The organism is Caballeronia sp. LZ043 (assembly GCF_031451075.1).
In the GTDB taxonomy this organism is placed as follows: Bacteria; Pseudomonadota; Gammaproteobacteria; order Burkholderiales; family Burkholderiaceae; genus Caballeronia.
In genome coordinates, this window is record NZ_JARUXT010000004.1 from 1,224,335 (window position 1) to 1,339,301 (window position 114,967).

Sequence of the window (114,967 nt, forward strand, 5' to 3'; positions counted from 1 at the left end):
CCGTTCGGCGGCGTCAAGCAATCCGGCCTCGGCCGCGAAGGCTCGCACTATGGCATCGATGACTACGTCGTCATCAAGTACCTGTGCATGGCGGTCTGATCACACGCTGAACGTTTCGATGCAGGCAAGCCTCGGCATTCCGGTGCCGGGGCTTTTTTTCGCATCGCGCAGATGGTCCGTCCTGCCATGCCGGACGGCGTCCCGCGCACCGAACCGGTAGAATTGGTTCCCTATCCGGCGCGGGCACTCGTGCCCGGCAGCGCGGGCGCTCATAGCCCACGCCCGCCGCTTCATCGATCTTCCAGGAGCGCTATGCGACGCTCGGCTTTCTTCATCCGCTTTATCGGTATCGGCATTCTGTTTCACATTTATGTCGGCGTGCGGCTCATCCCGGACGCGCCGGTGGGCCTGCCGCTCAAGGTGCTGGCCGCGGCGCTGCTGGTGGCGTCCGTGATCCTGATTCCCATCGGCATGGCCGCGCGCTCGCTCGAAACCCAGCCGCTCGCGGATCGTCTCGCCTGGTTCGGCCTGACCGCGCTCGGCTTCTTTTCCTCGCTGTTGCTGCTGACGTTCGCACGCGACGTCATGTTGTTCTGTGTCCACCTCATCGACTGGGTGCGCGGCGTGCCGGTGGGCTCGCCCACGCTGGTGGCCCGCAGCGCGCTGATCGTTCCGCTGCTGGCCGTGCTGTCTTCGGCAATCGGCTTTTACAATGCGCGCCGCCGCGCGCCGGTGGTGGACGTGGACGTGCCCATCGAGAATCTGCCCGCCGCGCTCGATGGCTTCACCATCGTGCAGATCAGCGACATCCACGTCGGGCCGACGATCAAGCGGCACTACGTGGAACGCATTGTCGCCGCCGTGAACGGACTCGAGCCGGACCTGATTGCGGTGACCGGAGACGTGGTGGATGGCTCGGTGCCCCATCTCGCCGACCACACTCGCCCGCTGGCCAAGCTGAGCGCGCGCCATGGCGCGTTTCTCGTCACCGGCAATCACGAGTACTACTCCGGCGCCGACAAGTGGATTGCGGAGTTCCGCCGCCTCGGCCTCAACGTGCTGCTCAATCAGCACGTGGTGCTGGACCACGACGGCGCCCAGGCCGTGGTAGCCGGCGTGACGGACTACGGCGCGGGCAGCTTCGATCCCGCGCACCGCAGCGATCCGGCCCAGGCGATCAGCGGCGCCCCGCCCGACGCCGCCGTACGCGTGCTGCTGGCGCATCAGCCGCGCAGCGCGCCAGCCGCAGCCGACGCAGGTTTTACGCTGCAACTTTCCGGCCACACGCACGGCGGACAGTTCCTCCCGTGGAACTTCTTCGTGCGCTTGCAGCAGCCCTTCGTTGCCGGGCTAGTCAAGTTCAATGGACTGTGGGTCTATACGAGCCGAGGAACCGGCTACTGGGGACCGCCGAAGCGTCTGGGCGCACCTTCGGAAATTACACGGATAAGACTGATTCCCTCGGCAGCAACGTAGGCTGCTTGACGCTCGAAAGACGTGACACGTTAATCAATGGAAAGGTGGACACGCGCCGCGGTGTGCGACGCGCGTCCTGCGCTCGGGGAAAGCGCTGCATTCGAACAGGGGTAGAACGAATGCGCCGGGACTGACAGGCGGGGTCCCGTCAACCGGTTATAACAAGTTACGGGAACGTCGCGGCCGAGGCCATACGAATAATCCTAAAAACAGCCAGCCCTGTTCTCTCGCGCCGCCGACTTCAGGCCAGCGCCGCCAGCACTTGCTGCGTCGAGCGGATCCGCCCCATGCGCGGAAAGATGAAACGACAGGTCGATTCATGCGTGGCCGCGTTCAGATCGCTCATCGCGTCTTCGACGAAAATCTGCTGATAGCCACGTTCGTGCGCGCCGCGCGCGGTCGAATCGACACCGATGGCCGTCGCGATCCCGCCCAGCACGATCGTCTCGATGCCGCGTCGCCGCAGATGCGAATCCAGATCCGTGTTGTAGAAGGCGCCCCACTGCCGCTTGGTGACGATGATGTCGGACGGCTGCACGGCGAGTTCCGGACACAGGTCGCTCCAGCCGGCCGGCTCGGGCGTCTCCTGCGCCTGGCCCGCGTCGGTGATCGGGCGCAGGCCGCCGGGCCCGTTCGGAAACGCTACCCTGACGAGCACGACCGGCGCGCCGAGCGCGCGAAAACGGTCCGCGAGCGCGCGCGCATTGGCCAGCACGCTGGCGGAATCGTGCGGCTGCACGGGCAAGGCGGCGATGCCCGCCTGGAGATCAATCAGCACGAGTGCGCTTTGCGCGGCGGCAAGCTTGAGTTCAGGTGCGTTCATGAAAAGTAGCAAGAAGGAAACATGGATTTGAACCCGCGCTTTCAGGCGTCTTCCTGCCTGAAATCGAGCGCCGCGCCGTTCATGCAATAGCGCAGACCGGTGGGCTTCGGGCCGTCGTCGAACACGTGGCCGAGGTGGCCGCCGCAGCGCCGGCAATGCACTTCGTTGCGCATGTGGCCGGCGGCGTCGGCGTGCGTCGCGACCGAGCCGTCGAGTGGCTTCCAGAAGCTCGGCCAGCCGGTGCCGCTGTCGAACTTGGTCGCCGATGAAAACAGTTCGAGCGCACAGCCCGCGCACCGGTAGATGCCCTCGCGCCGCTCCTTGAGCAGCGGACTGGCGAACGGCGCCTCGGTGCCGCCGCGCCGCAGCACGCGGAATTGCTCGGCCGAAAGACGGCGGCGCCAGCCGGCCGCGCCGTGATCGATCTCGTAGGCCAGCGCGGGCGCGGAACGCGCGGCGCCGCTCGCGAAGAAGCCGGTCATTGCGCCGAAAACATGCCGCTTCGTGCGTCTCATGATTTTCATCCGGTGAACGCCCTCTTTGCTGGCCAGAACCACCGTCGGGTCAGGTCTTGATCCGGTAACCCGTCTTGAAGATCCACGCGACGATCGCGATGAACACTGCAAGGAATACTAGCGTCATGCCGAAACTCACGCCCACCTGGACATCGGCGAGCCCGTAAAAACTCCAGCGAAAGCCGCTGATCAGATACACGACCGGATTGAACAACGCGACGGTCTTCCAGAACGGCGGCAGTATGTTGATCGAGTAGAAGCTGCCGCCGAGGAACGTGAGCGGCGTGACGATGAGCAGCGGAATGATCTGCAGCTTTTCGAAGCCGTCCGCCCAGATGCCGATGATGAACCCGAGCAGGCTGAACGTCACCGACGTCAGCAGCAGGAACACGATCATCCAGAACGGATGGTCGATCCTGAGCGGCACGAACAGGCGCGCGGTCAGCAGGATGATGAGGCCCAGGATGATGGACTTGGTCGCGGCCGCGCCCACGTAGCTCACCACCAGCTCGAAGTACGAGACCGGCGCGGACAGCAGTTCGTAGATGGTGCCGGTGAACTTTGGAAAGTAGATGCCGAAGGACGCATTCGCGATGCTCTGCGTCAACAGCGACAGCATGACGAGGCCCGGCACGATGAACGCGCCGTAGCTGATGCCGTCCACTTCCGGGATGCGCGAGCCGATGGCCGCGCCGAACACGACGAAGTAAAGCGACGTGGAGATCACCGGCGACACGATGCTCTGCATCAGCGTGCGTCCGGCGCGCGCCATCTCGAAACGGTAGATTGCGCGAACGGCATGAAGATTCATTTGGCTTCCCTGACGAGGCTCACGAAGATGTCTTCGAGCGAGCTTTGCGTCGTTTGCAGGTCCTTGAAACGCACGCCGGCTTCGTCCACATGACGCAACAGCGCGATGATGCGGCCCGGTTCGTCGTGGGCGTCGTAGGTGTAGGTGAGTTCGCTGCCGTCCGCCGAACGCGCGAGGCCGTACGGCGCGAGCGGCGCGGGAATGGCGTCGAGCGGGGTTTCGAGTTGCAGCGTGAGCTTCTTCTGGCCGAGCTTGCGCATGAGTTCGCGCTTCTCTTCCACCAGCACGATCTCGCCGCGGTTGATGACGCCGATGCGGTCCGCCATCTCCTCCGCTTCCTCGATGTAGTGCGTCGTCAGGATGATCGTGACGCCGTTCTGCTGCAGCTCGCGCACGAGGTTCCACATGTCGCGGCGCAGTTCGACGTCGACGCCGGCGGTGGGTTCGTCGAGAAACAGGATCTCGGGTTCGTGCGCCAGCGCCTTCGCGATCAGCACGCGCCGTTTCATGCCGCCCGAGAGCGTCATGATCTTGTTGTCCTTCTTCGCCCACAGCGACAGCGACTTCAGCACCTTCTCGACATAGGCCGGATTCTTCGGCCGGCCGAACAGCCCGCGGCTGAAGGACACGGTGGCCCAGACGGTTTCGAAGGCGTCCGTGGTGAGTTCCTGCGGCACGAGGCCGATCATGGCGCGCGCGGCGCGGTAGTCCGTGACGATGTCGTGACCGGCCACGGTGACCTGGCCTTCGCTCGGATTCACGATGCCGCAGACCGTGCTGATGAGCGTGGTCTTGCCGGCGCCGTTCGGCCCAAGCAGCGCGAAGATTTCGCCGCGCCGGATCTCGAGATTGACGTGCTTGAGCGCGTGAAAGCCCGACCCGTAGGTCTTGGACAGATTGGAAACGGTGATGATGGTTGGCATGGCACGGACGATAGCAGATCGGGCGCGATCCGGCTTGGTCGGCTGGGGTCGGCCCGGGTCGTCCGTTCGGCCGATGTTCAGCGGGAGTCGCACTGCCTACAATGCACTGCTGATTGCACGGAGCCGACATCATGCTGTTCGAACAGATTCACACCACCTGCCTCAATGACGCGGACCTGCCCTGGGTGCCGTTCACGCCCTACAGCGAGCGCGTCCTGGTCAAGTACTTCAAGCTCGACCCGGTCCGCGGCGAGGTCATCGCGCTGATGAAGGCGCCGCCGCGGGGCGAGATGCCGCGGCATCGCCATACGGGTACGGTGATCGTCCATACGGTGCAGGGGCGCTGGAAGTATCGCGAGCACGACTGGATCGCAGCGCCGGGCAGCATCGTGTACGAGACCGCCGGATCGAGCCATACGCCCGAGGCGCTTGCCGATGACGCCGCGCAGGACGACATCGTCACGCTCAACATCATCCAGGGCGAACTGCTCTTCGTGAACGAACGCGGCCAGGTGCTCGCCAGCGAGAACTGGAAGACCGGCTGGGATCGGTATGCGGCTTACTGTCAGGCGAATGGCATCGAAGCCAGGGACCTGACGGCGTTCGGCTAGAACCGCCCGCTTTCTCGCTGGTTAGAATCGAACCCTCGTCGAACCTTCCGGCGCGCGCCGCGCCATCGACCATTCAGGCTTGCCGGCTGCCCGAGCCGGCGCACACACAGGGAGCAGCAGCATGAAGATTCAGACCGTCGGCATCGTCGGTGCGGGAACCATGGGCAACGGCATTGCGCAGGTCGCGGCCGTCGCGGGCTTCGAAGTCGTGCTGATCGACGTCACCGAGGCCGCGCTCGCCAAAGGCGTCGCCACGCTCACCGGCAGCCTGGAGCGGCTCGTGTCGAAGGACAAGCTGGAGGCCGGCGCGCGCGATGCCGCGCTCAAGCGCATTGCCACGTCCACCGACTACGGGCGTCTGACTGACGCCGACATCGTGATCGAAGCCGCGACCGAGAACACGGAACTGAAGAACCGCATCCTGAAGCAGATCGAGGAAGCGGCACGCCCGGACGCGATCATCGCGTCGAACACCTCGTCCATCTCCATCACCGCGCTCGGCGCCACGCTTGCCACGCCGGAGCGTTTCATCGGCATGCACTTCTTCAATCCGGTGCCCTTGCTGCAACTGGTCGAGGTGATCCGCGGCGTGCAGACCAGCGACGCCACCGCCGCCGCCGTGCGCGAACTCACGGAGAAGCTCGGCAAGTCGCCTATCGGCGTGCGTAATTCGCCGGGCTTCGTCGTCAACCGCATCCTCGTGCCGATGATCAATGAAGCCTTTTTCGTGCTGTATGAAGGCGTGGCGAGCGCCGAGGAAATCGACGCCGGCATGAAGCTCGGCGCCAATCATCCTATCGGCCCGCTTGCGCTGGCCGACCTGATCGGCCTCGACGTGTGCCTCTCCGTGATGGACGTGTTCCTCAAGGACTTCGGCGATTCGAAATATCGCGCGTGTCCGCTGTTGCGCGAACTGGTTGCGGCGGGCCGGCTCGGCCGCAAGACGAAGCACGGCGTATACCGGTACGACTGAGTCCAACTGAGTCAGGTCGCAGCGGGCAGCCGCGCGCGGTCGTGCGCCGCGGTGAAATCGAGCAGCGGTCCGGCGGGCACGATGCCCGTTGGATTGATCGTCCGATGGCTCTCGTAGTAATGCCGCTTGATGTGCACGAAATTCACCGTGTCTGCCACGCCCGGCATCTGGTAGATCTCACGCGCATAGTTCGACAGGTTCGGATAGTCGGCAATACGCCGCAGATTGCACTTGAAGTGCCCGACATACACCGCGTCGAAGCGCACCAGCGTCGTGAACAGGCGGATGTCGGCTTCGGTGAAGCGCGGGCCCGTCAGATAGCGGCGCGACTGCAAGCGTGCTTCGAGGAAATCGAGCGTGTCGAAGAGCGGCAGCACGGCTTCTTCGTACGCGGCCTGCGTGGTCGCGAAACCGGCCTTGTAGACGCCGTTGTTGACCGTGTCGTAGATGCGCGCGTTGAGTGCGTCGATGTCCTCGCGGAGTTCGTGCGGGGTGTAATCGCCGGGCAGTGCGCCGATGCCGTCGAACGCGGAATTCAGCATGCGGATGACTTCCGACGACTCGTTGTTGACGATCGTCCCGCGCGCTTTGTCCCACAGAACTGGCACCGTCACGCGGCCGCTGTAGTTCGGATCTGCGGCGGTGTAGACCTGATGCATGAAGCGCGCGCCGTTGATCGCGTCGGGCACGACGCCCGGCCCGTCCGCGAAGGTCCAGCCGTTCTCGAGCATCAGCCAGTGGACGACCGAAACGTCGATCATCCCCTGCAAGCCCTTGAGCGCCCGCATGATCAACGCGCGGTGCGCCCACGGACACGCGAGGCTCACGTACAGGTGGTACCGGCCCGCTTCGGCGCGAAACCCGCCCTCGCCGCTCGGACCGGGCGCACCGTCGGCCGTGACCCAGTTGCGAAAGGCCGCTTCCTTGCGCACGAAGCGCCCGCCCGTGGATGCCGTGTCGTACCACCCGTCCTGCCATTTGCCATCGACCAGAAGTCCCATTTCACACGCTCCCTGTAGTGTTCCCGCAGCGCGGTGCAAGACGCGCGCCGCGGCAATCGGGTGGATCAGTTGGACGCAGGCGTGTCGATGAAACGCACGAGTTGCGCCATGGTCACGTCCGGTGCTTCTTCCATCAGCCAGTGTCCGCTGCCGGGCACGACCACGCCCTGCACGTCCGTCGCAACGAGCTTCGCCTGGTCGAGCAGGAACGTGCCCGAAGCCCGCTCGCCGGCGAGAACGATCATCGGCATCGGCAGCGGCGTCCGGGCGAACGCGGCGAAGTCCTCCGCGTCTTGCGGGAACGTGTGGAAATACTCGAATCCCGCGCGCATGCGGCCGTGGCGTGCGTATTGTGCCGAGTAATAACGGCGGTCGGCTTCGCTCAGGGAATGCGCGGAATCAGCGGCGAAGTCGTTCCAGAAGTGTTCGAAATACACGCGCTCACGCCCGCGCACGAGTTTTTCCGGCGTGTCGCCGTAGAAATTGAAGTGCCATTTGCCGCGCAGCAGCCAGACCTTCTGCCAGTCGCCGACGCCGGGCAGGAAAGCGTCCATCAGCACGATGCTGTCCACTTCGTCCGGATACTGCGCCGCGTAGGCATAGGCGACCATCAGTCCGATGTCATGCCCCACCAGCTTCACCTTGCGATAGCCGAGCGCACGCACCATCGCATGGATATCCTGCGCGAGCGTCTTCTTGTCGTAGCCCGTGGCGGGCATCGCGGACTCGCCCGCACCCGGTAAATCGGGCGCCAGGACCAGGCGGTCGGCGGCCAGCCGCGTCATCAGCGGCCGCCACATGTGGCTGGTTTCGGTGTAGCCGTGCAGCAGCACGACCGGCGTCGTCGCGTCGCCGCTCCCCGCTTGCAAGTAGTGAAGTTCCATACCGTTCGCATCGATCATGCGCGACTGGATCGCCGTCGAGGCGGATGCAGCCTGCGCGACCGGCAGCAACGCGGCCGCCGCGAGCAGTGCGCCGACCATAGGGCGCAGGAAAGGCAGCAATGAGTTCATCGTTTAGTTCCGCCGAAAGAGTGTTATCCGATGGCTCCAATCTTCGGCGCACCGCCTGCTTTTGCCGTACGATGCCGCGGATGAACTCGTTCGATGGAGTCGAACATGTTGTCGGAGGACGAACTCGCACTGCTCGACGCCATCCGCGAAACCGGCAGCCTGTCGCGCGCGGCGGCACGGCTGGGACGGGCGCCGTCGACGGTCTCCCACGCGGCGCGGCAACTGGAAACGCGCTTCGACGCCCTGCTCTTCGACCGGCGCCGCTACCGCCTGCAACTGACGCCCGCCGGCCATCTGCTCGCCGATGAAGCCGCGCGCCTGATGCTCGACGTCGGCCGGCTCGCGCAGCGCGTCAAGCAGATCGCGAGCGGCTGGGAAGACCGGCTGTGGATCGTGTGCGACGAGATCCTCGAATTCGAGACGATGCTCCCCGTCGTGCAGGCGTTCGACGCGCTCGGGTCCGGCGTCACGCTGCGCCTGACGCACGAGGTGCTGAGCGGCACCTGGGAAGCCCTGCGCGACGGCCGCGCCGATCTGATCGTCGGCGCCACGAACGAGCCGCCCGCCATTCCGGGCCTGCGCTGGTTCGAACTGGGCGTGATGGAGTGGGTGTTCGCCGTCGCGTCGCGCCATCCGCTCGCCCAGACCTCCGGTCCGCTCCGGCGCGAAGAGATCGCGGCGCATCGGGCGGTGGTGGTGGCGGATTCGTCGCGCGCCACAGGACGCGCCTATGGCGTGCTCGGCGGCCAGGCGGCGCTCGCGGTACCCAGCATGCGGGCGAAGATTCTCGCGCAGCGTCAGGGGCTCGGCACGGGCTGGCTGCCGCGCCATCGCATCGCGTCGCTGCTGGCGCGCGGCGAACTGATCGAGAAACCTACCGCCGATCCGCGCGAGCCCAACGTGCTGTACGTGGCATGGCGCGGCGATCACGAAGGACGTGCGCTGCAATGGTGGATCGAACAATTGCGTCAGCCGCGTCTCGCGAAGCATCTCGTCGACGGGCTCGACGCCTTCGCCTGATCTTTCGCCGTAAAACATCGTTACATTTGCCGGGCGCAAACCGCGACGGATTTTCGGCGCCCGCTGCGTTCAAGTTCTCGTCACCACTCTGAAAAGACGAGACCTTCATGACCCACCGATCCCTGCCCCTGCGCACCGCCCTGCTAGCACCGGTCCTGGCCGTTTCGTTCGGCGCGTTGCACAGCGTCGCCGCGCATGCACAAGCCGTTGTCGTTGCACCGGCGGTCGTTGCAGCGCCGGTCGCCCCGCCGCCGCCGCCCCGGGTCGAACCCCCGCCGCCGCCCCGCGCGGGCTATGCGTGGGATCCGGGCCACTGGCGCTGGGGACCCGGCCGCTATGTCTGGGTACCTGGCCACTGGAAGGCGGTACGCGTGGGCCACCACTGGGCCCCGGGACACTGGGCACGGCGCGGGCCGAATTATTTCTGGGTCGAAGGACATTGGGCCTGAGTCCGGCGCCCTGCTTCCCACGCCGCGACACATCTCGCGGCAGCACGTCAACCGTCGCCGCCGTGAGCACCTATCATCTGATTGAAGGACTGCATCATGCTGAAAGCACTGCTGGCCGCGGCGCTCGCGGCCGTGACGCTCGCCGGGTGCGTCGTGTATCCGGCGCACGCCGCCTACTATCGCGGACCGGTCGTCGTCTATTGACGATGTCAACAACCATGACAATCCGGCCGCTCACCGCGTGCAACAGGAACCGACACGACCTTGAACGAACCAGATCCGGATACCCGCCTCATCGCCCGCGTCGGCAAGCGGGAATCGGGCGCCGTTCGCGAGATCGTCGAGAAGAAGCTGCCGCGCATCGTTGCGCTTGCAACGCGCATGCTCGGCGATCGCGACGAGGCGGACGACGTGGCCCAGGAAGCCTTCATGCGCATCTGGAAAGCCGCGCCGGACTGGGTGCCCGGCGCGGCGCGCTTCGATACCTGGCTGCATCGCGTCACGCTGAACCTGTGCTACGACCGGCTGCGGCGCCATCGGGAGGCATCCATGTCGGACGAACTTCCGGAACAGGAAGATGCCGCGCCGCTGCCCGACGAGCGCATCGAAGCAAGCGACACCAACCAGCGTCTCACGTCTGCGCTCGCACGCTTGCCGGCGCGCCAGCGCGAGGCTCTGGTGCTGCAGTACTACCAGGAACTGTCGAACGCGGAGACCGCCGATCTGATGGGCGTGAGCGTCGAAGCGCTCGAAAGTCTGCTGGTCCGTGCGCGCCGCAATCTCAGGACCGCTCTCGAGGACCTGGCCCGCGGTCAGGGCGGATCTGATGACAGAGCCCCCAAGGAGCAACGATGACCCCCGACCGATTTCGTTACCTCACTGAAGCTTATGGGGCGTCCCCGGAACGCTGGCCCGCCGGCGAACGCAACGCCGCCCTCGCCCTCCTCGCCGACGGCAACGCCGACGCACACGCGGCACTGGCCCTGGCACGCACGCTCGACGGCATGCTCGACGCCCACGCCGTTGCCCGACCTGCGCCGGCACTCGCGCGGCGCATCATCGCTTCCGCACCGCCGCGGCCTGCGCGCGCGCCGTGGCTCAATCCGCGCCTGTGGTTTTCGGGCGTGGGTTTTGTCGGCGTGGGCGCAGCCGGCATCGCGGCGGGCGCGTTGTTGGTGACGCTGCTTGCACCCGCATCCGTAACGTATGAACACCTACACGGCGGATTTGAACAAACCCTTTCGGGCACCGCGTTCGGCGGCGCTTCGGATTGGAGCGATGAATGAGTTCACGCGCGCTGAAGGCGCTGACTGGCGTGTCGATCGTGCTCAACGTGTTCCTGCTCGGCTTGCTGGCGGGCGGCGTGTACTACCTGTCCGGTCCGCTCAAGGAACAGTTCTGCAAGCCGGCGGCGGCGCCGCGCGGCATCGGCTTCGCGGCGGCGGACCTTTCCCCGGACCGGCGCAAACAGCTGCGCCAAGCCTTGCGCGAGATGCGCCTCGCGAACCAGCCGCTGATACGGGAATCGCGCGAAGGGCGGATCGAGATCGCGCACATTCTCGCCGCGCCGACCTTCGACCGCCAGGCGCTCGACAACGCCCTCGCCCGCACCCGTCAGGCCGATGTCACCATGCGCGCGCTGACCGAAGGCACGGTGGCCGCGTTTGCCTCGACGCTCACCTTCGACGAACGCCTGAAGCTGGTCGGCGCGATGGAGCGCAACGGCCCGCTGCGCGCCGTGCCGCCCGAGGACCGGCCGCGGCTTCAGCCGCAGCCGCAGCCCCCACGGCAGCCCTGACGGCTGCACGCTGCCGATAGCATCCTGCCTCCGGAGACGACCATGAGCCTTGCGCCGCCGCTCACGCCTGCCGCCATCGCGGTGAACCGCTTCGGCCTGGGCGCGCGTCCGGGCGAACCGCTGCCCGCCGACCCGCACGGCTGGCTCACGCAGCAGCTCGATCCCGCCCGCGGCGGGTACGTTCCGATGCCTGCCGCGCTGGCCACTCAGCCGGCCAGCGCGGCGCTCGCCGAACGTTTCGCGGAACGCCAGCGGGCCTTGCGCGATGCCAGCGACGCCGACCGGCCCGTGCTGCGCAAGCAATACGGCGACATGATCCGCGAGGTGTATGTCAGCGCCGTCGATGCCCGCGTGACGAGCGCGCTCGGCACCGGGACGCCGTTCGTGGAACGCCTGGTGCATTTCTGGGCGAACCACTTCGCGGTGTCGATCGAAAAGCCGCCGGTCGCGCTGCTGGCCGGCTCGTTCGAGAACGAAGCGATCCGCCCGCACGTGCTCGGCCGCTTCGAGGACATGCTGGTGGCCGTGGAGCGCCATCCGGCGATGCAGATCTTCCTGGACCAGCCGCGTTCGATCGGCCCTGACAGCCCCGCCGCCGAACGCGCCGAAATGCGCGATCCCGCCCGCAAGCGCGGCCTGAACGAAAACCTCGCGCGCGAGATCATGGAATTGCATACGCTCGGCGCGCGCACCGGCTATACGCAGGGCGACGTGACCGAATTCGCCCGCGCGCTCACCGGCTGGAGTCTCGGCGCGATGTCCGCGCGGGCTGCGCAGGTTGCAAGCAATCCCGCCGATCCGACGCCGCCCGGCCAGTACACATTCCGCCCGCGCCTGCACGAACCGGGCGTGCGCACGGTGATGGGCCGTCAGTACGCACAGGACGGCGAAGCGCAGCCGCTCGCGGTGCTGCACGATCTGGCCGCGTCGCCCGCGACGGCGCGGCACATCGCCGACAAGCTCGCGCGTCACTTCGTTGCCGATACGCCGCCGCCCGCGCTCGTCGAACGGCTCGCGAAGGTTTTCGGCGATAGCGGCGGCGATCTGCCCGCGGTCTATCGCGCGCTGGTCGAAGCGCCGGAGGCGTGGCCCGCGACGCCGACCAAGTTCAAGTCGCCATGGGACTGGACGCTTTCCTCGTTACGCGGACTCGGCCGCACCGGCCTGGAAAACATGCACGCCGCGCCATTGCTGCGGCAGCTCGGGCAGCCGGTATGGCGACCCGGCTCGCCTGCCGGCTACGACGATGCCGCCGCAAGCTGGGCCGCGCCGGATGCGCTGGTGCGCCGCGTCGAGATCGCGCAGCGCTTCGCCGCGCACAGCAGCGCAACGCTCGACGCCCGCGCGCTCGGTCCGCAACTGCTGGCGGGCTCGCTGTCGGAACCGACAGGCAGCGCGGTGGCGCGCGCCGAAAGCGCGCAGACCGCGCTGGCGCTGCTGCTGGTATCGCCCGATTTTCTGAGGAGATGAACGCATGCTGACCCGTCGCCGATTTCTCCGCTGCGCAGGCGCAAGCGCCGGCGCGATGCTGATTGCGCCGCAACTCGTGCTGGCGTCCGCCGAAACCGAACGCCGCTTCGTCTTCGTGATCCAGCGCGGCGCGGCGGATGGCCTGAACATCGTCGTGCCCTATGGCGATCCGGCCTACGCGGCGCTGCGCGGACCGCTCGCCATCGACGCCGCGACGGCCACCAAGCTCGACGGCACGTTCGCGCTTCATCCGTCCTTGCAGACGGCCGCGCAGATGTATCGCGACAAGCAGGCGCTGTTCGTCCACGCGGTGGCGTCGCCGTATCGCGAGCGTTCGCACTTCGACGGCCAGAACGTGCTCGAAACCGGCGGCAGCGCGCCGTATCAGTTGAAGGACGGCTGGCTTAACCGTCTTCTGTCGATGCTGCCCGCACCGCGCGCCGACGCCGTCGCCCTCGCGCCGACCGTGCCGCTCGCGCTGCGCGGCCGCGCCGATGTCACTTCCTATGCGCCGTCCGGACTGCCGCAGGCTCCGGACGATCTGATCACGCGCGTCTCGCAGCTCTATGCCGGCGACGCGCAACTGCACCCGTTATGGGACGCCGCGATGCAGGCGCGCGGCCTCGCCGCCGACGCCGGCGCGCGGCAGGATCCGGCCAGCCTCGGCAAGCTTGCGGCGACCTTCCTGAGCAAGCCCGACGGCCCGCGCATCGCGATGATCGAAACCGGCGGCTGGGACACGCACAGCGCGCAGAACCCGCGTCTTGCCACGCAGCTGAAAGCGCTCGACGCGATGCTCGGCGCCCTGCGCGATGGACTCGGCACACACTGGGCCGACACGACCGTGCTGGTGGCGACCGAATTCGGCCGCACCGCCGCGGCCAACGGCACGGGCGGCACGGACCACGGGACGGCGTCGGCGGCGCTGCTGCTGGGCGGCGCGGTGGCAGGCGGACGCGTGCTCGCGGATTGGCCGGGACTGGCGAACGCATCGCTGTATCAGGCGCGCGACCTGAAGCCGACCCTCGGACTCGATGCCGTGATCGCGCACGCGGCGGGCGAAAGCTTCGGCATCGATCCGCAACGCGTGGCGGCCTCGCTGTTTCCTGAAGGCAGCACGGCAATGTTGCGCGAACGCTTGCTGAGAAGCTGAACTACTCTGGTTCCATCGCACGCGCCACGAACCTGACGTCCGGCAAGGCTGCGACACATTTTTAGTAGTATGGATTGAGCTGCCGTTATGATGGCGGCGGTTTTTCTGCGCTCAGGCTTGCCGGATCGCCGGCTTTCGCTTATCGCTGATTCAATTCAGGCGCGCACGTTCGAGGCTTCGTCCGCACGCCTCGCGCCCCCGTCCACTTCCCTCCATACCATCATGTCCACCACGCCCAATCCCGCCAACACTCCCCCGCCGCGTCAGCCCGTGGACATCGCCCGAATCCTGCTCGTCATCACGATACTCGCGGCGCTGACCGTCGGCAGTCTCTATGTGCTGCGCCCCTTCCTGCCGGGGCTCATCTGGGCCACCACGATTGTCGTGGCGACCTGGCCGCTGATGGTCGCGGTGCAGCGCCGCGCCGGCAACCGCCGTTGGGTAGCGACGAGCGTGATGCTGCTCGGGCTCCTGATCGTCATCGTGCTGCCGCTCTATGAAGCCATCTCGACGCTCGCGCTGCACGGCGGCGAAATCATGGCGGCCATCAAGACCCTGCCTTCCTACGCGCTGCCTCCGCCGCCCGGCTGGATCCACGACGTGCCGCTCGCCGGCGAACGCATCGCCAAGGAGTGGCAGATGCTGTCCGACGCCGGCCCCGGCGGCCTGCTCGCCAAGCTCGAACCCTATGTGACCGTCGCCGCGCGCTGGATGCTTTCACACGCGGCCGTGGTCGGCGTGTTCGTCGTGCATATGGTCATCACCGTGATCATCTCGGGCATCCTGTACATGAACGGCGAAGCGGCGGGACGCTTCATCACGCGCTTCGCGACGCGCATCGCCGCGCAGCGCGGCGCCGAAGCCGTCAAGCTCGCCGGCCTTGCGATTCGCGCGGTGGCGCTCGGCATCGTGGTCACGGCCGTCACGCAATCGGCGCTGGGCGGCATCGGCCTCGCGCTCGCGGGCGTGCCCGCCGCGGGCATCATCACGGCCGTCATGCTGATGCTGTGTCTCGCGCAGATCGGGCCGCTGCTGCCGCTGCTCGGCGGCGTCGCCTGGCTGTTCTGGCATGGCGCGCATGTCGCGTCGATCCTGTTGCTCGTGTGGTCGATCATGATCGCGATGCTCGACAACTTCCTGCGCCCCATCCTGATCCGGCGCGGCGTGAACCTTTCCATGCTGCTGATTCTGTCCGGCGTGCTCGGCGGCATGTTCGCGTTCGGCATCGTCGGTTTGTTCATTGGCCCGGTGATTCTCGCCGTGACGTCGACCATCCTCAACGCGTGGATCAACGAGCAACCGCCGCTGCCGCAAGTCGAAGCGATGCGCGGCGCGGCGCCCGCTGGTGATCTCGCGGACGTAGCGAGACGGCAGCCCTGACGCCGAGACAAAAAAAGCGGCGAAGCCTGAAAGCTCCGCCGCTCTGCTTCACCATGCTGCACGCCGCGCGCGCTTATTTCACGCCGCTCAACGCCGAAGTCGCGATCGAAGGCACCGAGATGTTATTGGCCTTCGCGTACTGCACGGCCTGCGTGAGCGTCTGCACCAGCGACTGCAACTGCCCCGGCGCGGACTGCGCGATATAGCTCGCGGCCTGTGCCGTACCCGGGTTCGAGCCGGCCTGCAGCAGCGACGACATGTTCATCGAGTTCTTGACCGCGCCGAGACCGGATTGCAGGCCCGCGTACTGTTGCACGCCTTGACCGAGTGAGGCGAGGCCGTCGCTGAAGGTCTGCTTGCTGGCGGCCGTCGGCGGCGTGGCCGCGCCGTTCGAGAATGCCTGCAGCAGCGATTGCGACACGCTCTGTTGCGTGCCGCCGAGTTGCGACAACACGCTCGTGCTCGGCGCGCTGCCGGCCGTTGCACCCGACAGCAATCCCGCCGCCGACTGCGCCTGACTCGCGGCGCTCGACATGCCCATCGCCGATGCAAGGCTCGACTGCCCCGTCAGCACTTGCTGATTCGCGCCGAGATAGTTCTGCACGAGCGAGCCCAGCGCCGAAGGCTGCGCGGCCTGATTCGACGCCGCGCCGGCGACATCCGACTTGGCGCTGCCGAAGCCGAACTGCTGCAGATTGAGTTGCGCGTACGATGCGGCCGGAGCCAGCAACGAGAATGCAATGCCCGATGCAATGATTGCGCGGCACGCTGCGGGTTTCGACATGATCCGTCCTCCTGTTCGATGGGTCCGATGCTGAATCAGGGCGATTCGACCATCGGCCCGGAGGACGGTTCGGCGCGGAAACATTTGCTTGCGAAAATCGTCGGGGGAATGCGTTTTGCGCGGGTTATCCCGCGAGCGCGCCGCGTCATGCCGATACGGCGCTTCCGAACGTTTCAACCTGCCTTGCTGGTCTGACGCAACTCCGGGAAATCCTCTTCCCAGAACTCGAATTCGCCGCGCGCGCCGTCTTCCGTACGCGCCGCTTCCTGGCGACGCAGATCGACACGGCGGATCTTGCCGGAGATGGTCTTCGGCAACTCGGCGAATTCGAGCCTGCGGATGCGCTTGTAGGGCGCCAGGCGCTCGCGCGAAAACGCGAACACGCTGCGCGCCAGATCCGGGCCGATGGCATAGCCATGACGCAGCGTGACAAAGGCCTTCGGCACCGCGAGGCGCAGCGGGTCGGGACTGGGCACGACCGCAGCTTCGGCGATCGCCTCATGCTCGATCAGCACGCTCTCGAGTTCGAACGGGCTCAGCCGGTAGTCCGACGACTTGAACACATCGTCCGCCCGGCCGACATAGACGAAATAGCCGTCGCTGCCGCGTAACGCCACATCCGAAGTGCGATAGAAACCGCCGCGCATTGCGGTCTCCGTGGCCTTCGGATTGTCCGCATAGCCGGTCATCAGGCCGAGCGGCGGCGGGTCGAGCGCCAGCGCGATTTCGCCCTCTTCCGTCTCCATGCCGTCCGGATCGAGCAGCGCGACGCGATAGCCCGGCAGCGGCCGGCCCATCGAGCCGGGTACGAGCGGTTGTCCCGGCGTGTTGGCAATCTGCGCGGTGGTTTCGGTCTGACCGTAGCCGTCGCGGATCGACAGGCCCCACGCCGTCTGCACGCGCTCGATGATCTCCGGATTCAGCGGCTCGCCCGCGCCGACGATCTCGCGCAGCTTCACCGCATACGACGCCAGCGGCTCCTGCACGAGCATGCGCCAGACGGTCGGCGGCGCGCACAGCGTGGTGACTTCGTGCTCGACGAGCACTTCCAGCGCGCGAGCGGCGTCGAAACGGCTGAAGTTGTAGATGAACACGCAGGCCCGCGCGTTCCACGGCGCGAAAAAGCAGCTCCATGCGTGCTTCGCCCAGCCGGGCGAGCTGATGTTCCAGTGCACGTCGCCGGGTTGCAGGCCGATCCAGTACATCGTCGACAGATGTCCCACCGGATAACTCTGGTGCGTATGCGCGACGAGTTTCGGCTTCGAGGTCGTGCCCGACGTGAAATACAGCAGGTAAGGATCAGCGGCATTCGTTTCGGCATCCGGAGCAAACTCCGGCGACGTTTCGTAAGCGGCGCCGTGATCCAGCCATCCCTCGCGCGCGCCGCCCACCGCGATGCGCAGCCCCGGCACGTCGATGCCGTCGAATTTCGGCGTATCGGCGGCATCGACGATCACATGCTGCACGCGACCGAGCGCGATGCGATCGCGCAAGTCGGCGGGCGCGAGCTGCGTCGTCGCGGGCAGGACGATGGCGCCGAGCTTCATCGCGGCAAGCATTACATCCCACAGTTCGACGCGGTTCGGCAACATCAGCAGGATGCGTTCGCCACGCGCGACACCCAGGCCGCGCAGATGATTCGCCACGCGCGCCGAACGCTCGCTCATCTGCGCGAACGAAAGGCGTGTCGCGCCGCCGCTTTCATCGACGATATGCAAGGCCGGCGCGTGATTGTCGCGGGCCATCGGATCGAAGTAATCGAGCGCCCAGTTGAAGCGGTCGAGCACGGGCCATTTGAAGTCGCGATAGGCCGTGTCGTAATCCGTGCGATGCGCAAACAGAAAATCTCGTGCTTCGATGAAAGCCGTGGCGTCGTTCATTGCGTCTCCGTGATTTTTATAGGGGCACCGCTCAGACGTTGCGCGCGATCACCATCCGCTGCACTTCGCTCGTGCCTTCGTAGATCTGCGTGATGCGTGCATCGCGATAATGCCGCTCCACCGGGTAATCCTCCAGATAGCCATAGCCGCCGTGGATCTGGATGGCATCGGAACACACGCGCTCCGCCATTTCCGAGGCGAACAGCTTTGCCTGCGACGCCTCCGACAGGCACGGCACGCCTTCCGTGCGCATGCGCGCCGCGTGATGGATCAGGAGGCGCGCGGCGTTGATCTGCGTCTGCATGTCGGCCAGCTTGTTGGCGACCGATTGATGTTCATGGATCGGCCGGCCGAACTGCACGCGTTCGCGGGCATAGGCGCGGGCCGCGTCGAAGGCCGCGCGGGCGATGCCCAGCGCCTGCGCCGCAATGCCGATGCGCCCGCCCTCCAGATTCGACAGCGCGATCTTCAAACCCTCGCCGCGCTGGCCGAGCAGATTGGCGGCGGGAATCGCGCAGTCGTCGAAGGTGATCGGGCAGGTGTCGGACGCGCGGATGCCGAGCTTGTGCTCCGGCGCGCCGACGTTGAAGCCCGGCGTGTCCTTCGGCACGATGAACGCCGAGATGCCGCGCTTGCCCTGTTCCGGGTCCGTGACCGCGAAGACGATCGCCACGCCCGAGCGCGCGCCGTTCGTCACGAACTGCTTGCTGCCCGACAGGACCCACTGGCCGTCGCGTTCCACGGCGCGCACGCGCAGGTTGTTGGCCTCGGAGCCGGCCTGCGGTTCGGTCAGGCAGAACGCGCCGATGACCTCGCCGCTCGCGAGCTTCGGCAGCCACTCGGCCTTTTGCGCGTCGGTGCCGTAGGCGAGGATCGGTCCGCAGCCGACCGAGTTGTGCACGCTCATCAGCGTCCCGCACGAGGCGCAGCCGGCGGCGATCTCTTCCATCGCGAGGGCGTAGGCGGTGTAGTCGCTGAAGGTGCCGCCCAGCTCGGCGGGCACGATCATGCCGAGCAGGCCGAGTTCGCCCAGTTGCCGGATGACGCTGTCAGGCAGCGCGCCTTCGCGGTCCCATTGGCCCGCATCGGGCGCGAGGACTTCGGTCGCGAACTGGCGCGCCGCGTCGCGGATCATGCGCTGCTCTTCGGTGAGGAATGGGTCGATCATGGTCCTGGTCTGAAAGGTCTTGAGGTCGGCGCCGTGTCGCGCGGCATCGATCGTGTAAGCTTGCTGGCCGCCCATGCTGGTGGACGTCGGCGGTCATCCGTTCGAGTCTAGGCAATCGCCGGACCCTGGCCGATGCCCGAAACGATCACGCTAACTGAGCGCTTTGGCCACCTAGTGACAACCCCAAGTCCTGACAAGCACCTCGAGCACGTCGAGCACGTCGAACGCGATTCGATCGCCGTGAGTCTCGTCGAAGCCGCGCTGCGCTGCGCCGAAGCGCGCGGGGTCGCGCGCGACGGCTTGCTGGCCGCGGCGGGCATCGCCCCGACGATGCTGGCCTCGCCGCGTGCACGCGTGTCGCCGCTGCAGTACGGCAAGTTGTGGCACGCAGTAGCCGACGCCCTCGACGACGAGTTTTTCGGCCAGGACGCCCATCCGATGCGACGCGGCAGCTTCGTGCTGATGTGTCATGCGGCGCTCTCCGCACGCGACGGCACGCAGGCGCTGACGCGCATCGCGGACTTCATGCGCCTGGTGCTCGACGAACTGCGCTTCACGCCCGACATCGACGGCACACGCGTGCGCATCTGGCTCGACGACCGTGGCGATGCCCGCACGATGTTCGCCTACGCGACCGGCTTCATTCTCGTGTACGGGCTGCTGTGCTGGCTGGTCGGCCGGCGCATTCCGGTGCTGGCCGCGCATTTGCGCTGCCCTGAACCCGAGGCCGGCGACGAGTACCGCCTGATGTTCTGCGACGACATGCGTTTCGGCGCGGCGCGTTCGTTCGTCGATCTCGATGCCGGATGCGCGACGCTGACGGTCGTGCAGACGCGCGCGACGCTCAAACGCTTCCTGCGCGCGGCGCCGGCCAACTTCATCGTGAAGTATCGCAATCCGGATTCATTGACGGCGCGCATCCGACGGCACCTCAGGGAGACGCCGCCCGCCGACTGGCCGGAAGCGGAGCCGCTGGCCGCCGCGCTCAACATGGCGGAGGCGACGCTGCGCCGGCGGTTGAAGCAGGAAGGCTCGACCTACCGGGCGATCCGGGACGCGCTGAAGCGCGATCTCGCCATCGCGCGTCTTGCGCATACGCGGGAAACGATTCCGCAGATCGCCGACGCACTCGGCTTTGCCGAGCCGAGCGCATTCCGGCGCGCCTTCAGGAAGTGGACGGGCGTGCGCCCCGCCGATTACCGTCGGGGGCGCTGACTGCGGGGGCGCAGCGGGGCTGCTATATTGAACTTTCGCCTCGCCTCACCGGCATGAACCGACGACCCGCACGGAGCGCACCATGACGAAGCCCAGCCGCGACGACCCTGTCAAGCAGGACCTCCCCGACGAAGATGCCTTGCTCGACGAGGCGCTGGAAGAAAGTTTTCCGGCCAGTGATCCGATCGCCGTGCATCCCGAGCGGGAACGGCGCGACGAGGACAAGAAGCAGTAGAAAATCAATCGCCCGTTTCGGGTTCGTCGGGCGCCGTGAGCAGCGTCACGAGCTTCTCGACATGCTGATGCAGCAGCTTGACGTGCTTGTCGATCTGCTCCAGGCGTCCGGTGAGATCCGCCTTGGCCGCTTCGCTCATGCGGTCAGAGGCGATCAGTTCGTCCGCTTTCGGCTGCATCGCATCGACCTGCAACAGCCCGAGCTGCCGTTCGAGGCGGCGCAGGTCCTGAGACAGCAATTCCCGATTCTTGCGGAACAGCAAGTCACGCCGGTTGTTCTCCGCCTGCTGCTGCGCGAGGTCGGCGACCCGTCGCGTTGCCTCGGTCTGGGACAGCAGGGGCTCCGGGCCGCGCAGCACCGAGCGCTTCGGTGCCGGATGCGCGGTGCCGCGGAATACGGCCATCGGGGTTTCTTCATCGAGCGCGCGCTGCACTTCCGGCGGCACTTCGGCCGGGCTGTGGCGCTCATCCATCCAGTGCGGCGGCAGACCCGCCACCAGCTCGATGCCGCGCACGAATTCCTCATTGAAGTCGCGCTGACCCGCGACGATGAGCTTCATGAACGACGGCGAGAAGTTCATCATGCGCGCGAGGCGTCCGGCGCCTCCCGGCGAGCCGACCAGCACGCTCAGATTGGCGCGCCAGACGACAAACAGCGTTTCGTCGAAATCTTCCATGAACAGGCTCCAGGCAGACCGAGGCTCGACCCCGCCATCGGTGTAGCGCGCGGAGTGCGCGCGCATGCAACTCCGGTTCCCGATTACGCTGGCGCGCTGCACATGGCGCGCCGTCACAACCCGCATCAAACACCATACTGGCGCCATCGGCAAGCCCGGCGGTGTGCGCGGCCCGTCCGGACGCGGCGCGGCTGCCACACCGTGATTCGTGGCAGCCGGCCTGCGACGCTTACGGTTCGTTGCGCAGATAGCCTTCCTTGCTCGGCTCGAGCATGCGGAAGGACACGACGAACGAGATGAAGCACATCACCGTGACATACCAGAAGAAAGCGGATTCGTTGCCCGCCGACTTGAGCCACAACGCAACGTATTCCGCCGAGCCGCCGAAGATCGCATTCGCGACCGCATACGAAAGGCCCACGCCCAGCGCACGCACTTCCGGCGGGAACATCTCCGCCTTGATGAGACCGCTGATCGACGTATAGAAGCTCACGATCGCCAGCGCCACCACCACCAGCACGAAGGCCATCACCGGACTCGTGACGCCCGACAGCGCATGCAGCAGCGGCACGGTGCCGAGCGTGGCGAGGCCGCCGAACCAGAGCATCGAGGTGCGCCGGCCGATCCGGTCCGACAGCGCGCCGAACACCGGCTGCAACAACATGTAGACCAGCAGCGCGGCGGTCATCACGTTGCTGGCCGTCTTCGCATGCATGCCGGCCGTGTTGACCAGGTACTTCTGCATGTAGGTCGTGAACGTGTAGAAAATCAGCGAGCCGCCCGCCGTGAAGCCCACCACGGTCATGAACGCGGCCTTGTGCTGCATCAGGCCGGCCAGCGTGCCGGCTTCCTTGCGATCCCGCGTTTCGGCGGTCGAGGTTTCATCGAGCGAACGGCGCAGGTACAGGGAAATCAGCGCCGCGCACGCACCGATGAAGAACGGAATGCGCCAGCCCCAGGCCTTGAGTTCGTCGGTCGAGAGGAAGAACTGCAGCACCACGAGCACCAGCAGCGCCCCGAGCTGGCCGCCGATCAGCGTCACATACTGGAACGACGCGAAGAAGCCGCGCCGGCCGCGCAGGGCCACTTCACTCATGTAGGTGGCGCTGGTGCCGTACTCGCCGCCCACCGACAGGCCCTGGAACAGCCGGGCGATCAGCAGCAGGAACGGCGCCCACGCGCCGATGCTCGCGTAGGTCGGCAGGAAGGTGATGACGAGCGAACCGCCGCACATCATCAGGACCGAGATCATCATGGCGTTGCGGCGGCCATGCTTGTCGGCGATACGGCCGAACATCCAGCCGCCGATGGGACGCATCAGGAAGCCCGCCGCGAACACGCCTGCGGTGTTGAGCAGCTGCACGGTCGGATTGCCGCCGGGGAAGAACGCCGCCGAGAAGTACAGCGCGAGGAACGAGTAGATATAGAAGTCGAACCACTCGACGAGGTTGCCCGACGAAGCGCCGACGATCGCAAAAACGCGGCGCCGCGTGTCCTCCGCGGTGTAGGCAGGAAAGTCATTCATGTCGTGTCTTGATCTCTTGGTCGTTGTGCAAATGACGCGTCCCGGGGCTCGTGACCCCGGTGCGGAATGCTCCTGGCGGCATTCGGGCGCCAGTTTATACGACGATCCGCGCGGCGGCGCGTGCCGGACAGGCGGGCAAACGCCCATTGCGGGCGGGTCGGGCGGCGGGTTTGGGCGCTTCGCATGACCCGCACGACAGCTCCGGAAAGTCCCCCCAGGCTTGTGGCAAAGGCATTCGCGCGGCTTGCAGAAGTTTGATTCGCGGCTTTCAGGCAATGACCCGACCGCGTCCCACATGTCGACTTAGGTAATTACCCTTATCCGAGACTTTATCCATCATTTATCGATAAAGTCTCGGAATCCAGAGACAGCCCACGTGAGGTCCGCATGAATCCACACGCTCCGATCCTCGACGCCGCGCTGGCGTCGAAATTCGCCCAGGTCGCGCTTGGCCACCTGACCCGCGAGTATCCCAACAAGCTCGATCACGTCATGGCCGACGCCGCCGACGTGCAAAGTCCGCGCGCGCTGCATCCGATCTTCTACGGCAGCTTCGACTGGCATTCCTGCGTGCACGGCTACTGGCTGATCGCGCGGCTGCTCGAGCGCTTTCCCGATCTGCCCGAGGCGCCGCGCATTCGCGCCGTGATCGACGAACATTTCACTGAGGCGAACGTCGCGGCTGAGGTCGCCTATCTGCGGCGCCCCGCTGCGCGCGGCTTCGAGCGGCCCTACGGCTGGGCGTGGCTGCTCGCGCTCGCGGGCCAGCTGCGTTCGATGACTTCCGACGATGGCCGGCGCTGGGCCCGGACGCTGCAACCGCTCGCCGATGCGTTCGTCGCGCGCTTTACGGAGTTCCTGCCGAAATCGACCTATCCGCTCAGGGTCGGCACGCACTTCAACATGGCGTTCGCGCTGACGCTCTCGCTGGGCTATGCACGCGTGGCACAGGACGCGGACTTCGAACGTTTGCTCAACGCGACCGCGCTGCGCTGGTTCGAGAAGGACGTAGCCTGCCAGGCATGGGAACCCGCCGGCGACGAATTCCTCTCACCCTCGCTGATGGAAGCCGTGCTGATGCGGCATGTGCTGACGGACGGGCACTTCGTCGGTTGGTTCGACGGCTTTCTGCCGCACATCGCGGCGCGCGAGCCCGCGACGCTGTTTACGCCGGCTACCGTCACGGACCGGAGCGACGGCAAGCTCGCGCATCTCGACGGCCTGAATCTGAGCCGTGCGTGGTGCCAGCGGACCATCGCACGCGCCTTGCCTGCCGGCGATGCGCGCATCGCCGTGCTTGATGCGAGCGCGGACGAGCATCTTGCGTCGGGGATTGCGCATGTCGCGGGGGACTATATGGGCGAGCACTGGCTCGCTACGTTTGCGCTGCTGGCGCTCGAGGCCTGAGCGGGTTGACTTGTTCCGGGCGCGTCACGGTTCAAACGCGCGGCTGGAATGCGATCACGCTCATGCCCGCGAGCGCGATCGCCGCGCCCGCGAGATCCCACGCGGTGGGCCGGATGCGATCGACGGCCCATAGCCACATGATCGCCACGCCGATGTAGACACCGCCGTACGCCGCATACACGCGTCCCGCCGCTGCGGCGTGCAGCGTCAGCAGCCACGCGAACAACGCCAGCGACAGCGCGCCAGGCATGAGCAGCCAGGGCGAGCCGCCCTGCTTGAGCCATCGATACGGGAAGTAGCAGCCGGCGATCTCGGCGACCGCCGTGATGACATAGAGCGCGAAGGTTTTCATGACGCGCATTATCGGTGCTGAAGCAAGGTTGCGTCGCGGGCTTGCGCTCCGGACAATGACGCCTTCCCCACGAATCCACGAAACGCGCGCATGAACGCGCGTTCGACCGCTGTGCAGACAACTTCGCAAGATCCACCCGGCAAGCCGGCCGCGTTGCCCGTGCATTGGCACAGACGCGTGCTGACGCTGGCGTTTCCCATCGTCCTCGCGAATCTGACGCAACCGATCCTTGGCGCTGTCGATACGGCCGTCGCCGGTCATCTCGACGGGCCGCAGTATCTTGGCGGCGTCGCGCTCGGCGGGCTGGTGTTCAGTTTCGTCTTCTGGGGTTTCGGCTTCCTGCGCATGGGCACGACAGGTTTGGTCGCGCAGGCCTTCGGCGCGCACGATGACGCGGCCCTGCGCGCCAGCGTCCTGCGCGCGATGTTGCTGGCGTTCGCGGTCGGCATGGCGGTGCTCGCGTTGCAGCTGCCGGTCATCCGCTATGCGCTCGCGGCGCTGGGTGGCAGTGCGGCGGTCCAGGACACAGCGAGCGCCTACAGTCACGCGCGCATCTGGGCCGCGCCGTTCGCGCTCGGCAACTACGTCGTGCTCGGCGCGCTGCTCGGCTGTCAGCGAGTGCGGCTCGCGCTCGTGACGCAGATCTTCATCAATCTGGTGAACATCGTTGCCGTGCTGCTGTTCGTGTATCGCTTCGGCTGGGGCATCGCGGGCATCGGCGCGGCCACGGCATTCGCCGACTTCTGCGGCTTCGTGCTCGGTGTCGCGATCCTGTGGCGCCTGCGTCCGCGCGGGCTCGAAGCGCCCGCCTGGGGCATGCTGCTCGACGGGCATGCGTTGCAGCGGCTGGTGGCGATCAATCGGGACATCTTCGTTCGCACGATCTGCCTGCTGGGTTCTTACGCGTGGTTCGCGCATCTCGGCGCGCGGCAGGGCGATGCGGTGCTCGCGGCCAACGCCGTGCTGCTGAATTTTCAGACCTTCATGGCGTTCGGCCTCGATGGCTTCGCGCATGCCGCGGAGGCGCTCGTCGGCGCGGCGGCGGGGGCGCGTGACCGGCATGCGTTTCGTCAGGCCGTGAAGGTCACGATGTTGTGGTCGGTCATCGGCGCGGCGGGATTTTCGGTCGTGTATGCGCTAGGCGGGGAGTGGATCATAGGCAGGCTGACGGATCAGGCCGTCGTGCATGCGGCCGCCGTGCGTTATCTGCCGTGGGCGGCGGTGCTGCCGGTGGTATCGGTGGCGGGGTTTCTGCTCGATGGCGTGTTCATCGGTGCTACTCGGACGCGGGAACTCATGCAGGCGATGGCGGTGTCGCTCGGGGTGTTCCTGCTCGCCGCGTGGGGGCTGGCAGGGACGCTGGGAAATCACGGGTTGTGGCTCGCGCTTGCTATCTTCATGGTCGCGCGAGGGGTCACGTTGGCAGTGCAGGTGCCGGGGGTGGAGCGGAGAGTGGGCGGGGCCGCGCCGGATTGAACGCGCTGTTCGGAATGACGGCAACGAGGCTTCCAACCTCTCCCGAAACGGCTAGGTTACCGTCCAGTTCAAACCCCGCAAATTGCTCTTGGATACGACCTTCGGATGGGCATCGACTGCGCGCAGCAAGCGACGCAGTTTCTGCTGGATATCGGCGGGATCCACGACAGGACGGTGGTTCTGCGGTTGTTCGAGATGGGCAATCACGCTGAGCGAGTCACACGCCAGGATAGCTGACGCCAGTTGCCGTTCCGAATCGACATTGGCACGAAGCTTTGCCGGAAGCATGGCAGCCAAAGTGTGCAGTACCTTGCTTGCGATTGCTTCAGGCAGGTGAGAGGGCTTCTCCGTATCCGGATGCCGATGAAGAACGCCACATTCGTTTCGGTTATCGCCAACACATCGATGGCCTTGATGCCCTCTCCTTGCCTGGCGAAACTCGAACGGTAGAACGACCACTCGTCATACTTGCTGACCTGCCACGTTTGCGGAAAAGTAAATGTCAAACCATCGACGTTCAAAGTCGGCATGCATGATCCCTACAACGCCAGATATCGATCTGATTGCTGCAAACTCTCTTCCAGCGCCGTGATGTCGCCGATGTCATCGAGCGATGTCCCTTGCACGACCTCGACGCCTTCCGCCCGCGATTGCAAACCGAAGTAGCGAGCGTCCAAAGCAGGCTGTTGCTTGTCTGCCAGAAGGATTTCGAGTTCGCGCAGCAGGAACAGGCTGTGAGTCGCAATGAAGACCTGGATGCCGTTTGCGCTCAGTGCCACGATCGTGCGCGCCACCTGTTTGATCAAGCGCGGATTCAGGTTGGCTTCCGGCTCATCCCAGTACAGATAACCCTGATCGAGCAAAGCGCCTGTAGCAATCAGACGTGCCAGCATGCCCAACTTGCGCAGGCCCTCGGCGACCAGCGGCATTTCCATGCGCCCATTGGGCGTGCGCAGATAGAAGCGCCCGTTCTTGTCGAGTTCGATGGAGCCGTCCATTGCTTTTTCGAGCGGATCAAGCAGGCGTTGTATTTGCGTTTCCTTCGGACCTCGCTGCAACAACGCGCCCAGCAAGACGCAGGTATCAAACCATGTTTCCTCGAATTCCAGATAGTGGTTTTGATAGACCGAAACGAAATTCGGATAAATCGTCAGCAATTCCCGCGTCGGCAGATAGATGGGAGCAGTGCCCAGCCAGTGCTTCGGCAGTTGGGTGACGCTGACTTCCGATTTGCTGTTCGTCGCGAAACCAAAGTCGATGTCCAGCCCGGTATCGGCAAAACTCATTTGGACATCGCAACGTTCCCTACCTTGCTTCCGGCGCGTCAGCCGGCCGAGCGACTCTGGACGAAACACGTTGACCAGTTTGTCGGCCAGACGCGTCTGCAGGATGGTCTTGGTGGGCGCCGATGCCGCTTGCCCCTTGATGCCCTCCTGCCAGCTGGCCGCGAGCACTGAATACGCCAGCTTCAGGAGATGCGTTTTGCCCGCACCGTTCTCGCCGACAAACACATTGAGATGCTTCCCGAACTCCAGATCGGCCTGAGGCAGTACTGTGAAATTTTGAATTTTCAGTCGTTTCAGCATGAACGGTCTCGCATGGATCCGGGCACGGTTGATCCATCACCGGCACGGGACGGCCCGCAGTCGGTCCGCAAAGGCTTCGTCAGCCAACGTTGAAGCGGACGGGTACGTCAGGACTCAGGCCGCATTGTATCTGCGGCAGTCAGAGCCAATATGACTGAGGGAGCCTACTCCACGCAACACGCGAACCCTGTTCACGCTTAGCGATGAGACAGTTTCCCAGCCAACCCCTCCAGCAACGCCCGATGAAACCCCTCCGGATCCTGCATCTGCGGCGCGTGCCCGGCATCCGGGAACTCGACAAGTGTGGCATTCGGAATCCGCTCCTTCGCGAGCTTCGCCAGTTCCGGATACCGCCCCAGCGTCGGCCGCACCTCCGCAGGCGCGAACTCCTTGCCAATCGCCGTCGTGTCCTTGTCGCCGATCATCAGCAGCGTCGGCGTCTTCAGCTTGTCGAACTCATACACCACCGGCTGCGTATAAATCATGTCGTACAGCAGCGCCGAATTCCACGCGACAATCTCCTTCCCCGGCCCGCGATACATCCCCGCGAGCATCTGCACCCACGGCTCGTAGGCATCGCGCCATTGCCCCGCGTAATACGTGTTCTGCTCATAGCGGCGAATGCCATCGGCGCTCGTCTTGAGCTCACGCGCATACCACTCGTCGATGGACACCGACGGCACGCCCTTCGCCTTCCAGTCCTCGAGCCCGATCGGATTGACCAGCACGAGCTGCTCCGTCTCCTGCGGATACATGAGCGCATAGCGCACCGCGAGCATGCCGCCGGTCGAATGCGCGATGAGCGTCGCACGCGGCACGCCGAGCGCGGTCAGCAACGCATGCGTATTGCGTGCGAGCTGCTGGAAGCTGTACTGGTAACGCTCGGGCTTGGTGGACTTGCAGAAGCCGATCTGATCCGGCGCGATCACGCGATAACCCGCACCCGTCAGCACGTCGATGGTCTGCTTCCAGGTCGCCGAGCAGAAGTTCTTCCCATGCAGGAGCACCGCGGTGCGGCCGTTCGGATGCGGCGGATGCACGTCCATATAAGCCATGCGCACCACCTGCCGCTGCGACGTGAACGCGAAGCGCGCCACCGGATACGGATAATCGAAGCCTTGCAGTTCCGGACCGTAGGCCGGGCCGTCGCTACTGCCGGACGGCGGGACCGGCGTTTCATCGGCATGGGCGTGAACAGGAACGACGCACGACAGCGCGGCACACGCCATGAACGACACCAACACAGAGCGGAAGACGGACGAATTCATGTTCGCGGGATGACCTGATGACCTGACGGGTTGATTTCGAATTTCGAGGCCGACGCATTCTAGCGCGCCACTCCGGCGCACGCCGGATGCACCCCGCGCAGCGCGTCCTGCGCTTATACTTTGCGGCCCGCTTTCCGCACCCGTCCGCGGTGCATCAACCCGGCACACTACCCGCATGCAATTCCGCTTCAAGGCACTCGCCGCCGCGCTCGGCCTCGTGTGCATCAGCGCCGCCGCGAGCGACTGTCCGCAGTTCAGTCCCGGCGGGCGCGAGCCCGTCGTCGTCAACGCGAAGATGCGCGCGGCGACCCAGGAAGTCTGCTACACCGATTTTGCGCTGCTCCACTCCGGGGTCACGCACGGACCGCTGTGGTCGGCAGAACATCTGACGGCGCAAGGCATCGACCAGGCGAAGAACAACACGCGCACCAACCGCTTCTTCGTCGAGAAACGTCTGCCGCCCGGCGCCAGCGCGCAACTCTCCGACTACAAGAAAAGCGGCTTCGATCGCGGCCACATGAGCCCGGCCGGCGACCGCGCCAGCAAGAAAGGCATGGCCGAGTCCTTCTCGCTCGCCAACATCGTGCCGCAGGACCCGTCGAACAACCGGCGCATCTGGGCGCGCATCGAGGAAGCCGTGCGCCGCCTGACCGAGCAATCCGGCGAAGCCTTCGTGGTCACCGGGCCGCTGTTCTCGGGACGCCAGTTGCAGACGATCGGCGAATCACGCGTCATCGTGCCGACGCAACTCTACAAGGTGGTCTATCTGCCGCAGCGGCAGATCGCCTACGCGGTCCTGGTGGACAATGCCTCCACCGAGACCTACACGATGAAAACCGTCCGCGAGCTCGAAGCCATGAGCGGCCTCGCGTTTCCCGGCATCCCGGACGGCCTGAAAGACAAGCGAATCGGAGGACTGAAAGGTGTTTAAGCCATTTGCGAACGATACCGACGCCCTGAACATCGCCGGCGATGCCATCAACATCGTCAACGACACCACCCGCGTCACCGTCAGCGGTGACCTGACCATCACGCGCGACAAGGCCGGTCTCGCCAACGCGCTCGCGCTCTACAAGGCGCTGGGCGCCATCGTCGCGACGCTGCAAGGCGACGCATCCTTGCCCGCGAAACTTCAAGACGAGCCGGACAAGCCCGCCGGCAAGACCGACAATCCGTTCATCTGAGCCCCAGGCGCCGGAAGCATGCGGCGCGGAGAACCGAAGTGATCGAATGTCATGTCGGCCCGAGTCCGCTCGGGCACATCCTCTACCGCGCGGAGCACGACGCACTGACGGGCCTGTTCTTCATCGGGCAAAAGCACTTTCCCGCCCATGTGCAAGAGCAAACGCTGTCCGACTCCCCGCCGGTCTCGCGCGCCATCGCGGCAGCCCAGGAACAGATCGCCGACTATTTCGCAGGCCAGCGGGCCAGCTTCGACGTGCCGATACGGCTCGGCGGCACCGAATTCCAGCGGCGCGTCTGGGAACTGCTCCAGCAAATTCCCTTCGGCGACGCCTGGACCTACGGCGATCTCGCCCGCCGGCTCGGCCTGCCGCCCGGCGCCGCGCGCGCGGTCGGCGGGGCGAACGGCCGCAATCCCGTCGCGATCATCGTGCCGTGCCATCGCGTGATCGGCGGCGACGGGGAATTGACCGGCTATGCCGGCGGCGTCGAACGCAAGCGCCATCTGCTCACGCTCGAAGGCGGACCGGGACGCGAGCAGCTCGCGCTGTTCTGAACCAATCGCAGCCAGGTCCGAAACCCATGCCTTGCATCGAGCCATGCACTTCGGACATCGGGCGCGGAAAATGCGGCACACGACCATCCCTGTCCGGGACATTCTCGCGCGCTGGCTGCGTCAGCACGGTGGGCGAATTGCCCGCGACGCCCGCAAGTCCGCGCCACAGCAGGATCGTCGCGCAGATGCGAGCGACGCGCGTGTCCTGGCCAGCGGACATTTCCGCGACAAGAGTCAGCCATAATCGCGTTCGCCCAACGCCGATGCCCAAGTAAAAACGACACTCCATGACTCAAGACGACCACCAGCCCGCCGACTCCTCCGCACCCGCACCCGAATCCGACCGCAACGGCAACGTCACGACCGGCGTTACGGGGCTGGACGATATCCTTGGTGGCGGGCTCGTCGAAGGCGGCCTGTACCTGATCGAAGGGATGGCCGGCGCAGGCAAGACGATCCTGTCGTCGCAGATCGGCTTTCACCGGGTCGCGCAGGGCGACATGGTGCTGTACATCACGCTGATCGCCGAGTCGCACACCAAGCTGCTGTCGCATCTGAAGCCGCTGTCGTTCTACGACGCCAACGCGATCTCCGACCGCATGCTGTTCGTTTCCGGCTATCACGAGCTGATGCGCGACGGCCTGTCCGGCTTCCTGTCGCTGATCGCCGCAACGATCAAGACCAGCCGGCCGCGCTTCATGGTGATCGACGGTTTCCGCAGCGCCCGCGAGTTCAGCTCGACGGAGCTCGAACTGTCGCAGTTCATACACGAGTTGTCCGCCTTCGTCAGCGCCGCGCGCTGCACCACGCTGATTCTCGCGCCGCTCTCCGGCAACGAGCCGCATCCCGAACACACGCTGGTGGACGGTCTCATCGAACTGAACCGCTACAACACCGGCATGCGGCGCGCGCGCGAGATCGAGGTGCACAAGCTGCGCGCCCGCGATCATCTGCTCGGCAAGCACTTCTTCAAGATCACGGACCAGGGCCTCGTGACGTTCCCGCGCATCGAGGCGACCGCCGCCGAAGACGGCGACATCCCGGACTTCACGAGCCGGCTCAGCTTTGCCTTCCCCGACTTCGACCAGATGCTCGGCGGCGGCGTGGTGCGCGGGTCGACCACGACGCTCGTCGGTCCTTCGGGGGTCGGCAAGACGCTGATGTCGCTCAAGTTCCTGCAATCGGGCATCGAGCGTGGCGAGCGCTGCGTCTACTTCGGCTTCTATGAATCGCCGTCGCGGCTGATCGCCAAGGCGCGCGCGGTCGGTGTCGATCTCGAGCCCGCCTTGCAGGACGGCCGGCTCACGATCCACTGGCATCCGGCCGTGGAACTGGCCATCGACGAACTCGCCAACGAGTTGCTGAGCGCCGTGAAGAACGCCAAGGCATCGCGCCTCGTGGTGGACGGCATCGACGGTTTTCATCAGTCGGCCAACCGCGTGGAGCGCTTCGGGCTGTTCCTGAACGCGTTGTCGCACCGCCTGCGCGAAGCCGGTGTCACCACGGTCCTGACCGAGGAAATGCCGCTCTACGGCGAGGCAAGGCAGCCGTCCACGCTGCGCGCCTCCGCGATGACCGAGAACATCGTGCTGCTGCGTTACATCGAGGCGAATTCGTCGCTGTACCGCATGGTGTCGATCATCAAGCAGCGCGAAGGCGCGCACGATTCCGCCATTCGCAGGCTCACCATCGACGCACGCGGCCTGCACATCAGCGACGGCTTCATCGGCCCGACAGGTCTCCTGTCCGGTCATCCTTCGGCCGGGCCCGCGCTCTCCGTGTCCGATCCCGGCGCGCGGTCATGAAAAAGATCCTCGTCGTCGACGACGAATTCGACATCCTCACCACGTGGCGGCTCGTGCTCGAAATGGAGGGCTACGAGGTGTCGACCGCGTCGAACGGACGCACGGCGCTCGATGCCGCGCGCTCCAGCGCGCCCGCACTCATCATCACCGACTGGATGATGCCGCACATGGACGGCGTCGAGTTCATCAACGCGCTCGCCGCCAGCGACGGCCTGGCCCACGTGCCCGTCATCCTCATGAGCGCGGCGGCCCACGCGCCCCAGATCGAACATCCGCACGCGCAGTTCCGCCGCAAGCCGTTTTCCATCGACGACCTGCTCGACACGGTCCGGGGGCTCATCGGTCCGGCGTGACGACGCTGGGCACGAACCGTGCTGCTGACATGCGTTCCCTCGTTGCGGAATGCACGAGGGTTTTCTTGGAACCGCTCAACCGAAATGGAGGCACCATGGTGCAGGATCAGGTAGAAGGCGCGGCGCAAAAGGTCGCCGGCAAGGTGCAGGACGCGGTCGGCGCGCTGACGGGCGATGAACAGTTGCAGGCCGAAGGCAAGGTGCGTCAGGCCTTCGGCAATCTTCAGGAAAGCTACGGGCAGACGGTGGACCACGTGCGCGTGGCCGTCGCCAGCCAGCCCATTCAGGGCGTGCTGATTGCCGCCGCCGTGGGCTTCGTGCTCGGCGCGTTGTGGAATCGCGATCGCTGATGCGTTCGGCGCGCTCGCCCCGCGCCGAAGAGATGGACCCGCAAGCCGGTGCCTCGTTGCACCGGCTTCGTTTTTTACGGCGCCTCGCGCGCGAAGCCTGCAAACGACACAGCCCGCGCGCAACCGATGCCGAGCACGGCGCAGGCGCTCGCGAGCACGCCGTGCGTACCGTCGATGGTCAATGCCGTGGCGAGTCCCGCCGCCGCCAGCGCGCTCAACAGGCTCGCCACGGGTACGCCGAACGCGAGCGCCAGATGCGCGCCGATCAGCATGAGCATCGCGACGGCCATCAGCACCGCGAGCCCGCCCGGCTGCGCGCCGAGCGCATAAGCGAGCGCCGCGCAGACGCCGGCCATCGCGAGATGCAGCGACCCGCGCCAGCGCGTCCAGTCCTGCACACGAAAGCACGCCGCGAGTGCCGAGCCGACGGCGCCAATTACAAGCGCATCACCGGGCCATTGCGCGGCGACGAAAGCGAGCGTGACCAGCACGCTTTGCAGCGAGACCTGCGGCCGCCGCCAGCCGATGACCGCCAGCACGAGCAACCCTGCGCCCGGAAGATCCGACATGCCGCGCTCCCTCAGGCCGCCAGCACGTTCGACAACGTGCCGATGCCCGCAATCGACACCTCCACGCGCGCACCGTCCTTGATCGAGCCGACGCCGATCGACGTGCCGCACGCGATGACATCGCCCGGCACGAGGGTCATGTCCTGCGACAACAGGCTCACCTGCTCGGCGGGCGAAAAGATCATGTCGTCGAGCGGATAGTTCTGCCGTTCGACGCCTTCGAGCGTCGTCACCACGTTCGCGGTGCGCCAGTCGAAGCCGTTGCCCGGCGTGACGATCGCGGGACCGAGACAGGTGAACGTGTCGAAGCCTTTCGAGCGGCACCATTGCGCGAAGTTGGGATCTTCCTGAAGCAATTCGATGGCCGTCACGTCGTTCACGCAGGTATAGCCGAAGATCGCCGCCTCGGCCTCCTCCACCGATGCCCCGCTCACCGTCCTGCCGATCACGATGCCCAGCTCGCCTTCATACGCGATCTTGCCGTGATAGCTGCGCGGCCGACGGATCGACTCGTGCGGCCCGATGACCGACATCGGCGGCTTGATGAGAAACAGCGGATGCTGCGGCGGCGCCTTGTCGAGCTTGCGCGACAGCGCGTAATAGTTGTTCCACAGCGCGATCACCTTGCTCGGCTGGCACGGCGCGAGCAGCGCGAGATCATCGACGGCCCAGGTGATGTCGGTGGGGCGCGGCGCGTCGAACATCGCACCGTCATGCTGCACCACGCGGCCCGAATGCGGGTCGAGCATGCCGAAGCCGATGCGATCGTCGGCGTCGCGGAAACGAATCCAGTGTGTCATCTCTGTCTCCCTTTGGAAAAAAAGGAGCGCGGGCATGCGTGGCCCGCGCTCTCTCGTCCCCTCCTCCATGCTCTTCAGATCAGACCCGCGCCGCGCGCCCACTTGTACTTCGCGCCGAGCACCGCGACGGGCAGCTCGGTGGAATACGCATAGGCCGGCACGCCGTGCTGGTACAGGTACTCGGCGGCTTCCTCGACCTGCACGTCGCCCGCAAGCGACGCGACGATCGGCTTCTCGATGCCGCGCGCCTTCATCTCCTCCTTCACCTCGATGACCAGCTTCGCGAAGACCATCGGCGGCGTGATGATGGTGTGCCAGTAGCCGAGGATGATCGAATGGATGCGCTCGTCTTCCAGGCCGAGGCGGATCGTGTTCTGGTAGGTCGCCGGAGGCTCGCCGCCGGTGATGTCGACCGGATTGCCCGCCGCGCCGAACGGCGGAATGAACTTGCGGAAGGCGGCGTCGAGATCGTCGGGCATGGTCATCAGCGAGAGACCGTTGTCGACGCACGCATCCGACAACAGCACACCCGAGCCGCCCGCGCCGGTGATGATGACCGTGTTCTCGCCCTTGGGCGTCGGCAGCTTCGGAATGCCGCGCGCGAATTCGAGCAGGTCGCGCAGCGAACGCGCGCGGATCACGCCGCATTGCGCGAACACGTCTTCGTAGATCTTGTCGTTGCCCGCGAGCGCGCCAGTGTGCGAACTCGCCGCGCGCGCGCCGAGGCTCGTGCGGCCAGCCTTCAGCACCACCACCGGCTTCTTCTTCGACACGCGCCGCGCGGCTTCGGCGAAGGACCGTCCGTCTTTCAGATCCTCGCAATGCTGCGCGATGATCTCGGTGTTGTCGTCCTGCTCGAAGAAGGTGAGCAGATCGTCTTCGTCGATGTCGCTCTTGTTGCCGAGCCCGACGATCGCACTCACGCCCATCTTCGCCGAGCGCGAGAAGCCGATGATCGCCATGCCGATGCCGCCCGACTGCGACGACAGCGCCGCCTTGCCCTTCACGTCATAGGGCGTGCAGAAGGTCGCGCAGAGGTTCTTGGGCGTGTAGTAGAAGCCGTAGATGTTCGGGCCCATCATGCGGATGTCGTACTGGCGCGCGATTTTGACGATCTCTTCCTGCCCTTCGTGATTGCCGGTCTCCGCGAAGCCCGACGGAATCAGCACGGCGCCCGGAATCTGCTTCTCGCCCACTTCCACCAGCGCCTGCGCGACGAACTTCGCGGGAATCGCGAACACGGCGACATCGATCACGCCGGGCACGTCCTTCACGCTGCGGTACGCCTTGCGGCCCATGATCTCGTCGGCTTTCGGATGGATCGGGTAGATGGCGCCCTGATAGCCGCCGTTGATCAGGTTCTTCATCACCGAGTTGCCGATCTTGCCGTCCTCGTTCGACGCGCCGATCACCGCGACCGCATCCGGCTTCATGATGCGGTTCATCTGCGTGACGATCTGTTCCTGCGTGGGACGGTAACGCGGCGCGGCGGGCTCGAAGTCCATCACGATGCGCACGTCCGCCGCGACCGCACCGCTCGGGCTCGCGAACACCGGATTCAGGTCCATTTCCGAGATCTGCGGGAAGTCGTCGACGAGTTGCGAGACGCGCTGGATCAAGGTGACGAGCGCCTCGCGCTGCACCGGCTCCGCGCCGCGCACGCCGCGCAGGACATCGGCGGCCTGGATGCCGTCGAGCATCGATGCGGCTTCTTCATGCGTGACCGGCGCGAGGCGGAACGTGACGTCCTTCAGCACTTCGACCAGCACGCCGCCGAGGCCAAACGCGATCAGCTTGCCGAAGGACGGATCCGTCACCGCACCGATGATCACTTCCTGCCCCGCGCCGACCATCTGCTGGACCTGCACGCCGATGAGCGTCGCGTCGTTCGCGTACTTGCGTGCGTTCGAAATGATCGTGTCGAAGCCGGCTTTTGCTTCGGCCTCGTTCTTCACGCCGACCAGCACGCCGCCCGCCTCGGTCTTGTGGAGAATCTCCGGCGATACGATCTTGAACACCACCGGAAAGCCGATGAACGATGCGAGCTTCGCCGCATCGTCCGCGGACTTTGCCACGCCTTCCTGCGGCACGGCGATACCGTATGCATCGCAGACGAGCTTCCCTTCGGGCGCCGTGAGCGAGGTGCGGCCTTCGGCCTTCACGCGCTCGAACACTTCGGCGACGCGGCGTTTCGCATCGGGCGCATGGAGCGGCGCGACGTAGGGCTTCTGCGAAGAAGAATGAGCTGCTGCGCTGGGTTCGTGGACCACCGTGCTGTTCATGTCGAGTGTCTCCGTTTTTTCTGGGCGTGCAGGGGCCTGCGCCACCTTCTTTCGAAGGCGGGCGTCATTGCAGTTGAAAGGAGTTCAGATCGCGCCGAGGCTCTTCAGCGTGGCGATCTGGTCAGGCGTGTAGCCGAGTTCGGCCATGACTTCGTCGGTATGTTCGCCGAGCAGCGGCGAGCGCACGACTTCGGTCGGGCTGTCCGAGAGCTTGATCGGGTTGCCGACCGTGAGGTACTTGCCGCGCACCGGATGATCCACTTCCACCACGGTGCCGGTCTTGCGCAACGACGGCTCTTCGGCGATTTCCTTCATCGAGAGGATCGGGCCGCAGGGAATGTCGTGCTTGTTGAGAATTTCCATGGCCTGGAACTTGGTCTTCGACATGGTCCAGCGCTCGATCTCGTCGAAGATATCCTTCAGGTGCGGCAAGCGTGCATTGGGTGTCTTGTAGTCCGGATGATCGATCCATTCCTCGCGGCCGATCACCTTGCAGATCTCCCCCCACACCGGCGCCTGCGTGATGAAGTAGATGTACGCGTTCGGATCCGTCTCCCAGCCCTTGCACTTCAAAATCCAGCCCGGCTGGCCGCCGCCCGATGCATTGCCCGCGCGCGGCACCGCCTCGCCGAAGCTGCCGTTCGGATACTGCGGATATTCCTTCATGACGCCCGTGCGTTCGAGCCGTTGCTGATCGCGCAGCTTCACGCGGCAGAGGTTCAGCACGCCGTCCTGCATCGCGGCGAGCACGCGCTGGCCGCGCCCGCTCGTGTTGCGCTGATACAGCGCCGTGACGATGCCGAGCGCCAGATGCAGCCCCGTGCCCGAATCGCCGATCTGCGCGCCGGTGACGGTGGGCGGGCCGTCGTCGAAACCGGTGGTCGAGGCCGCGCCGCCCGCGCATTGCGCGACGTTCTCGTAGACCTTGCAGTCTTCATACGGTCCCGGTCCGAAGCCTTTCACCGACGCCACGATCATGCGCGGATTCAGTTCCTGGATACGCTCCCACGTGAAGCCCATGCGGTCGAGCGCGCCCGGCGCGAAGTTCTCGACCAGCACGTCGCATTGCTTGACGAGCGTCTCCAGCACCTTCTTGCCTTCGGGATTCTTCGTGTCGATGGTGATCGAACGCTTGTTGTGGTTCAGCATCGTGAAGTAGAGGCTGTCGGCGTCGGGGATGTCGCGCAATTGCTCGCGCGTGATGTCGCCGGCGCCCGCGCGCTCCACCTTGATGACGTCCGCGCCGAACCACGCGAGCAGCTGCGTGCAGGTCGGTCCCGACTGGACGTGCGTGAAGTCGAGAATCTTCACGCCGTCCAGCGCCTTGCCCGATGTGTTCACTTTCACCGTCATGGCTTGTCTCCGAAACTCAATCGATGTTTGTAGGTTCGACGTTTATTTGTACATCGTCTGCGCCATCGTGCCGGGCGCGTACACGGTCGGATCGACCCAGATGTTGATGACCGCGCTCTTGCCCGTCTTCGCGACCGCTTCGCGCGCCCGTTGCAGCGCGCCGGCAATCTTCGACGCTTCCCGGACTTCCTCGCCGTAGCCGCCGAGCATCTCCGCGAAGCGGCCATACGGCACGTCCGAGAGCAAATTGCCCACGTTGCCGCGCTCGTCGCCGTACTTCGCGAGCTGGCCGTAGCGGATCTGGTTCATCGCGGAGTTGTTGCCGATCACCGCGATGTACGGCACGCCGAAACGGTTCGCGGTTTCCATGTCGAAGGACGTCATGGAGAACGCGCCGTCGCCGTAATAACAGAGTACTTCTTTCTCCGGATTGGCCAAGCCCGCCGCGATCGCGAAGCCCGTGCCGACGCCCAGCGATCCCAGCGCGCCCGGATCCATCCACTGGCCCGGACGGCGCGGCCGCACGGCCTGCGCGGAAATCGTCACGACATCGCCGCCGTCGCCGATGTAGATGGTGTCGTCGGAGAGGAACTGGTTGATTTCATGCGCGACGCGGTACGGATGGATCGGGCTTGCGTCCGAGGTGAACAGCGGCATCAGCTTGGCCGTCGCGGCTTCTTCCAGCGTCGAGAGTTCGCGCATCCAGGCCTGGCGCGCCTGGCGCTTGTCGTTCTTCAGGCGTCCGCTCGCTGCTTGCAGCGCGGCGCCGAGAATTGCGCCCGGATCGCCGACCAGACCGAGATCGATGTCGCGATTCTTGCCGACCGTGCGGTAGTCCATGTCGATCTGCACCAGCTTGAGATCCTTGCTGATGCGCTTGCCGTAACCCATGCGGAAATCGAACGGCGTGCCGACGATCACGATCAGATCCGCCTTCGCGAAAGCCTGCGAGCGCGTGCGGTCGAAGTGATGCGGGTCGCCCGGCGGCAGCAGGCCGCGGCTCGCACCGTTGAAGTAGCCGGGAACGTCGAGCCCGCGCAGCAACGCGATGGCTTCCTCATGACCGCGCGCGGTCCACACTTGCTGGCCGTAGAGGATGGCAGGCCGCTCCGAGTTCACCAGCAAGTCGGCGAGTTGCTCGATCGATGCCGGATCGCCCACGGATTTCGTCGACGCCCGATAGCCGCCGGGTTGCGGAATCACGGCTTTGGTCTGGTCGATTTCGCGGTCGAGCACGTCGCGCGGAATCTCGAGATACGCCGGGCCGGGCGCGCCGTTGAAGGCTTCGCGCGCGGCCATCGAGATCATGTCGGCGACGCGTTCGGTGCTCGGCACGGTCGCGGCGAACTTGGTGATGGGCGCCATCATGTCGACGTGCGGCAAGTCCTGCAGCGAACCCATCTTGTGCTGCGTCAGCGCGCCCTGCCCGCCGATGTGGATGATCGGGCTTTCGGAGCGGAACGCCGTGGCCACGCCGGTGACGGCGTTCGTGCAGCCGGGACCGGCCGTCGTCACGACGCAGCCGAGCTTGCCGGTCTGGCGCGCATACCCGTCGGCCGCGTGCGCCGCCACCTGCTCGTGACGCACGTCGATGATGCGGATGCCTTCGTCGACGCAACCATCGTAAATGTCGATGATGTGGCCGCCGCACAGCGTGAAAATCGTATCGACACCTTCGTTCTTCAGCGCGCGGGCGACCAGATGGCCGCCCGAAATCACGCCGGCGCCGCGCGTCTTCGCCTTCAGGGTGTCATCGGCGGTGGTGGTGGCGGGAGCGATTTCGGGGCGGCTGCTGACGACTTCGGACATTGTTGTCTCCTCCTCGATGGGGGTGGTGTGCGGTTCCGTCGACCTCGATCGGGTCGCCGTTGCTGTGATATACAATATTCCACACACAGTATTAGTCAACTGTATCCCGCTCGGCGAAAACCCTGTGATGCGATGCGTCAATGGTCGATGAGGCCGTCCCGCATGACTCTGCGTCTCACACGTGCCGCAGCGCGGCAAATCTGTGCCCCTTTCCATGAATTCAAAACGAGCCAGCAATTTCAATTGTCACGTCTTGATATGTGATATATCGTATTTCAGCGCGCATCGAGAGGCTCAGTGCTTTATGTCCGCGCCATTCCCATCAGAGGATTCCGGAGACGAAATGAACATTCACGAATATCAGGCGAAGGCACTGCTGCGCCAGTACGGCGTCGCGGTGCCGGAGGGTCGCGTCGCCTTCACCGCGCAGGAAGCCGCCGATGCCGCCAGCGCCCTGGGCGGGCCGGTCTGGGTCGTCAAATCGCAGATTCACGCGGGCGGGCGCGGTGCGGGCCGCTTCTCGAACGATCCCGAGGGCAAGGGCGGCGTGCGCGTTGTGAAGTCGGTGGAAGACGCGCGCGAGAACGCGCGGAAGATGCTGTCGTCGGTGCTCGTGACCAAGCAGACCGGCCCCGCCGGCCGCCAGGTGAAGCGCCTGTATGTCGAGGAAGGCTGCGACATTGCGCGCGAACTCTATCTCGGCATGCTCGTGGATCGCGCGACGTCGCGCATCACCATCATGGCGTCCACCGAAGGCGGCATGGAGATCGAGGAAGTCGCGCAGCGTACGCCCGAAAAGATCCTCAAGGTCGCGATCGATCCGGCCACCGGCCTGCAACCGTTCCACACGCGACAGATCGCTTTCGGGCTGGGGCTCGCCGGAAAGCAGGTGAGCGCGGCATCGAAATTCATCGCGGCGCTGTACCGCGCGTTCGTCGATCTGGATGCGTCGATCGTCGAGGTGAATCCGCTGGTCGTCACCGGTTCGGGCGACGTGATCGCGCTCGATGCCAAGCTCAACTTCGACGACAACGCGCTCTATCGTCATCCGGACATCGAAAAGCTGCGCGACGAAGACGAGGAAGATCCCGCCGAAATCGAGGCGGCGAAGCACGGGCTGAACTACGTGAAGCTCGACGGCAATATCGGCTGCATGGTGAACGGCGCCGGACTGGCAATGGCCACGATGGACATCATCAAGCTCTATGGCGGCGAGCCGGCCAATTTCCTCGATGTCGGCGGCGGCGCGACGCAGGAGCGCGTCGCGACGGCGTTCAAGCTGATCCTGCGCGATCCCAAGGTGCGCGGCATCCTCGTCAACATCTTTGGCGGCATCATGCGCTGCGACGTGATCGCCCAAGGCGTGGTCGCGGCCGCGCGCGACATCGACCTGCGCGTGCCGCTCGTCGTGCGCCTGGCCGGCACGAACGTCGATGCCGGCCGCGAGATTCTGCGCACGTCCGGACTCACCATCATTCCCGCCGACAACCTAGCCGATGCCGCCGACAAGATCGTCAGCGCCGTCGCTGGCGCACGTCACTGAGGAGCACACCGACATGAGCGTTCTGATCGACAGGAACACCAAAGTGATTTGCCAGGGCTTTACCGGCGCGCAGGGCACCTTCCATTCCGAGCAGGCGCTGGCCTACGGCACGCGCATGGTCGGCGGCGTGACCCCGGGCAAGGGCGGCACGACGCATCTGGATCTGCCCGTATTCGACACGGTTGCCGAAGCCGTCGCCCGCACCGGCGCCGATGCCTCCGTGATCTACGTGCCGCCGCCCTTCGCCGCCGATGCCATCCTCGAAGCCATCGATGCGCACGTGCCGTTCATCGTCTGCATCACGGAAGGCATTCCCGTGCTCGACATGCTGCGCGTCAAGCGCGCGCTGAGCGGCTCGGACAGCCGGCTCGTCGGTCCGAACTGTCCGGGCGTCATCACGCCGGGGCAATGCAAGATCGGCATCATGCCGGGCCATATCCATCAGCCGGGGAAGATCGGCGTGGTGTCGCGGTCGGGCACGCTCACTTATGAAGCCGTCGCGCAGACCACCGCGGCCGGGCTCGGACAGACGACGTGCATCGGCATCGGCGGCGATCCGGTGAACGGGACGAATTTCATCGACTGCCTGACGCTCTTTCTCGAAGACGACGCCACCGAGGGCATCATCATGATCGGTGAAATCGGCGGATCGGCGGAAGAAGAAGCCGCGCAGTTCCTCAAGGACGCGCGCACGAAGAAGCCGGTGGTCGGCTTCATCGCCGGGACGAGCGCGCCGCCGGGACGCCGCATGGGCCATGCGGGCGCGATCATTTCGGGCGGCTCGGGCACAGCAGGCGCGAAGATGGACGCGATGAAATCGGCGGGAATACGCGTGGCGGATTCGCCCGCGGCGCTCGGCGAAACGATGCTGCGCGCGATGCGTTAGGCATTCCGGAAGCGCGGCGGGGTCGGCCCAACCCCGCCGTTACAGATTGTGTCAGTCGATGCGAGCCGAAGTCGTAACGTACGGATTTCGTCCGACGATCCCCGCTTCGACATGACCCGCTTCTTCCCTGTCGCAATCGCCGCCGCGTTGGCCCTTTCGGCATTCAGCCAGGAGGCGCCGGCGGTTTCGCTCAGTCCTTCCTTTGCTGACAGCGCTTCGTCCTCGCGCTTCCAGAGCAACAGCAACGCCAACGTCACTCGTCCGCCCGAAGCCACCCCGGCGTCGCGCACGGGCATGAGCACCCGTTGCAAGGAACTGGCGTCGTCGATTGCCGCCGCGACGGCATCGCCCGATAGACAAGTCGCGGTGAACGTCAGCAAGCTCGACGATCAACGCATCGTGACCCAGTCCATTCGCGACAAGCGCGGCGATCTCGAAGCGCAATCGAAGAGTTCCGGCTGTCCGAAGCCTTGACGGCGACGCAGATCAAAAACAAAGGCCGCCTGACGTTTGTCAGGCGGCCTTCCGTCACAACTGAACCACGTAGTCCGACGATCAATCCAGAAAGTCGCAATTCGCCTCGACGAACGCGGCCAGATCGAGCGAATGCTGCTTCACGAGCCGCTCGACGAGTTCGGTATCGCGCTTCTCCAGCGCCTCGATGATCCGCATGTGATCGACGATCGAACGCGATGCGCGGTCGCTCTGCGCAATCGTCATTTTTCGAATGGCGCGCACGTGCACGAAGATGTTCTTGATGGTGTCGAAGATGATCTCCGACTTCGACAGCCGCACGATGGCCGAGTGAAACGCGATATTCGCTTCCGAATATTCGTCGATATGTTCGGCCGGCGTGGAATCGCGGAAGTTGTCGAACATATGGCGCAACTGGGCGATTTCCTCGTCCGACGCCCGCTGCGTGGCGAGCCGCGCCGCCATGCTTTCCAGCGCCGCCCACATGTGGATCATCTCGACGATCTCGCGCTTCGTCTTGCGCAGGATATACACCCCGCGACGCGGCACGGTGCGCAGAAAACCTTCCTGCTCCAGCAGCGTCATGGCCTCGCGAATGGGCGTGCGGGACACGCCCAGTGCTTCGGTCAGTTCTTTCTCGTCGAGACGGATCTCTTCCCGCGAGCGGTAGATGTCCGCCTCGGCGATGGCCTGCCGCAGCTTGGCATACGCCTGGTCGCGCAGCGACACGGTGGCGTTGATCGGCTCCAGCGAGAGCGTGAGCCCCGAGGTGCGGACTTCCGGCCGTTCTACGGATTGAGTATCAGATGGCATTGATGGCTTGATTTCCCAAGTGCGGACGGCCAGCGTCGATACGCTTGCCCGAACCGCCGTTCTGGTCGTCCGCCGCGAGACCGGCAAAGCGACCGTGATCCTGCGCGCGCTGCAGCATGCTCTGCGGCACCGCCGATGCAATCATAAACGTAACACCCATACCCACGGCAATCAGCGCGAAACCAACGACAACCAACAGGGCGATGCTCATTTCAGGCTCCAGTCGAATCACTCAAGAGCCCTGAGTATATGCTGCGTCGCAACAGGACGCAACATATTTTGCATCTTGTATATCAGAAACAAAGCTGACGCCATGGATTCAGTTTAGGCCGCTTTCTGCGACTGCGGAGGCGACACGGGCTGCGCGGTGCCCTGGTTCACGCCTTCGCGCAGCTTGATCAATGCGAGAACGGCATCGAGCATCGGCGTTTCGACGTGCACCAGACGGCCGATCTCCTGCACGACGGTCATCAGCGGATCGATTTCCATCGGCCGTCTGGCCTCGCAGTCCGTCAGCATCGAGGTCTTGTGCGCGCCCACCGCGCCCGCGCCGTTGATGCGCCGTTCCACGTCCACCCTGAAATTCACGCCGATCCTGTCGCCGATGGCCTTCGCCTCAAGCATCATCGCCTTCGACAGCGCGCGCGTGCCGGGATCGCTGGTGAGGACGTCGAGCGTCGCGCCGGTGAGCGCGCTGATCGGATTGAAGCAGAGATTGCCCCACAGCTTGAGCCAGATTTCGTCACGGATGTTGTCGCGCATCGGCGCTTCCATGTCCGCCTTCGCCATCAGATCGTGCAGCGCCTGCAGACGCGGCGTGATCTCCCCGCTCGGCTCGCCGATCGGAAACTTCTTGCCGTAGTGATGCTCGATGACGCCCGGCTCCGCGATTTCCGCCGCCGGCAGCAGCACGCAGCCGATCGCACGTTCCGGCCCGAATACGTCCCATTGCCGTCCGCCGGGATCGACGCTCTGCAGCGTCGTGCCTTCGAGTTCGTTGCCGTGCTTGTAGAAATACCAGTAGGGCAGGCCGTTGACCGCGGTGACGATCGCGGTGTCCGGACCGAGCAGCGGCGGAATCAGGTCGACGACGCCGGGAATCGAGTGCGCCTTGAGCGCGATGATGACGAAGTCCTGCGGGCCGAGCTCAGCGGGATTGTTCGTGCAGCGCACTTTGACGGTGTGCTCCTCGCCGTCGATCCGCAGTTTCACGCCGTGCGCCTGCATGGCCGCGAGGTGCGGCCCGCGCGCGACAAAACTGACATCGGCTCCTGCGCGCGCCAGTTGCGCGCCCATATAGCCGCCAATTGCACCGGCGCCGTACACGCAGATCTTCATGGTTCGTCTCCTGTTTTATAGCCTGAGATCCATCTGATATACAAGATACTACATTCCGTATAGACCAAGGACAAGGCGAAAGGCGTCTGGGCGTACAGGCAAAAACCCGCATGCGCCGATGACGCTGCGAGTAAAAGTGAGTCGGTGAGTGCGACGCTCAGACCTCGGCGATCTGGCTGCTGCCGACAGTATGCGACGACGATGCCACGACGTGTGACCACACGCTCGCCGCGCTGGCGCGCAGCGCGTGGCCGCGACGGCGCACCAGCATCAGCGCGCGCGCGGTGGCGGGGTTGAGGGGAAGGAGATGGAGCGCGGCGGGATTGCAGGCCGTGCGCGTGTGCATCGGCAGGACGCCGACGCCCAAGCCGGCCTGGGTCATGTGCGCGATCGCCGCCGCCTGGGTGAAGCGCTGCCGTACCGCGCCGCTCACGCCATGCAGCGCCAGCGCGGCCTCGATGGCAGCGAGACTGCCGGTGTCGTCGTCGAGCAGCAGCAAGGACGTGCCGCGCAACTGGCGCCAGTCGAGCGCGGCGGCCCCGGCCCATCGATGCGATACCGGGACCACCGCCGCCAATGCGTCGGGATAAAGCGGTTCGGCGGAGAGTTCGTCCAATGTGTCGGGCGCGATGACGAGGCCCATATCGGCTTCACCCGAACGCACGAGTTGCAGCACGGCATTCTGCGGCCGATCCAGCACGACCACGGTGACATCCGGCAGACGCGCACGGCACGAAGCGAGCAGCGCGGGCAGCACGCCTGCCGCCAGGCCGCCGCCGCACGCGAGATTCACCACGCCCGGCTCGGCGCCGGATTTGCCGTGCGGCCGCAGCGTCGCTTCCAGTTCCTCGACGAGCGGCGCGACCCGCGCGAGCAGCTTGCGACCCGTATCGGTGAGCGTGACGTGACGCGTGGTGCGATCGAAGAGCCGCAGCGCGATTTCTTCTTCGAGCTCACGAATGCCCCGGCTGACCGCCGATTGCGTGACGCCGGATGCATCGCCCGCGCGCGTGAAACTGCGATGCCGCGCCAGTGTCACGAACAACCTCAGTTGATGCAGCGAGACACTGAGCGCAGGCGCGGCGTGATCGCTCGAATGGTCCGGATCGCTCATGCCCGCGCCGCCCCGCTTACTGCACCGTCTTGTGCGATCCGTCCCAGCCGGCCTGGAAAGATGCATTCACCGACGATTCACTCGACGCCTGCGCGACCGTGTTGTCGATCCAGCGCTTTCTCATCGGCGCGAGCACGAACTTGGCGCACAGCCCCGCCGCGATCGACGTCACCGCTGCCGCAGTGAACACCGCGTTCCACGACCCGATCGACGCGAGCACCGACGCCAGCGGCACCAGCATCGACGCCGTGCCTTTCGCGGTGTATAGCGTGCCGGCATTGGCGGCGGCGTACTTGCTGCCGAAGGTATCGGCACAGGTTGCCGGGAAGATCGAGAAGATCTCGCCCCAGCACAGGAACGTCAGCGCCGCGAACAGCATGAAGAGATACGGGTTGTGGCCGAACTCCATCAGCCCGAGCAGCGCAATGCCCTCGCCCAGGAAGATGATGAACATCGTGTTTTCACGGCCGATCTTGTCGGAGATGAAGCCGCACAGCGGACGCGTGAAGCCGTTGCACAGATTGTCGATCGACAAGGTCATCGCGAGCAGCGGCAACGTGATGCCGAACAGGTTGACCGGCATTTTCGCGAAGCCGTATTCCTTCGCGATCGGCCCGAACTGCGCGGTCGCGATCACGCCGCCCGCCGCAACGAACACGAACATCAGGTACAGCACCCAGAAGATCGGCGCGCGCACCATCTGGCCTGTCGTGTAGTCGATCTTCGTCGCGACGATGCGCTTCGCCGGAACGATGCCCGCCGGCGGCTTCGGCCGCACCAGCATCAGCGCGAGCACGAAGATGCAGACGCCCTGCAGGATGCCGAAGAACATGAACGCATGCTCGTAGCCCGAGCGCTGGATCATGTTCGAGATCGGTATCACCGTGACCGCGGCGCCCGCGCCGAAGCCGGCCGCGGTCAATCCCGCCGCGAGGCCGCGCTTGTCCGGGAACCACTTGAGCGCCGTGCCCACGCAGGTGCCGTACACGCACCCCGCGCCCACGCCCGCCACGACCGCCGCGATGTAGAGATGCACGAGGCTGGTCGCGTGGGCGTCGATGATCCAGCCGAGCGCCGCGCAAATCGAGCCGCCGATGACCACCGGCCGCGGTCCGAACTTGTCGACGAGCCAGCCCTCGACGGGCACGAGCCAGGTTTCGGTGACGATGAAGATGGTGAAGGCGGTCTGGATCGCCGCCTGGCCCCAATGGTGCTTGGCGTCCATTGGCACGACGAACAGCGTCCATGCGTACTGCAGGTTGGCGACCAGCCCCATGCAGATGATGCCGATCACCAGCTGGAACCATCTGTTGTGATGACGCCCGTGCGATTGCCCGGACACAACCGTGTCTGCGCTTGCCATGTCTGTCTCCGTTGTGTTTCTCAGCGCTCGTACGGCGCTTGATGTGCTGCGAGAAGCCGGCGCGCTGCGTCGGCGGCGGGCGGTCGGTCAGGAGAAGGGCTCGGTCCAGGCGGCATGGGCGGGAGGCCGCCGGTTGGCGTGCGTGCGGCGCACGGCGCGCGCGATGCAGCGGGCGATCGATTCGCACATGGGGCAAACATCCGCGTCAGGCGATCGAAGAATCATGTCAAGCGATTCCCAGTTGAGTCCGGATGATTCGAACCAGCCTTTGCAGGCTTCGCATGCTGCTGATCGTGCTGATTGATGCGTGGTGCGGTGAGGCGGGGTGCTTCTGATATGCCGCGCGAAATCCGGTCGATGCCTGGGGCCAGCATGGCCGTTCGCGCCTGGTGGGACTGTCCGGCTTACAACTGATGGGACGTGAAAGCATCGTGGGGGAGAAAAACGATTAAGGAAAGTTAGAAAAAATTATTGTATAAATTCAGTATCGTTAATGGATGAGGGATTGCCGTGCTCCGCAACGCCACCCTGCGTCAATTGAAGATCTTCGAAACCGTCGCACGGCGACTGAGTTTTTCCCGCGCCGCCGAAGAGCTGTACCTCACGCAGCCAGCGGTTTCCACGCAGGTGAAGCAACTCGAAGAACACGCAGGACTGCCGCTGTTCGAGCAGTTGGGCAAGAAGATTTTCCTGACGCCGGCGGGCAACGAAATGCTCCATCACAGCCGCGCCATCCTGGAGCAATTCCGCGAAGCCGACGACGCCATGGCCCGCCTCAAGGGTATTTCCGGAGGCACGCTGAATGTCGCGGTCATCAGCGCCGGCGATTACTTCTTTCCGCGGCTGCTCGCCGCCTTTACGCTGCGCAATACCGACGTGCGGCTCAACCTCGCCGTGCACAATCGCGAGGAACTGCTGCATCAGCTATCCGACAATCTCACCGACCTGGCCGTCATGGTGCGTCCGCCGCGCGACATGGATACCGTGAACGTGTCGTTCGCGCCGCATCCGTATGTGATCGTCGCGCCGCCGGATCATCCGCTCGTCGGGCGCCGCGATCTTCCGCTGGAAGCGCTGGCCGACGAGCCGTTCATCGTCCGCGAGCGCGGCTCCGATACCTGGAATTCGATGGAGGAAGGCTTCGCCGGACGCCTGACGAACCTCAACGTGGCGATGGAAATCACCAGCACGGAGACCATCAAGCAGGCGGTGATCGCCGGCATGGGGCTCAGCTTTCTTTCTGCTCATACCATCAGCATGGAACTGCAGATGGGCAAGCTGGCCGTGCTCGATATCGAGGACTTTCCGGTGATGCTCAACTGGTTCGTCGTGCATCGCAACAACAAACGTCTGCCGCCGGTCGCGCTTGCATTCAAGGACTTCCTGATCCAGGAAGGCGCTGCGCAAATCGAGTCGATCACGCAGATCGTCGCGACAACGGGCAAGCCGAACACATAAGGCTTTATCAATACATACTCGAAGAAAGTTTAACTGTCGTGTATGGATTGATTTTCCTATCCTGCGATGGAGCCCCCCGGCCAACAGGAGACGATCATGATCCAGGCAATTCACGGCGATGACCGCGAAGTTCAGGCGCAGGTCTGCGCATTCAATACGGCTTTCGAAGAACTCGACCTGATGTTCCGCTGGGACGCGCAGACGTACCGCTCGCTTGCATCAGCGGACAGCGACTACGGCAGGATCGCGTTGTACATCGAGACGCATTGTCCGCATCTGCTGAAGGCGTACAGCGCCGAGTTCCTTTGCCAGGCTATCGTGGAGCGGAAGAATTCGATGGTCGAAGCGTGCCGGCAGAACACCGTCCAGTATGAGGACAGCACGCAGCGCGCACGGCTCTGGCGAGCGCGCGATCGGGAAGCGATGCAGTTCTGAGCTTCTCTGCCAATGAAAGCGGGCGGCCCGGACACTCCGGGCCGCCCGCTTTGCGTTCATCCCTTCAGGGCGCCAGCGCCACCCACACGGCCTTCGGCTCCGTGAAGTTTTCGATCGCGACATCGCCATGCTCGCGGCCAAAACCGGAATCGCCGCTGCCGCCCCACGGCAGCCGGACGTCGGTGTAGCCGTAGGTATTGACCCAGACGGTGCCCGCCTTCAATCCGGCCGCCATCCGGTGCACCCGGCCGATATCCGCGCTCCACACGCCCGCTGCAAGGCTGTACGCGGTGCCGTTGGCGATGCGCAGCGCGTCGGCTTCGTCGTCGAACGGAATCACGCTGGCCACCGGCCCGAAGATCTCTTCCTGCGAGATGCGCATCTCGTGCTCGACGTTGGCGAACACCGTCGGCTCGATGAAATAGCCGCGCTCGCCGACACGTCGTCCGCCGGTCACGAGCGATGCGCCCTCGCCCTTGCCAATGTCGACGTATTCCAGAATCGTCTTCATCTGTTTGGCGGAGATAACGGGGCCCATGTTGGTCTCGCGCTGCGTGGGATCGCCGAGCTTGATGGTGCGGGCACGTTGCGCGAGCCGCTCGACCACCTCGTCGTACACGGCGCGCTGGGCCAGGATGCGCGAGCCCGCCGAACAGACCTGCCCCGCGTTGAAGAAGATGCCCGATGCCGCCGCGCGCACGGCGCCGTCGAGGTTGGCGTCGGCGAAGATGACATTGGCCGACTTGCCGCCCAGTTCGAGCGTGACGCGCTTGAAGTTGCCCGCGGCGCCCTGCAGGATGCCGCGTCCGACCGACGGCGATCCGGTGAACGTCACCTTGTCGACGCCCGGATGCGCGACCAGCGAATCACCGACCACCGAGCCCTTTCCGGTCACGATGTTGAGCACCCCGGGCGGCACGCCGGCTTCGAGGGCCAGGCGACCGAGCATCAGTGCGGACAGCGGCGTGATCTCGGCGGGCTTCACGATCAGCGTGCAACCGCAGGCAAGCGCCGGCGCGATCTTCCACATGCCGATCATCAGCGGGAAGTTCCATGGCACGATCGCCGCAACCACGCCGACCGGTTCGCGCACCGTGTACGTCAAAGCGTCGGGCCGCGCGGGCACGACCTGACCGTTGATCTTGTCGCACCAGCCGGCGTAGTACGCGAGCGTGTGATGGCGGCGGGAACGTCCTGACGCTGCACCGCCGCAATGGGCTTGCCGCCGTCGAGACTTTCGAGCGCGGCAAGCTCATCCTGATTCTGGCGCAGCAGATCGGCGAACTTCATCAGGATGCGGCCGCGCTCGGCTGCGCGGATCGCGTTCCAGGGTTTCAACGCGGCGCGAGCGGCCTGTACCGCGCGGTCGACATCGGCGGAGGTGCCTTGCGCGACATGGGCAATGGGGTTTTCCGTGGCGGGATCGAGGTTGGTGGAATAGTCGCCGCCGCTTGGCGGCATCCACTCGCCGTTGATCAGCAATTCATAGCGCTTCAAGTCCGTCGTGCTTTCCATGTCTCGCTCCATGTGCTTTTCCAGACTCCGTCATGGTGAGCCAGAAAGATCATTCTTGAAACCAAGACATTCTTATCGTTCATATAGGGCGGGATGAATGGATGATCGGCAAGGCGGGGCCGAAGACATCAGTAGAGGGAACGGTAATCCCATGCGAGCGAATCCAGCTCTCCGTTCATGAAATTCTCGTACCTGGCGAAGAAACTTTGCAGGCTGTCCGGATCTTTCCTGAGATAGGCCAGGCCCAGTACGACGAAGCTCACGCTATCCGGATTGAAAGGCAGCTTGGGCGTGAAATTGTCGATGACATCCTGTAGCTGGCGCTTGACCGCGCTCTTGTCGGCGTAGAGCGCTTCCAGCGCCTGGGGTCCGAGTGGCTGATCGGTCCCGGGCATACGATTACGCAGCCTCCATTTCCGCCGGGTCGGATCCTTTTCTATCGCGAACCTGAGCGTCTGCAAGACGACGCTCTTGAACTTCGGATCGGTTGCCAGATCTTCCACTGGAATTCCCCTGAGCTTTTCGCCGCTGTTCACCACGAGTCTTTCCACGGTATTCCGCGTTCCGGTCCGTGACGCATAAACGTCCAGCAAGTCTTCCGCCGACATGTGATAACTCTCGTGAATCAACATCCGTGACATCACCTGATCGAACTGCGAGCCCATGATCGCCACTTCGTCGAAACCTTTCTCGAATGCGGTCAACAGGAACGTCACCTCCTTTGATGTCACTTTCAGGGGATAGTAATCCTGATGGGGCTGGTAAAGAGGCGGCGCGTTGGATGGATACGTGGTGACCAGGACATCGCTCTGATATCCCTGCTTCGCATAGCGTGTTGTGGTGGAAACGTTCAGCTTGTCCAGTGAAGCGCCGCACAGCGGGAGGCGTGTCTCCAAGAAATGTTCGAGCACTTCCTCCACGGAATCGCCGAAGAATATCTCGAACAATCTCGCAATTCGCAGTTCCTCACGGTTCTCCCGCAACGCGAAGCTGGCATCCTCAAGCAGGCTCATCGCTTCATTCTTCGCTCTGGCCAACACGTCGCGCATTTCCCTGGCGGTTTGCAGGCTCATGCCTTCATCGATGTGCGTGATGGCAAATCTGCGTATCGGTGTGCACGGCGGTGTCGGCTCCGGCACGACCTTCCATTCTCCTCCGGAAAACCTCACCGACGGGCCATCCAGACGGCTCATCGGATGAACGGCGTTATAGGTGTTGGTTCTCCAGTTGAATCTGACCTCGCAGAATTTCTCGCCAGCCTTGATATATTCCGCGTACCTCGGGACGGGCGAGGCTCCGCGCAGCGTATAGGTATTGCTTGGGGCATTGAATTGCAGGCCGGGCTCGGATGCCACGGAGGTCAGATATTGATCGTCGACCCTCATGGCGCGCACACTCCAGTCGTCCGGGAAATACAGTTCCGCCTTCAGTCGCGCGGGCCGGATGATTCCAGCCTTCGATGCCCGCCCGATATCCGCTATATCGATTGGAAGCGGAACGAGAATGTCCAGCAAAGCGGCCGCAATGGTTTTGGCGATCCTGGATACATCCGCCCCCACTGCGCTCGCCTGGATGACGCGCAGGACGTGATTGGCCAATGCCGTTCCGGACAATCCAAGCGCCCTGCCCGAACGTACGCTTTCCCGCAAGGAGCCTCGGGAAATCGCCGCACCGATTCCTCTGCCCGCCGGATACAGGGACAACATGACCGTGAGCGTATCGACAAGGGCATCAAGCGGACTGACCTTATAGTCCTTGTCGAACGAGATCATGTATCCCATCTTGTAGAACGGCACGAGATTGAACAGCAATCGTTGAGCGAAGCTCGGCCTATAGAGCTTGTCTTTGTACTGTGGGACCCGGGCTTTGATCAGCTTTGCCATTTCAAGCGACAGGTAGTCCGCGATGCTTGCGTGCTTCGTCTTGTCCAGATACTCGGCACTGTTCCGTTTCAATGAAGTCTGCTTGATCCCATTCGGGCAATTTCTGGGAATCCCGGGGTCGAGGCAGATGAATACTTCCTCGAACGTGTATTCGAATATCTGCTTGCCGGAATCACTCAGCACACGAACATCCTTCCAGAATCGATATTGCGGAGCAGCCCGCGCGTTTCTGGCATCTTTCGCCGCGATCCTGAGACTGCTCCTGTCAGCGCTGTCCGCGCCAAGTTTCGCCAGAATCCAGTCGCCACCTGCGAGCTTGATGAAGTACTCGTCGGACTTGTCGATTTCGTTGCTGACGTGAATCGCCTTTGTGATCGAGTAGTACTCACGCATTGAAATCCGAAGCGGCAGTAACAGCGTCGCTGCAGTCCACATCGCATCGTAGGGCAGGCTGTACGCCTCATAACTTTCGAATTGGGCGAAGAACTCCGTGTCGTTCGCACAGAGTGAACTCGGCTTCAGATTCATCAAGGTCCGGTAGCCTTCAGGCGCGCGGCCGATGCCGCTCAATGGATGCAATGCTTGCGAGCGTTCAGAGAAGTGATCTGCAATGAGGGCGTGATCCAGCGGCGTGATGGACGCAATCGACACGCCCTTCTCACCGGTCCAGAGCACGATCGCGGCAATGATCGTCCGGTGCGATGCATTCAGTCCGGATGACTGCGGTGATGATGCGATGATCCAGTCCGCCTTCTCCAGCGAGGCAAGGATATCCAGATAGTTTCCGGCGAGGCTGATCGCAAGCTGCTTGGCGTCGAAGCGATTCAGTTCGAACAGAATTTCGGAAAAGTTATCGGCTTGCTGCCACTGCCGGGAAATGTAGAGGCGTGCATTGAGGAGATCGCCAATCCTGACCATCGCCGGATCGCTCAGATTTTCGCCGCCCTTGTTCTGGTTCCAGAACCTGAAGATCTCCCATTCGATGTCCGCAAGAATGCGCGAATAGGCGATTCCCTGACGTAGCTTCTTGCCGAAGTCGTCACTGATCCATTGCCTGGACAGTTCCTCCTTCTCCTTGCCTCGAGCAAGCCTGAAGCCTGCAACGTAATCGTTCGCTCTGATTCCGTCCTGCAGGGCGAAGAGGTCCGCTCTCCGGCACTTCAACTTCTCGCTCACGCGTAGCAGACGTTTGTACTCGCCGATCCACCACTCGGCCTTGGCATCCATGTCAGCGCCCAGTTCATGGATCTCATTGAGCAGGATAAAAACGAGCGGCTCGGCCATCGGTCCATCCGAGCATGCATTCGGATCGGGCCTGGCCCGATTCTCCGCGAGAACATGATATTCAGCCTGCTTGAGCGCCGCTTCCGTTGCCGTTATCTTCGCGGTCAGATCATTCAATTCGCTCTGGATCTGCTGGTCGGTCGAATCACATACGGAAACAGCAAAAGCGATATTCGGTTCGTTAACTGGCTCGTGGCGTCCCAATTCCAGACCAATCTGCTGCATCAGATCATTGCTCGGCGACCTGCCTGCCGCGATGGCCAGCGACCACTGTTTATCAGGAGGCGTCAGCCTTTGAAGAAACCATACAAGGGACTTCCTGAGCAAGGCGATCCTGAATGCCTCCGTGTCCGGCGTATCGACATTCTCGAGAAGCGACTTCGTGGCGAGATCATCCAGTCCGATCAACATCTGCGACCAGGTCATGGGCCCCGCACGCGTCAGCAGTGAATCCGACCATTCAAGAAGCTCCGACATCCGCGAGCCCTGCAAAAGCTGGTAGATGTTTCGCATCGCCACGCCGGCATCGAGGGGAAACCATGCGCCCTTGATGCAGACGAGCGTCCGGGACTGCGTCATCTTCTTTCCGGTGAACAGAATGCCCAGCACCGGCGTGAGCATGACGAACGGCCAGAACTTTTCGAGAAGGTGCATGTATAGCTTTCGATCAGACTCGTAAATCCCACCTTGCACAGGAGGTTGAGCTACGTCCGGGTTATCCAGTGCGGCCGTATCGTCCAGATCGGAAAGCTGCGTCAGCAGTTCGGCTCCGGCCGTCGTGTTGGCGCGCGTGAATTGACCATGCGACGCAAGTTCATTTGCGTCGAATCCGGGCGTGCAGGCTGTCTTGCCGTCGAAGCTGATTTTTTGCCATTGTCCGAGGCTTGCGTCCCACGCCGCGTGGATCGTCGGTCTGGCCCGTTCTTTTGGCGCAAGCGACACTGCCTCGACGGAATCCCCGCCCTGGGTATTGACACAGATGACCAGAAGCTTCTCGGCGCATCGGTAGAATTCGGCTTCCAGTTTGAGATACCAGCCTTCGCTTTTCCGCGAAGTCGGGCTGACCGACGTCGAATAAAGGCCTGGATGACCTTTCACGCTGTGCAACGGGTAGGCAGGATCCTCCGGCGCGACCTGTTCCACAATCGCCCTCTTCAGTTCATCCGTATAGATGCGGTCTGGCAAGGGCGACGGACTCGCGACTTGCGCAAGATTCCACCGGGACTCTTCGGTCGACCATGCGAGATAAGCGGTGTCCGGACGCGCCTCCGTTCCCCCCATTACTTCGATCAGGTTTGGATGGAACAATACGCATCGCCAGAACCGTCGATTCAGGCAGATGAGTCGGTTTCCCTGGGGGTCCGCATACAGCCGTCCTTCGACGCCGGCGCCCCTGGTGTAGGGATAAACCGATTGCTCGCTCCACTGCCCGATTTCGGATATCACCTCTTTGGCAAAAGGCTCCGGCACGGACTTGCTCGTTGTATTGACACCGGTGTTGGCGCCGGCCTTCAGCTTCCAGTTGTGACCGTCGAATGCGATGTAGAGTTGCTTGCCGCCTGCGGAGAGGATGGCGTCACGATTCGTCGATCCCTTTTCCCCCGCAGCCGTGGACTTCGCCGCGTCCTGATTCTCCGCTCCGGTAATCGGCGAAAAATCAACGAACTTGTGGCAGGCCCAGAAGCGCCCGCTTGCGAAAAGAAGCTTGCGCGTGCCGGCCTTGTTGGAATACAGCTTGTCTTCGATCTGCGGGAAGTATTCGACTTCCGGCGGATAAGCGTTCGCAGCGGAAAACATGTTGGTCACGGCGGCTTCGAGTTGGGCATCGACTGCCGAGTCACCCGGCATCGGCCAGAACTCAGGACTTGCTGCCGTGGCGTCTGCGAATCGCCGCGAGCGGTGAGCTCTCGCCTCGACTGCGTCACCTTTTCCGTCGTCTTCCAGATGTGCCGCGCGAAGCAGACGCAGGTCGATCGAAGCGTCGATGACAATCTGATGCGACGGCACTGAAGGCGACTCGATGCCGCACAGGTATTCACTCGCAAGAAGATCGGACCTACCGGCCGTGTCGCCGTCGGGCGTTGCGTCGTCTTCGACAGGGGGTTCGTCGAGTGGCGTCACGAGGGCCCAGACCGATCCTGCCGCCATCACCGCCGCCAGCGCGCCAATCAAAACGAAGTACTTATTGCGTCTCGAAGCGCTATTGCTGCTGCCGTTGATGCTGACTTCGATCTCGCTGACTTCACGAGGCAGCGACTGAAACTCCATGGACAATGGCGCGCTTTCAGAGGGCTCGACGCTCGACGACTCGCTTCCACGTCGTTCCGACGCATGCACCTCAGCGCCACGCGCCGCGCGCCAGACAAAGAACAGCGTCAGCATCACGGAGAGACTGGCGGCAAGCCCAGCGGCGCCGACTATTCGCGTCCAGTTGAGGCCGGTGGCTTCCTTCGAGCCGGCGTCCGTGACGAGGAAGTCATGGATCGTCAGGCCGTCGCTCTCGATCTGCTGTACCGAAGTCGAAGAATGCTCATCGGCTGATGCAGCATCGCTTGCCGCGCCCCCGGGAAGCTTGACGGTGCGTGGCTTGACCCACCAATGCCCGCCTTTGAATTCGAGCGGATGCCAGGCCATCCGATCATGCTCCCGACCATTCGACAATACGCACAAAACGCCTTCTTCGCGGCTGTAACGCACGCGATAGACATGGGTCTGCTCTTCAATGTACCTCTTGCCCTGTATCGTATGGACGCCCTGCTCGGCGATGAGATCGCGCACCGACACATCAACGGCCCATGCCCTGTTGAGCGGCATCAGTTCGGCAAGTGTCGAAGGCGCAGCTTCACGCTGTGCAGGAGACCGGTTCAACAGCGCATTCGTCGCCTGATGCAATTTCCCGAGTATCCACGCCTCGGTCTGCTGCTCCAGGTTATGCCTGAGCCGCCTGATGACGGGCGCCTCGCTCGCGGCCAGCGCACCCGTCAGCCTGGACGCCCACTCGAGCCAGGAACCGGCTTGCGGCAATTCAATATGCTCGCGCGCCGCCAGCAGATCGGGCAACAGCGGCAGCATGTGCCGCAAGCCGGCGATGGCGTCGCTTCCCTCGAAGGACGCATCGGCGATGTGACTCAATTCGCGTGTGAGTTCATCGAGCCCACATGCGCGCTCGGCGGGATCCGCCGTGGCCAGCCGGGCCGTCAGCCACGTGAGCCTGACCACGATGAACGCGCGATAGAGCGGTCTGGTCTGCTCAAACCCCTGGAATCCGCTCAACATGGCTTGCCAGTCGCCCGCTTCCGGCTTTGCCGGGAAGCGCCGGATCGCCGTCAATGCGTGACTGAAGTGGGTCTCGCTGAACGACTCCAGCATCAGCGGGCAGAGGTCCTTGGTCGCCTCGATGAGCAGCTTGATGTCGTCCGCGACTTCCACATCGCGTGCGATCTGCCTGATCTCGCCGAACGTCTCCCGAATGACGACGAGGTTGCTTCTCAGGTCGGTGAGATTCGGGTTGTCGCCGAGCGCTTCCACGCGTTCGCGGATGCGTCGACGAAGCTCGCCGACGCGTTCTGCGAGACGCTTGTCTTCGGTACGCGCGACGTCGGTTCTGTCGGCGTGTGACAGCATGCGCGGCAGGCGCGCGGATATCTCCTTGCCGATGCCGTGTATCTCGTCGATGATCCCTTTGACCGATGCGACATCCTGAGCCATGCCCGATAGCAGCTTGTTGACCGTGGCCTGCCATGAGTCTTCTATCGTCACCTGGCCGAGCAAGCCTTGCAGGACCCGCTCCACCCCGAACAATGGCGCGTATCCCAGCGCGTGCCAGACAGCGGTTGCGCCCGCGCTTGCCATTACCTTGAAGTTGGCCAGAGGCATCAGCGCGACTTGAGCGCTGGCAAGAACCGAATCTGCTCGCGTCGCCTCGATGAAGCCCTTGAACAGTTCCTGGGCCAGCGCCGTATCGACGAAGCCATTCATCCACTCGTCTTGCGACACACCGCCGAGCGCAAGAAGCTCGCGCATTTCGGCGCTTTGTATCAGGCTCAGGAGCCATTGCGCCTGCGCGGGTAGCGCGTCGCTTTGCGGACCTGCCAAGGTGCGTTGCAGCAGCACAGAACCGGTCCGCAACATGCTGCGCGTTTCCGGCGCCACATGCTTCAGCAAGACTTCGATCCGGTCCGGGTTCTGCAGTGCATGCGCAAGCCAGCCGAGTTGTTCGGGCACGCCTGCCTGCGCGGGATACGCGGGGAGATCCGAGGTATCGGATTGCTCTGCGACATGCGAGAGCATTCGCGCCCATTCCAGTACGGGCTGAAGCACTTGGGGAAGCCATGCCGCGGGTCCGTCTTCCCTCAACAAGGTTTGCAGGAATTCGGCGAAGCTGCCGTGTCCGTGCGCTTTGAGAAGCGCGCCGAGTTGTCCCGTCAGCATCTGGCAGGAGCGCAGGACGTGCTGCACGCCTGTGCGCGCGGATTCGGGCAGCACGCGTGCCAGGCCCGGATCACGCGCCGCGCGTTCCAGTTGCGTGATGGCGCGTTCGATCGACCTGACACGCGACTCCGCCGATGATCCGTCGCTGCCCCTCCACGATGCGAGCAGACCATCGAGCAATTCGGCGATGGCCATGAGGGGCGTGCGCGCGGCTTCAGGCAGAAGCCGGCCCGCTTGACTTCTGATGAGACTCGACGATGCGCCGAGCTTCGCGGTCAACGTGTCAGCGCTGTTGTGGATCTCGTGGAACGCACCATGGAGACGCTCGGCCGTCTGATATTGCTGCATCAGCACGTTGGCCGTGTCGATGACGATCAATACGGGTTCCGGTATGTGGCTTCTTAACGGCGCGCCTGCCGGTCCCCCAAGGAAGCCGACGAGCGCCGCAAGCCGGTGATGGAGCGAGCCCGCTGCGCTGGGTTCATCGGCGGAGCCGTCTCCGCCGAGGCGATTGCTCACCACCAGATAGGCCTCGCTGAGCGCCCTGCAATAGGTGATGAAGCGGTCGAAGGAGGCGAAGCCCGTTCTCCCTTCGTCCCCGAGCAAGGTGAGCAGGGCTTGAGCGAGACCCGTGAGATTGCCCGCACGCTCGAAGATGGCGCGGGCGTCGTCCATACGACGCATGCACGCTCTAAGCGTCGCCCACGACCGCAGCGCGGCGCGCAGCGATGCGTTCCAGGTCTCCGGCAACCGGTCCGCTTGCAGTTCGATCAGATGACTGGCCTGCGCGAGCTTGTCGGCCATCGAGAGGCTGTCGTTCGTCTGCGTGGCCTTGAGGCGTTGAGTGAGATCATCGAAGGCGGCGTAGCAGGCCAGTCCTCGCTTGAGCCAATCAATGGCAGTTCGAGCGACGTCGCGCGTGTTATCCGGCAGCACCGCGATGCATTGATCGAAAAGCGCGAGGCACGCGGCGAAGCTTTCGAGCCAGGATGCGTCGGCCCGGGCATCACTTCGCATGGTTCGATAGAAGCTGTCGGCTGCGCGCCAGAGGGTCAGGGCGTCGTTCAGCTTTGCGGCGGCGCGGGTTGCTTGCGGTCCGCAGGTTTCAGGAAGGTAAGCGGCGTAGGCCGGCAGCAACTCGCCGAGTTGGAGGAGCGTTGTGAGCCAGTCTTCGCGTCGAGTGTAGAGGCGCTGGAGATCGTGAAAGGCCGTTTCGCCGGCGCAGCAGTGTTGAACGACGTCCTGGCTGAAGCGCAGCGCGATACGCGTCACCAGATCTTGCACCGTGCGGATGAAGATGCTGTCTGGCGAAGCGGAGGAGTCGAAGCTCGGGGGCGTGTCATCCTGATCCGGCATTGGATTGTGTTCAAGCCTCCCGCGCGACGCGTGCGGACTCGTGTCCGTGAAGAGGTTGAACGAAGCATCGGGCGAACTTGTGCCTCTGCGGCGTGGCTGACTTTCGTCGCGCCTCTCCCATTCCCACATCGCGTGCTCCTTCGCTTTGTACGGGCATCGGTAAATCGATGTCAGAGAAAAGCAGCTCGAGTGATGCCCAGCGCAAAATGCGAAAGCGACTGGGAAACGGATATCAGGCCTGGAAAACACGTCGCATCACTGCGGGCATGCTACAGATTGACCGATCGATTCCCGGCTCGGCCGGTGCGATCAATGTCATCGATGCTACGCACACGACTTCTTCATGTTTAAATCAGGACACTAATTCACAAAGCGGAGCATCGTGTTGAAAACGCGAGACGATTTAATGTATTGATGAGAAACCGGATGAACGAATTTTCGTCTGGATGCCTGAGTGTTGCTTTGAGTGAAGCGGTGAGGCGTTTGGGAGGAGGTGCTTGCGGCGACGCGTACGAGCGGGGCTCGGGCGTCAATTGGAGAAATCAGAGGGACTGGTGGGCCGGGTGGGATTCGAACCCACTATCGGTCGATTATGAGTCGACAGCTTATACCAATTAAGCTTCCGGCCCCAGGCGCTACTGGCCTTCAAACGCGACGGGCAAAAAGAAAGCGCCGCGATCGGCGCTTTCCTGACGTCTGAACCGTGCGCTGGGCGTTTCCGAAGGCTAGCGAGTGTGCCTCACTACGCCTCTCAATACAAGCCCGCCGTGCCCGTTCAGTTGCCTTCGAGGAACGACTTCAGCTTGTCCGAGCGGCTCGGATGACGCAGCTTGCGCAGCGCCTTCGCCTCGATCTGACGGATGCGCTCGCGCGTCACGTCGAACTGCTTGCCGACTTCTTCCAGCGTGTGATCCGTGCTCATCTCGATACCGAAACGCATGCGCAGCACTTTCGCCTCACGCGGCGTCAGCGAGTCGAGCACGTCCTTTACGACATCGCGCATGGAGGCATGCAGCGCGGCATCCGACGGCGCCACCGTGTTCGTATCCTCAATGAAATCGCCGAGATGGGAATCGTCGTCGTCGCCGATCGGCGTTTCCATGGAGATCGGTTCCTTCGCGATCTTCATGATCTTGCGGATCTTGTCCTCCGGCATTTCCATCTTCTCGGCGAGCGTTGCCGGATCCGGCTCGAGACCGGTTTCCTGCAGGATCTGGCGCGAGATGCGGTTCATCTTGTTGATCGTTTCGATCATGTGAACCGGAATGCGGATGGTGCGCGCCTGGTCCGCGATGGAACGCGTAATGGCCTGCCGGATCCACCACGTGGCGTAAGTCGAAAACTTGTAGCCGCGACGGTATTCAAACTTGTCCACCGCCTTCATCAGGCCGATGTTGCCTTCCTGAATGAGATCGAGGAACTGCAAACCGCGGTTCGTGTACTTCTTCGCGATGGAAATCACGAGGCGCAGATTGGCCTCGGTCATCTCGCGCTTCGCCTGACGCGCCTTCAGTTCGCCCGCCGCCATCTGGCGGTTCGTTTCCTTGAGATCCTTCAGCGGCAATACGACACGCGCCTGCAAGTCCAGCAGACGCTGCTGCTGCTCGCGAATGGCGGGAATGTTCCGCTCCAGCACGGCGCTGTAATCGTGCCCTTCGGCAACTACTTTCTCGGACCAGTCGAGATCCGTCTCGCTGCCCGGGAAACGCGTGATGAACTCGGCGCGCGGCATGCCGCACTTGTCCACGACCGTATGGAGGATCTGCCGTTCGACCTGGCGCACTTCATCGACCTGCGCGCGCAGCGTGTCGCACAGGCGCTCGACGGTGCGCGCCGTGAAGCGGATGTTCATCAGCTCCGTCTGGATGGCTTCCTGCGCCTTCAGATACGCCTTCGACTTGTAGCCTTCCTTCTCGTAGGCACGGCGCATCTTGTCGAACCATTCGCTGATGAGCGCGAACTTCTCGAGCGACTGGAGCTTCAGGGCTTCGAGCTGGGCGGCGTTGGCGCTGGCCTGCGCGGCTCCGTCGTCCTCTTCTTCCTCTTCCTCGTCGCCGTCCTTCTCTTCCTCGGCTTCCTCGTCTTCCGATTCGATCGCCTCGGCTTCCTGTTCGGAAAAGCCGTCCGTGTCCTGGGCGTTCGGATCGATCAGGCCGTCGACGAGTTCGTCAACGCGAATCTCCTCGTTCTGCACGCGCTCGGCCATGGCCAGGATGTCGGCGATGGTCGTCGGGCAGGCGGAGATGGCCATGACCATGTGCTTGAGGCCGTCCTCGATGCGCTTCGCAATCTCGATTTCGCCTTCGCGCGTCAGCAGTTCGACCGTGCCCATCTCGCGCATGTACATGCGGACGGGGTCGGTCGTGCGGCCGAATTCGGAATCGACGGTGGAAAGCGCGACTTCGGCTTCTTCCTCGACTTCGTCGTCGGAAGAGGCATTCGGCGCGTTGTCGTTCAGGAGCAGCGTTTCGGCGTCGGGCGCTTGTTCGTACACCGCCACGCCCATGTCATTGAACGTGCTGATGATGCCTTCGATCGCCTCGGTTTCCGTGAAGTTGTCCGGAAGGTGATCGTTGATCTCGCCATAGGTGAGGAAGCCGCGCTCCTTGCCGAGCTTGATGAGCGCGCGCAGCTTGCCGCGCCGCTCCTCGAGTTCCTCGACCGTGCCCGGCGCGCTCGACGAGAACGCATCCTTCAGAAGTGCCTTCTCCTTCGCGCGGCGATCGCGAGCCCTGGCCTTTTCGACCTTCGCCGCGGGAGCGGCGGCGCCAGACTCTGCGTTTTGCATTGCGTCGTCTTCGACGGATACATCGTTCAGCTTTTTCGTCATGGAGTTCGCCATACCGGCTTTAGTCTCGACTCGCGGCTGCTGGACAACAGCCGATGGAACCGTGAATACCCAATATGCGCACGCTGCTTCGTCCTGCGTGCCCTGCCCGGAGCGCTACCGCCGATCCGACAAGAATCAACTGCCTGTCTCGCCCTACCCGCAATAGCAGCCGCTTCCCTTCCGCCCGTCTGTACGCCGGCGTGCGTTTCAGTCGTTTTCGTATGACTTATGCGGCCTGCGCCACGCAAATCGACGAACTTCGCAACAGAAGTTGCCGTGAAAGCGTCCGTTCAGCCTGCGCCGTCGCGGGCTCCGCGTGCCGCCTGCTTCTTCCATGGCCTGCAGAAAGCCCTTCGAATGCCCTTTTTCAACCACTCCGCCGAGGTTGCGCCGTGGACGTTAAACAACAGTTCGGCGACACAAGCAGTTGACAAAAAGCACTTCCGTTTGAACTTTTAATTATAGCATTTCACTTTCCGCTATCCGGACTGGCAAGGCGCCCGGCCTTGATCTGCGCGACCCGCGCCGACAGATCCGAAAACTCCGCCACTTCCTCCGCCGAAAGGTTGGCTTGCCGCGCCAGTTGATCCAGCCGCGCGCGATAGCTGTCATGCCTCAGCTTCACGACCGTGGCCTGCAGCTCCTCGGCAAGCAAACGCTTCTGTTCCTCGACCCGCTGCGCCGCATCCTCGTCGGATGGATCGCGCAACAGCAAATCGCGAACGTTTTCATCATAGGCGAGAATTTCCTGGAAGATATCTTCGTACGTGGGCGCATTTGCTGCATTTCTCAAGACGTCCGACAGCATTTGGAACTCGGCTTCACCACCCAGTTCACGCGCGTGCCCGATCACCTCGCTGAACAACTCGCCGTGTTCGGTCATGGTGACGAGCGTGCGCTCGGCTTCCTGATCCAGCGCCACGCCAATGCCCGGATACATCACCAGGTTCCGTAACGCCCGCTGTTCCTGGCCGGTCACCCGGCGACGCTCGCTCTTCGGCACGTTCGCGCGGGCCACGGCGGCCGCGCGCGAATCAATGTCGCACAGCGCGGCGATCTCCGTGAACGGCGTGCTCAGCCGGTCCGCCAGCATGTGCAGGATCTGCACGCGCAACGCGTTCGCGGGCAAGGCCTGAAGCAGCGGCTTGGCGTCGAACAGCGCTTTCGCGCGGCCTTCCGGCTGCTCCAGTTCCTTGTCGTTCAGCACCTCGTTCAGCAGGAACTGCGACAGCGGCATCGCGCGATCAACCTGTTCGCCGAAACCATCCGTCCCGAACTCGCGAACATAGCTGTCCGGGTCGTGCTCCTTCGGCAGGAACAGGAACTTGATCGTGCGGTTGTCCGCCGCGTGCGGCAGCGCCGCTTCCAGCGCGCGACGCGCGGCGCGGCGCCCCGCCGAATCGCCATCGAAGCTGAACACCACCGTGTCCGTCTGGCGAAACAGTTTTTGCACGTGAACCGGCGTGCACGCGGTGCCGAGCGTCGCGACCGCGTTGGCAAAGCCAAGCTGCGCCAGCGCGACGACATCCATATACCCTTCGACGACCAGCACGTAGCCCAGTTCACGCACGGCGAGCCGCGCCTCGAACAATCCGTACAGCTCGCTGCCCTTGCTGAAGAGCGGCGTCTCGGGCGAGTTCAGGTACTTGGGCTCGCCGCCGTCGAGCACGCGCCCGCCGAAGCCGATCACGTTGCCCTTCACATTGCGGATCGGGAACATCACGCGTTCGCGGAAACGGTCGTAGCGGCGCGCCTGCCCTTGCGCATCGGTCTTCTCGCTGACGATCACGAGCCCCGCTTCGACCAGGTTCTCATCCCGATAATCGGTAAACGCGGTTTCGAGGTTCTGCCATCCATCCGGCGCATAACCGAGCCCGAAGCGCGCGGCCACTTCACCCGTCAGCCCACGTTTTTTGAGATAGGCGATCGCATTCGGCGCGCCCCGCAACTGCTTGCGATAGAAATCGCAGGCGGTCTGCATGACGTCGGTCAGCGCGACGCTGACGGCCCGGCTCGGCGCACTCTCGCCGCCGGATCCGCCGCCGCGAAACGACGGCTCTTGCGGCACGGTGAGTCCGGCGCCTTGCGCGAGATCCTTGACGGCTTCCGGGAAGGTCAGGCCGGTATGCTCCATCAGGAAGCCGATGGCCGTGCCGTGCGCCCCGCAGCCGAAGCAGTGATAAAACTGTTTGGTCGGGCTGACCGTGAACGACGGGCTCTTCTCGTTATGGAACGGACAGAGGCCCATGAAGTTCGCGCCGCCCTTCTTCAGCTGGACGTAGCGGCCCACCACGTCGACGATGTCGACGCGGTTGAGCAGGTCTTGCAGGAAAGCGTGAGGAATCACCGGGCAGTCGGCAGCAGATTTACTTGGAGAGCGCCGCCTTCACCTGTGCCGAAACGGCCGTCATGTCGGCCTTGCCGGCGAGCTTTGGCTTCAGCACGCCCATCACCTTGCCCATGTCCTGCGGACCGGCCGCGCCGCTCGCCGCGATGGCGGCCTGTACTTCGGCGGCGATAGCGTCGGCGGAAAGCTGCTCCGGCATGTAGGCGGACAGGATGGCGAGTTCCGCCTTTTCCTTGTCGGCGAGATCGGTGCGGCCCGCGCCTTCGAACTGGCTGATGGAATCCTTGCGCTGCTTGATCATCTTGTCGATGACGGCCGTGATGGCGGCGTCGTCGAGTGTGACGCGATCGTCGACTTCACGCTGCTTGATTGCCGCGAGCAGCAGCCGAATCGTGCCGAGGCGCTCGGTTTCGCGCGCGCGCATGGCAGTCTTCATGTCGTCGTTGATCTGGTCCTTGAGGCTCATCGTTCACCCGGTGCAATTGCGATAAATGGCGATAACTGGATTCCGGCTGGCCCGGCGGTGGCGTGATCGTGAAAGCAAAAACCCGCTTGGGAACGCATCCTCAAGCGGGACTTTTCTGCGGGCCATTCCGGGCCGCGGCAAGGCGTGCCACAACGACGCTCCCGCGTGCCAGCCAGAGCGGAGGGCTTCCTCCGATGACCGGTTTAGTATAGCAAACGGGTTCGCGTTTCGAGACTCGCCAAAACCCCCGTTCCGGAACAATTGACCGGCGATCGGAGCAGCTTTCAGGCGATTCTCAACCGGCCGTCGCCTCGCTCCGCACGTGCTCCGCCGCCGCCTTGCCCGCCGCGACGCCCGAGGCCCACGCCCACTGGAAGTTATAGCCACCAAGCCAGCCGGTCACATCGACCACCTCGCCGATGAAGTACAGCCCGGCGACACGCGCACTCATCATCGTCGCTGACGACAGTTCGCGCGTATTCACGCCGCCGCGCGTCACTTCCGCCTTGCGATAGCCCTCGGTGCCGCTCGGCGTCAGCGTCCAGTTCGACAGCGATGCGCCGAGCGCGCGCAGCGTGCGGTCGGGGAGATCGGCGAGACGGGCATCGAGGGCGACCTTGTGCGCCGCGAGCCACGCCTGCGCCAGGCGCGCGGGCACATGCGCGGCCAGCAAGTTGCCGATCTGCTTCCTCGAGCCCGCCTTGGCCTCGAGCAGCATGGCGGTGGCGTCGATGCCGGGCAGCAGGTCGATCTCGACCGGCTCAGAGGTATTCCAGTAGCTCGACACCTGCAGCACGCCCGGCCCGGACACGCCGCGATGCGTGAGCAGCAGGTCTTCGTCGAACTCCCCGCGCGTCTTGCCCTTGCCCGCGCCGATGCGCACCGGCAACGACAGCCCCGATAGCGCCGCGAACGGCTCCCAGTCGGTCGACGTGAAGGTGAGCGGCACGAGCGCCGGCCGGGTGTCGACGAGCGTGTGGCCGAATTGTTTCGCGACCCGATAGCCGAAGTCCGTCGCACCGATCTTCGGTATCGAGAGCCCGCCCGTCGCGATCACGAGCGCCGCCGCGCCGAGCGCGCCCGCGTTCGTATCCAGCGTGAAGCGCGCGCCGTCGTGGCGAATCTCGTGAACCGTAACCGGACGCCGCCAGGTCACGCCGCCCGCGTCGCACTCGCGCTTGAGCATGTCGATGATCGTTTCGCTGGAGTCGTCGCAAAAAAGCTGGCCCTTGTGCTTCTCGTGCCATTTCACGCGGTGCTGCTTGAGCAATGCGAGAAAGTCGCGGGGCGTATAGCGCGCCAGCGCGGAGCGGCAGAAGTGCGGATTCTCCGAGAGAAAGTTGGCTGGCTGCGCGTGGCTGTTGGTGAAGTTGCAGCGCCCGCCGCCGGAGATGCGGATTTTTTCGGCGAGACGCGCGGCGTGGTCGATCAGCACGACGCGGCGCCCGGACTGGGCGGCCACGGCCGCGCACATCATGCCGGCCGCGCCCGCGCCGATGACGGCGATATCGAAGGATTCCATGGCGCGCATTCTAACCGCTGCGCCGGGACGGCTCGGGGCCACGGAACGCGCACGGGCCGCCGCTGCTATACTTTTTTGTTCCCTCCGAAGTCTCACTCCCATGCTCGTTCTCGGCATCGAAAGCTCCTGCGACGAAACCGGCCTCGCCCTCTACGACACCGAACGTGGCCTGCTGTCGCACGCCCTTCATTCGCAGATCGCGATGCATCGCGATTACGGCGGCGTCGTGCCGGAACTGGCATCGCGCGATCACATCCGGCGCGCGTTGCCGTTACTCGAAGAGGTGCTGGAGCAATCGGGCGCGGCGCGCGGCGACATCGACGCCATCGCGTTCACTCAAGGCCCGGGGCTCGCGGGCGCGCTGCTGGTGGGCGCGAGCGTCGCCAACGCGCTCGCGATGGCCTGGGACAAGCCGACCGTCGGCATTCACCATCTGGAAGGGCATCTGCTGTCGCCGCTGCTGGTGGCGGAGCCGCCGCCGTTTCCGTTCGTCGCGCTGCTGGTCTCGGGCGGGCACACGCAGTTGATGCGCGTGACCGATGTCGGCGTCTACGAAACCCTCGGTGAAACGCTCGACGATGCCGCCGGCGAAGCCTTCGACAAGACTGCCAAGCTGCTCGGCCTCGGTTATCCGGGCGGCCCGGAAGTGTCGCGGCTGGCCGAGTTCGGCACGCCGGGCGCGGTGGTGCTGCCGCGTCCGATGCTCCACTCCGGCGACCTCGACTTCAGCTTCAGCGGGCTCAAGACAGCCGTGCTGACGCAGAGCCGCAAGCTCGGCGCCAATGTGTGCGAACAGGGCAAGGCGGATCTGGCGCGCGGTTTCGTCGATGCCGCCGTCGACGTGCTGGTCGCCAAGTCGCTCGCCGCGCTGAAGCAGACGGGCCTCAAGCGGCTGGTGGTGGCGGGTGGCGTCGGCGCGAACCGGCAACTGCGCGAAGCGTTGTCGGCGGCGGCGAAGAAGCGCCGCTTCGACGTCCATTACCCCGATCTCTCGCTCTGCACCGACAACGGCGCGATGATCGCGCTCGCCGGCGCGTTGCGCCTGTCGCGCTGGCCGGAGCAGGCCGTGCGCGACTACGCGTTCACCGTGAAGCCGCGCTGGGACTTGTCCTCGCTGGCGCGCGCCTGATCGGTTTATCTCGGCGGGTTGAACGGCTGCACGATCGACGCAAACGCCGGCAGCATCTCGCACCGGTCGCTGTGGGCGATCAGCGCGGGCCATCGGGTCGATGTGAAGATCTCCGGATGCGCCTCGCGCGCGAAGCGCAGCGCACAGGCCACGGCAATATCCGCGTGGCCGATCGCATCGCCGAACCAGAATGCCGCCGGACGCGCGGCGCGATCCGTTTCCAGTGCATTCAGCACGCGCTCGACCTGACCCGTGCAGCGGTCGAGCCAGGTCTGCGACCGCTCCTTGTGCAGCACGCGTTCATAGACCAGCGCAACGGCCTTGTCGGCGAGACCCGTGGCAAGCGCGCAGATCTTGAGCGCGTGACGCCGTTCCGGCCCCTCCGCCGCGATCAGCGCGTGCGCCGCGCCGGCCTGCTCGTCGAGGTAATCGAGGATCATCGCGCTTTCGATCAGCACGTCGCCGGAATCCAGCACCAAGGTCGGCACGCGGATCAGCGGATTGAACGGCGCGATCTTGTCGGCATCGCCGAAGACGGACCACGGACGATGCTCGACCGCCATGCCATAAAGACTCGCCGCGATGGCGACGCGCCGCACGAACGGGGAATCGTATTGGCCGATCAGGATCAAGATGCGCTCCACGGGTGTTGTGTCGGACGGCCAGTTTAAGCGCGTGCGGGCTTCGGGAACAACGGCCATGCAAGCGACGCGCACACGCCCGCCGCCAGCCAGACCAGCGGCCAGGAGCCCAGCGCGAGCACATGCGGAATGGCGAGCGGCGTCAGGAAGAAGCCGACGAACACCGCCGTGTTCGCCATGCCGAGGGCAGTGCCGGCGCGTGCGGTGCCCGCGAGCGTCGCGAGCTCGGTATAGGCCACGCCGTGCCATGCGGACACGCATACGCCTGCCAGGATCAGCATCGCGGCCAGCAATACCGGCAGATGGACCGCGCCGAGCGCCGTCGCGAGACCCAGCACGACGAACGACGCACAGGCGACAACCGTGGACATCTTCAGGTAAGCGCGGCGATTCCCGTGGCGGTCCGTATGCCGACCGCTCCAGACACGCATCCCGATGGCGCCGAGTTGCAGCGCGCCCATCGTCGCGCTGATCGCGGTCACGCCGAAACGCGCGGCGTCGTGCAGGAAAATCGTCGCGAAACTCAGCACCGCGAACTGCGGCACGCACAGCACGCCGATGCCGAACACGACGCGCCACACCTGCACGTCGCGCAAGGGCGTGCCTTGCGCCGGCCGGACCTTGCCCGGCGCCGGCTTGTGCTGCGCGAGCGGCGGTTCGTGAAGCCAGCGCCACGCGAACGCGCCCGACAAAAGGCACATCGCGGCCAGCACGCCGAAGACGACCGAGAACCCGTGCGTCGACGCCAGCCACGGCAACAACGCCGCCCCGATGCCGCCGCCGAGCGGCACGGCGGTCTGGCGAATGCTCATGGCAAGGCCGCGCTCGCCTTCGCCGAACCAGGCCATCACCGCGCGCCCGCTCGAACCGTTCACGCTGCCGCCGAGCAGCCCGAGGCCGCACATCGCAGCGACCAGCCACGCAAAACTCGCCGTGGCGGGCGTGGCGAACAGGGCCATCGCGATGAGCGCCGCAGCGGTCGTCAGCAGGCCGGTCAGCAGCACCGGCCGATCGCCCCAGCGGTCCGTCAGCACGCCCCACGGCAGTTCGGACAATGCGACGCCCAGCCCCAGCGCGCCCAGCACAACGCCCAATTGGCCGTTACTGAGGTGATACGCCGAGCGAACCCAGACGGCGGTCGTCGGAAAGCCGGTCGCCGCCGCCGACACGCTCGCGTTCGCCGCGACGCCCACGCCCAGCACTTTCCAGCGATGCCGGCTGTCGAGCGCGGGCGACTTGATCGAGTTCGATACCCAGGAAATATCCATGACGCAGTCCGGATGAAGTTTGACTGCGACCAGTCTGAAGGCTTAGGATCATCCTGAAAATCGCAAAGTTTTTCACCATCCGTTCAGATAAACAGGATGATCCTATGAGCCAGACGACTTTCGACCTTGCCGTGCTGCGCAGTTTCGTCGCGGGCATGGATCTGGGGAGTTTTGCGAGGGCGGCGGACCGTGTCGGCCGCTCGACTTCGGCAGTGAGCGCACAGATTCGCAAGCTGGAAGAACAGGCCGGCACGCCGCTGTTTCGCAAGGCCGGCCGCGGACTGGCGCTCACGGATGCCGGCGAAGTGATGCTCAACTACGCGCGGCGTCTCGTCGAACTGAACGATGAAGCGGCTGTCGCGGTGCGCGGCGTCGATCTGGAGGGCTGGATCCGGCTCGGGCTGCAGGAAGACTTCGGCGAAGTGGTGTTGCCCGACGTACTCGGACGTTTCGCGCGCGCGCATCCGAAAGTGCGCATCGAGGCGCGTGTCGCACGGAATACCGAACTGTTGGAGCGCATCGACGGCGCGCAGCTCGATCTCGCGCTCGTCTGGGGCGCGGCAGGCGTCAGCGACGAAAGCCAGGCGGCCAATCTGCCGCAAGCAATCGCCGCCCCGCCGATGCGCTGGATCGCGTCATCGAGCGTGCCGTGGCATTTCGACCTCGACGAACCGTTGCCGCTGATCGCCTTCGACCGGCCGTGCCTGTTCCACAGCGCGGCCGCCGCGGCGCTCGACCGCGCCGGCATCCGCTGGCGCGTGGCGTTCACGAGCCCGAGCCTGTCGGGATTATGGGCGGCTGCGGCTGCCGGACTGGGCGTGACGGTGCGCACGAGCTACGGCCTGCCCGCGACCGTCCGTCCGCTCGACGCCGACGAAGGCGGCTTGCCCGCGCTGCCGTCCATTCCGCTGGCGCTGCATCGCGCGTCGGGTGTCGGCTCGCCGCTGGTCGAGCGGCTGGCCTCGCTGGTGGTGGAATCGGTGCGGGAAGCGCATGTTTCGTCGGAAGCCGCGTTCGCATAAGCAAAGAGCCGGTGCGAAGACCGGCTCTCTGGAAGACATGGCGCGAAGGATCAGGCGTCGCGGCGCTTGTCCCGCTCGATCACCGCATACGCGCTGTGGTTGTGAATCGATTCGAAATTCTCGGCTTCGAGCGTGTACGCGACGATGCGTTCATCCGCGTTCAGGCGCGTGGCGACATCGCGCACGAGGTCTTCGACGAACTTCGGATTCTCGTACGCCCGCTCGGTGACGAACTTCTCGTCCGGCCGCTTGAGCAGTCCCCACAGTTCGCACGACGCCTCTTCCTCGGCGATGCGGATCAGTTCTTCCACCGCCACTTCGCCCGCCAGTTCGGCCGTGATGGTCACGTGCGATCGCTGGTTATGCGCGCCGTATTGCGAGATCTTCTTCGAGCACGGGCACAGGCTCGTCACGGGCACGAGCACTTTCATCGACAGGCGGGTTTCGCCGTCGCGCCGTTCGGCGAGGTAAGTCACCTCGTAGTCGAGCAGGCTCCGCACGCCGGACACCGGCGCGGTCTTCATCACGAAGTAAGGCAGGCTCACTTCGATACGTCCCGAATGCGCTTCGAGCCGGGTCAGCATGTCGGCGAGCAGCGCACGCAGCGCGGGCTGGTCGAGCGGCTCGCGATTGTCTTCGAGCAGCGCGACGAAGCGCGACATGTGCGTGCCTTTCTGGTCGGCGGGCAGGTGCACGTCGAGATTCCATACGCCGACGCTCGGCTGCACGCCATTCGCCGTACGCACCGACAACGGATGCCGCACGCCCTTCACGCCGACGCGCTGAATGACGATCTGACGCGTGTCCGGCGTGCTCTGGACGTCCGGCATCACGAAGGCGGGATTCATCTGGTTCATTTGTTATGTCCTTATGCGCCGCGCGTCATGACGATGCGGGCGGTTCAATGCTTGAAGCGCACACGGCGCGGATTGGAGCCCGCGCCGTGTGTGAAGCGAATCACTTGAGTCATTCCATACGGTGCGCCCCGAGCGCGCCGTACTGTTTCAGGCCACGCGCTTGGTCAGCTTGCCTGCCTGCTCGCTCTCAACGGCATCGAGAAAGCGTTCGCGAATCGAGCGCGCGATGCCGGCCGCGTCGAGGCCCACGCTCGCAAGCAGCTTCGCGGGATCGCCGTGATCGATGAACACGTCCGGCAGACCGAGTTGCAGCACCGGCTTCAGCACGCCGCCCGCAAGCAGCGCTTCCACGCAGGCCGAGCCCGCGCCGCCCATGATCGTGCCTTCCTCGATGGTGACGATGGCATCGTGCGTGGCGGCGAGTTCGCGCAGCAGGTCGGCGTCGACCGGCTTCACGAAGCGCATGTTCGCGACGGTGAGATCAAGTTCCCCGGCCCCGGCCAGCGACGGCGCGACCATCGTGCCGAACGCGCAGATGGCAATGCGCTTGCCGGAGCCGAGCTTCTGCGACGACTCGCGGCGAATCTCGCCCTTGCCCACCGGCAGCGCGGTCATCTGCTTGACGGTCGCGACACCGGCGCCCGCGCCGCGCGGGTAACGCACGGCCGTCGGGTTGGATTGCTGCAACGCCGTGTAGAGCATCTGGCGGCATTCGTTCTCGTCCGATGCCGCCATCACCGTCATGTTCGGGATGCAGCGCAGGAACGCGAGGTCATAGTTGCCCGCGTGCGTGGCGCCGTCCGCCCCGACGAGGCCCGCGCGGTCGATGGCGAACACGACTGGCAGGTTCTGCAGCGCGACGTCGTGGATCAGCTGGTCATACGCGCGTTGCAGGAAGGTGGAATAGATCGCGACGACCGGCTTCATGCCGTCCGCCGCCAGGCCGCCCGCGAAGGTCACCGCGTGCTGCTCGGCGATGCCGACGTCGAAGTAACGCTCCGGGAAACGCTGTTCAAACTCGACCATGCCCGAGCCTTCGCGCATCGCCGGCGTGATGCCGACCACGCGCGAATCCTGCGCGGCGGCGTCGCACAGCCATTCGCCGAACACCTGCGTGTAGGTCTTCTTCGAAGGCGCCGTCGACGGCTTGATGCCTTCGGCCGGATTGAACTTGCCCGGGCCGTGATAAAGCACCGGATCGGCTTCGGCGAGCTTGTAGCCCTGGCCTTTCTTTGTCACCACGTGCAGGAATTGCGGACCGCGCAGTTCCTTGATGTTCTGCAACGTGGGGACCAGCGAATCGAGGTCGTGACCGTCGATCGGGCCGATGTAGTTGAAGCCGAACTCCTCGAATAGCGTGGCCGGCACGATCATGCCCTTCGCGTGTTCTTCGAGCTTGCGCGCGAGGTCCAGCATGGGCGGCGCGGCGCGCAGCACGCGCTCGACGCCCGCGCGCGCGGCGGCGTAGAAACGCCCCGACATCAGACGCGCGAGATGCCGGTTCAGCGCGCCGACCGGCGGCGAGATCGACATGTCGTTGTCGTTGAGGATGACGAGCAGCGGCAGGTCGTCGGCGACGCCCGCGTTGTTCATCGCCTCGAAGGCCATGCCGGCGGTCATCGCGCCGTCGCCGATCACGGCGATGGAGTAGCGGTTGTCGCCCTGCAGCTTGTTCGCGACCGCCATGCCGAGCGCCGCCGAAATCGACGTGCTCGAATGCGCGGTGCCGAAGGTGTCGTACTCGGACTCGGAGCGGCGCGGGAAGCCGGAGATGCCGCCCAGCTGGCGGAGTCCGGACATCCGGTCGCGGCGGCCGGTGAGGATCTTATGCGGATAGGTCTGATGGCCGACATCCCAGACGATGCGGTCAGCAGGGGTATCGAACACATAGTGCAGCGCGATTGTCAGCTCGACAGTGCCCAGATTGGACGACAGATGCCCGCCCGTCTGCGAGACGCTGTCGAGCACGTAGGCTCGCAGCTCGTCGGCTAGCGGTTGCAGTTGGCGTCGATCGAGGGCACGCAAGTCGGCCGGATCGTCGATGGATTTCAGCAGGTCGTACATCGTCGTCCCATTTTAGGAAAACTGGCGTGATTCGTTCAGCGCGATGCTTCCGGGTCGGACCGCTCGCGCCGTGGGGTTCGTCACGCGTTCAACAATCAATTCACCCGGTTCACGACCAGGTCTGCAAGCTCGGCCAGCCGCTGGCCGCGCGGGCCGAACGGCTGGATGGCGCCGTGCGCGTCGCGGCCCAGCTGCGCCGCGAGTTCGCGCGACGCGTCGAGACCGATGATCGACACGTAAGTGGGCTTGTCATGCTGCGCGTCCTTGCCCGCCGTCTTGCCGAGCGTGGCGGAGTCGGCGGTGACATCGAGGATGTCGTCGACCACCTGGAACGCAAGGCCGACCGCGGCGGCGTATTGATCCAGCGCCGCGAGCGCCTCTGCGTCCGGCGTTGCGCCCGCCAGCGCGCCCATGCGCACCGACGCGCGCAACAACGCGCCTGTCTTCTTGCGATGCATGGTCTCGAGCTCGGGACGCGAGAGCTTGCGCCCGACGCTTTCGAGGTCGATGGCCTGCCCGCCCGCCATGCCGAGCGAACCGCTCGCGACCGCCAGCTCGCGCACGAGCGCGGCCTGCTGGGTATCGTTCAGACCGTTGCCGGCCGCGGTCAGCGCAACGAAGGCCTGCGATTGCAGCGCATCGCCGACGAGCAATGCCGTCGCTTCGTCATATTGGATATGTACCGTGGGCTTGCCGCGACGCAATGCGTCGTCATCCATGGCGGGCATGTCGTCATGCACCAGCGAATACACGTGAATCATTTCGAGCGCCGCGCTGGCCGCTTCCACCGCCTGCGCGCTCGCGCCGGTCAGTTCGCCGGCCGCATGGACCAGCAGCGGACGCACACGCTTGCCGCCGCCGAGCACGGCATAGCGCATGGCTTCGTGCAGACGCGCCGGCGCGACATCGGTACCCGGCAGATAGTGCTCCAGCGCTGTCTCGACGCGGTCGAGCGTGGCACGCATCCATTGTTCGAAGGTCATAGGTCGTCGTCCCCGTTGTCTTTCGTTGCACCCTGGGTGGCGCGCTGTACCTCGGCGGGCAGCGGCTTGAGCGTCTCGCCATCGAGGACGCGTACCTGCTGCTCGACTTTTTCGAGCTGTTGTTGGCAAAACCCTACAAGCGCGGCGCCGCGACGGTACGCCGCAAGCGATTCCTCGAGACTCAGCGCGCCCTCTTCCATGCGCGCCACGAGCAATTCGAGTTCGCCCAGCGCCGCTTCGTAATTCTCCGGAAGCTGCGCGGCGTCCGCGCCGGGCGCTTCGGCGCTGCTCGCGCCGGTGACCTCACCTGTGTCCTGAACAGCGGTTTTCGCCATGAATCGTGGATGTGCAATTTAGTTTTTGGAGCCAAGTCGCACATTCTACGGCAAAAGACAAAATTTCGACCCGCATCCGGGCTATCCGGAAGTGCTAACAGTGCGTTGCCGCATCGTTCGTGAATTCGCCGGCGGAATGCGAAACGTGTCTGCCCGCGACGCGATTGCGCGGAACTCCCGACACAATTTATACCCAAATCAAGACCTTAAGCTCCCCAAAGAGGGGGATTTCGGTATAATCGCGGGCTCCCTAAATCGAATCCATCGATGGTTGGGTTGTTCACTGCTTTCACGTTTTCATCGGGAGTGGGAATGTCCAATCTGAGCAATGCATTGCAGCTCAAGGCTGTTCATAGCCAACTGCCAGTCACGGCTTACTTTGACGAAGCGCTTCTTACGCGCGAACTCGACATACTTTTCAAGCAGGGTCCACGCTATATCGGGCACGAACTCATGGTGCCGGAAGCGGGAAACTATTTCGCGCTTCCGGGTGAAGGCGAAGGGCGCGTGCTCGTTCGTAATCAGCAGAACAATATCGAATTGCTGTCGAACGTGTGCCGCCATCGTCAGGCCATCATGCTCAATGGCCGCGGCAGCGCGGACAACATCGTCTGCCCGCTGCACCGCTGGACCTATGACCTCGACGGTCAGCTGCTCGGCGCACCGCATTTCGCGGACAAGCCCTGCCTCAACCTCGGCAAGACCCCGCTGCAGAACTGGCAGGGGCTGCTGTTCGAATCGGAGGGCCGCAACGTCGCTGCGGATCTCGCCAGGCTTGGCACCGCCCGGCATTTCAACTTCTCGAATTTCATGTTCGATCACGTTGAAGTGCATGAGTGCAACTACAACTGGAAGAGCTTCATCGAGGTCTATCTCGAGGACTATCACGTCGCGCCGTTCCATCCGGGACTCGGCAGCTTCGTGTCGTGCGACAACCTCGAATGGGAATTCGGCGACTGGTACAGCGTCCAGACAGTCGGCGTCCACAAGAATCTCGAGAAGCCGGGCAGCCCGACGTATCGCAAGTGGCACGACGAAGTCCTGCGCTTCCGCAACGGCACGCCGCCCGAGTTCGGCGCGATCTGGATGGTGTATTACCCCGGCCTGATGATCGAGTGGTATCCGCACGTGCTGGTCGTGTCGTGGCTGATCCCGGAGGGCACGCAGAAGACGCGGAACATCGTCGAGTTCTATTACCCCGAGGAAATCGCGCTGTTCGAACGCGAGTTCATCGAGGCCGAGCGCGCCGCCTACATGGAAACCGCGCGCGAGGACGACGAGATCGCCGAACGCATGGACGCCGGCCGCCACGCACTCATGTCACGCGGGGAGAACCAGGTCGGTCCGTACCAGAGCCCGATGGAATCCGGCATGCAGCATTTCCATGAATTCCTGCGGCATCAGCTCGGGACGATCTGAAGGTCGCGACGCAAGCTTCAGAATGACGAATGGCCCGACCGGTGCAAGCCGGTCGGGCCATTTGCTTTCTGCGCGGACTAAGGGCAGCCGCGCGGTCTGGCTTCAGTGCTTCGGTTCGCTCTTCGTGATTGCACCTGAATGGGGATCGACGTGCAGTTCGTAGATCCGCCCGCCCTTGGTGGCCTCGCCTTCCCAATGACCGTCATCGGCCTTCAGATAGGCGTTGGCATAGCCCTGTTGGCTCAGCTTCTGAATGGCCTGTTCCTTCGGCATCCAGTCCGCGCCGGGGGTATCGGCGAATGCGGTGTGAGCGGCCAGTACGGTCGCCGTCGCCAGCAGAACCCGCAGTTTGGTTGTTTTCATTGAAGCCTCCGTCGTATGAATACCGGACGCAGCCGCAAGATCCGCGCCGCTTTGTCCCTGGACCGGTGACGACCCACCCCATGTGTGTTTAGACTGACAACTCCCCTCGCCAAACGAGCGTCGCTCCAGGAGCCGCCATGCAGCACACCCACTACACCACGCTCATCTCCGCCGCGAACCTCGCCGACCGGCACGCGGCCGCGCCCGGCAGCGTGCTGGTCTTCGACTGCCGCTTCGACCTCGCCGCGCCCGAAGCAGGCGCGGCCGCCTACGCCGCCGGTCACATTCCCGGCGCGCATTACCTGCATCTCGATCGCGACCTGTCGGGCGCGAAAACCGGCTCGAACGGACGGCACCCGTTACCCGAGCGCGCGGCGCTCGTCGAAAAACTGGCGAGCTTCGGACTGGACGAAGGACGCCAGGTCGTCGCCTATGACGCGCAGGGCGGCATGTATGCGGCGCGTCTCTGGTGGCTGCTGCGCTGGCTGGGACACGATTCCGTCGCGCTGCTCGACGGCGGGCTGAACGCCTGGGAAGCCGCCGGACAGCCGCTGGAGACCGCCGTGCCGGCGCGCACGCAGGGTACGTTCAAGGCGGCGGCGCCGCTGCAGGTGACCATCGATGCCGCGGCGATCGAGCGCAGCATCGGCACGCGTGATCACCTGCTGATCGATGCCCGCGCCGCCGACCGCTATCGCGGCGAGAACGAAACGCTCGATCCCGTCGGCGGCCACATTCCGGGCGCGCTGAATCACTTCTTCAAGGACAACCTGAACGCCGATGGCCGCTTCAAGACCGCGCACGACCTGCGCGAGGCCTTCGGCACGCTGATCGGCGCGACCTCGCCCGACCGCATCGTGCTGCAATGCGGCTCGGGCGTGACGGCGTGTCACAACGCCATTGCAATGGAAATCGCCGGGCTGCACGGCGCCGCGCTCTATCCCGGCTCGTGGAGCGAGTGGAGCGCCGATCCGGGCAGGCCCGTCGCGACCGGCGCGAAGCCCTGAGACGCCTTACCGGACGCCGTGCTCGCGGAACCACGCGAGCGCGCGCTTCCAGGCGTCTTCCGCGTCCGCCTTGCGATAGCTCGGCCGGTAATCGGCAAAGAACGCGTGCGGGGCGTCGTCGTACACGACGAACTGCGAGTTGCGGGCGGGCGGCGGATCGTTGGCGAGCGCCTGCTTCATCTGCTCGATGGTGTCCTGCGGAATGCTCTGGTCCTGCCGGCCATACAGCCCGAGCACCGGCACCTTGAGCCCGCTGGCGAGATCGAGCGGATTGCTCGGCGTGTTCTCCGTCTTGTTGCCGACGAGCCGTCCATAGAAAGCGACCGCCGCCTTGAGCGACGGATTGTGCTCCGCGTACAACCACGAGATGCGCCCGCCCCAGCAGAACCCGACGATGCCCACACGCTTCGGATCGCCGCCATGCTCGCCCGCCCACTTGACGGTCTGGTCGATGTCCGAGATCACCTGCGCGTCCGGTACCTTCGACACGAGTTGTTCGTTGAGCTGCTGCATCGACTTGTAGGCCGAGGCGTCGCCCTGGCGCGTGTAGAGGTCCGGCGCGATCGCCAGATAACCCTGCTTCGCGAAGCGCCGGCACACGTCGGCGATGTGCTCGTGCACGCCGAAGATCTCATGAATGACGATGATGACCGGCAGATGCGTCTTGCCCTTGGGCTGCGCGCGATACGCCGGCACGAGCGTGCCGTCCGCGCCCCGCACGCCGATGGCGCCGGCTTCGAGGCCGTCGCTGTCGGTGTGGATGGTCTGCGCGGAGACCGGCAGCACGGCGGCCGCGAAGCCGGTGCCGATACTTGCCTTGATGAAGTTGCGGCGATTGAACGGGACGTGCGGAATGAGGCTGTCGACTTCTGGGTCTAGCATGCGTGGCTCCCGTGGCGAGGCCGTCGCATTGCACGCTCGATGGCGGTGGCAATGCGCGGCACGGATCCTTGAAACCGCGCGGCGTGCCCAAGGCTGCACGCCGCGCGGCGCTGCACGACGAAGAACGTGCGCTTCCGGAAAAGCGCGCCGCTCATTCTAAACAGCTTTGAACGAACGACGCAGCGCTTCTATTCCAGACCAGTGAGCGTCAATGCAGCTTCACGCGCGGCGCGGTGGAGCGGCGCAGCCAGTGCGCGACGGTGTCGAGCACCATGCGTGCATAGCCGTGCAGCGCGGCGACATGCAGCCGGTACAGCGACATGTACATGAAGCGCGCGAACAGCCCTTCGATCAGCATGTTGCCGCCGATCAGCCCGCCCATCAGGTTGCCGACCGCGCTGTAATGCCCGAGCGACACCAGCGAGCCGAAGTCGCGATACGTGTACTCCGGCAGCGGCTTGCCCTGCAGCAGCCGCTCGAACGACTTGAACAGAAAGCTCGCCTGCTGATGCGCGGCCTGCGCGCGCGGCGGGACATTGCGCTCGTTGCCGGGCCACGGGCACGCGGCGCAGTCGCCGAGGGCGAAGATGTTGTCGTCGATTTCGGTTTGCAGCGTGCGGCGCACGTTCAGCTGGCCGAGGCGGTTGGTCGGCAGGCCGTCCAGGTTGGCAAGGATGGCCGGCGCCTTGATGCCCGCCGCCCACACCGTGAGGTCCGCGCGAATCATCTTGCCGCTCGCCGTGTGGATCGAGTCGCGGCCCACCTGCGCGACGGTTTCGCCGGTCAGTAGCTTCACGCCGAGCTTGGTGAGCAGTTCGGCGGTCGCGGTGGAGACGCGCTCCTGCAGCGCAGGCAGGATGCGCGGTCCTGCCTCGATCAACACGATGCCGATGTCATGTTTCGGGTCGAGCTTGTGCAGCCCGTAGGCGGACAGCACCTGCGCCGTGTTGCGCAGTTCCGCCGACAATTCCACCCCGGTCGCGCCGGCGCCGACGATCGCCACCTGGATGCGCGGCACCGGATCGACGCCCGGCGGATCTTCGGCTTCGGCTTCGTCGATGCCTGCGGCCACCGGCTCGGGCGCGACGTGCTCGGCGCGAATGCACGCCGCGATCAAGCGCTTGCGGAAAAGCTCGGCCTGGCCGACGGTATCGAGCGCGATGGAATTGGCTTGTGCGCCCTCGACGCCGAAGAAATGCGTCGTGCTGCCGATGGCGATGACCAGCGTGTCGTACTCCAGGTCGCGTTCCGGCAGCAGTTCGCCGGCTTCCTCGTCGCGCAGCGCGCTGATCCTGATGCGCCGGTTCGCGCGGTCCAGTCCGATCAGATCGCCCTGCTGGAACTCGAAGCCATGCCACAGGGCTTGCGCCGCGTATTCGAGTTCCTGCGTGAACGGGTCCATGCTGCCGGCGGCGACTTCATGCAGCAGCGGCTTCCAGATGTGCGTCGGATTGCGGTCGACCAGTGTGATCTGCGCTTTTGGCGGCGTCTTGCTGTCCGTGCTGCCGAAGCGGTCGCCGAGACGCGTCGCGAGTTCGAGGCCGCCGGCCCCTCCGCCGACGATGATGAAGCGATGCATGGAACTCTCCCTGTGCTTTTATAACCGGTCCGCTGTCGTGCCCGTTGTGTTCGTTCGTGCTTGTTTCCTCGATGAACGGATTGTGCGCGAGGCCCGATGACAGTCACAAGCGCGTCGATGACATGCCGGGCATATGCATCCGAAGCAGCATAGGCCTTCGCGCGGCGTGTGTCAGCAGGCCTCGATGAAGCTCAGGGCGTCAGTGCGCCTCTTCCCAGTTGTTGCCGACGCCCACTTCCGCGACGAGCGGCACCTTCAGCTGCGCGACGCCGCACATGAGTTCAGGCAAGCGCTTCCTGACTTCGGGGAGCGCTTCCTCCGGGACTTCGAGCACGAGTTCATCGTGTACCTGCATGATCATCTTCGCACCGGTGCCCGAGGTTTCGAGCCAGTCCTGCACGGCGATCATCGAGAGCTTGATGAGGTCGGCGGCGGTGCCCTGCATCGGCGCATTGATGGCCGCGCGTTCCGCTGCCTGCCGGCGCGGACCGCTGCCGCCGTTGATCTCGGGCAGCCACAGACGCCGGCCGAAGACCGTCTCGACGAAGCCATGCGCCTTCGCGGCGAGACGCGTGTTCTCCATGTAGGCGGCGACGCCCGGGTAGCGCGCGAAGTACCGGTCGATATACAGCTTCGCCGCATCGCGCGTGATGCCGAGATTCGACGCCAGACCGAACGAGCTCATCCCGTAGATCAGGCCGAAGTTGATGACCTTGGCGATGCGGCGCTGATCGTTGTCGACTTCAAGCGGCGTCACGCTGAACACTTCCGAGGCGGTCGCACGATGCACGTCCTCGCCTTCCTTGAACGCGCGCATCAACGAGGCGTCGCCGGAAATGTGCGCCATGATGCGCAGTTCGATCTGCGAATAATCCGCGGACACGATCTTGCGGCCCGGCGGCGCGATGAACGCTTCACGAATGCGGCGTCCTTCGCCGGTGCGCACCGGGATGTTCTGCAGGTTCGGTTCGTTCGACGACAGCCGCCCCGTCACCGCGACCGCCTGTGCATAGTTCGTATGCACGCGGCCGGTGTTGGCGTTGACCATGCGCGGCAGTTTGTCCGTGTAGGTGGACTTGAGCTTCGACAGACCGCGATGTTCGAGCAGCACCTTCGGCAGCGGAAAGTCTTCGGCGAGCTTCTGCAGCACTTCTTCGTCGGTGGAAGGCGCGCCGCTCGGCGTCTTCTTCACGATCGGCAATTGCAGCTTTTCAAAGAAGATCTGGCCGATCTGCTTCGGCGAACCGAGATTGAACTCGCCGCCCGCAAGCTCATACGCCTGCGCCTGCAAATCGATGAGACGCTTCGCGATCTCGTTGCTCTGCGCATCGAGCCGCTCGCGGTCGATCAGCACGCCGTTGCGTTCCATCTTGCGCAGCACGCGCGACGTGGGCAATTCGATGTCGCGATACACCCGCAGCAGCCCTTCTTCCTGCGCCACTTGCGGATACAGCGCGCGATGCAGGCGCAGCGTGATGTCGGCGTCTTCGGCGGCGTAGGCCGCGGCCTGTTCGAGCGGGACTTCGTCGAAGCCGATCTGCGCCGCGCCCTTGCCCGCGACGTCCTCGTACTTGATGGTCTTCACGCCGAGATGGCGCAGCGCGAGGTTGTCCATGTCGTGTGGACGGTGCGACTCCAGCACGTACGATTGCAGCAGCGTGTCGTGCTCGACGCCGCGCATCTCGATGCCATAGTTCGCGAGCACCTGCTCGTCGTACTTCAGATGCTGGCCGACCTTCTTCTTCGATGCATCTTCGAGCCACGGCTTGAGCTTCGCGAGCACTTCGTCGCGCGGCAACTGCTCGGGCGCATCCGGCCCGCGATGCGCAACCGGGACATAAGCCGCATGACCTGGCTCGACCGAGAACGACATGCCGACGATCTGCGCAGTCAGCGGATCGAGCGACGTGGTCTCGCTGTCGAACGACGTGAGCTCGGCTTCGTTGATGCGCTTGAGCCAGGCATCGAACTGTTCCCACGTCTGCACGGTCTCGTAGTGATGCTCGATCTCCGTGACTTCGGCGGGCGGCGTGTCGCTCGGCCCTTCGACGGCATCGGCGATTTCGATCTCGCGCAGCCAGGTCTTGAAGCCATGACGCAGGAACACGTCGCGCAGTTCGTCGCGTGATTCGGGACGGCTGGCGAGCGTGGCATCGATTGATTCGATCTGCGAGGCAAGATCGCATTCCGTGTGCACGGTAACGAGCTTGCGGGCCATGGGCAGGAAGTCCAGAGCCTTGCGCAGATTGTCTCCTACCGCACCTTTGATCTCGCCCGCATGTTCTACGATGCCATCAAGGGTGTCGTATTGCGTGAGCCACTTGAGCGCGGTCTTGGGTCCGCATTTCTCGACGCCCGGCACGTTGTCGACCGTATCGCCGATGAGAGAAAGATAGTCGACGATGCGTTCGGGCGGCACGCCGAACTTGGCCTGCACGCCGGCGCGGTCGAGCGTTTCGTTGGTCATCGTATTGATGAGGGTGACATGATCCGTCACAAGCTGAGCCAGATCCTTGTCGCCCGTCGAGACGATCACCTTCATGCCGCGCTTCTCGGCCTGCACGGCGAGCGTGCCGATGACGTCGTCGGCCTCGACGCCCTCGATCATGACGAGCGGCCAGCCAAGCGCGCGCACGGCAACGTGAATGGGTTCGATCTGCCTGGAGAGGTCTTCCGGCATCGAGGGCCGGTTGGCCTTGTACTCGGCGTACCAGTCGTCGCGGAAGGTCTTGCCCTTGGCGTCGAAAATGCACGCGCTATACTCTGCATTGATTTCGCGCCGCAAGCGCCGCAGCATGTTGATCATTCCATACAGTGCGCCAGTGGGACCGCCGTCGGGGCCTCGCAGGTCAGGCATCGCATGGTAGGCCCGGTACAAGTAACTAGAACCGTCGACCAATAGCAGGGTCTTACCTTCAAGACTGAGTTCTTCAGGCATTATGAACAAGAGAAAAGTGATTCCGAGTCTGCGATCGCTCGCAGATCAAGAGCGCGCGACAGCCAAGAAGGCTCGCGCATCGTGGCAGATGTTCACGATTATGGCAGAGTTTATCGAGGCGACCGAGTACCTCTCGGAGATCCGGCCTGCCATCAGCATCTATGGTTCGGCCCGTCTCAAACCCGAGTCGCCGTACTATCAGCGCACCATTGAAATCGCGCAGAAGTTCTCCGATGCGGGCTTCGCCGTGATCTCGGGCGGCGGCCCGGGCATCATGGAAGCGGCCAACAAGGGCGCGCACGCGGGCAAGTCGCCTTCGGTCGGTCTCAACATCGAATTGCCGCATGAACAGTCCGGCAATCAATGGCAGGACATCTCGCTGCGCTTCCGTCACTTCTTCACGCGCAAGGTCACGTTCGTGAAGAACTCGGACGCGGTCGTGGTGATGCCGGGCGGCTTCGGCACACTCGACGAACTCGCCGAAGTCCTCACGCTCATCCAGACGAAGAAGTCGCGCCATGTGCCCATCGTGCTGGTCGGTGCGGAGTTCTGGGCCGGCCTGCTCGACTGGTTCAAGAAGACGCTGCTGACCAATGGCGTGATCGGCGAGAAGGATCTCGACCTGATGCAGGTCATCGACGATCCCGATCAGGTGCTCGACGCGGTGCTGCGCTTCTATGAAGACCGCGAGGACGCGCCCGAACAGCCCGCCGAAGGCAAGTCGGACGAAGACCGGATGTTCTATCTGTGAGAGGGGTGGCGGGGCGAGCGCCGCTCGCCCCGATGCAACGCTTCTGACTTACTGGAACGCCACTTCGGCGAAGCTGCGCAGCTTGCGGCTGTGCAATTGCGACAGCCCGTTCATGCGCAGCAACTCCATCGCCTTCACGCCGATCTGCAGATGCTGATCCACCTGCGCGCGATAGAACTGGTCAGCCATGCCGGGCAGCTTCAGTTCGCCATGCAGCGGCTTGTCCGACACGCATAACAGCGTCCCGTACGGCACGCGGAAGCGGAAGCCGTTGGCGGCGATCGTCGCGCTTTCCATGTCGAGCGCAACGGCCCGGCTCTGCGACAGCCGCCGTACCGGCTCGCGATGATCGCGCAGTTCCCAGTTGCGGTTATCCACGCTCGCCACCGTGCCCGTGCGCATCACGCGCTTCAGGTCGGTGCCTTCGAGCCGCGTCACCTGCGCGACCGCCTTCTCCAGCGCCACCTGCACTTCCGCCAGTGCCGGCACCGGCACCCACAGCGGCAGGTCGTCATCGAGCACGTGATCTTCACGCACGTAACCGTGGGCGAGCACGTAGTCGCCGAGCCGCTGCGTATTGCGCAGCCCCGCGCAATGTCCAAGCATGATCCACGCATGCGGGCGCAGCACCGCGATATGGTCCGTGATCGTCTTCGCGTTCGACGGTCCCACGCCGATGTTCACCATCGTGATGCCGCTGCCGTCCGCGCGCTTCAGGTGATACGCGGGCATCTGCGGCAGGCGCGCGGGGGCCGAGCCCTCCTCGGGCTGTTCGCCGAGGTTCGCGTTATACGTGACGACGTCGCCGGGTTCGACGAACGACGAATACTCGCTGCGATAGGCGCGCGTGGCTTCGTCGTCGGCACGCGACATCATCGTGCGGCCGAGCTTCACGAATTCGTCGATATAGAACTGGTAGTTCGTGTACAGCACGTAGTTCTGGAAATGCGTCGGCGAGGTCGCGGTGTAGTGGCGCAGCCGGTGCAACGAGAAGTCCACGCGCGCCGCCGTGAACAACGCGAGCGGATGCGGCTCGCCAGGACCGGGCTCGAAGGTGCCGTTGACGATGCGGTCGTCGAGCAGCGCGAGGTCCGGCGTGTCGAAGATATTGCGCATCGCGAGCAGACGGTCGCGGTCCAGATCGCCTTCGAGATGAATGCCTTCGGCGAATGCGAAGTGAATCGGAATCGGCTGCGCCGACACGCCCACTTCAATGCCTACATGATGATTCTTCGCGAGCAGGCGCAACTGCTCGCGATAATAATCGCCGAACAGGTCGGGGCGCGTGAGCGTCGTTTCATAAATGCCCGGCCCGGCGACGAAACCATACGAGCGGCGTGAATCGATCTGCGTATTCCACTCGGTTCGCACGCGCACGAACGGATAACACGCACGCACACGATGCGTGAACTGCTCATTGCGTCGATAGCGCGCGAACGCATCGCGCAGGAATGCGGTGTTGGCTTCGTAGATGGCGGAAAGCCGCGTGACGGCCGCGACGGGATCTTCGAAGGATTCGGTCGGGAAGTCGTTGGCAGGCGTGCCCTGGGTGCTTTGAGTCCGGTCGTTTGTCATGATCTTGTGTCTTTTTTTGATGCCCTCGATGAATCGACATTAACACGGAAGAATGCCCGATCCATGAAGCCCCTGATCACGTGAGTGCGTGCAATCACACCGTGCAACAGTGTTTTTTCGGCGCCACGTCGAAATGCTGAAAACCGGCGCACAATAAGGCGTTCCACTGATTCGGCAAGGCTTTTTGCTAGAATCCGGCCATCGCCTGGAGAACCATCATGAAGCTGCACCTTTGCGCCGCCGTCGCGGCAGTCCTCGCCGCCGCAAGCCTCGGCGCAGTCGCGCAGCCGGCGCCGCAAGCCGCTCAAATCGAGCCGCAACCCGCCACGCAGAAAATGTCGCCGGAAGAAGCAGCGGGACTTCCGGATCTGAAAGCCATCAACCGCCCGCCGGCCAATGTCAGCTCGAAAGTCGAAATCTCGCCGCCGCGCACGCCGAGCTTTCACGAACTGAGCACGAACGGCACTGAAATCACCGAGTTCCGCGACAAGGGCAAGCCGGTCGAGATCGACGTGCGTTCCAACTTCGGCACGCGTTACCAGATGAGCTCGCCCGCCGATACCTCGCCGCAAGTACGCGACAACGGCAAGGCCAGCACCCGCCTGCCATCGATCAACCTGCGTTACTGATCTTTTCTGATCGCGCCGGACTCGCTACGAATGCGAGTCGCGGTCTCGCGGCGCGGCGTCCGACAGGCCGCGCCGATCTTCACAGGCCCGCTCCGGGCCGTCCAACCTGACCGACGCTTCCCTGCATGGCCGTCTTTACCCCCGTCACCCACGCCGAGCTCGGCGACTGGCTGCAAGACTACGATCTCGGCGATGTCGTCGAATTGCGCGGTATCCAGTCCGGTATCGAAAACAGCAACTTCTTTCTCACGACCACGCGCGGCGAATTCGTGCTGACGATCTTCGAGAATCTGAGCGCCACGCAGTTGCCGTTCTATCTCGATCTGATGCGTCATCTGGCCTCGCATCGCGTGCCCGTGCCCGATCCGATGCCGCGCCGTGACGGCACGCTGTTCGGCATGCTGCATGGCAAGCCCGCTTCGGTGGTCACGAAACTGGACGGCGCGCCTGAACTTGCGCCGTCGCCCGCGCATTGCATCGAGGTCGGGCAGATGCTTGCGCGCCTGCATCTTGCCGGACGCGATTTCCCGCAGCATCAGCCGAATCTGCGCAGCCTGTCGTGGTGGCAGGAGAAGGCGCCGTCGATCGTTGAATTCCTGAGCCATGAGCAGCGCGAGTTGTTCGAGGGCGAACTGGCCTGGCAGGCGGCGTTCTTCGGCTCCGCGGATTACGCGGCGTTGCCCGGCGGCCCGTGTCATTGCGACTTGTTCCGCGACAATGTGCTGTTCGCGCCGGGGCTCGAACATGCGCGTCTCGGCGGCTTCTTCGACTTCTATTTCGCGGGCGTCGACAAATGGCTGTTCGACGTTGCCGTGACCGTCAACGACTGGTGCACGGATCTCGCGACGGGCGCGCTGGATGCCGCGCGTGTCGATGCGTTGCTGCGCGCGTATCAGACCGTGCGGCCGTTCACGCCCGCCGAGGAGCGTCACTGGAACGACATGCTGCGCGCAGGCGCGATGCGGTTTTGGGTGTCGCGCCTGCATGATTTTCATCGGCCGCGTGAAGCGCAGATGCTGAACGCGCACGATCCGGGTCATTTCGAACGCATCCTGCGCGCGCGCGTCCAGGCTGCTGCTCCATCCGCACAAGGCTAATCCTCTCTATGCGACTCATCGAAGTCCCCGCCAAGACCGGCTACGTGTGGTTCCGCCAGGGAATCTGGCTGTTTCGCCGCAATCCCTTTGCGTTTCTCACGGTGTTCTTCGCCTATTTGTTCGTGATGACGCTGATTTCGCGCGTGCCGCTGATCGGGCCGGTGCTGCCGCTCCTGTTCATTCCGGGCGTGGCGGTCGGCTTCATGGCGGCATGCCGCAACACGATTGCCGGCAAACCCGTCTGGCCGACCGTGCTCGTCGACGGCTTCCGCTCGTACGGGAGCGTCGTTGCGCGCCGGTTGCTCGCGCTCGGCGCGTTGTATGTCGTGGCGATGGCCGTGATCTTCGCGGTGTCGGCGCTGGTGGACGGCGGCACGCTGCTGAACCTCATGATGGGCGACGCGCCCGCCGGCGACCCCGAAACTGTCGCGGCGAGTTTCAGTCCGCTAGCGGTGCTCGTTGCGCTGGTGTGCTACATCCCGTTCGCGATGCTGTTCTGGTTCGCACCGATTCTTGTCGCATGGCACGACGTGCCGCCCGCCAAGGCGTTGTTCTTCAGCCTGGTGTCGTGCTGGCGCAACCGTGGGGCGTTCGTCTATTACGGCGTGTTGTGGATTTGCATTGCGCTTGCGGTGTCGTTCGGCCTCACCGCATTGATGCAGGCGCTCGGCGCCGGGCAGGAGATGGCATTGGCGGTGCTGATGCCGGCGTCGATTCTTGTCACTACCGCGCTGTATTGCTCGTTCTACGCCACGTATCGCGGCTGCTTCGGCGTGCAGTCGCCGGATACGCCGGATATCCCGGACACCTCCGACGCCCCCAAGGTCTAGAACGACACGCGCAAAAATTCGGGACGAGAAAAAGCCGGCTCAAGCAAATGAGCCGGCTTTTTTATGCGTTGCTGCCGGAAGATAATCCGGCGAACAACTCAAGTCAGAGACTTAGTTCGACATCCACTGCGGATGACGCGTCTTGACTCGCTGGTCCAGCTTCTTCATACGATATTCGAGATCGTAGACATCCGTGGCTTCGGCGAGATAGGCGTCGTCGCGCTCGCGGTCACGCTGGTCGGCAGACTTGGTCAGGAACAGGAAAATGCGGCTGAGCAGGAACATGGTGGGCCTCGCTGGGATACTAGGGTTACTACCTATGAAGCGATTATAGGGTAATCCCTGATCCAGCGCCAGCCCCGACAAAATAAATCTCTGATCTCAAACACAATTTTGCGACACTTCGACGCCCGTTACGCCACGCGGGCCTTGCTGGCAGCCTCGCCGGAGCGTCGCTGGTGCTTGAAAAATTCCCACATCACGGCGGCTGAATCCGGCCCTTTCGATGAATGGAAGGCCACGGTGTCATCGCCGCCGGCCCATGCATGGCCGAGTCCGCGCACAATCGACGTCTTCACGACCCGACGGCCGTTCTTGACGTAATCGCTGATCACGCCGTCGGCGAGTTTCTCTTCGCGGACTTCGCCCGCACGGCGGTTGCCTTCAGCATCAATGAAACCGTTCAGCCGCAAGAACTGCCGGGTCAACTGTTCGGCATTCGCGGCCGTGACGACAGAATCCAGCTCGCCATGCACGATGATCGCCGGCATGCCGGGGTACTCGCGAACGTCGACGGCGGCATCGATCAAGGCGACCGGATCCGTGCGGCTGCCGCGGCGCATGACATCCATCGCGCCGATGGCCGAATGCGCCTCGCCGAATACCACGCCGGAATGCAGCCCGACCGCCGCGAACATCTGCGGATGGCGGATCGCGAGCAGCGCGGCAAGTCCCGCCCCGGCCGACATCCCGGCAACGTAGACGCGCTCTTCGTCGAGATCGTGCTCCGCGACGATGGCGTCAATGAGCGAGATCACGGAAGCCGCCTCGCCGCCACCGCCGCCGCCCGAGTCGTCGTACCAATGCCAGCAGCGATGCGCATGCTCGTGCTTCGACTGCTCCGGATACAGCACCGCGAAGCCGTATTTATCGGCGAGGAGATTGATGCGCGTGCCTTGGGCGAACTCGTCTGCGTTCTGCTTACAGCCGTGCAACATGACGACGAGCGGCATCCGCTCGGCGCTTTCGTTCGGCGGCAGATAGAGCGCGTATGACAAGTGATTCACCAGCCGGCCAGCCGAAGTCGGTGGCGCCGAATGGTAGGAGCGCGCCCACTTCCCACGCGCCCAGGCCGACGCACGCGGCCGCACCCGCGACTCGCGCGCGGCCGGGCGCGTGCCGGTACGCGGCGACGACGCCTTGGCGGCCGCGCCCGACTGAAGTTTCGACTTGACGGTCTTGGCCCGCGTGGGCGTGGGCTTGGCCTTGGGTTTGGTCCGTGGCTTGGGAGCGTGAACCGCTTCAACGTGGCTGGCGACCAGGCGTCTCAAGCCGCGCAGCCAGAGCTTGGTAAGGCTTTTCGACATTCGGCTGGGTCCTCTGGAAACTGGCAATCGAACGGCGCGAGCAGGAGTTCCACGCCGGGTTGTGCAATGCACAATAACATCTTTTGCCCGAGCGATCGCTCGTCCACGCATGACATATCGGGACGAATTAACAGCAATTCAACAAAATAGCGAAAAATAAACGAAAGTTACGCGATGTAACCCGTAAACGCGGCCTACGTTGTCACATAATTGCGTACGGCAGCAGGCAGTTATACTGCTGAGGATTAGCCTGCCAACACAGGAGATGGCAGTGCAAGCCGTCGGCTACCGCGCTGCAGCAACCCCTATTCCCAAGCCATCAATGTCCATGGAGCTTCCCGTTTCCGTCTGGTACTGGATCACCGCGCTCGGCAGTGTCGGCGTGATGGGTCCGGTCGCGCTCATCATTGCCGCGTGGCTCGCGCTCGGCTATCGCTGGAAATACGCGGGCGCATGGCTCGCGCTGCTTGGCACCGCAAGCGGCCTGGTCGCACTGAGCAAGATCGCATTCATCGGCTGGGGAATCGGCATGCGCAATCTCGATTTCACCGGCATCAGTGGACATGCGCTCATGTCGACGTCGGTGCTGCCGGTGGCCGTTTTCGTCGCGCTGCTGCCCGCGCGGAATTCGCTGCGGGCGCTCGGCGTCGCAGCCGGATTGCTGCTGGGGCTGGCCGTGGGCGTATCGCGCGTGGTGCTCGACGCTCATTCGGTGTCGGAGGTCGTCGCGGGGTGCGCGCTCGGCGCCGTGGTCGCGCTGGCTTTCGTGCGCTTCGCGTGGCGCGCCGAGCCCGGAAAGCTCGCGCCGATGCCCGTGGCCGCGAGCTTCGCCGCGGTCGTCATCGCGTTGCACGGCGTGCCGGTGCCGACGCAGCACTGGATCACCGAGATCGCCCTCGGTTTGTCGGGCCATGCACGGCCCTATGTGCGAGCCAGCTGGAAGGTGAAACGCCCGCGTGCGCCGGAGCATCGGACGGAGGTTCAGGCGACGGATCCAGACGCCGCCTGAGATTCAGTCGAAATCAGAGGCTCAGTCGTTCACGCCGATGATCACGCTCGACGCCTTGATCACCGCCACCGCCTTCTGACCTTGCGCGAGTCCCAGCGTGTCGGCGCTCTGGTTGGTGATGATCGCCGTCACGGTGGTGCCGCCGTCGAGCGTCAGTGACACTTCCGCATTCACCGCGCCTTTCGTCACGTTGCTGACCGTGCCGCGCAGCTGATTGCGCGCCGAGAGCCTGGCGTTCGTGTCTTCCATCAGCATCACCCACGATGCCTTGATCAGCGCGAAGGCGTCGCTGCCTTCCTTCAGGCCAAGCGCCTGCGTGCTTTCATGGGTCACGACCGCGACGATGGTCTGGCCGCCCGGCAGGCCGAGTTCGATTTCATCGTTGACGGCACCGCGCGTGACCTTGGTCACCTTGCCTGCCAGTTGATTGCGTGCGCTTGTTTTCATCCCCAGTCTCCCGATCAGTTGCCAGTCATGGGCAAAGCCGGCGATCGCCGCGCCCGCCCGTTGCAGAAATTTGCGATGCTCGCGCTCCACCACGCGATAAGTCTCGATGAGCCGCAGCGCTGCCGGCGTGAGCGTCGTGCCGCCACCACCGCGGCCGCCGCTCGACGTGGTCACGAGCGGCTCGCCGGCGAGGTTGTTCATCGTGTCGACGGCGTCCCATGCGGCCTTGTAGCTCATGCCGATCCGCTTGGCGGCGGCCGTGATCGACCCGGCGTCGCGGATCGCGGCAAGCAGCGCAATGCGCGATGCGCCGCCCAACGTTTCCGCCCCGTTCGTCAGCCACACGGAACCGCCGATTTCCAGCGGCTCGCGTCGTGCGAGCGGTTCGTCACCGTTCATGCATCGTCTCCAGAGGTCGCGCCGTTACTGAAATCGAAACAATCCGGCGTGCCGCATTATAACGACGCCTTCAGACGCGGACGACGCAGCGCGCGCAACACGCGCTCGCCTTCCTGCGCGTCCGTGCGCGCCGTGGCCGCGCTCCACGCGCGCGCGAAACCGCGCTGATAGTCGGTGGCTTCGGGCAGCGCGACGAGGCGGTCGGCGGCGACGGCGGCATCGTTGGCTTCGCCCAGCGCGGACTGGAGTTGCGCGAGCAGCGCGCCGGCGTGCTTGCGGGTTCGGGACGACAGGATCGAGCGGAAGAATTCCAGCGCGTAGCGCAGCCGCTTGGCCTGAATGCGCACGCGATGCCGCTCCTGCGCCGGAAGCCGGACGAGATCGGGCACGCTGGCGATCCGGCGATAGTCCTTGTGGATCCGCCTCGCCCCGAACGCGACGAAACTCGTCGGGGCGGCATCCTCCTGCACCGCGAAGCGCGCGAGCCATTCGATGAAGGCCAGCGCGAGCCGCGCATGCCGTTTCGACGCGAGCGCCTCGCGCAGCCTTACGCGCGCGTCCTGCCGCCGCGCTTCCGCCGCCGCGATGAGCGCTTGCCAGCGGGTGGCGTCATCGTCGGAAGCGGCGTAGGCCGGCAGCGTCGTGCCGGCGAAGACGTCCCAGTCGCGCGCATCGGCGAGAAGGCCGCCGAACCAGGCAAGCTCCGGGGCGATGTGCGTGTGCCAGGTCTCGTCGATATCGTCGCGAAACAGCTTCAGAAGCGTCTTCAGACGCCTCTGCGCGACCCGCAACTGATGTACGTGCTCGTCGCCGAGACCGTCGCGCGCGGCAGCTTCGTTGCCGAACCACTGCCCGGCCACCGACGTCGCCATCGCGACGAAGGCCGCTCGCCGCGTCGCTGAAGGAGGCACATCGAGGCTCGTTGCGCAAACGGGATCGGCACTCGGCGCGGAAGCCGCGCCGGACGCGATGACGAAAGGCGTCGCGTCGATGACCGCGCCGGCGAGACTGAACAGCGCATCCAGCGAACCATCGACGGGCGCGGCGAGGCGCAGTTCCGGATGACCATCGGCAGCGGTTTCAAGCAACGCGCGCAGGAATACGCCCTCGATGTCGATGCGCCATGCGATACGCTCGATTTCACGACCGTCTGCGGCCGCCGGCGCCGCCTGGGCAGCAAAGCCGATCACCCGATGCGCCTTGGCCAGCGGCACGCGCAAACCGGCCTCGGCTTCGGCGAATTCACGCAGCGATGCGGCGAGATCATCGCCCGCCGGTCGCGCGAAGCTCCGGTAGCGCGCAAAGCCGGGAACGGGCGGCTGTTCCGTCAGGACGGCGCGCAGGGTGCGCGCGCCGTCCTGGGTTTCGACCGTCAGCCGCCAGTCCGGCGCTTTCAGCGGAATCTCGCGTACATGGAGCAACCCACGCGTGGGTGGATGCCCGGCAAATGCGGCGATCCGCTCGAGCGCCGCGATCAGCGTGGCCCGCCCCTCCTCTCGCTGCACCGCCCGCAACGCGATTTCGATCCATATCGTCATGCTTTCTCCCGAACGCGCCTGCGCCGCCGTTCAGATCATATGAATTCACGATTGATCCGCGATTGATGCGTGTTTCACGAAATCGACACCCGGCGGGTGAAACATCAGCGATTGTGCTTCGCAACGCACCCATCCGCCGTTTCCCTATTTGCCGCCCACGCGCGCAACGCGCACAAGCCCAGCCTCAAGGACGCGACATGAATCAAGTTGTCTTTCCCCAAACCGAGAGCGGCCGCTCTCCCGGCCAGCGCTACGCCCTGCTGATCTTTCTGCTGGTGATCGCGGCCGGCGTCGTCTATTGCGTGATGCATCTGCTCGAAGATCTCGCGCCGGTGCGGGAATCGTCGGTACTTCCGTATGTGCTGCTCGGCGTCGCGCTGCTGATCGCGCTCGGCTTCGAATTCGTCAACGGATTTCATGACACGGCCAACGCCGTCGCCACCGTCATCTACACCCATTCGCTGACGCCCAATCTGGCGGTCGTCTGGTCCGGCATGTGGAACTTCATCGGCGTGCTGATTTCCAGCGGCGCGGTGGCCTTCGGCATCCTGCAACTGCTGCCGGTCGAACTGATCATCGGCGTCGGCAGTTCGCAGGGCTTCGCCATGGTGTTCGCGCTGCTGATCGCGGCGATCATCTGGAACCTCGGCACCTGGGCGCTCGGCCTGCCGTCGTCCAGCTCGCATACGCTGATCGGTTCCGTGATCGGCGTCGGCCTGATGAACCAGATGCTGCATGGTTCGAACGGCACGTCGGGCGTCGACTGGAGCCAGGCGGTGTCGGTCGGCAAGTCGCTGCTGTTTTCGCCGATCGTCGGCTTCATTCTCGCGGGCTTCCTGCTGTATGTGCTGAAGCTCGTCGTGCGCGTGCCGGCGCTCTACAAGGAGCCGGAAAAGAACGCGCCGCCGCCGTTCTGGATCCGCTGCCTGCTGATCCTGACCTGCACGGGCGTCTCGTTTGCGCACGGCTCCAACGACGGCCAGAAGGGCATGGGCCTCATCATGCTGATCCTGATCGGCACCGTGCCGACTGCCTATGCGCTCAACAAGGCCGTGACGGCCAACGAAACGCAGACCTTCCTCGCCGTGAGCCACAGCGCGGCCGAAGCGTTGCAGCGCTACAGCAACGGCGTCGCGCCCGCCGCCGATGCCCGCGCCCAGGTCGAGAAGTTCGTCCAGACGAAAACCTTGGCACCGGACTCGGTGGCCTCGCTGAACAGCCTCGTCGACTCGATCGAATCGCAGGTTCGCCCGAGTCAGACCATGGCTGAACTGCCGCAAGGCAACGTACGCAACGTGCGCAACGAGATGTATGTCGCGTCCGAGGCGCTGCGCATCATGGAGAAGCAGAAGACGCCCGCGTTCTCGCAACCCGACCTCGCGACTCTCGACAACTACAAGAAGCAGCTCGATCACGCGACCAAGTTCATCCCGACGTGGGTGAAGGTAGCCGTGGCGGTAGCGCTGGGACTTGGCACGATGGTCGGCTGGAAGCGCATCGTCGTGACGGTGGGTGAGCGCATCGGCAAGACGCATCTGACGTATGGACAAGGCGCATCGGCTGAACTCGTCGCGATGCTCACCATCGGCGCCGCCGATGCCTACGGCCTTCCGGTCAGCACGACGCACGTGCTTTCGTCGGGCATTGCCGGCACGATGGCCGCGAACGGTTCCGGCCTGCAATGGCGCACGGTGCGCAGCCTGGCGCTGGCGTGGATCCTGACGCTGCCGGTTTCGATCGCGCTCGCGGGCTTCCTGTTCTGGGTGTTCCGCGGCATCTTCTGAATCGCTGCCTGAACGCGTGCGTGGCGGGAGCGCGGCGATCCGCGCTCCCGCCGGTTGCAAATTTTGCGCTTCCTCTATCGTTCGCTCGTCATTTTTGACAATCCGCCTGTTCCGACGTCTGTCCGGGAAACGCCCGAAGCCTTGTGCCGCCTGTGTTTCAGGCTGACTGGCACAGCCATTGCTCTACTTTTCTCGTCGATCGCACCTCGGACCGGACGGCAGCAAGTTCCGCCGCCCCGGCGCACTGTGTTGCAGTCAGTTGGGAGGCCGCGCCGGGTGTCGATTCGTCAATCGCGATCAATTAACAAGGAGACGTCAAAATGACGATCGGAACCATCCTGCTGATCATCCTGATCCTGATCCTGATCGGCGCCATTCCGTCCTGGCCGCATAGCCGCAGTTGGGGTTATGGGCCGAGCGGTATTGTCGGCGTCGTGTTGATCGTGGTGATCGTGCTTTTGCTGATGGGACGGCTGTGACGTCCCGCGCGCCCGCGCTGCATTGAGCGGGTCGCGACTTGCGCAAATGAAAAGGGGCGCCCGACCGGGCGCCCCTTTTTCATCTTCTTGACCCGTCCGGCGCTATCAGACGCGCATGACCTGCCCGTTCGGTTCGATCTTGCGCGGAATCATGGGATCGGATTGTTTCGGCGACGATGCCTTCGGCCGTGCCGTGACGACAGGCGCTTCGATCGCGGCCTTGTCGGCCACCTGCTTCACCGCCGTCGCGCTCTTGCGCTTTTTCTTCGCGGCGACCGGGCTGCCCGTGTGGGACTTCGGCTTGCCCTTCACGGCTTGCGCCTCGGGCGGATTCCAGACTTCCGTGTAACGCTCGGCCGCGAACAATGACGACGAGCCGAAGACCAGCAGAAGAATGAGCAATGCGCGCTTCAAAGGTTTCGCTCCAACGGTGAGTGGCCCGCTCTGCGCGAGAGGATGGCGTCGAGCGAGCGCTCGGAGGTGTCGAGTTCGTGTAACGCGGCGTCGAGTCGCCCGAGTGAACACGCGGCGGACTGGCCGCTTGCTTCTAATCCGGGCTCGCTTCGCGTGGCGTCGAACGCTGCGTGGACGGCTCGCGTCGCGCGCATGAAACGTTCGAGCGCGGCGGCTTCGAGCGAATCGCTGTGTCGATTCATCGGCAAGCTCCTGTGACGAACAAGCTGTACGAATATACAGTAATCGACCGCCCCGGCAAACCTGCTGATTTCAGCGTGGTGAAAATGCAGCAACCCCTCTTGACCCGCGCGCCAACGCCATTTTTCCCCCGTCCCGGTGACATTTCGACGCGCCTTGTCTTCAGCCATCTCGAAATTAAGGCGCGCTTAATTCTGGGCCGACACACTCCAAGCGCGATCCGGCTCCGCTGGCGCCGTCAGATGACGGTCCGAGCCGCCCACGATGAGGAATGTGCCATGCCTGCCAACACCACTGCGCGCCCGTCTTTCGCCAATCTCGCTCCGACGCTGCGCAAGAAGCACGCGCTCGCGTTGCGCCGCTGCCGTCTGTCGGCGCCGGTCGAGCCGTTGTTCGGTCCGGCCTACCGGATGGTCGAATGGGAAAGCAAGAACGATCCGCGCGTCCAGTGCCGCATTTTTCCCGCCGACTGCACGTCCAAGCAGATCGCTGAAGCGTTGCGGGCGCATGTGCCGGGCCGCCGTTACGGACCCGTCGATGAAGACGCGTGATCCGTCGCGCCGAGCACGAAAGTTCATGCATCGCTTGAATTAATCCACATATGGACTAATATGGTCATCAAGTTCCTTTCGAGACTTGATGACATGTCCCATGCCGCACGCGCCCATTCAGCGGCGACAGGCCACACGCCGCCGCCCCCGGCACTGCGTACAGGCGACCTTTCCGCCGCCGGCCTGCGCGCCTTCATCAACATCGCCCGGGACTGGTCGCTAACGGCCGAAGAGCAGATCATCCTGCTGGGTTCGCCCGGGCGTTCTACATATTTCAAATGGAAGAACGCGCCTGAATCGGCGCGGCTCGAACGCGACAAGCTCGAGCGCCTGTCGCTCATTCTCGGCATCTACAAGGCGTTGCAGATCTTGCTGCCGGACCCCGGCGCCGCCGACACCTGGATCCGCCGCCCCAACACCGCGCCGCCCTTCGGCGGCAAGCCGGCGCTCGACCGCATGCTGGCAGGCAATATCAGCGACCTGCTCGCCGTTCGGCAGTACCTCGATGCGATGCGAGGCGGATGGGCGTGATGGGTATCGAATTCGGCAAGAACCCGTCCGACTGGCGGGAGCGCTGGCCGCATGGCCTGCTCGACTGGTCGCCCGCGTATCGCGTGATTCCCACTCGCTTTCCCGCTGTGAACCTGTTCGACCGCGTGGCGTCGCCGCACGATTTCGAAGCGTTGTACGCACTGGAAGCCATGACCAACGACCGCCTGCGGACCGAACTCGGCGAACTGGATCTCGTGCCGCCGGACGAGCGCTGCTTCGGGCCGGGCTGCGGGCCGATCATGGCCGCGTTCACGCATCTGAATCCCAACGGCAGCCGTTTCTCCGACGGACACTACGGCGTGTTCTATTGCGCGCGTGATCGTCAGACGGCCATCGAGGAAACGCGTTATCACTCGAGCCTGTTTCTGCGCGCCACCAACGAAGCGCCGCTGCGGCAGCAGATGCGCCTCTATTCGGTGACGGCGTACGGTGAAGTGGTGGATTTGCGCGGGGACGCCATCGCACGGAATGGCCTGGATGCGCGTCTGCTCGATCCCGTCGATTACGGCGCGGGCCGCGCGCTCGGCCGTGCGGCGCGTGAGGCCGGCGCGGCGGGGATTGCGTATCCGTCGGTGCGCGACCCGCAGGGCGAGTGCCTCGCGGCCCTCCGCACGACGATGCTGCGCGACTGCCACCACGCGGCCTATCTCGAATACAACTGGAACGGCCACGCGATCGACTATGTGTTCGAGCTGAACCAGGTCGGCTGAATGCACCGCACGTCAACGCACGTCACGTCAGCGGATAGCCAACGCCGTGGACGAACGCGTCCGCGCGATCTTCTTCGACGCCGGCCGCGCTGCCTTCGGCGCCGGCTTCTTCGCGACGCGCTCCAGCGCCTGCGCCGCCGCGCGCTTGCCGCTGGTCTTCAGCGCACCGGCGCGCGCCTTGCGGCTGGAGGCGTCGAGCAGGTTGGTGAGACGCGCATCGCTCGGGTCGGCGCCCTTGCGATGCTTGCGCGCCGCTTCGCGGGCACGGCGCTTCGCGTCCAGTTCGAGAAAGATCGCGAGCGCGGCTTCGTCGGTCTTGAGTCCGTGACGGCGGCTCGCCGGCATCGATTCGGCCAGTCCGCCCGCCTCGAAAGCCTCGATCACGGCGGGATGCACATAGCATTTGCGGCACACCGCCGGCGTGTTGCGCAGCAACTGGGACACTTCCTTGATGGTCCCGACAATATGCTTGCGCGCCTCCGTCACCGTGTCCCACTTGAGCCTGCGCAGCGCCGCGAGCGCGAACACGCTGCCGGCCCAGGTGCGATAGTCCTTCGCGGTGAAGTCGGCGCCGGTGATCTCGTGCAGATAGTCGTTGATGTCGGATGAGCTGACGGAGTGACGCTCGCCATCGGCATCGAGATACTGGAACAGGTCCTGCCCCGGCAGATCCATGCAGCGCTTGATGATGCGTGCAAGCCGCGCGTCGCTCACCGAGACATCGTGCTCGATGCCGCTCTTGCCGCGAAACTTGAAGCGCAGCGTGCCCGCCGAGACCTTCAGGTGCCGCTTGCGCAGCGTCGTCAGCCCGTACGAGCGGTTCTCACGCGCATATTCCTCGCTGCCGACACGGATCAGCGTCGTGTCCAGCAAGCGCACCACCGTCGCGAGCACCTTGTTGCGCGGCATACCGTCCAGCGACAGATCGCGCGTCACGCGCGCCCGCAGCTTCGGCAGCACCGCGCTGAAGGCCAGCATGCGTTCGTATTTGGTGGCGTCGCGAGTCTCGCGCCATTGCGGGTGATAGCGATACTGCTTGCGTCCGCGCGCATCGCGGCCGGTGGCCTGCAAGTGACCGCGGGCATCGGGGCAGATCCAGACATCGGTATAGGCAGGCGGAATCGCGAGCGCCTTGATGCGGCGCACCTCGGCTTCGTCGTCGATACGCTTGCCCAGCGTGTTGAAGAACGCGAACGCGCCATCGATCCATTCGCGCGTATAGCCGCGCCGGGAGTCGTCCATGTAGCGCAGGCCCGGCGGCAGATCTTCCGGGCAACCCTGCACGCCGCCGGCCGGCACGTCGCTCGCGCCGCCGCCCGCTTCATTGTTTCGTCCGATTCTCGCCACCGTGTGCCTCGCCTGATTCTTGTTCGACTGATGGCAAGACATCGAGCAACGGCCGTGCCGGGCGCGCCGGCCGCCGCGCGGGAGTCAGGGCAGCGCGAGTGTGCGGGCGCCTTCGGAGGCGGCCCAGCGTTCCTTCACCGACCAGCGTTCGTCCGTGCCGGCCTGCACGATGGTCAGCCGCCCTTCCGACGCAAACGCGCCCGTGTCGATGAAAATCTGCGAGCCGATCTGCTTGATGGCGCGCATCGGCGTGTGGCCGCAGTAGGTGGGCGACAGCCCGCGCTGCTGCCCGGGGTCCGCCTGACCAAGCGCGAGACCGCGTCCCCACAGCATCTGGTTGCGGACGTCGTCGGAATAATCGGCGGTGTCGAGGTCGGCGTCGCTGCCGAAGAACTCCGCATGCAGCACGTTGAAGCGCCGCGCGCCCTCGCCGACGATGCGCACCAGCGGCAGTTTCGCGAGCCGCACCGCGAGGTCGCCGAGCTGATCGTCGGCGAGCGTCTCGGCCCAGGCACCGCCGATCGCATACCACGCCTGTCTGCGCATCGCGCCGGTAGCCACGGCGATCAGCGAATCCTCGTGATTGCCGAGCACCGGATAGAACCACGGCTTGTCGATCAGATCGACCGCCGCGAGCGAGTCCGTGCCGCGATCGACCAGATCGCCGACGGAGAACAGCCGGTCCCGCGCGCCATCGAAGTGGATTTCGTGCAGCAGGTAGCGCAGCGCATCGACGCAGCCGTGCAGGTCGCCGACCACGAAATCGCGGCCCGCGTCGTTGGCGGGATGTCGGCAGACGACAGGATAGGTAGGACCATTCATGCGTCGATCTTAGCGCCGGTGGATGACAGCGTGTGCGGGCTTGCTCGCTTTCGGAGCCGAATGGTGCACGCCCGCGTGACGCCAAGCACGCGCTGCGCAGTTTGAAAGGCTCATAGGCAATAATTGCGGCATCGCGCGCATCCGTCTGGACTTAGTGCATGCCGAATAACAAGCAAAAAAACTTCCTCCCGTCCGTGCTGCGCAACCGCCCGCGGATGTTGATCGGCCTGATGGTCGGCTGCGTGGTCGCCGCACTGGTGCCCGCGCATTTCCGTCCGACCGCGCGCGCCTTGATCGGCTGGGATACGGCCGTGTGGCTGTATCTCGTGTTGATCTGGCTGCAGATGGCCACGGCCGGCCAGAGCGACGTGCAGGCGCTGGCCGAGCGCGAGGACGAGAACGCGGCGATGGTCCTGATGATCGTCAGCGTGGCGGCGCTGGCGAGCATCGTGGCGATCGTCGTCGAGCTGGCGTCCGCGAAGAGCCTCGGCGTCAAGGCCGTGCCGAACTACCTGCTGACCGGCGCGACCATGCTCGGCGCCTGGTTCCTGATCCCGACGATGTTCACCCTGCATTACGCGCGGCACTATTATCAGTCGCCCGACAACGAACCCGCGCTGCGCTTCCCCGACAAGCACCTGAAGCCCGACTACTGGGACTTCCTGTACTTCTCCTTCACCATCGCGGTCGCCTCGCAGACCGCCGATATCGCGCTTGGCTCGACCGCCGCGCGCCGCAGCGCGCTTGCCCAGTCGGTGCTGTCGTTCTTCTTCAATCTCGCGGTGCTGGGACTCTCGATCAACATCGCGGCGAGCCTGGTCGGCGGCTGAAGACGGCTGAGGCGGCTGAAGGCGAAACGCAGCCTTCATCACGCCGCTGTCACGCGGCTTCCCCACACTCACTGAACACGCGTGTAAAAACGCGGCGCGCGCCGCTGTCAGTTTTACACGCGCCGCCGACGCCGTTGCGCGCCGCGTCGGACGAGTGCGGTCGGACGCTCTTTTCGAACGAAAGGCGGACGACGCCGTGCTGCACCGCACATAAGCCAGGCAGCGGTGGCACGGCGATTGCTGCATTGCGCCAGCCATTTCCAAATGCACAACTCCAATCAGCTTCGCCGGCGCGGCGCATCGACCGCGCGTTCCTCTCGCTCAGGAGCCCATTTTGCCTTTGAACGTTCTGCTGGTCGCCTCTGAAGCCGTCCCGCTCGCCAAGACCGGCGGACTCGGCGACATGGTCAGCGCCTATGCCGCCGCGCTGCGCCAGGCCGGCGTCGATGCCACCATCCTGCTGCCCGCCTATCCGAACGCGGTAGCGCAGGCTGAAGGACTCACCAAGGTCGGCACGCTTGCCGGCCTGCCTGGCGGCGACGCTGACTTGCTGCGGGGCCGCATGCCCGGCACCGGCGTTCCCGTGCTTCTGCTGCGCTGCGACAAGCTGTACGCACGCACTGGCCTCTACCAGGACGCTCAGGGTCGCGACTACACGGACAACGCCGTACGTTTCGCGACGCTTTCGGCAGCCGCAGTGCGGATTGCGCAAGGCGTCCGCAACGTGAAGCGTCCGGACATCGTGCATGCGCATGACTGGCATACCGGCCTTACGCCGCTGCTGATGAAGGCGGCGGGCGTGCACGCAAAGAGCGTTTTCACGATCCACAACCTCGCATTCCAGGGCAACTACGCGCTCTCGCTTGGTGCGTCGCTCGGCGTGCCGGAGAAGTGGCTCGTGCATGCGCTGAGTGATCCGCAGAGCATCGAGTTCTACGGCGCGTTGAGTCTGATGAAAGCGGGCATCGTCCACGCGGATCGCGTGACGACCGTCTCCGAAAACTATGCGCGCGAAATCCTGACGCCGCGCTTTGGTCATCTGATGGAAGGCGTGCTGCAAAGCTGCGCGGACAAGCTGTCGGGCGTGGTGAACGGCATCGATGAAGACGTGTGGAATCCCGCCACGGATCCGACCATCGAGCGCAACTATTCCTTCGACGACATGCGCGGCAAGCATGCCTGCAAGCGCGCGCTGCAACGCAAGTTCGGCTTGCCCGTCGATCCGTTCGCGCCGGTGATGGCGATCGGCAGCCGCATGACCAGCCAGAAGCTCGCCGATGTCGTGCTCGAAGCGCTGCCGCGTCTGCTGGCCCAGCATCCGCGTCTGCAACTGGCCGTGATCGGCAAGGGCGAGGCGCACATCGAAGCAGGCTTCCGCAAGCTGGCGCAGGAATGGCCGGATCGCGTCGGCGTGACGATCGGCTATGACGAACGGCGCGCGCACTTGCTGCATGCCGGCGCCGACATCCTGTTGCACGGCAGCCGTTTCGAGCCATGCGGACTGACGCAGATGTATGCGATGCGCTATGGCACGCTGCCGATCGCATCGCGCGTGGGCGGTCTCGCCGACACAATCGTCGATGCAGCGCAGAACGCCGATGTCATCGCCTCCAACGTGCTGCGTCCGTCCGTGTATCTGCGCGACGGCACGCACGACCAGCCCGTCGCACACGCCCCCGTGCAGCGGACCGCTGATGCGCCCACGGGCTTCCTCTTCGACGGCGAACGCGCCGACGACATTCTCCACGCCGCCGCCCGCGCGCTCGACGCCTATATGCGTCCGCAAGTGTGGCGCGCGCTGCAGCGCAACGCGATGTCATGCGATTTCGGATGGAACGAAGCCGTCGCGAAGATGGTCGCACTGTACGCCGGCGTGAGCGATGCCCGGCCGAGCCGGACGGCCCTGCGGCCGCGCCGTGCCGCCGAGGCCGTGAACGCGCCGGTATCGGTGCCGACACCGGACGCGCATGCACTCACAACCGACAAAACCCTGGTCGCGCGCAGTGCGTGAGCGCGACGCCTGCACTTGCTCCATAGTAGTGCCCTGATGCAGATCTGACCCGGCCGGCGTGCCGGGCGCGGCACGCAACGTGCTCCCTCCCCGTGCGATGTTCCTGGGGCATCCGTCGGGATCGACTGCCGGGAACGCGTGGCGCGCCGCGAGCGCGAATTGCGCCCGGCGCACCGTGTAACGCGTGACGCAAGCAGGGCGAACAGGCCGATGTCGACACCCGACCGGTTGCGCGCCTGTCGTCCGCACGCGAGCAGCAGTGCGCCATGCGCCGGAACGTGCGGACCGGCTCTTCAGCCGTTTGGTCCGTGAGCGCGATCGCGATCGAAGTCCGCATCCCCGCCACCGCAGGACGACTCTGGAAAATACGAACGATGGAAAACCATCAAGCTCATCATGCGTACGCGCCGCGTATCTACTTCATCGATCCCCTGCTCGTCGGCCCTCTTGCGAACTGGGCAGCCCAGTTCGAGCACGCGGCCTCGCTGGGCTTCGATCACATCCTGATCGGCTCGCCGTTCGTGCCCGGCAGCAACGGGCATCGCGAGGCCGTTGCCGATCATCACCGTCTGCATCCCGTATTCGAGTTCGACGGCAGCGCCGCCGAAGGCCTGGGCCAGCTCGCCGCCGCCGCAAGGAAGCACGAACTCACGCTGCTGGTCGATATCGTGATCGATCGCGTCAGCGCCGAAGGCGGCCTTTATCAGGACAACCAGCACTGGTTCCAGCCGTTCGAAAGCGCCGATGCGCGCCTCGATCCGCGCATGCCGCCGCGCAAGCGCGATGTCGCCTGGGCCGACTTCACGAACGGTGAAGCCGCGGACCGCCTGACCGAATGGTGGGCGCGCGAGCTGAACCAGATGTCCGACGCGGGCGTCGGCGGCTTTCGTTTCGATTCACCGCACGCGGTGCCCGCGCACGTGTGGCGGCGCCTCGGCGCGGCGGTGCGCGAGAAGCATCCGGAGTCGCGCTGGCTCGCGTGGACCGTCGGCGTCACGCGTCATGACCTGCACGGCCTTTCCGATGCCGCCTTCGACGCCGTCTTCACCTCCACCCGCTGGTGGGACTTCAAGAGCGCCTGGCTGTGCGACGAGCACGCGGCACTGGCGCGCATTGCGTCGCCGGTGGCGTTTCCGGAAGATCCGTTCGGCACGCGCTTCATCGGCGACCTGACCGACACCAGCGACACCGCGCTGCTCGAACGCGCCTATACGCGCGTGCTCGACACCGCCGCCGCGCTCGGCACCGGCTGGATGGTGCCGATGGGCTTCGAATACGGCATCGGCCTGCCGCTGTCGCCGCAGTATGGCGTCGCGGCCGAATACGCGCGCGCGACGAGCGAGAAGCGCATCGACCTGACGGCGCGCATCCGCCGCGCCAATGACCTGCAACGCAATGTGGCGACGCTGTCGAGCGTCGGTGAACTGCGCTCGCTGACTGGCGCGGGCACGCCCTACGCCGCACTGATCCGCGCCGACGGCGGCGATCTCCGGCGCAGCGAAGGCGCCGTGCTGGCCGTCTTCAATCCCGATCTCGTCGCGCCGGTGCATGTGGACACGCTGCATCTGCTCGAATCGGTGCCGGGCAACTACACGCGTTTCGCACCCATCGATGACACCCTCGGCCAGGCCCAACGGCTCGCGCCGTTCACGCTGCATGCGGGCGAAGTGCGGCTGTTCCGCGCGGAAGCCGAGCCGTTCATCCTGCTCGCGCAGCCGCAGGTCAAGCGCGGCGCGAAGGCGGCCGACAAGAAATCGGTGGCCGAGGCGATCGCTGCGCCGCGCGTGTCGATTGAAAGCGTCACGCCTTCGGTGGATCACGGACGCTTCCCGGCGAAACGCATCGTTGGGGAGGCGCTGGAAGTGCAGGCCGCGATCTTCGCCGAAGGTCACGACAAGATCGCCGCCGCGGTGCAATGGCGCGCCGCCGATGAAACCGACTGGCACGAAGCGCCGATGACCGCCGTGCAGCCCGCCGGCCTCGACCTGTGGAGCGCGCGCATTCCGCTGGAACGCGTGGGGCGTCACGAGTTTGTCGTATTGGCGTGGCGCGACGACTACGCGTCGCTGGTCGATCACATGCAGAAGAAGCTGAAGGCCGGGCAGACGGTAGAACTGGAAGTGGAGGAAGCGAAGCATCTGTTCGCGCTGATCCTCGCTGAAGTCAAGACCGCCGGCGACGCCGGTTCCGACAGCGCCTCGCTCGACGCCATCGTCAAGGAATTCACCAAGGCCAACGACGCGCGCAAGCTGGAACTGGTGCTGGCGCCCACGACCGCCAAAGCGGTGGCGGCGGCGCGGCACCGGCCGTTCCTGTCGCGCGATCCGGTCGTGTACCGTGTGGACGCCGAACGCGCCGCCGCGCGCTTCGCGAGCTGGTACGAGATCTTCCCGCGTTCGATGAGCGACGACGTGAACCGTCACGGCACCTTCATCGACGTGATCGGCAAGCTGCCGCGCATCCGCGAGATGGGCTTCGACGTGCTGTACTTTCCGCCGATCCACCCGATCGGCGTCGCGAACCGCAAGGGCAAGAACAACACGCTGACGGCCCAGCCGGGCGACGTGGGCAGTCCGTATGCCATCGGCGGCAAGGAAGGCGGCCATACGGCGGTGCATCCCGAACTCGGCAATCTCGATGACTTCAAGCGCATGCTCGAAGCCGCACATGAACATGGCCTGGAGATCGCGCTCGACTTCGCGGTGCAGTGCTCGCCGGATCACCCTTGGCTCAAGGAGCACCCGACGTGGTTTGCATGGCGTCCGGACGGCACGCTGCGTTACGCGGAAAACCCGCCGAAGAAGTATCAGGACATCGTCAACCCGGACTTCTATGCGCAGGATGCGAAGCCTGAACTGTGGACTTCGTTGCGCGACGTGTTCCTGCACTGGATCGATGCGGGCGTGCGCATTTTCCGTATCGACAACCCGCACACCAAGCCTTTCCCGTTCTGGGAATGGGTCATCAGCGACGTGCGCGCGCGTCACCCCGACGTGATCTTCCTCGCCGAAGCGTTCACGCGCCCGCGCGTGATGAACCGGCTGGCGAAGCTCGGCTTCTCGCAGTCGTACACGTACTTCACGTGGCGCGAGAGCAAGCGCGACTTCATCGAGTACATGCACGATCTCACGCAGACCGACGCGAAGGAATTCTTCCGTCCGAATTTCTTCGTGAACACGCCGGACATCAATCCGCGCTTCCTGCAAAGCTCGGGACGGCCGGGCTTCGTAATCCGCGCGGCGCTGGCCGCGACGCTTTCGGGCCTGTGGGGCGTGTACAGCGGCTTCGAATTGTGCGAGTCGGCTGCGCTGCCGAACAGCGAGGAGTATCTGAACTCCGAGAAGTACGAACTGCGCGCATGGGACTGGAACCGGCCCGGCAATATCGTCACCGAGATCACCGCGCTGAACCGCATCCGCCGCGCGAACCCGGCATTGCAGTCGCATCTTGGCATCAACTTTCTGCCCGCGCATAACGACCACATCCTGTTTTTCGAGAAGGCGAACGCCGCGCGCGACAACGTCGTGCTGGTTGCGATCAATCTCGATCCGTTCAACGAACAGGGCGCGGATATCGAATTGCCGTGGCAGACCCTCGAAGCCTGGGGCGTGCACGAATGGGACGCGGTGAGCGTCGAAGACCAGGTGACGGGCGAGCGTTTCGAATGGCGCGGACGGCGTCAGCACGTGCGGCTCAATCCGCATTCGCTGCCGTTCGCGATCTGGCGCATCGCGCCGCCCTGGGGCTTGCCGAAGCCTCAGCCGGACACGGCGGCATGAATCGATAAAGCATAAAAAAGCAGCGGCGAACGAGAGCACACCAGAACAGGGGCGAACCGCCATTGGCGAGCCCGACAGGACATTGGAGCGAAACCGTGGATACAAGGGTGAAGCGCAACAAGAAGGCGTCGATTCTCAGCGACGATCCGCTCTGGTACAAGGACGCGATCATCTACCAGGTTCACATCAAGTCATTCTTCGATGCGAACAACGACGGCATCGGCGATTTTCCCGGCCTGCTCGCGAAGCTGGACTACATCGCGGAGCTGGGCGTCGATGCGATCTGGCTGCTGCCGTTCTATCCGTCGCCGCGTCGCGACGATGGCTACGACATCGCCGACTACCGCAACGTGCATCCCGACTACGGCACGATCGCAGACGTCAAGCGCTTCATCCAGGAAGCGCACGCACGCGGCATTCGCGTGATTACCGAACTGGTCATCAATCACACGTCGGACCAGCATCCGTGGTTCCAGCGCGCGCGCCATGCGAAGCCCGGCTCGGCGCACCGCAATTACTACGTATGGTCCGACACGGACAAGAAATACGAAGAGACGCGCATCATCTTCATCGATTCGGAGCCGTCCAACTGGACGCATGATCCGGTCGCGGGCCAGTACTACTGGCACCGCTTCTATGCGCACCAGCCGGACCTCAACTTCGATAACCCGGCGGTCCTGAAGGAAGTGCTGTCGGTGATGCGCTTCTGGCTGGACATGGGTATCGACGGTCTGCGGCTGGACGCGGTGCCGTATCTGGTCGAGCGCGAAGGCACGAACAACGAGAATCTGCCGGAAACGCACGACATCCTGAAGAAGATCCGCGCGACCATCGACGCCGAGTATCCGAACCGCATGCTGCTCGCGGAAGCAAACCAGTGGCCGGAGGACGTGAAGGAATATTTCGGCGACGAAGACGAATGCCACATGGCGTTCCACTTTCCGCTGATGCCGCGCATCTACATGTCGATTGCGAGCGAAGACCGCTTTCCGATCACCGACATCATGCGGCAGACGCCGGACCTCGCCGAAACCAATCAATGGGCGATCTTCCTGCGCAATCACGATGAACTCACGCTCGAAATGGTCACGGACTCCGAGCGCGATTACCTGTGGAACACCTATGCGAGCGACCGCCGCGCGCGCCTGAACCTCGGCATTCGCCGGCGGCTCGCGCCGCTGATGGAACGCGACCGTCGGCGTATCGAACTGATCAACTCGCTGCTGCTCTCGATGCCGGGCACGCCGGTCATCTACTACGGCGACGAGCTCGGCATGGGCGACAACATCCACCTCGGCGACCGCGACGGCGTGCGCACGCCGATGCAGTGGTCGTCGGACCGCAATGGCGGCTTCTCGCGCGCCGATCCCGAGCAGCTGGTGCTGCCGCCCGTGATGGGCTCGCTGTACGGCTATGACGCGGTCAATGTGGAATCGCAAAGCCGCGATCCGCATTCGCTCCTGAACTGGACGCGCAAGATGCTCGCGGTGCGCCGTTCGAAGCATGCGTTCGGGCGCGGCACGATCCGCTTCCTGCGGCCGGCGAACCGCAAGATCCTCGCTTATGTGCGCGAACTCGAAGGCGAGCCGCCCATCCTGTGCGTGGCGAACCTCTCGCGTGCGCCGCAGGCGGTGGAGCTGGACCTGTCGGAGTTCGCCGGCTCGGTGCCGCTGGAAATGACCGCCGATTCGCCGTTCCCGCCGATCGGCCAGCTGACCTATCTGCTGACGTTCCCGCCGTATGGCTTCCTGTGGTTCCAGCTGTGCCCGGGCAACATGCGGCCCGCGTGGGCGCAGGCGCCGTCCGAACAGTTGCCGGAATTCGTCACGATGGTGATCCGCGCCGGCCAGACCGGACCGACTCCCGAGAACGTGCGCCTGCTCGAGTCCGAAGTGCTGCCGAACTACCTGAGCAAGCGCCGCTGGTTTGCATCGAAGGATCAGAAGCTGCATGCGGTGCGCCTCGCCGCGCTGACGACGATCGAGAACGCGGGCTTCGCGTTCACCGAAATCGAAGCCGATGTCGGCGATCACTGCGAGCGCTACGTGCTGCCGCTGTCGATTGCATGGGGCACGGAGACCACCTCGCCGCTGTACATGCAGCTGGCGCTGGCGCGTGTGCGCCGCAACCGCAACATCGGGCATCTGACCGATGCGTTCGCGGTGCCGCAATTCGCTTATGGCGTGCTGCGCAAGCTCAAGGAGCGCGCGGCCGTGCCGACCGTACAGAAGAGCGAAATCCGCTTCCTGCCGACGGAACGCCTCGACCAGCTCGACTTCAATCCGGCCCAGCCGCCGGAAATCCGCTGGCTTGCGGCCGAGCAGAGCAACAGCTCGCTCGTGATTGCCGATACCGTCGTGCTCAAGCTCGTGCGGCGCGTGGTCGGCGGCATTCATCCGGAAGCGGAGATGAGCCGCTATCTGACGAGCCTCGGCTACGCGAACACCGGTCCGCTGTATGGCGAAGTGGTGCGCGTCGATCCGGAGGGCGTACCGCATACGCTCGTGATCCTGCAGGGCTTCATCGACAACCAGGGCGATGCGTGGAACTACGCGCTCGATTACCTGCGCCGCACGGTCGATGAACTGGCGGTGGTGGTCGAAGCCGACGAGAACACGCAGGAACGCGATGCACAGGCCGAGGGCTTCACGGGCTACGCGAACATTGCGGGCGTGATCGGCAAGCGGCTGGGCGAATTGCACGTCGCGCTCGCGAGCCCCACGGATGACGCCGCGTTCGCGCCGCAGCGCGCGAGCAAGCAAGACGTGAAGAACTGGATGGACGGCACGCTGAAGCTCCTCGAATCGGCGCTGGATATCGTGGCGCAGAAGATCGGCGAGTTCAATGAACACGACAAGTTCCTCGCACAGAGCCTGCTGGACCGGCGCGACATGCTGGTCGATGCCGTGAAGAAGCTGGTTGCGCCGTCCGCTGATGCCCTGTGCATCCGCATCCATGGCGACTTCCATCTGGGTCAGGTGCTGATGGCGCAGGGCGATGCGTATCTGATCGACTTCGAGGGCGAACCGGCGCGCGCGCTGGACGAGCGCCGCAGGAAGACGAGCCCGCTGCGCGATGTCGCGGGGCTGCTGCGTTCGCTGTCGTATGCGAGCGCCGCGGCGCAGTCCACTACCGAAGTGGCGCCCGCGCTGACCGCCGACCGCAAGCGCGCGCTGTTCGAACGGCTGCGGACGATTGCCGAGGAAAGCTTCTTGCGCGAGTACATGGCAGCCATCGCTGCATCGCCTGAACAGATTGCGGCTGAAGATGTGTTCGAGCCCTTGCTCGATCTTTTCCTGATCGAGAAGGCCGCTTACGAAATCCGCTACGAAGCAGCGAACCGGCCGACCTGGATCGGCCTTCCGTTGCGGGGTCTCGCGTCGCTCGCGAGCCGCCTGCTGGGCGACACGGGCGAGCCGCCCGCACCCGGCACGCGACCCGTGTACGGAGCAACCAAGGACAATCCGGATGGAACCCACCATGAACAATCGTAGCGATCCGGCGGATACCAGAAATCCGGCTCACGGCCTCAATCCGCTCGATATCGATGCGCTCGTCGACGCGCGCCATCCCGACCCGTTCTCGATGCTCGGCATGCATCAGACGGATGTCGGCCACGTCGTGCGCGCCTACTTGCCGGGCGCATCCGGTGCGAACGTCATCGATGCGGCGAGCGGCGAGCATCTCGGCGCGCTGACGCGGATTCACGACGCCGGGCTCTATGCGGGCTTCGTCGAGAGGCCTGCGGCTTATCGGTTGAAGATCGACTGGCACGGCACGCCGCAGGAAACACACGACACGTATTCGTTCGGTCCCGTGCTCTCCGATGAGTCGCTGACGCGTCTCTCGCATGCCGATCCCTACGCGGTGCTCGAATGCCTCGGTTCACGGCCGGTCACGCATGGCAATGTGGCGGGTGCGCGCTTCGCCGTGTGGGCGCCGAATGCACGCCGTGTTTCGGTGGTCGGCGACTTCAACACGTGGGATGGCCGACGTCATCCGATGCGCCTGCGTCACGGCTCGGGCGTGTGGGAGCTGTTCATTCCGGGCATCGGTGCGGGCACGCGCTACAAGTACGAGATCGTCACGCGCGATGGCCACACGCTGCCGCTCAAGGCCGACCCGTGCGCCATGCAGAGCGAGAAGCCGCCGTCGACGGCCTCGGTGGTCGCGGATGCGGATGCCATCGATCATTACGCGTGGACCGACTCCGACTGGATGGCCTCACGCGGCGGCAAGCAGACGGCGCAGTCGCCGATTGCCATTTACGAGGCGCATGCCGAGTCGTGGCTGCGCGTGCCCGAGGAAGCCAATCGCGGCATGAACTGGCATGAGCTGGCGGAGCGCCTGATTCCTTACGCGAAGGGCATGGGCTTCACGCACCTCGAATTCATGCCGATCGCCGAGCATCCTTTTGGCGGTTCATGGGGTTATCAGCCGCTCGGGCAGTTCGCGCCTTCCGCGCGCTTCGGCACCCCGGAGCAGTTTGCCGAGTTCGTGAACCGGGCGCACGAGGCGGGACTGGGCGTCATCATCGACTGGGTGCCCGCGCACTTCCCGAACGATGCGCATGGACTGGTGCAGTTCGACGGCACGCCGCTCTATGAGCATGCGGATCCGCGCGAGGGCTATCACCAGGACTGGAACACGATGATCTACAACCTCGGACGCAACGAGGTGAGCGCGTTCCTGATTGCATCGGGTCTGGCGTGGCTTAAGCGTTATCACGTCGATGGACTGCGTGTGGACGCGGTGGCGTCGATGCTGTATCGCGACTATTCGCGCAAGGCCGGCGAATGGGTGCCTAACATTTATGGCGGGCGCGAGAATCTCGAATCCATTGCGTTTCTCAAGCGCCTCAATCATGAAGTGCGGCAGATTCCGGGCGCGATCACGGTGGCGGAGGAATCGACGGCATGGCCTGGCGTGACGGCAAGCGTGGAAAGCGGCGGACTGGGTTTCGACTTCAAGTGGAACATGGGGTGGATGCACGACACGTTGCATTACATGGAGGAAGACCCGGTCTATCGCCAGTATCACCATCATCTCTATACGTTCGGGATGGTGTATGCCTATTCCGAGCGCTTTGTGCTGCCCTTGTCGCACGATGAGGTAGTGCACGGGAAGGGCTCGTTGATCGGCAAGATGCCGGGGGACGGTTGGCAGAAGTTCGCCAATCTGCGGGCTTACTTCGGTTTCATGTGGACGCATCCGGGGAAGAAGCTCTTGTTCATGGGCGGCGAGTTCGGGCAGGTTGCGGAGTTCAATCACGATGAATCGCCGCATTGGCATCTGCTCGACGATGCGCTGCATGGTGGGTTGCAGAAGTGCGTGCGTGATCTGAATTTTCTTTATACCGGTGAGCCGGCGTTGCACAAGCTGGATAGCGATCCGCGCGGGTTTGAATGGATCGTCGGGGATGACAACGGGAATAGCGTGTATGCGTATCGGCGGACGGACGCCGAAGGGCGTGATCTGGTTGTTGTTTGCAACATGACGCCGGTGCCGAGGCTGGCTTATCGGATCGGCATGCCACGGGCCGGGCGCTGGAGTGAAGTGTTCAATTCTGACGCCTCCGTGTACGGCGGATCGAACATGGGCAATGGCGGTGTCATTCATACGGATGACTATCCGAGTCATGGGAAGGGGCAGTCAGCCGCGTTGACGTTGCCGCCGTTGGCGACGGTGGTGTTGCGGGCGGACTGAGCGCCGTGGACCGCCGCTGAGAGTTCAGCGGCGGTCCACGGGTAATGTGCCCTTCGATTGGCCTTGCGGAAGCACGATCCTGGCGAGACTGGATTCAAGCCCACTCAATCTGGCAGCCGGTTGAAGTATTCGTCGTTGGCGTGCCAAGACGCGTGGCGACGCATGCTGAACTCATGCTTCTGATACGCGCAAGAGCTCTTGTGAGCGTTCGATGCTGCTCGTGAGTTTACATCAACATGTAGTTCGCTCATCGACCGCTAAGCCTCCTGAACGTCCTTCGTTTTGAGTCATATGCGGCCTGACGCAATTCGCGCAACAACTGGATCGAAGCCGGCAGTGTCGTAGTTCTTATCCGCACCGACCGTGATGCCGCTTGGTGCAACTCTCGCAGCATCGGCAAGCATCTGCGCCGTGCAGCCTCGCTCGGCGGCGCCGTCGCCAGCGTCACCTGCGCGTTGAGCACCAGTCCATGTCGGTTATCAGTCAGTACATGACCCATATAACAGAGCATCGCTTCTGTTCTCTTGCCTTTGCGAAACAGGCGCGCTTGTTCGTCCGTCGCGGATTGGTGCGCTTCTATACAGCGTTTTTGTCAAGCCAATTGTCATTCGGTGTGGGCGGCTCGTCCATTGACTCGACAATCCTTCGCTGCCACGCACCCGTTCCATCTCGCTGGCGTCAATGACTTCAGATTCAACGTTCAACCCTTTGATCCAGCATGACTGTTTGGCGAGGTATTTGAACGACCTGCTAGTAGTATTTTCAGACCAAGATGTTCGAGTCGTCCGTCAAGAATTGATCGTAATCCTTGAAGAAACGATTGAGCGAGGAGCGATTCTTTTCAAGCATGGACAATCCGTCTATCACTAACTTGTAGGAATCAGGGTTGTCAGCCATGTAAGGAGAAAAATTGTCCAAAATGTCGCGGAGCACCTTTTCTCGTGTTCCAAAATCATGCCATGCGCATTCGATCCGTGCCTGTTCGCTGCGCCCGCCTCTGGGGTGAAAGCTTCGTTCAAGGGTACGATTCTCTGTCATGGTCTGGTGCTGAAGAAACGTTTTCCTCAGTAGAGACTCAGGAACTTCTTTAATTCCCTTACTCTTGATTTCGTGGGCTGCATGCAAGACTACTGAACTTACTACCAAACCTGCGCGGTCATGACGAGCATATAAGTCGAAAGGATCGCGATTCGTCACATGGAAGCTCTCGTGCAGCAACGTATTGCGTAGCGCTTCTGGATAAGAAGACTTCGTCAGGGCTTCAAGCGACTTGATTCCAGAAGCGAAGGCTAACATCAGATACGGTAGGTCATACTTCTCCCACGGACTGGGATGAAGTTGCAGTTCTTCGTTCTCCTCGGTCACGTAGCGCGGGGGTTCATCATCTACGGAACATGTTCCCATGATCATGCCAGGCTCACCCACAGCATATCGAATATCCTTCGACGGCCGCAGACTCTCCAAGACAAGCTTGGAGGTGCGGATTCGGCTTTTCAGTTTGGCAATAGTCAGATCACCGTGGTCTCCAAAAAAGATGTCCAAAAGACGATCTCGCGGGGCGCGCAAGGACAGATCGTCAATTGCCTCCAATGCTGCTTGCGATGAGGTGGTGCATGGGAAGGCCTCGTTGATCGGCAAGATGCCAGGAGACCGGTGGCAGAAGTTCGCCAATCGGCGGGCTTACTTCGGCTTCATGTGGACGTATCCGCGGAAAAGCTTTTGTTCATGGGCGGCGAGTTCGGGCGGTTGCGGAGTTCAATCACGATGAATCGCCGCATCGGCATCTGCTCGACGATGCACTGCATGGCGGGGTGCAGAAGTGCGTGCGCGACTGGTTTTGCGGGCGGATTGAGAGAGTCCTCCGGTGCAGCCATACTTTCGCGTGCCGGCCGCTTCATGACTGGCACGCGGCTCTCTGCCAGGCGCTAGCTTCGACTCCAGTCGAGAACCAGCCGATCGTCATGCAGGAACGCCTCGTAATCTGCGAAGAAGTCATCGAGCGCGGCCGGGTTCCTGTTCAGCATCGCCAGTCCGTCCACCACGCGCATGAAGGAGTCGGGGTTATCGAACATATAGGGCGCAAAGTTGTCCAGTATGTCGGCAAGCATGGCCTTGCGCTCCGATTCATTCGACCACACTCGTTCAAGCCTCGCTTCATCCAGTCCATCGTCTTCGGCCAGGAAGGTGGGCACGGGTTCGTGGATGGAATCCTTCGTCCGATGCATGAGCAAGGTCTTCTTCAAAAGCAACTCGTGCACGTTTTCCGCGCCTTTCGTCAGGACTTCATGC

Annotated in this window: 97 protein-coding genes, 1 tRNA gene and 4 pseudogenes (1 of these 102 only partly in view); 47 read left to right on the plus strand and 55 right to left on the minus strand. The window is 64.3% G+C overall.

Annotated features, from left to right (window positions below; all coding sequences use genetic code 11):
- A partial coding sequence (locus QCE64_RS33170; RefSeq protein WP_310005768.1) for an aldehyde dehydrogenase family protein occupies nt 1-99 on the plus strand: 99 nt, incomplete at its 5' end.
- Nucleotides 100-312: 213 nt separating this feature from the next.
- A complete protein-coding gene (locus QCE64_RS33175; RefSeq protein WP_309935196.1) occupies nt 313-1,476 on the plus strand; it encodes a metallophosphoesterase in 1,164 nt (387 codons plus the stop codon).
- 241 nt (nt 1,477-1,717) lie between these two features.
- Here QCE64_RS33175 and QCE64_RS33180 read toward each other — a convergent pair whose 3' ends face one another.
- Genes QCE64_RS33180 through QCE64_RS33195 form a run of 4 tightly spaced genes read right to left on the minus strand, consistent with a single transcriptional unit; the run spans nt 1,718 to nt 4,548 of the window.
- On the minus strand, nt 1,718-2,299 hold the full coding sequence (locus tag QCE64_RS33180; protein WP_309927044.1) for a hydrolase: 582 nt from the start codon (nt 2,297-2,299) through the stop codon (nt 1,718-1,720).
- 41 nt (nt 2,300-2,340) lie between these two features.
- Nucleotides 2,341-2,823: a peptide-methionine (R)-S-oxide reductase MsrB gene (gene msrB / locus QCE64_RS33185; RefSeq protein WP_310008384.1), complete on the minus strand. Its 483-nt coding sequence runs from the start codon at nt 2,821-2,823 to the stop codon at nt 2,341-2,343.
- 40 nt (nt 2,824-2,863) lie between these two features.
- A complete protein-coding gene (locus QCE64_RS33190; protein WP_309819416.1) occupies nt 2,864-3,625 on the minus strand; it encodes an ABC transporter permease in 762 nt (253 codons plus the stop codon).
- A complete protein-coding gene (locus tag QCE64_RS33195; RefSeq protein WP_309927048.1) occupies nt 3,622-4,548 on the minus strand; it encodes an ABC transporter ATP-binding protein in 927 nt (308 codons plus the stop codon). The genes QCE64_RS33190 and QCE64_RS33195 overlap by 4 nt, the downstream gene beginning before the upstream one ends.
- Nucleotides 4,549-4,679: 131 nt before the next feature.
- On the opposite strand from QCE64_RS33195, the gene QCE64_RS33200 reads away from it, so the two are divergent.
- Nucleotides 4,680-5,159: a 2,4'-dihydroxyacetophenone dioxygenase family protein gene (locus tag QCE64_RS33200; protein ID WP_309927050.1), complete on the plus strand. Its 480-nt coding sequence runs from the start codon at nt 4,680-4,682 to the stop codon at nt 5,157-5,159.
- 121 nt (nt 5,160-5,280) lie between these two features.
- Complete coding sequence (locus QCE64_RS33205) at nt 5,281-6,132, plus strand: 3-hydroxybutyryl-CoA dehydrogenase (protein ID WP_309927051.1); 852 nt, start codon at nt 5,281-5,283, stop codon at nt 6,130-6,132.
- Between the two features lie 11 nt (nt 6,133-6,143).
- Here the strand turns inward: QCE64_RS33205 and QCE64_RS33210 are convergent, their stop codons facing one another.
- Both QCE64_RS33210 and QCE64_RS33215 read right to left on the minus strand, forming a co-directional pair.
- Nucleotides 6,144-7,133, minus strand: a complete 990-nt coding sequence (locus tag QCE64_RS33210; protein WP_309927052.1) for a glutathione S-transferase family protein — start codon at nt 7,131-7,133, stop codon at nt 6,144-6,146.
- A 65-nt stretch (nt 7,134-7,198) separates the two neighbouring features.
- Nucleotides 7,199-8,146: an alpha/beta hydrolase gene (locus QCE64_RS33215; protein ID WP_310008387.1), complete on the minus strand. Its 948-nt coding sequence runs from the start codon at nt 8,144-8,146 to the stop codon at nt 7,199-7,201.
- A gap of 105 nt (nt 8,147-8,251) precedes the next feature.
- On the opposite strand from QCE64_RS33215, the gene QCE64_RS33220 reads away from it, so the two are divergent.
- The 8 genes and pseudogenes from QCE64_RS33220 (at nt 8,252) to ydiK (ending at nt 15,416) form a co-directional block, all read left to right on the plus strand.
- Complete coding sequence (locus QCE64_RS33220) at nt 8,252-9,166, plus strand: LysR family transcriptional regulator (protein ID WP_309927055.1); 915 nt, start codon at nt 8,252-8,254, stop codon at nt 9,164-9,166.
- A gap of 107 nt (nt 9,167-9,273) precedes the next feature.
- Nucleotides 9,274-9,615 carry a hypothetical protein gene (locus QCE64_RS33225; protein WP_309927058.1) on the plus strand — a complete coding sequence of 114 codons (342 nt, stop codon included), beginning with the start codon at nt 9,274-9,276 and terminating at the stop codon, nt 9,613-9,615.
- Nucleotides 9,616-9,867: 252 nt separating this feature from the next.
- A pseudogene (locus QCE64_RS33230) lies at nt 9,868-10,470 on the plus strand (RNA polymerase sigma factor); the annotation flags it as partial.
- Nucleotides 10,467-10,901, plus strand: a complete 435-nt coding sequence (locus QCE64_RS33235; protein ID WP_309927060.1) for a hypothetical protein — start codon at nt 10,467-10,469, stop codon at nt 10,899-10,901. The pseudogene QCE64_RS33230 and the gene QCE64_RS33235, both read left to right, overlap by 4 nt.
- Nucleotides 10,898-11,413 (plus strand): periplasmic heavy metal sensor, encoded by a 516-nt coding sequence (locus QCE64_RS33240; protein ID WP_310008388.1) that lies wholly within the window; start codon nt 10,898-10,900, stop codon nt 11,411-11,413. The genes QCE64_RS33235 and QCE64_RS33240 overlap by 4 nt, the downstream gene beginning before the upstream one ends.
- 42 nt (nt 11,414-11,455) lie before the next feature.
- A complete protein-coding gene (locus QCE64_RS33245; RefSeq protein ID WP_310008390.1) occupies nt 11,456-12,883 on the plus strand; it encodes a DUF1800 domain-containing protein in 1,428 nt (475 codons plus the stop codon).
- 4 nt (nt 12,884-12,887) lie between these two features.
- Nucleotides 12,888-14,036 (plus strand): DUF1501 domain-containing protein, encoded by a 1,149-nt coding sequence (locus QCE64_RS33250; RefSeq protein ID WP_309927066.1) that lies wholly within the window; start codon nt 12,888-12,890, stop codon nt 14,034-14,036.
- Nucleotides 14,037-14,258: 222 nt separating this feature from the next.
- On the plus strand, nt 14,259-15,416 hold the full coding sequence (ydiK, locus tag QCE64_RS33255; protein ID WP_309935205.1) for an AI-2E family transporter YdiK: 1,158 nt from the start codon (nt 14,259-14,261) through the stop codon (nt 15,414-15,416).
- 73 nt (nt 15,417-15,489) lie between these two features.
- Here ydiK and QCE64_RS33260 read toward each other — a convergent pair whose 3' ends face one another.
- The 3 genes from QCE64_RS33260 to QCE64_RS33270 all read right to left on the minus strand — a co-directional run bounded on the left by QCE64_RS33260 (nt 15,490) and on the right by QCE64_RS33270 (nt 19,245).
- Entirely contained in the window at nt 15,490-16,200 is a 711-nt protein-coding gene (locus QCE64_RS33260) for a hypothetical protein (protein ID WP_310008394.1), read from the minus strand.
- A 173-nt stretch (nt 16,201-16,373) separates the two neighbouring features.
- Nucleotides 16,374-18,080: an AMP-binding protein gene (locus QCE64_RS33265; protein WP_310008396.1), complete on the minus strand. Its 1,707-nt coding sequence runs from the start codon at nt 18,078-18,080 to the stop codon at nt 16,374-16,376.
- 31 nt (nt 18,081-18,111) lie between these two features.
- Nucleotides 18,112-19,245, minus strand: coding sequence for an acyl-CoA dehydrogenase family protein (locus tag QCE64_RS33270; protein ID WP_310008645.1), 1,134 nt, complete (start codon nt 19,243-19,245; stop codon nt 18,112-18,114).
- A 177-nt stretch (nt 19,246-19,422) separates the two neighbouring features.
- Between QCE64_RS33270 and QCE64_RS33275 the strand changes: the two genes are divergently transcribed.
- Both QCE64_RS33275 and QCE64_RS33280 read left to right on the plus strand, forming a co-directional pair.
- Entirely contained in the window at nt 19,423-20,463 is a 1,041-nt protein-coding gene (locus QCE64_RS33275; protein WP_310008399.1) for an AraC family transcriptional regulator, read from the plus strand.
- An 82-nt stretch (nt 20,464-20,545) separates the two neighbouring features.
- The gene (locus QCE64_RS33280; RefSeq protein WP_310008401.1) at nt 20,546-20,698 is read left to right on the plus strand and encodes a hypothetical protein; all 153 of its coding nucleotides are present in this window, start codon (nt 20,546-20,548) and stop codon (nt 20,696-20,698) included.
- A 4-nt stretch (nt 20,699-20,702) separates the two neighbouring features.
- On the opposite strand, the gene QCE64_RS33285 is transcribed toward QCE64_RS33280, so the two are convergent.
- Both QCE64_RS33285 and QCE64_RS33290 read right to left on the minus strand, forming a co-directional pair.
- Nucleotides 20,703-21,374, minus strand: coding sequence for a hypothetical protein (locus QCE64_RS33285; protein ID WP_310008404.1), 672 nt, complete (start codon nt 21,372-21,374; stop codon nt 20,703-20,705).
- A 229-nt stretch (nt 21,375-21,603) separates the two neighbouring features.
- Nucleotides 21,604-22,899 (minus strand): MFS family transporter, encoded by a 1,296-nt coding sequence (locus QCE64_RS33290; protein ID WP_309927081.1) that lies wholly within the window; start codon nt 22,897-22,899, stop codon nt 21,604-21,606.
- A 387-nt stretch (nt 22,900-23,286) separates the two neighbouring features.
- Here QCE64_RS33290 and QCE64_RS33295 point away from each other — a divergent pair, with 387 nt between their 5' ends.
- Complete coding sequence (locus QCE64_RS33295) at nt 23,287-24,306, plus strand: DUF2891 domain-containing protein (protein WP_310008406.1); 1,020 nt, start codon at nt 23,287-23,289, stop codon at nt 24,304-24,306.
- Between the two features lie 31 nt (nt 24,307-24,337).
- On the opposite strand, the gene QCE64_RS33300 is transcribed toward QCE64_RS33295, so the two are convergent.
- Nucleotides 24,338-24,658, minus strand: a complete 321-nt coding sequence (locus tag QCE64_RS33300) for a YnfA family protein (protein WP_309935212.1) — start codon at nt 24,656-24,658, stop codon at nt 24,338-24,340.
- Between the two features lie 90 nt (nt 24,659-24,748).
- Between QCE64_RS33300 and QCE64_RS33305 the strand changes: the two genes are divergently transcribed.
- Nucleotides 24,749-26,134 (plus strand): MATE family efflux transporter, encoded by a 1,386-nt coding sequence (locus tag QCE64_RS33305; protein ID WP_310008408.1) that lies wholly within the window; start codon nt 24,749-24,751, stop codon nt 26,132-26,134.
- A 203-nt stretch (nt 26,135-26,337) separates the two neighbouring features.
- Here QCE64_RS33305 and QCE64_RS33310 read toward each other — a convergent pair whose 3' ends face one another.
- From QCE64_RS33310 to QCE64_RS33320, 3 genes are all read right to left on the minus strand, one after another.
- A complete protein-coding gene (locus QCE64_RS33310; protein ID WP_310008411.1) occupies nt 26,338-26,664 on the minus strand; it encodes a hypothetical protein in 327 nt (108 codons plus the stop codon).
- A 9-nt stretch (nt 26,665-26,673) separates the two neighbouring features.
- Nucleotides 26,674-27,720: an ATP-binding protein gene (locus QCE64_RS33315; protein ID WP_309935216.1), complete on the minus strand. Its 1,047-nt coding sequence runs from the start codon at nt 27,718-27,720 to the stop codon at nt 26,674-26,676.
- A 197-nt stretch (nt 27,721-27,917) separates the two neighbouring features.
- On the minus strand, nt 27,918-28,988 hold the full coding sequence (locus QCE64_RS33320) for an alpha/beta hydrolase (RefSeq protein ID WP_309935218.1): 1,071 nt from the start codon (nt 28,986-28,988) through the stop codon (nt 27,918-27,920).
- Nucleotides 28,989-29,163: 175 nt separating this feature from the next.
- Here QCE64_RS33320 and QCE64_RS33325 point away from each other — a divergent pair, with 175 nt between their 5' ends.
- From QCE64_RS33325 to QCE64_RS33350, 6 genes are all read left to right on the plus strand, one after another.
- A complete protein-coding gene (locus QCE64_RS33325; protein WP_310008413.1) occupies nt 29,164-29,919 on the plus strand; it encodes a DNA/RNA non-specific endonuclease in 756 nt (251 codons plus the stop codon).
- Complete coding sequence (locus QCE64_RS33330) at nt 29,912-30,172, plus strand: hypothetical protein (RefSeq protein ID WP_310008415.1); 261 nt, start codon at nt 29,912-29,914, stop codon at nt 30,170-30,172. Before QCE64_RS33325 ends, QCE64_RS33330 begins: the two co-directional genes overlap by 8 nt.
- A 38-nt stretch (nt 30,173-30,210) precedes the next feature.
- A complete protein-coding gene (locus QCE64_RS33335) occupies nt 30,211-30,726 on the plus strand; it encodes a methylated-DNA--[protein]-cysteine S-methyltransferase (protein WP_309935221.1) in 516 nt (171 codons plus the stop codon).
- A 287-nt stretch (nt 30,727-31,013) separates the two neighbouring features.
- Entirely contained in the window at nt 31,014-32,531 is a 1,518-nt protein-coding gene (locus tag QCE64_RS33340; RefSeq protein ID WP_309927098.1) for an ATPase domain-containing protein, read from the plus strand.
- Complete coding sequence (locus QCE64_RS33345) at nt 32,528-32,884, plus strand: response regulator (RefSeq protein WP_309927100.1); 357 nt, start codon at nt 32,528-32,530, stop codon at nt 32,882-32,884. The genes QCE64_RS33340 and QCE64_RS33345 overlap by 4 nt, the downstream gene beginning before the upstream one ends.
- Before the next feature lie 95 nt (nt 32,885-32,979).
- On the plus strand, nt 32,980-33,234 hold the full coding sequence (locus tag QCE64_RS33350; RefSeq protein WP_309819359.1) for a CsbD family protein: 255 nt from the start codon (nt 32,980-32,982) through the stop codon (nt 33,232-33,234).
- 74 nt (nt 33,235-33,308) lie between these two features.
- Here the strand turns inward: QCE64_RS33350 and QCE64_RS33355 are convergent, their stop codons facing one another.
- The 5 genes from QCE64_RS33355 to QCE64_RS33375 form a co-directional block, all read right to left on the minus strand.
- Complete coding sequence (locus tag QCE64_RS33355; RefSeq protein WP_309935222.1) at nt 33,309-33,803, minus strand: hypothetical protein; 495 nt, start codon at nt 33,801-33,803, stop codon at nt 33,309-33,311.
- 11 nt (nt 33,804-33,814) lie between these two features.
- Nucleotides 33,815-34,603 carry a fumarylacetoacetate hydrolase family protein gene (locus QCE64_RS33360; RefSeq protein WP_309935223.1) on the minus strand — a complete coding sequence of 263 codons (789 nt, stop codon included), beginning with the start codon at nt 34,601-34,603 and terminating at the stop codon, nt 33,815-33,817.
- A 74-nt stretch (nt 34,604-34,677) separates the two neighbouring features.
- On the minus strand, nt 34,678-36,885 hold the full coding sequence (locus QCE64_RS33365; protein ID WP_310008417.1) for an acetate--CoA ligase family protein: 2,208 nt from the start codon (nt 36,883-36,885) through the stop codon (nt 34,678-34,680).
- A gap of 84 nt (nt 36,886-36,969) precedes the next feature.
- On the minus strand, nt 36,970-38,238 hold the full coding sequence (gene frc / locus QCE64_RS33370; RefSeq protein ID WP_309819352.1) for a formyl-CoA transferase: 1,269 nt from the start codon (nt 38,236-38,238) through the stop codon (nt 36,970-36,972).
- A gap of 42 nt (nt 38,239-38,280) precedes the next feature.
- Nucleotides 38,281-40,047 carry a thiamine pyrophosphate-binding protein gene (locus QCE64_RS33375; protein WP_310008419.1) on the minus strand — a complete coding sequence of 589 codons (1,767 nt, stop codon included), beginning with the start codon at nt 40,045-40,047 and terminating at the stop codon, nt 38,281-38,283.
- 343 nt (nt 40,048-40,390) lie between these two features.
- Here QCE64_RS33375 and sucC point away from each other — a divergent pair, with 343 nt between their 5' ends.
- Both sucC and sucD read left to right on the plus strand, forming a co-directional pair.
- Nucleotides 40,391-41,590 (plus strand): ADP-forming succinate--CoA ligase subunit beta, encoded by a 1,200-nt coding sequence (gene sucC, locus QCE64_RS33380; RefSeq protein WP_310008421.1) that lies wholly within the window; start codon nt 40,391-40,393, stop codon nt 41,588-41,590.
- A 13-nt stretch (nt 41,591-41,603) separates the two neighbouring features.
- Complete coding sequence (sucD, locus tag QCE64_RS33385; protein WP_309927113.1) at nt 41,604-42,476, plus strand: succinate--CoA ligase subunit alpha; 873 nt, start codon at nt 41,604-41,606, stop codon at nt 42,474-42,476.
- On the opposite strand, the gene QCE64_RS33390 is transcribed toward sucD, so the two are convergent.
- Entirely contained in the window at nt 42,473-42,772 is a 300-nt protein-coding gene (locus QCE64_RS33390; protein ID WP_310008423.1) for a hypothetical protein, read from the minus strand. The genes sucD and QCE64_RS33390 overlap by 4 nt on opposite strands.
- Between QCE64_RS33390 and QCE64_RS33395 the strand changes: the two genes are divergently transcribed.
- Entirely contained in the window at nt 42,771-42,950 is a 180-nt protein-coding gene (locus tag QCE64_RS33395; RefSeq protein WP_310008425.1) for a hypothetical protein, read from the plus strand. The two genes, QCE64_RS33390 and QCE64_RS33395, sit on opposite strands and share 2 nt — an antisense overlap.
- Nucleotides 42,951-43,031: 81 nt before the next feature.
- On the opposite strand, the gene QCE64_RS33400 is transcribed toward QCE64_RS33395, so the two are convergent.
- The 5 genes from QCE64_RS33400 to oxlT form a co-directional block, all read right to left on the minus strand.
- Complete coding sequence (locus tag QCE64_RS33400) at nt 43,032-43,763, minus strand: GntR family transcriptional regulator (protein ID WP_309838637.1); 732 nt, start codon at nt 43,761-43,763, stop codon at nt 43,032-43,034.
- Complete coding sequence (locus QCE64_RS33405) at nt 43,753-43,974, minus strand: hypothetical protein (RefSeq protein ID WP_309927119.1); 222 nt, start codon at nt 43,972-43,974, stop codon at nt 43,753-43,755. The genes QCE64_RS33400 and QCE64_RS33405 overlap by 11 nt, the downstream gene beginning before the upstream one ends.
- Nucleotides 43,975-44,087: 113 nt before the next feature.
- On the minus strand, nt 44,088-45,101 hold the full coding sequence (locus QCE64_RS33410) for a 2-dehydropantoate 2-reductase (protein ID WP_310008427.1): 1,014 nt from the start codon (nt 45,099-45,101) through the stop codon (nt 44,088-44,090).
- A gap of 157 nt (nt 45,102-45,258) precedes the next feature.
- Complete coding sequence (locus QCE64_RS33415; RefSeq protein WP_310008429.1) at nt 45,259-46,215, minus strand: LysR family transcriptional regulator; 957 nt, start codon at nt 46,213-46,215, stop codon at nt 45,259-45,261.
- A 16-nt stretch (nt 46,216-46,231) separates the two neighbouring features.
- Entirely contained in the window at nt 46,232-47,578 is a 1,347-nt protein-coding gene (gene oxlT, locus QCE64_RS33420; protein WP_309819338.1) for an oxalate/formate MFS antiporter, read from the minus strand.
- Between the two features lie 510 nt (nt 47,579-48,088).
- Here oxlT and QCE64_RS33425 point away from each other — a divergent pair.
- The gene (locus QCE64_RS33425) at nt 48,089-49,036 is read left to right on the plus strand and encodes a LysR family transcriptional regulator (RefSeq protein WP_309927126.1); all 948 of its coding nucleotides are present in this window, start codon (nt 48,089-48,091) and stop codon (nt 49,034-49,036) included.
- A 96-nt stretch (nt 49,037-49,132) separates the two neighbouring features.
- Nucleotides 49,133-49,471, plus strand: coding sequence for a hypothetical protein (locus QCE64_RS33430; protein ID WP_309927128.1), 339 nt, complete (start codon nt 49,133-49,135; stop codon nt 49,469-49,471).
- A gap of 64 nt (nt 49,472-49,535) precedes the next feature.
- On the opposite strand, the pseudogene QCE64_RS33435 reads toward QCE64_RS33430, so the two are convergent.
- From QCE64_RS33435 to QCE64_RS33465, 7 genes and pseudogenes are all read right to left on the minus strand, one after another.
- Nucleotides 49,536-50,998, minus strand: a pseudogene (locus tag QCE64_RS33435) (aldehyde dehydrogenase family protein).
- Nucleotides 50,999-51,114: 116 nt separating this feature from the next.
- On the minus strand, nt 51,115-59,940 hold the full coding sequence (locus tag QCE64_RS33440; protein WP_310008431.1) for a hypothetical protein: 8,826 nt from the start codon (nt 59,938-59,940) through the stop codon (nt 51,115-51,117).
- A gap of 552 nt (nt 59,941-60,492) precedes the next feature.
- Nucleotides 60,493-60,569, minus strand: a tRNA-Ile gene (locus QCE64_RS33445).
- Between the two features lie 146 nt (nt 60,570-60,715).
- Nucleotides 60,716-62,782, minus strand: coding sequence for an RNA polymerase sigma factor RpoD (gene rpoD, locus QCE64_RS33450; RefSeq protein WP_309821065.1), 2,067 nt, complete (start codon nt 62,780-62,782; stop codon nt 60,716-60,718).
- A 457-nt stretch (nt 62,783-63,239) separates the two neighbouring features.
- Nucleotides 63,240-65,117, minus strand: a complete 1,878-nt coding sequence (dnaG, locus tag QCE64_RS33455) for a DNA primase (protein WP_309935247.1) — start codon at nt 65,115-65,117, stop codon at nt 63,240-63,242.
- A 19-nt stretch (nt 65,118-65,136) separates the two neighbouring features.
- Complete coding sequence (locus QCE64_RS33460; RefSeq protein WP_309927138.1) at nt 65,137-65,583, minus strand: GatB/YqeY domain-containing protein; 447 nt, start codon at nt 65,581-65,583, stop codon at nt 65,137-65,139.
- A gap of 295 nt (nt 65,584-65,878) precedes the next feature.
- On the minus strand, nt 65,879-67,105 hold the full coding sequence (locus QCE64_RS33465) for an NAD(P)/FAD-dependent oxidoreductase (RefSeq protein ID WP_309927141.1): 1,227 nt from the start codon (nt 67,103-67,105) through the stop codon (nt 65,879-65,881).
- A gap of 100 nt (nt 67,106-67,205) precedes the next feature.
- Here QCE64_RS33465 and tsaD point away from each other — a divergent pair, with 100 nt between their 5' ends.
- Nucleotides 67,206-68,234: a tRNA (adenosine(37)-N6)-threonylcarbamoyltransferase complex transferase subunit TsaD gene (gene tsaD, locus QCE64_RS33470; RefSeq protein WP_309821069.1), complete on the plus strand. Its 1,029-nt coding sequence runs from the start codon at nt 67,206-67,208 to the stop codon at nt 68,232-68,234.
- Nucleotides 68,235-68,239: 5 nt separating this feature from the next.
- On the opposite strand, the gene QCE64_RS33475 is transcribed toward tsaD, so the two are convergent.
- Both QCE64_RS33475 and QCE64_RS33480 read right to left on the minus strand, forming a co-directional pair.
- Nucleotides 68,240-68,866 (minus strand): glutathione S-transferase N-terminal domain-containing protein, encoded by a 627-nt coding sequence (locus QCE64_RS33475; RefSeq protein WP_309927143.1) that lies wholly within the window; start codon nt 68,864-68,866, stop codon nt 68,240-68,242.
- A 35-nt stretch (nt 68,867-68,901) separates the two neighbouring features.
- A complete protein-coding gene (locus QCE64_RS33480; RefSeq protein WP_310008433.1) occupies nt 68,902-70,143 on the minus strand; it encodes an MFS transporter in 1,242 nt (413 codons plus the stop codon).
- A 104-nt stretch (nt 70,144-70,247) separates the two neighbouring features.
- Here QCE64_RS33480 and QCE64_RS33485 point away from each other — a divergent pair, with 104 nt between their 5' ends.
- On the plus strand, nt 70,248-71,165 hold the full coding sequence (locus QCE64_RS33485) for a LysR substrate-binding domain-containing protein (protein WP_310008435.1): 918 nt from the start codon (nt 70,248-70,250) through the stop codon (nt 71,163-71,165).
- A 50-nt stretch (nt 71,166-71,215) separates the two neighbouring features.
- Here the strand turns inward: QCE64_RS33485 and folE2 are convergent, their stop codons facing one another.
- The 4 genes from folE2 to QCE64_RS33505 form a co-directional block, all read right to left on the minus strand.
- Nucleotides 71,216-72,022, minus strand: a complete 807-nt coding sequence (gene folE2 / locus QCE64_RS33490) for a GTP cyclohydrolase FolE2 (protein WP_310008437.1) — start codon at nt 72,020-72,022, stop codon at nt 71,216-71,218.
- 147 nt (nt 72,023-72,169) lie between these two features.
- Nucleotides 72,170-74,086, minus strand: a complete 1,917-nt coding sequence (dxs, locus tag QCE64_RS33495; protein ID WP_310008439.1) for a 1-deoxy-D-xylulose-5-phosphate synthase — start codon at nt 74,084-74,086, stop codon at nt 72,170-72,172.
- A 95-nt stretch (nt 74,087-74,181) separates the two neighbouring features.
- Entirely contained in the window at nt 74,182-75,069 is an 888-nt protein-coding gene (locus QCE64_RS33500; RefSeq protein WP_309927153.1) for a farnesyl diphosphate synthase, read from the minus strand.
- Entirely contained in the window at nt 75,066-75,404 is a 339-nt protein-coding gene (locus tag QCE64_RS33505; RefSeq protein WP_309927156.1) for an exodeoxyribonuclease VII small subunit, read from the minus strand. Before QCE64_RS33505 ends, QCE64_RS33500 begins: the two co-directional genes overlap by 4 nt.
- Before the next feature lie 312 nt (nt 75,405-75,716).
- Here QCE64_RS33505 and QCE64_RS33510 point away from each other — a divergent pair, with 312 nt between their 5' ends.
- Complete coding sequence (locus QCE64_RS33510; protein WP_310008441.1) at nt 75,717-76,823, plus strand: aromatic ring-hydroxylating dioxygenase subunit alpha; 1,107 nt, start codon at nt 75,717-75,719, stop codon at nt 76,821-76,823.
- Nucleotides 76,824-76,925: 102 nt separating this feature from the next.
- Here QCE64_RS33510 and QCE64_RS33515 read toward each other — a convergent pair whose 3' ends face one another.
- Nucleotides 76,926-77,186 carry a PepSY domain-containing protein gene (locus QCE64_RS33515; protein WP_309935261.1) on the minus strand — a complete coding sequence of 87 codons (261 nt, stop codon included), beginning with the start codon at nt 77,184-77,186 and terminating at the stop codon, nt 76,926-76,928.
- A gap of 137 nt (nt 77,187-77,323) precedes the next feature.
- On the opposite strand from QCE64_RS33515, the gene QCE64_RS33520 reads away from it, so the two are divergent.
- On the plus strand, nt 77,324-78,193 hold the full coding sequence (locus QCE64_RS33520) for a sulfurtransferase (protein WP_309927160.1): 870 nt from the start codon (nt 77,324-77,326) through the stop codon (nt 78,191-78,193).
- A 6-nt stretch (nt 78,194-78,199) separates the two neighbouring features.
- On the opposite strand, the gene QCE64_RS33525 is transcribed toward QCE64_RS33520, so the two are convergent.
- The 3 genes from QCE64_RS33525 to polA form a co-directional block, all read right to left on the minus strand.
- Entirely contained in the window at nt 78,200-79,075 is an 876-nt protein-coding gene (locus QCE64_RS33525) for a dienelactone hydrolase family protein (RefSeq protein WP_309821080.1), read from the minus strand.
- Nucleotides 79,076-79,283: 208 nt separating this feature from the next.
- Nucleotides 79,284-80,654, minus strand: a complete 1,371-nt coding sequence (locus QCE64_RS33530; protein ID WP_309927163.1) for an NAD(P)/FAD-dependent oxidoreductase — start codon at nt 80,652-80,654, stop codon at nt 79,284-79,286.
- A gap of 199 nt (nt 80,655-80,853) precedes the next feature.
- Nucleotides 80,854-83,592: a DNA polymerase I gene (polA, locus tag QCE64_RS33535; RefSeq protein ID WP_310008443.1), complete on the minus strand. Its 2,739-nt coding sequence runs from the start codon at nt 83,590-83,592 to the stop codon at nt 80,854-80,856.
- 1 nt (nt 83,593) lies between these two features.
- Here polA and QCE64_RS33540 point away from each other — a divergent pair, with 1 nt between their 5' ends.
- Complete coding sequence (locus QCE64_RS33540; protein WP_309821083.1) at nt 83,594-84,343, plus strand: TIGR00730 family Rossman fold protein; 750 nt, start codon at nt 83,594-83,596, stop codon at nt 84,341-84,343.
- Between the two features lie 48 nt (nt 84,344-84,391).
- Here QCE64_RS33540 and QCE64_RS33545 read toward each other — a convergent pair whose 3' ends face one another.
- Nucleotides 84,392-85,918, minus strand: coding sequence for an AMP nucleosidase (locus QCE64_RS33545; RefSeq protein WP_309927167.1), 1,527 nt, complete (start codon nt 85,916-85,918; stop codon nt 84,392-84,394).
- Nucleotides 85,919-86,136: 218 nt separating this feature from the next.
- Here QCE64_RS33545 and QCE64_RS33550 point away from each other — a divergent pair, with 218 nt between their 5' ends.
- The 3 genes from QCE64_RS33550 (at nt 86,137) to QCE64_RS33560 (ending at nt 88,474) form a co-directional block, all read left to right on the plus strand.
- A complete protein-coding gene (locus tag QCE64_RS33550; protein ID WP_309927168.1) occupies nt 86,137-86,547 on the plus strand; it encodes a hypothetical protein in 411 nt (136 codons plus the stop codon).
- Between the two features lie 125 nt (nt 86,548-86,672).
- A complete protein-coding gene (locus QCE64_RS33555; RefSeq protein ID WP_309927170.1) occupies nt 86,673-87,644 on the plus strand; it encodes a homoserine kinase in 972 nt (323 codons plus the stop codon).
- 8 nt (nt 87,645-87,652) lie between these two features.
- The gene (locus QCE64_RS33560; RefSeq protein WP_309935269.1) at nt 87,653-88,474 is read left to right on the plus strand and encodes a BPSS1780 family membrane protein; all 822 of its coding nucleotides are present in this window, start codon (nt 87,653-87,655) and stop codon (nt 88,472-88,474) included.
- A 111-nt stretch (nt 88,475-88,585) separates the two neighbouring features.
- On the opposite strand, the gene QCE64_RS33565 is transcribed toward QCE64_RS33560, so the two are convergent.
- Together QCE64_RS33565 and QCE64_RS33570 are read right to left on the minus strand one after the other, a co-directional pair.
- A complete protein-coding gene (locus tag QCE64_RS33565; RefSeq protein WP_309821089.1) occupies nt 88,586-88,759 on the minus strand; it encodes a DUF3563 family protein in 174 nt (57 codons plus the stop codon).
- Between the two features lie 128 nt (nt 88,760-88,887).
- Nucleotides 88,888-90,060 carry a PHB depolymerase family esterase gene (locus QCE64_RS33570; protein ID WP_310008647.1) on the minus strand — a complete coding sequence of 391 codons (1,173 nt, stop codon included), beginning with the start codon at nt 90,058-90,060 and terminating at the stop codon, nt 88,888-88,890.
- A 322-nt stretch (nt 90,061-90,382) separates the two neighbouring features.
- Here QCE64_RS33570 and QCE64_RS33575 point away from each other — a divergent pair, with 322 nt between their 5' ends.
- Entirely contained in the window at nt 90,383-91,069 is a 687-nt protein-coding gene (locus tag QCE64_RS33575; RefSeq protein ID WP_309935270.1) for a phosphatase PAP2 family protein, read from the plus strand.
- 21 nt (nt 91,070-91,090) lie between these two features.
- Here QCE64_RS33575 and QCE64_RS33580 read toward each other — a convergent pair whose 3' ends face one another.
- Both QCE64_RS33580 and QCE64_RS33585 read right to left on the minus strand, forming a co-directional pair.
- Complete coding sequence (locus QCE64_RS33580; RefSeq protein WP_310008445.1) at nt 91,091-91,915, minus strand: TOBE domain-containing protein; 825 nt, start codon at nt 91,913-91,915, stop codon at nt 91,091-91,093.
- A 56-nt stretch (nt 91,916-91,971) separates the two neighbouring features.
- On the minus strand, nt 91,972-93,453 hold the full coding sequence (locus QCE64_RS33585; protein WP_310008448.1) for a CHAD domain-containing protein: 1,482 nt from the start codon (nt 93,451-93,453) through the stop codon (nt 91,972-91,974).
- Between the two features lie 197 nt (nt 93,454-93,650).
- Here QCE64_RS33585 and QCE64_RS33590 point away from each other — a divergent pair, with 197 nt between their 5' ends.
- Entirely contained in the window at nt 93,651-95,237 is a 1,587-nt protein-coding gene (locus QCE64_RS33590; RefSeq protein WP_309927182.1) for an inorganic phosphate transporter, read from the plus strand.
- 320 nt (nt 95,238-95,557) lie between these two features.
- On the plus strand, nt 95,558-95,716 hold the full coding sequence (locus QCE64_RS33595) for a DUF3309 family protein (protein WP_086971801.1): 159 nt from the start codon (nt 95,558-95,560) through the stop codon (nt 95,714-95,716).
- A gap of 105 nt (nt 95,717-95,821) precedes the next feature.
- Here the strand turns inward: QCE64_RS33595 and QCE64_RS33600 are convergent, their stop codons facing one another.
- Together QCE64_RS33600 and QCE64_RS33605 are read right to left on the minus strand one after the other, a co-directional pair.
- Nucleotides 95,822-96,130: a hypothetical protein gene (locus QCE64_RS33600; protein WP_310008450.1), complete on the minus strand. Its 309-nt coding sequence runs from the start codon at nt 96,128-96,130 to the stop codon at nt 95,822-95,824.
- Nucleotides 96,127-96,372 (minus strand): hypothetical protein, encoded by a 246-nt coding sequence (locus QCE64_RS33605; protein WP_309927186.1) that lies wholly within the window; start codon nt 96,370-96,372, stop codon nt 96,127-96,129. Before QCE64_RS33605 ends, QCE64_RS33600 begins: the two co-directional genes overlap by 4 nt.
- A gap of 12 nt (nt 96,373-96,384) precedes the next feature.
- Between QCE64_RS33605 and QCE64_RS33610 the strand changes: the two genes are divergently transcribed.
- From QCE64_RS33610 to QCE64_RS33620, 3 genes are all read left to right on the plus strand, one after another.
- Entirely contained in the window at nt 96,385-96,921 is a 537-nt protein-coding gene (locus QCE64_RS33610) for a DUF2866 domain-containing protein (RefSeq protein ID WP_310008453.1), read from the plus strand.
- Between the two features lie 93 nt (nt 96,922-97,014).
- Nucleotides 97,015-97,452: an MbcA/ParS/Xre antitoxin family protein gene (locus QCE64_RS33615; protein ID WP_309935445.1), complete on the plus strand. Its 438-nt coding sequence runs from the start codon at nt 97,015-97,017 to the stop codon at nt 97,450-97,452.
- Nucleotides 97,452-98,183 (plus strand): RES family NAD+ phosphorylase, encoded by a 732-nt coding sequence (locus QCE64_RS33620; protein ID WP_310008455.1) that lies wholly within the window; start codon nt 97,452-97,454, stop codon nt 98,181-98,183. The genes QCE64_RS33615 and QCE64_RS33620 overlap by 1 nt, the downstream gene beginning before the upstream one ends.
- Before the next feature lie 27 nt (nt 98,184-98,210).
- On the opposite strand, the gene QCE64_RS33625 is transcribed toward QCE64_RS33620, so the two are convergent.
- Both QCE64_RS33625 and QCE64_RS33630 read right to left on the minus strand, forming a co-directional pair.
- Nucleotides 98,211-99,530, minus strand: a complete 1,320-nt coding sequence (locus tag QCE64_RS33625; RefSeq protein ID WP_309927193.1) for a DNA topoisomerase IB — start codon at nt 99,528-99,530, stop codon at nt 98,211-98,213.
- Nucleotides 99,531-99,614: 84 nt separating this feature from the next.
- A complete protein-coding gene (locus QCE64_RS33630) occupies nt 99,615-100,352 on the minus strand; it encodes a metallophosphoesterase (RefSeq protein ID WP_309927195.1) in 738 nt (245 codons plus the stop codon).
- 158 nt (nt 100,353-100,510) lie between these two features.
- Here QCE64_RS33630 and QCE64_RS33635 point away from each other — a divergent pair, with 158 nt between their 5' ends.
- From QCE64_RS33635 to glgB, 5 genes are all read left to right on the plus strand, one after another.
- Complete coding sequence (locus QCE64_RS33635) at nt 100,511-101,182, plus strand: DUF1345 domain-containing protein (RefSeq protein ID WP_309927197.1); 672 nt, start codon at nt 100,511-100,513, stop codon at nt 101,180-101,182.
- Nucleotides 101,183-101,516: 334 nt separating this feature from the next.
- Nucleotides 101,517-103,193, plus strand: a complete 1,677-nt coding sequence (gene glgA / locus QCE64_RS33640) for a glycogen synthase GlgA (RefSeq protein ID WP_310008458.1) — start codon at nt 101,517-101,519, stop codon at nt 103,191-103,193.
- A gap of 374 nt (nt 103,194-103,567) precedes the next feature.
- A complete protein-coding gene (locus QCE64_RS33645; RefSeq protein WP_309935280.1) occupies nt 103,568-106,972 on the plus strand; it encodes a maltotransferase domain-containing protein in 3,405 nt (1,134 codons plus the stop codon).
- Nucleotides 106,973-107,067: 95 nt separating this feature from the next.
- Entirely contained in the window at nt 107,068-110,466 is a 3,399-nt protein-coding gene (treS, locus tag QCE64_RS33650) for a maltose alpha-D-glucosyltransferase (protein WP_404987756.1), read from the plus strand.
- Nucleotides 110,453-112,678: a 1,4-alpha-glucan branching protein GlgB gene (gene glgB, locus QCE64_RS33655; RefSeq protein ID WP_310008460.1), complete on the plus strand. Its 2,226-nt coding sequence runs from the start codon at nt 110,453-110,455 to the stop codon at nt 112,676-112,678. The genes treS and glgB overlap by 14 nt, the downstream gene beginning before the upstream one ends.
- A 237-nt stretch (nt 112,679-112,915) precedes the next feature.
- Here the strand turns inward: glgB and QCE64_RS33660 are convergent.
- Together QCE64_RS33660 and QCE64_RS33665 are read right to left on the minus strand one after the other, a co-directional pair.
- Nucleotides 112,916-113,249: pseudogene (locus QCE64_RS33660) on the minus strand (IS5/IS1182 family transposase); the annotation flags it as partial.
- A 191-nt stretch (nt 113,250-113,440) separates the two neighbouring features.
- Nucleotides 113,441-114,316, minus strand: coding sequence for a hypothetical protein (locus QCE64_RS33665; RefSeq protein ID WP_310008655.1), 876 nt, complete (start codon nt 114,314-114,316; stop codon nt 113,441-113,443).
- Between QCE64_RS33665 and QCE64_RS33670 the strand changes: the two are divergent.
- Nucleotides 114,279-114,510: pseudogene (locus QCE64_RS33670) on the plus strand (1,4-alpha-glucan branching enzyme); the annotation flags it as partial. The gene QCE64_RS33665 and the pseudogene QCE64_RS33670 sit on opposite strands and share 38 nt — an antisense overlap.
- A 93-nt stretch (nt 114,511-114,603) precedes the next feature.
- Here the strand turns inward: QCE64_RS33670 and QCE64_RS33675 are convergent.
- Nucleotides 114,604-114,967, minus strand: partial view of a hypothetical protein gene (locus tag QCE64_RS33675; protein ID WP_309927204.1) — the 3' portion only. The gene runs 1,028 nt beyond the window's last position; the window shows 364 of its 1,392 coding nt (coding positions 1,029-1,392); the start codon falls outside the window, past its right edge — the gene reads right to left on this strand; it ends in the stop codon at nt 114,604-114,606.

What these genes read in the sequence shown, in the direction of transcription:
- QCE64_RS33175 (WP_309935196.1), top strand. Translation starts at nt 313, where the DNA reads ATGCGACGCTCGGCTTTCTTCATCCGCTTTATCGGTATCGGCATTCTG.
- QCE64_RS33180 (WP_309927044.1), bottom strand. Translation starts at nt 2,299, where the DNA reads ATGAACGCACCTGAACTCAAGCTTGCCGCCGCGCAAAGCGCACTCGTG.
- msrB (WP_310008384.1), bottom strand. Translation starts at nt 2,823, where the DNA reads ATGAAAATCATGAGACGCACGAAGCGGCATGTTTTCGGCGCAATGACC.
- QCE64_RS33190 (WP_309819416.1), bottom strand. Translation starts at nt 3,625, where the DNA reads ATGAATCTTCATGCCGTTCGCGCAATCTACCGTTTCGAGATGGCGCGC.
- QCE64_RS33195 (WP_309927048.1), bottom strand. Translation starts at nt 4,548, where the DNA reads ATGCCAACCATCATCACCGTTTCCAATCTGTCCAAGACCTACGGGTCG.
- QCE64_RS33200 (WP_309927050.1), top strand. Translation starts at nt 4,680, where the DNA reads ATGCTGTTCGAACAGATTCACACCACCTGCCTCAATGACGCGGACCTG.
- QCE64_RS33205 (WP_309927051.1), top strand. Translation starts at nt 5,281, where the DNA reads ATGAAGATTCAGACCGTCGGCATCGTCGGTGCGGGAACCATGGGCAAC.
- QCE64_RS33210 (WP_309927052.1), bottom strand. Translation starts at nt 7,133, where the DNA reads ATGGGACTTCTGGTCGATGGCAAATGGCAGGACGGGTGGTACGACACG.
- QCE64_RS33215 (WP_310008387.1), bottom strand. Translation starts at nt 8,146, where the DNA reads ATGAACTCATTGCTGCCTTTCCTGCGCCCTATGGTCGGCGCACTGCTC.
- QCE64_RS33220 (WP_309927055.1), top strand. Translation starts at nt 8,252, where the DNA reads ATGTTGTCGGAGGACGAACTCGCACTGCTCGACGCCATCCGCGAAACC.
- QCE64_RS33225 (WP_309927058.1), top strand. Translation starts at nt 9,274, where the DNA reads ATGACCCACCGATCCCTGCCCCTGCGCACCGCCCTGCTAGCACCGGTC.
- QCE64_RS33235 (WP_309927060.1), top strand. Translation starts at nt 10,467, where the DNA reads ATGACCCCCGACCGATTTCGTTACCTCACTGAAGCTTATGGGGCGTCC.
- QCE64_RS33240 (WP_310008388.1), top strand. Translation starts at nt 10,898, where the DNA reads ATGAGTTCACGCGCGCTGAAGGCGCTGACTGGCGTGTCGATCGTGCTC.
- QCE64_RS33245 (WP_310008390.1), top strand. Translation starts at nt 11,456, where the DNA reads ATGAGCCTTGCGCCGCCGCTCACGCCTGCCGCCATCGCGGTGAACCGC.
- QCE64_RS33250 (WP_309927066.1), top strand. Translation starts at nt 12,888, where the DNA reads ATGCTGACCCGTCGCCGATTTCTCCGCTGCGCAGGCGCAAGCGCCGGC.
- ydiK (WP_309935205.1), top strand. Translation starts at nt 14,259, where the DNA reads ATGTCCACCACGCCCAATCCCGCCAACACTCCCCCGCCGCGTCAGCCC.
- QCE64_RS33260 (WP_310008394.1), bottom strand. Translation starts at nt 16,200, where the DNA reads ATGTCGAAACCCGCAGCGTGCCGCGCAATCATTGCATCGGGCATTGCA.
- QCE64_RS33265 (WP_310008396.1), bottom strand. Translation starts at nt 18,080, where the DNA reads ATGAACGACGCCACGGCTTTCATCGAAGCACGAGATTTTCTGTTTGCG.
- QCE64_RS33280 (WP_310008401.1), top strand. Translation starts at nt 20,546, where the DNA reads ATGACGAAGCCCAGCCGCGACGACCCTGTCAAGCAGGACCTCCCCGAC.
- QCE64_RS33285 (WP_310008404.1), bottom strand. Translation starts at nt 21,374, where the DNA reads ATGGAAGATTTCGACGAAACGCTGTTTGTCGTCTGGCGCGCCAATCTG.
- QCE64_RS33290 (WP_309927081.1), bottom strand. Translation starts at nt 22,899, where the DNA reads ATGAATGACTTTCCTGCCTACACCGCGGAGGACACGCGGCGCCGCGTT.
- QCE64_RS33295 (WP_310008406.1), top strand. Translation starts at nt 23,287, where the DNA reads ATGAATCCACACGCTCCGATCCTCGACGCCGCGCTGGCGTCGAAATTC.
- QCE64_RS33300 (WP_309935212.1), bottom strand. Translation starts at nt 24,658, where the DNA reads ATGAAAACCTTCGCGCTCTATGTCATCACGGCGGTCGCCGAGATCGCC.
- QCE64_RS33305 (WP_310008408.1), top strand. Translation starts at nt 24,749, where the DNA reads ATGAACGCGCGTTCGACCGCTGTGCAGACAACTTCGCAAGATCCACCC.
- QCE64_RS33310 (WP_310008411.1), bottom strand. Translation starts at nt 26,664, where the DNA reads ATGCCGACTTTGAACGTCGATGGTTTGACATTTACTTTTCCGCAAACG.
- QCE64_RS33315 (WP_309935216.1), bottom strand. Translation starts at nt 27,720, where the DNA reads ATGCTGAAACGACTGAAAATTCAAAATTTCACAGTACTGCCTCAGGCC.
- QCE64_RS33320 (WP_309935218.1), bottom strand. Translation starts at nt 28,988, where the DNA reads ATGAATTCGTCCGTCTTCCGCTCTGTGTTGGTGTCGTTCATGGCGTGT.
- QCE64_RS33325 (WP_310008413.1), top strand. Translation starts at nt 29,164, where the DNA reads ATGCAATTCCGCTTCAAGGCACTCGCCGCCGCGCTCGGCCTCGTGTGC.
- QCE64_RS33340 (WP_309927098.1), top strand. Translation starts at nt 31,014, where the DNA reads ATGACTCAAGACGACCACCAGCCCGCCGACTCCTCCGCACCCGCACCC.
- QCE64_RS33345 (WP_309927100.1), top strand. Translation starts at nt 32,528, where the DNA reads ATGAAAAAGATCCTCGTCGTCGACGACGAATTCGACATCCTCACCACG.
- QCE64_RS33350 (WP_309819359.1), top strand. Translation starts at nt 32,980, where the DNA reads ATGGTGCAGGATCAGGTAGAAGGCGCGGCGCAAAAGGTCGCCGGCAAG.
- QCE64_RS33355 (WP_309935222.1), bottom strand. Translation starts at nt 33,803, where the DNA reads ATGTCGGATCTTCCGGGCGCAGGGTTGCTCGTGCTGGCGGTCATCGGC.
- QCE64_RS33360 (WP_309935223.1), bottom strand. Translation starts at nt 34,603, where the DNA reads ATGACACACTGGATTCGTTTCCGCGACGCCGACGATCGCATCGGCTTC.
- QCE64_RS33365 (WP_310008417.1), bottom strand. Translation starts at nt 36,885, where the DNA reads ATGAACAGCACGGTGGTCCACGAACCCAGCGCAGCAGCTCATTCTTCT.
- frc (WP_309819352.1), bottom strand. Translation starts at nt 38,238, where the DNA reads ATGACGGTGAAAGTGAACACATCGGGCAAGGCGCTGGACGGCGTGAAG.
- QCE64_RS33375 (WP_310008419.1), bottom strand. Translation starts at nt 40,047, where the DNA reads ATGTCCGAAGTCGTCAGCAGCCGCCCCGAAATCGCTCCCGCCACCACC.
- sucC (WP_310008421.1), top strand. Translation starts at nt 40,391, where the DNA reads ATGAACATTCACGAATATCAGGCGAAGGCACTGCTGCGCCAGTACGGC.
- sucD (WP_309927113.1), top strand. Translation starts at nt 41,604, where the DNA reads ATGAGCGTTCTGATCGACAGGAACACCAAAGTGATTTGCCAGGGCTTT.
- QCE64_RS33395 (WP_310008425.1), top strand. Translation starts at nt 42,771, where the DNA reads ATGAGCACCCGTTGCAAGGAACTGGCGTCGTCGATTGCCGCCGCGACG.
- QCE64_RS33390 (WP_310008423.1), bottom strand. Translation starts at nt 42,772, where the DNA reads ATGCCCGTGCGCGACGCCGGGGTGGCTTCGGGCGGACGAGTGACGTTG.
- QCE64_RS33400 (WP_309838637.1), bottom strand. Translation starts at nt 43,763, where the DNA reads ATGCCATCTGATACTCAATCCGTAGAACGGCCGGAAGTCCGCACCTCG.
- QCE64_RS33405 (WP_309927119.1), bottom strand. Translation starts at nt 43,974, where the DNA reads ATGAGCATCGCCCTGTTGGTTGTCGTTGGTTTCGCGCTGATTGCCGTG.
- QCE64_RS33410 (WP_310008427.1), bottom strand. Translation starts at nt 45,101, where the DNA reads ATGAAGATCTGCGTGTACGGCGCCGGTGCAATTGGCGGCTATATGGGC.
- QCE64_RS33415 (WP_310008429.1), bottom strand. Translation starts at nt 46,215, where the DNA reads ATGAGCGATCCGGACCATTCGAGCGATCACGCCGCGCCTGCGCTCAGT.
- oxlT (WP_309819338.1), bottom strand. Translation starts at nt 47,578, where the DNA reads ATGGCAAGCGCAGACACGGTTGTGTCCGGGCAATCGCACGGGCGTCAT.
- QCE64_RS33430 (WP_309927128.1), top strand. Translation starts at nt 49,133, where the DNA reads ATGATCCAGGCAATTCACGGCGATGACCGCGAAGTTCAGGCGCAGGTC.
- QCE64_RS33440 (WP_310008431.1), bottom strand. Translation starts at nt 59,940, where the DNA reads ATGCCGGATCAGGATGACACGCCCCCGAGCTTCGACTCCTCCGCTTCG.
- rpoD (WP_309821065.1), bottom strand. Translation starts at nt 62,782, where the DNA reads ATGGCGAACTCCATGACGAAAAAGCTGAACGATGTATCCGTCGAAGAC.
- QCE64_RS33460 (WP_309927138.1), bottom strand. Translation starts at nt 65,583, where the DNA reads ATGAGCCTCAAGGACCAGATCAACGACGACATGAAGACTGCCATGCGC.
- QCE64_RS33465 (WP_309927141.1), bottom strand. Translation starts at nt 67,105, where the DNA reads ATGGAATCCTTCGATATCGCCGTCATCGGCGCGGGCGCGGCCGGCATG.
- tsaD (WP_309821069.1), top strand. Translation starts at nt 67,206, where the DNA reads ATGCTCGTTCTCGGCATCGAAAGCTCCTGCGACGAAACCGGCCTCGCC.
- QCE64_RS33480 (WP_310008433.1), bottom strand. Translation starts at nt 70,143, where the DNA reads ATGGATATTTCCTGGGTATCGAACTCGATCAAGTCGCCCGCGCTCGAC.
- QCE64_RS33485 (WP_310008435.1), top strand. Translation starts at nt 70,248, where the DNA reads ATGAGCCAGACGACTTTCGACCTTGCCGTGCTGCGCAGTTTCGTCGCG.
- folE2 (WP_310008437.1), bottom strand. Translation starts at nt 72,022, where the DNA reads ATGAACCAGATGAATCCCGCCTTCGTGATGCCGGACGTCCAGAGCACG.
- dxs (WP_310008439.1), bottom strand. Translation starts at nt 74,086, where the DNA reads ATGTACGACCTGCTGAAATCCATCGACGATCCGGCCGACTTGCGTGCC.
- QCE64_RS33500 (WP_309927153.1), bottom strand. Translation starts at nt 75,069, where the DNA reads ATGACCTTCGAACAATGGATGCGTGCCACGCTCGACCGCGTCGAGACA.
- QCE64_RS33505 (WP_309927156.1), bottom strand. Translation starts at nt 75,404, where the DNA reads ATGGCGAAAACCGCTGTTCAGGACACAGGTGAGGTCACCGGCGCGAGC.
- QCE64_RS33510 (WP_310008441.1), top strand. Translation starts at nt 75,717, where the DNA reads ATGTCCAATCTGAGCAATGCATTGCAGCTCAAGGCTGTTCATAGCCAA.
- QCE64_RS33515 (WP_309935261.1), bottom strand. Translation starts at nt 77,186, where the DNA reads ATGAAAACAACCAAACTGCGGGTTCTGCTGGCGACGGCGACCGTACTG.
- QCE64_RS33520 (WP_309927160.1), top strand. Translation starts at nt 77,324, where the DNA reads ATGCAGCACACCCACTACACCACGCTCATCTCCGCCGCGAACCTCGCC.
- QCE64_RS33525 (WP_309821080.1), bottom strand. Translation starts at nt 79,075, where the DNA reads ATGCTAGACCCAGAAGTCGACAGCCTCATTCCGCACGTCCCGTTCAAT.
- QCE64_RS33530 (WP_309927163.1), bottom strand. Translation starts at nt 80,654, where the DNA reads ATGCATCGCTTCATCATCGTCGGCGGAGGGGCCGGCGGCCTCGAACTC.
- polA (WP_310008443.1), bottom strand. Translation starts at nt 83,592, where the DNA reads ATGCCTGAAGAACTCAGTCTTGAAGGTAAGACCCTGCTATTGGTCGAC.
- QCE64_RS33540 (WP_309821083.1), top strand. Translation starts at nt 83,594, where the DNA reads ATGAACAAGAGAAAAGTGATTCCGAGTCTGCGATCGCTCGCAGATCAA.
- QCE64_RS33545 (WP_309927167.1), bottom strand. Translation starts at nt 85,918, where the DNA reads ATGACAAACGACCGGACTCAAAGCACCCAGGGCACGCCTGCCAACGAC.
- QCE64_RS33550 (WP_309927168.1), top strand. Translation starts at nt 86,137, where the DNA reads ATGAAGCTGCACCTTTGCGCCGCCGTCGCGGCAGTCCTCGCCGCCGCA.
- QCE64_RS33555 (WP_309927170.1), top strand. Translation starts at nt 86,673, where the DNA reads ATGGCCGTCTTTACCCCCGTCACCCACGCCGAGCTCGGCGACTGGCTG.
- QCE64_RS33560 (WP_309935269.1), top strand. Translation starts at nt 87,653, where the DNA reads ATGCGACTCATCGAAGTCCCCGCCAAGACCGGCTACGTGTGGTTCCGC.
- QCE64_RS33565 (WP_309821089.1), bottom strand. Translation starts at nt 88,759, where the DNA reads ATGTTCCTGCTCAGCCGCATTTTCCTGTTCCTGACCAAGTCTGCCGAC.
- QCE64_RS33570 (WP_310008647.1), bottom strand. Translation starts at nt 90,060, where the DNA reads ATGTCGAAAAGCCTTACCAAGCTCTGGCTGCGCGGCTTGAGACGCCTG.
- QCE64_RS33575 (WP_309935270.1), top strand. Translation starts at nt 90,383, where the DNA reads ATGTCCATGGAGCTTCCCGTTTCCGTCTGGTACTGGATCACCGCGCTC.
- QCE64_RS33580 (WP_310008445.1), bottom strand. Translation starts at nt 91,915, where the DNA reads ATGAACGGTGACGAACCGCTCGCACGACGCGAGCCGCTGGAAATCGGC.
- QCE64_RS33585 (WP_310008448.1), bottom strand. Translation starts at nt 93,453, where the DNA reads ATGACGATATGGATCGAAATCGCGTTGCGGGCGGTGCAGCGAGAGGAG.
- QCE64_RS33590 (WP_309927182.1), top strand. Translation starts at nt 93,651, where the DNA reads ATGAATCAAGTTGTCTTTCCCCAAACCGAGAGCGGCCGCTCTCCCGGC.
- QCE64_RS33595 (WP_086971801.1), top strand. Translation starts at nt 95,558, where the DNA reads ATGACGATCGGAACCATCCTGCTGATCATCCTGATCCTGATCCTGATC.
- QCE64_RS33605 (WP_309927186.1), bottom strand. Translation starts at nt 96,372, where the DNA reads ATGAATCGACACAGCGATTCGCTCGAAGCCGCCGCGCTCGAACGTTTC.
- QCE64_RS33615 (WP_309935445.1), top strand. Translation starts at nt 97,015, where the DNA reads ATGTCCCATGCCGCACGCGCCCATTCAGCGGCGACAGGCCACACGCCG.
- QCE64_RS33620 (WP_310008455.1), top strand. Translation starts at nt 97,452, where the DNA reads ATGGGTATCGAATTCGGCAAGAACCCGTCCGACTGGCGGGAGCGCTGG.
- QCE64_RS33630 (WP_309927195.1), bottom strand. Translation starts at nt 100,352, where the DNA reads ATGAATGGTCCTACCTATCCTGTCGTCTGCCGACATCCCGCCAACGAC.
- QCE64_RS33635 (WP_309927197.1), top strand. Translation starts at nt 100,511, where the DNA reads ATGCCGAATAACAAGCAAAAAAACTTCCTCCCGTCCGTGCTGCGCAAC.
- QCE64_RS33645 (WP_309935280.1), top strand. Translation starts at nt 103,568, where the DNA reads ATGGAAAACCATCAAGCTCATCATGCGTACGCGCCGCGTATCTACTTC.
- glgB (WP_310008460.1), top strand. Translation starts at nt 110,453, where the DNA reads ATGAACAATCGTAGCGATCCGGCGGATACCAGAAATCCGGCTCACGGC.